A 115,343-nucleotide genomic window follows, 5' to 3' on the forward strand; every position below is an offset into this window, starting at 1 on the left:
AGATCTGGAAGCCCGGTAACGGGTGGAGGTGACTGGTACTAATAGGCCGAGGGCTTGTCCTCAGTTGCTCGCGTCCACTGTGTTGGTTCTGAAACCACGAACAACCCCATGCCCGGGGCCACCGGGTGTGGTGCGGTTGACAGTTTCATAGTGTTTCGGTGGTCATAGCGTGAGGGAAACGCCCGGTTACATTCCGAACCCGGAAGCTAAGCCTCACAGCGCCGATGGTACTGCAGGGGGGACCCTGTGGGAGAGTAGGACGCCGCCGAACTATTTTTAGAGATGGGAAACCCCCGCACCATTGGTGCGGGGGTTTTCTGCGTTTACGGGCTTGTGTTGTTCTCCTGCTCCGGCCTTATCGGGCTCTCAACTGAGGTGAATCTCAGAGGCGGCCGGCAGCCTTGAGGGACAGGTATGCGTCCGCCAGAGCAGGTGCGAGGTCATGCGGGGTGGCGTCCACGACGGTGACGCCTCGGCGCCTGAGTTGTTCCGCTGTGCGGTGGCGTTCCGATTGAGCTTGTGCGGCTGCCGCGGCGTCGTAAACCGCTTCTGTGGTTCCGCGGGAGGCCGCCATTTTCTCGATGTGGGGGTCGGCCACCGATGCGATCAAGACCTTGTGGCGCTGGGTGAGACGGGAAAGTACGGGGAGCAGGCCCTCCTCGATGGGGGCCGCGTCGAGGCTGGTGAGGAGGACGATCAGGGAACTGCGCGGGGCGGTCCGCAGGGCCGTGGAGGTAAGGCCCCTGGCGTCTGTTTCGACGAGTTCCGGCTCCACCGTGGCCAGCGCGTTGACCACGGAGGGGAGGACGTCGCCTGCTGATCGGCCCTGGACCAGGGCACGTACTCGACGGTCGTAGGCGAGCAGGTCCACGCGGTCGCCGGCGCGGGAAGCGAGGGCGGCGAGGAGCAGAGCCGCGTCCATGGAGGCGTCGAGGCGCGGGGCGTCGCCCACGCGGCCCGCCGAGGTGCGGCCGGTGTCGAGCACCAGAAGGATGTGTCGGTCGCGTTCCGGACGCCAGGTGCGGACCGCGACGCTGGACTGGCGGGCGGTGGCTCGCCAGTCGATGGAGCGGGTGTCGTCCCCGGGAACGTAGTCGCGGAGGCTGTCGAACTCGGTGCCCTGGCCTCGCGTGAGCACGCTGGTTCGGCCGTCGAGTTCACGGAGGCGGGCCAGCTTGGAGGGCAGGTGCTTCCGGCTGGCGAAGGGCGGCAGGACGCGCAGGGTCCAGGGGACTTTGTGGCTGCCCTGGCGGGTGAAGAGGCCCAGGGGGCCGTACGAGCGGATGGTCACGCGGTCGGCCTGGTGGTCGCCCCGGCGCGTGGGGTGCAGGCGGGTCGTGAGGCGGCGGCGCTCGCCGGCCGGGACGGTCGGGCGGTGGCGGGACGCGGCGACTTCGGTGCCGGGCTGCCAGCTGCTCGGGGGCCAGGCGTCGCGGAGCTCCGCGCGCAGGGGGCGGCCGGAGGAGTTGGTGACCGTGAGCTCGACGTCGGCGGTCTCGCCCAGGCGGACCGTGGTGTCACCGGTGCGGGTCAGGCCGAGGCGGCGTACGGGGGCGGCCAGGGCGAAGTCGCAGGCGCAGGCCAGGGCCAGTGGGGTGTTGACGGCGAGGATGCCGGTCCAGCTGGGGTCCCAGAGGCCCACGGGGAGTGTGCCGAGGGCTGCCAGGAGGGCGGTGCGGCCGGTGAGTGCCATCAGCGGGGGACCGGGACGTGGGCGAGGATCGCGTTGATGACGGAGTCGGCGGTGACGCCCTCCATCTCGGCCTCCGGGCGGAGTTGGATCCGGTGGCGGAGGGTGGGCAGGGCCAGGGCTTTGACGTCGTCGGGGATGACGTAGTCGCGGCCGGTGAGCCAGGCCCAGGCGCGGGCCGTGGAGAGCAGGGCCGTGGCGCCTCGGGGGGAGACCCCGAGGGTGAGGGACGGGGAGTCGCGGGTGGCGCGGCACAGGTCCACCACGTACGCGGTGATCTCGGGGGAGATGGAGGTCTTGGCGACGGCGGCCCTGGCGGCTTCGAGGTCTGCGGGGCCGGCCACGGGGCGCACGCCGGCGGCGCGCAGGTCGCGCGGGTTGAAGCCTTCCGCGTGCCGGGTGAGCACGTTGATCTCGTCCTCGCGGGAGGGGAGCGGGACCGTCAGTTTGAGCAGGAAGCGGTCGAGCTGGGCTTCGGGGAGGGGGTACGTCCCCTCGTACTCGACGGGGTTCTGCGTGGCGGCGACGAGGAAGGGCTCGGGGAGCGGGCGCGGGGTGCCGTCGACGGTGACCTGGCGTTCCTCCATCGCTTCGAGGAGCGAGGACTGGGTCTTGGGCGGGGTCCGGTTGATCTCGTCGGCCAGGAGGAGGTTCGTGAAGACCGGGCCGGGCTGGAAGGAGAACTCGGTGGTGCGGGCGTCGTAGACGAGGGAGCCCGTGATGTCGCTCGGCATCAGGTCAGGGGTGAACTGGACGCGCTTGGTGTCGAGTTCGAGAGATGCGGCGAGGGCGCGTACGAGCAGGGTCTTCGCGACGCCGGGGACGCCTTCGAGGAGGACGTGGCCGCGGCACAGGAGCGCGACGACGAGGCCGGTGACGGCGGGGTCCTGGCCGACCACGGCCTTGGAGATCTCGGCGCGCAGGGCTTCGAGGGAAGCGCGTGAGCTGCGGGGATCTCCGGTGGGCCCGGCGTTGTCAGTGGTCGGGTCCATCATGAGTGACGTACCTCTCTTTCGAGGGTGTCGAGTTGGTCGGCGAGGGCGATGAGTGCCGCGTCGTCGGTGGGAGGCGGCCCGAAGAGAAGGGGGTGTGGGTCCTGGCCGGGGGTGCGGAGCCGGGCGGTGAGGGCGGGGAGCAAGGTCTCGGGTGTGTGTGCCTGAGCGGGGGAGACGCCGAGGAGGGGGGCGAGGCGGGTGCGGCTTGCCGTGCGTAGAGCTGCGGCCGCGCGGTCGCGGGCGTTCGCCTTGCGGTAGAGGCGGGCACGGCCTTCGACGGTTTCGGAGGCGCGGATGGCCACGGGGAGGCGTTCGGCGACGAGGGGGCCGAGGCGGCGGGCGCGCCACAGGGCGGCGAGTGCGGCGGCGACGGTGAGTTGCAGGGTGCCCCAGAGCCAGCCGGAGGGGATCAGGTCGAGGAAGCCGCGGGGCTCGGAGTCGGTGGCGGCCCGGTCGTCGGAGAGCGAGGGGAGGTACCAGACCAAGTGGGGGCGGGAGCCGAGGAGTTGGAGGGCGAGAGAGGCGTTGCCCTGCTCGTCGAGACGGTCGTTGTAGAGGATGTCCGGGGCGCCGAGGACGACGGTGTCGCCCTTTGTGCGAGGGGCGGGGAGATGGAGAAGGCTGGGGAGTCCGTCGCTGAGGTAGCAGGCCTCGGCGTCCGGAGCGAGGGTTTCGTAGCGGATGCCGCCCATGTCGGCGCTGCCTGCGCGGCGTGCCGCGGGGAGGGCGCAGCTGGGGGAAAGCGTGGAGTCGGCGCTGGTCGTGGGGTCCGCGGTGACTCCGGGGGCGAGGTCCTCGATCGAGGGGGTGCCCGGAGCGACGAGGACGGTGCGGCCGCCGGATTCCGCGGTGGCGGAGTGGAGACGGGAGCGCTGGCCTTTGGTGAGCAGGTCCGGGCCGGCCACGAGGAGGGTCGTGTCGGGGCGGGCCGCGGACCGGGCCTCGGCGGTGCTGGTGACCACGCGGGTGGACACGCCTCGGTCGGCGAGGAGTTCGGCGAGGGCTCGGCTCCCCCGGCTGTCGGCGGATCGCGGGTCGAGGCGGCCGTGCTGGGCGCTGGAGCGGACGGCGGCGATGACGACGGCTGCTACGAGGAGGACGACCACGGCCAGGACGATGCCTCGGGAGCGGGTCCAGAGCTGACGGGGCGTGGGGGTGATCGACGTCGAGGGCGCCGGGGGCGGGGCGTCGGGCCGTCCCGTGGCGGTGGGGGGTGTGGCGGGCCCGGGCGGCTCCGTGGCAGGGCTGGGGCCGGTCATTCGGCGTCTCCCTGGGAGCTGTTGCTCGGCGTGGTGTGGGCGGTGCTGGTCAGGACCGGCTTGGTGCGCTGCAGGTCGTGGTCGAGCTCGGCCAGGCGGAGGTACGCGGCCTCGTCCGCGGTGCGACCGCCGTACGTCACGTCGTCGAACGCGTGGGCGGCGGCGCGGAGTCGGTCGGTGTGCGAGGGGAGGGTGCGGCCCGCCTCCGCCGCGGCTTCGTCGGCGGTGCGGCCGGGGCGGGGGTCGAGGAGCGCGCGTTCCTCCAGGGCGCGGACGACGGCGCGCATGCGTTCCTGGAGGGCTTGGTTCCAGTGGCCCTGGGCCGCGTGTGCCTCGGCGGCCGCGCGGTGTTCGGCGGCGCTGCGGGGGCGGTCGTCGAAGAGAGCGGGGGAGGAGGCGGCGGCGCGGTGCGGGGTGCCCAGGCGCCACCAGAGGGCGCCCAGCACGAGCACGACGGCAAGGACGATGACCACGAGCCCGAGCGCGCCGCCCGGGGTGGCCCCCGAGGCGGCGGAGAACAGGTCGTCGACCCAGCCCCAGAAGCGGTTCAGGGCCCGCTGGAAGAGGCTGGGGTCGTTCTCGTGGTACATCGGCCTGGACAGTTCGCGTTCGGCGGCCTCCCGCGCGGGGTCGCGCGGGATCGTCACCGGTGGGTCGTCGCCGGTGTGCGGCAGGAGCGGTGCGGCTCCGAGCCCCCTGAGTACTGCCACCGCCGCGGTCACCGCATCAACTCCCCGCGGAGCCGGGCGCGGTGGGGGTGTGGCCGGGGAGGCCGGCGGCGCGGGCGAGTTCGAGGTCGAGGGCCTCGCGGCGGATGCGCTGGTCGATGTAGAGGAGCACGGTGACTCCGGCCGTGATCGGGAACGTCAGCATGGAGCCGATGACCGAGCCGACGCCGCTGACGATCAGGAAGGTCCAGCCCAGTTCCCCGGTGCTGTCGAGGAAGCCGGTGACGCCGTCGCCGCTGACCGCCCCGGCGATGAAGGTGAACGGAATGACGATGATCGACGCCACGACGTTGGCGATGATCGCGGCGAGCAGCTGGATGCCGAAGACCCGCCACCAGGAGCCGCGGACCAGCTTGGCGGAGCGGGTCAGGGACTTCTTGATGCCCTGCTTCTCCAGCATGAGCGCCGGGGAGGCGAGCGAGAGGCGGACCACGATCCAGAGGGCGGCGACGGTCGCGGCGAGGCCGCCGAGTACGGCGAGGGTCGCGCCCGCGTCGGAGGGGCCTGCCAGCGCGATCAGCAGGCCGGGCAGGATGCCGACGAAGACGATCGCGGCGCCGATGAGCGGAATGAGCAGGGTCAGACCGAACAGCTTGGCGAGCTGGGGGCGGGAGTCCCGCCAGGCCTCCGTGGCGGTCACCGGCTTACCGAGCACGGCGCGGCTGGTGACCATGGTGAGGAGGGCGGTCGCGACGATCGTGCCGAGCAGGGTGATCACGAGGACCACTCCGGAGCTCAGCATCGTGTCGCCCATGGCGCGGGTCAGTTCCCCGACGGTCGCGCTCGGGTCGTCGAGGGCTTCGGTGTCGACGGACTCGTTGAGGACGAGTCCCTGGAGGAGGACGACGACGATCTCCGTGAGCACGGCGACGGTCAGCGAGATGCCGAGGACCGTGCGCCAGTGGGCGCGCATGGTCGACACCGCGCCGTCGAGGATCTCACCGACGCCGAGCGGGCGGAGCGGGATGACGCCGGGCTTGGCCGCGGGCGGCGGTCCCTGCCAGGCGCCCCAGCCGCGGTAGCCCCCGGGGCCTCCTGGAGCGCCGGGGCCGCCGCCACCGGGACCGCCCGGGCCGCCCGGCGGCCGGTCGCCCCAGCCCCAGCCGCCGCCTTGGCCGCCGCCCTGGCCGGGCGGCGGGGGCGGCGGAGGCGGTGTCGACCCCGGGCCGGGGGTGCTGGGCGGGGACCACTGGGCGGGCGGTGGCTGCTCCTTGGACCACTTGGGCGGGCCGTCCTGCCGGCCGGCGTCCGCGGGCCCGTCGGCGTCCGGCTTGCCGGAGTCCTGTCCGTCGGAGGGGGCGGATCCGGGCGAGGCCCAGCCCGGAGTGTCGTTCATCGTCGCTCCTTCAAGGTGCCCGTCCGCGGGCGCGGCGGCAGGTTGACAGCCATCGTGTCACGGTGTGCCCGCGAGGTGACCGGGCGCCGTAGCGGCTGTACACCTTCAATTGTCCGCCGGGTACGGGGCAGACTGGTCGGATGGCTGATCAGTACGCGCAATCCAGCGAGGACAACCGGCCGACCGGGATCCCGACGGTTCCCGCGATCCGATGGGACGACCCGCCCGAGGGCCCTGTGGTCGTCCTGCTCGACCAGACCAGGCTGCCGGGCGAGGAGATCGAGCTGGTGTGCACCGACGCACCGGCTCTCGTGGAGGCGATCAGGACGCTCGCGGTGCGAGGGGCACCGCTGCTGGGCATCGCGGGGGCGTACGGCGTCGCGCTCGCCGCCGCCCGCGGCTTCGACGTGGACGCGGCGGCGGACTCCCTGGCGGGGGCGCGGCCCACCGCGGTCAATCTCGCGTACGGCGCACGACGGGCCCAGGCCGCGTATCGCACGGCGGCCGTGGACGGTGCCGACGCCCGGACGGCGGCCGGTGCCGCGCTCGACGCGGCGCGGGCGCTGCATGCCGAGGACGCCGAGGCCAGCGGCCGGATGGCGGCCCACGGCCTGGCGCTGCTCGACGAGCTGTTGCCCGGCGGCGGGCACCGGATCCTGACGCACTGCAATACGGGGGCACTGGTCTCCGGAGGGGAGGGCACGGCGTTCGCGGTGGCGCTCAAGGCGCACCGGGAGGGGAGTCTGCGCAGGCTGTGGGTGGACGAGACGAGGCCGCTGTTGCAGGGGGCCAGGCTCACCGCGTATGAGGCGGCGCGGAGCGGGATGGCGTACACCTTGCTTACGGACAACGCGGCGGGTTCGCTGTTCGCGGCGGGGGAGGTGGATGCCGTGCTGATCGGGGCCGACCGCATCGCGGCCGACGGTTCGGTGGCGAACAAGGTGGGGAGCTATCCGCTCGCTGTGCTGGCGCGGTATCACCATGTGCCGTTCATCGTGGTGGCGCCGGTGACCACCGTGGACCCGAAGACGCCGGACGGAGCGGCCATCGAGGTCGAGCAGCGAGGCAGCCATGAAGTGACGGAGGTCACGGCACCGTATGTGCCGGTGGCCGGGATGGAAGCGGGAGGCGGTATACCGGTGGCACCCCTCGGGACCCAGGCGTACAACCCCGCATTCGACGTGACGCCGCCCGAGTTGGTGACGGCGATCGTCACGGAAGAGGGCGTTCTGTCACCTGTGACAGCAGAGGGCCTTGCCGAGCTGTGTGCCAGGTCACGCCAGGTAACGATTAGCTAATGGGATGATGTCAGGCATGAAGGGACGAGTCCTTGTCGTCGACGACGACACCGCACTGGCCGAGATGCTCGGGATTGTGCTGCGTGGTGAAGGTTTTGAGCCGTCGTTCGTAGCTGATGGCGACAAGGCGCTGGCCGCTTTCCGGGAGGCCAAGCCTGATCTTGTGCTGCTCGATTTGATGCTGCCGGGCCGTGACGGGATCGAGGTGTGCCGTCTGATCAGGGCGGAGTCCGGAGTGCCGATCGTCATGCTCACGGCGAAGAGCGACACCGTGGATGTGGTGGTCGGTCTGGAGTCGGGGGCGGACGACTACATCGTCAAACCGTTCAAGCCGAAGGAGCTCGTGGCCCGGATCCGGGCGCGGCTGCGGAGGTCGGAGGAGCCCGCGCCGGAGCAGCTGGCCATAGGTGACCTGGTCATCGACGTGGCCGGGCACTCCGTCAAGCGGGACGGGCAGTCGATCGCGCTGACGCCGCTGGAGTTCGACCTGCTGGTCGCGCTGGCGCGCAAGCCGTGGCAGGTGTTCACGCGTGAGGTGCTGCTCGAGCAGGTCTGGGGCTATCGGCACGCGGCGGACACCCGTCTGGTGAACGTGCACGTCCAGCGGCTGCGGTCCAAGGTCGAGCGTGACCCGGAGCGGCCGGAGATCGTGGTGACCGTCCGTGGTGTCGGTTACAAGGCCGGACCGAGCTGACATGTCCCGGGACAGTTCTTCCCCGGCGCCCGGGAGTCAGAGGGATCGCTCGGGGCGGACTGGACCGGCGCGGGGGGCGTCCCGGTTCGGGCGGCTCGCCGACGGCGGGCTGCTGCTGCAGGGCGGGGTTCAGGGGAGCCCCGTGCTGCGGCTCTTCGTGCGCTGGGTGCGCCGTCCGCTGCTGCCCGCGGTGCGGCTGTGGCGGCGCAACATCCAGCTGAAGGTCGTCGCCACGACCCTGCTGATGTCGCTCGGCGTGGTGCTCATGCTCGGCTTCGCCGTCATGAGTTCGGTGAACAACGGCCTGCTCAAGGCCAAGGTGAAGGCCTCGCAGAGCCAGGCCGACGGTGGCTTCAGGGCCGCGCAGGACAGTGTCAGCGCCGCGCGGCAGAGCGCCGGTCAGGGGCCGGGCCAGGACGGGAGCACGGCCGACGGGCGCAATGCCGCCGTGTGGATGTCCGACCTCGTCGAGCAGCTCTCCAGCGGTGGGCAGAACGCCTTCACCGTCGTGACGCTGAGTCCCACCTCCGCGGGCGACGCCGGAAGCGTGCGGGGTTCGCGGGCCTCGGGCGGCGTCGAGCCGATCGTCAGCGTGCCCGAGGAGCTGCGCCGCCAGGTCGACAACGGCACGGGTGTCTACCAGGCCAATACGCGCATCATCTACGACGACCGCCGTGCGCCGCAGTCCGGTCTGGTGATCGGCAAGCGGCTGAACGACCTCAACGGCGACCCGTACCAGCTGTACTACCTCTTCCCGCTGACGCAGGAGGAGGAGTCGCTGAACCTCGTCAGGACGACCCTCGCGACCGCCGGGCTCTTCGTCGTGGTGCTCCTCGGTGCCATCGCCTGGCTCGTGGTGCGCCAGGTCGTCACGCCCGTCCGGATGGCCGCGGGCATCGCCGAGCGGCTCTCCGCCGGGCGCCTTCAGGAACGTATGAAGGTCACCGGTGAGGACGACATCGCCCGGCTCGGTGAGGCCTTCAACAAGATGGCGCAGAACCTGCAGCTGAAGATCCAGCAGCTGGAGGAGCTGTCGCGGATGCAGCGGCGGTTCGTGTCGGACGTCTCGCACGAGCTGCGTACGCCGCTGACGACGGTGCGGATGGCCGCCGATGTCATTCATGAAGCGCGGGTGGACTTCGATCCGGTGACCGCGCGGTCGGCCGAATTGCTCGCCGACCAGCTGGACCGGTTCGAGTCGCTGCTCGCCGATCTCCTTGAGATCAGCCGGTTCGACGCGGGGGCGGCCGCTCTGGAGGCGGAGGCGATAGACCTCCGGGAGGTCGTACGCAGGGTCGTCGGCGGCGCCGAGATGCTCGCCGAGCGCAAGGGCACGCACATACGGGTCGTCGGGGACCAGCAGCCCGTGGTCGCCGAGGCCGACGCCCGCCGGGTGGAGCGGGTACTGCGCAACCTCGTCGTCAACGCCGTGGAGCACGGCGAGGGCAAGGACGTCGTGGTGCGGCTCGCCGCCGCGGGCGGTGCGGTCGCCGTGGCGGTACGGGACTACGGAGTGGGCCTCAAGCCCGGCGAGGCGACCCGGGTGTTCAGCCGCTTCTGGCGGGCGGACCCGGCACGCGCGCGTACCACCGGTGGTACGGGGCTCGGCCTCTCCATCGCCCTGGAGGACGCGCGGCTGCACGGCGGCTGGCTGCAGGCATGGGGCGAGCCGGGCGGAGGTTCGCAGTTCAGGCTGACGTTGCCGAGGACGGCGGACGAGCCGCTGCGGGGCTCACCGATACCGCTGGAGCCGGACGACTCGCGGCGGCACCGCGGGCTGAACGACGCGGGACTGCCTCTCGGGGGCGCGAACAAGCTGGCCACGGTTCCCGCGCAGGCGGCCGCGGCGGATTCCGAGAGCGCGTCGCCGCCCGTACCGGCGAGGGGGCCCCTGCCGTCGCGGCTCCCGCAGACCGGTCCGGTGGATCCGACGGCGCTGCCCGGCAGCGGGTCGCGGGTCGTGCCGCGCAGGCCGCTGGACGGCGAGGAGCCGACGGGCGGTGAGCCGGCGGGTGACGTGGAGCCGGACGGCGAGGCGCGTGGTGCCGGGCGGGGCGGGGCGAGCGCTGGCAGCGCCGGAGCGCCGGATCCTCGTACGCACACACGTACGCAGCCGCCGGAGTCCGGTGCGGGTTCGGACCGGGAAGCGGGTCTGGACAGGGATGCGGGTTCGGACAGGGATGCGGGTTCGGGCAGGGATGCGGGTTCGGACAGGGAAGAGGAGAGCACTCGTGGTCGCTGACCGTGCCGGGCGCGGCCGCCGTGCGGGCCGCAGGCATGCGAGCCGCGGGCGTGCGCTGCGCGGCGGACTGCTGCTGGGCAGCTGTGGAGTGCTCCTGGCCGGGTGCGCCTCGATGCCCGACAGCGGGAATCTGAAGTCCGTCGACGCCTCGCAGCGCCCGGACTCGCAGTCCCAGGTCCGGGTCTACGCGATGCCGCCGCGCGAGGGCGCCCGTCCCGTGGAGATCGTTCAGGGCTTCCTGGAGGCGCTGACCAGCGATGATCCGCAGTTCGCGATGGCGCGCAAGTATCTGACCAAGAAGGCCTCGCGCGCGTGGCACCCCGAGCGGTCCACGACGGTGCTCGCGGACGGCCCGAACACGGACGCGGGCAACGCGGGGAACGACGCCGAGGGCAGCCGGCGCTACTCACTGACCGGCCGGCAGGTCGCGAGGGTGGACGAGCAGCACGCGTACCGCCCCGAGGACGCGACGTACAGCCAGTCCGTGCACCTCAGCCAGGAGGGCGGCCCGGGCGGGAACGAGTGGCGCATCGACAAGCCGCCGACGGGTGTGGTGCTCGGCGAATCGGATTTCCAGCGGATCTACCGGCCCGTCAACAAGTACTACTTCGCCGGGCCCGCGGGGGCGGGCGTGAGCGGCCGGACGGGGCTCGTCGCCGACCCCGTCTACATCCGCCAGCGCATCGAACCGCTGACGGAGACGGTGAAGACCCTCCTTGAGGGGCCGACCAACTGGCTCGGCCTCGTGGTGAATTCGAGCTTCCCGAGCGGTACGGCGCTCAAGGACCCCGACAAGCCGCTGACTCTGGACGACCAGAACAGGCTGACCGTGCAGCTGAACAGCCGGTCCGACGACGCCGGGCAGACCAAGTGCAAGGAGATGGCGGCGCAACTGCTCTTCACCCTGCAGGACTTGTCGCCTTCGGGGGTCGAGCAGGTGACGTTGCAGCGTTCCAACGGTTCGATGCTCTGTGTCCTGAGCCAGGACCGGGCGGAGACCGTCGCGGCGCACCGCAGCGCGGACCGCCCCGACTACCAGTACTTCATCGACGAGAAGCGACGGCTGGTCCGGATGTCGGCCAACGCAGGGAGTGCGGTGGATCCGGAACCGGTGACGGGCGCCCTCGGCACCGGCGACCAGCCGCTGCGTTCGGCGGCGGTCTCGCGCGACGAACAGCGGGCGGCCGGGGTGTCGCTCGACGGCAAGTCGCTGTACACGGGGTCGCTGCTCTCGGACGACCCGCTCGGCAAGGCGCATCTGCACAGCAAGGCCAAGTCGGAGGAGAACCGCCTCTCCACGCCCAGTTGGGACGGCCGGGGCAATCTGTGGGTGGCCGACCGTGACCCGAAGCGGCCGCGCCTGCTCTGGCTCGAGGAGGGCAAGGGCAAACCGGTCGAGGTCGAGATCCCCGCTCTGGACGGCCGTGTCCAGGAGGTGCGGGTGTCGGGCGACGGCGTGCGCATCGCCCTGCTCGTGAAGAAGGGCGACAAGAAGTCCCTGTGGATCGGCCGGGCCGAGCGGAGCGCGGGCAAGGGGGAGCGGCCCGACATCTCGGTCCTCGACCCCACCCCCGTGGCGCCGCAGATGGAAGAGGTCACGGCGATGTCGTGGGCCGGTGGAAGCCGCCTCGTGGTGGTCGGACGGGAGACCGGCGGGGTGCAGCAGATCCGGTACGTCCAGAGCGACGGCTCGGTGCTGCCGGGCACGGCGCTGCCCGGCCTGACGGGCGTCGAGGAGATCGCGGCGTCCGATGACGAGCGGCAGCCGCTGGTGGCGCACTCGGACGACGGGATCGTTCGGCTGCCGACGGGGTCGCAGTGGCAGACGGTGGTGAAGGAAGGGATGGCTCCGGTCTATCCGGGGTGAGGGGGCTGTGCGGGGGGCCTGCGTGGGGGAGTACGGCCGGGAGTTGTCCACAGGTGGTTATCCACAGGGGTGGCCGCGCCGTCCGGGCCTTGGCACAGTGGTGGGCATGCGGGGGTGGTGGCAGGACCTCACCGACCTGGTGCTGCCGGCCGAGTGCGCGGGCTGCGGGGAGCCTCGGACGGCCCTCTGCGACGACTGCCTCGGCGCCCTGTGCGGGGCCGTGCCGCGCCGGGTGCGACCGGTGCCGGAGCCGGCCGGGCTGCCGGTCGTGCACGCCGTCGCTCCGTACGAGGACGCCGTACGGGCCGTGCTGCTCGCGCACAAGGAGCGGGGTGCCCTGGGGCTCGTGCGGCCGCTGGGGTCGGCGTTGGCCGAAGCCGTGTGTGCCGGTCTGCGGGCCGAAACCCAGGCCGTGGGTGATAGCTCACCTCGATCGTGGGTAAGCGGCACACAGGATGGACCACAGGGGCGCGTGATGCCGTTGTCACTCGTTCCTGTGCCCTCGGCGCGGGCCGCTGTACGGGCGCGCGGGCACGACCCGGTCCGGCGGATCGCGGTCGTCGCGGCGGCCGAGCTGCGGCGGGCGGGGATCCCGGCGCGGGTGCTCGCGGTGCTCCGTCAACGGCGCGCGGTGGCAGACCAGTCGGGGCTCGGCTCCCGGCAGCGGCAGGCCAATCTGACGGGCGCGCTGGTGGCGGCCGCCGGGAGCGGGCGGTTGCTCGGGGAAGGCCGGGTCGTGGTCGTGGATGACCTCATGACCACCGGTGCCTCTTTGGCCGAGGCCGTCCGGGCATTGCGTGCCTCGGGCACGGAAGAGAGAACGCGAGCGGAGACACGTGCTGAGAACGGACCAGAACGGGGAACGGGGATCGTGCGAAGCCCGGTATCGGGCGGTGGGTACGCGATCGGTGCAGCCGTTGTCGCTGCGTCACCGGATTCCTTCGTCATAAACCGGAACTGACTGAGAACTTGCATCGTTGCAGGTGATGAGAGGGGCAATACACCTGAATGGAGGTACGCGGCAGTAGAGGGTGACGACTTCCCTCCAGGCGAGATATGTTCGGTTGTGAGGAATGGCGGACGCCGTCCCTCGCATATCGGAATGCCGGCCTGCGGGTTTTTCGCAATCACCCCGGCCGGTGGGGTGGAGATCTTGCCCACGGGGGAGGAGGAGGTGGAAGTCACCGAGTCCGAGGCCCCGGGAGTCACCGGGGTCTGGTGCAAAAGGGAGATGCTCCGCCGCCGAAGCGGAGCGATCCGGGAACGGAGTTCTGCGTGGACATCGTCGTCAAGGGCCGCAAGACCGAGGTGCCCGAGCGGTTCCGCAAGCACGTGGCCGAGAAGCTGAAGCTGGACAAGATCCAGAAGCTCGACGGCAAGGTGATCAGCCTCGACGTCGAGGTGTCCAAGGAAACCAACCCGCGTCAGGCCGACCGTTCCGACCGCGTGGAGATCACCGTCCGCGGACGTGGGCCCGTGATTCGCGCGGAGGCCTCGGCAGCCGATCCCTACGCGGCGCTGGACCTGGCAACCGCCAAGCTCGACGCACGCCTGCGCAAGCAGCACGAGAAGCGTCACAACCGCCGGGGCAACGGCAGGCTCTCCGCCGCCGAAGTCGCCGAGCGCGTCCCGGATGCCGCGACCCTCAACGGAGACGGCTCCATCGCACACGACGAAGAGCCGGACGGCGTGCCGGTCAAGAAGATCGGCTCCCTGGAGATCCAGGGCGAAGGCCCGCTCGTGGTCCGGGAGAAGACGCACGTCGCGGCCCCCATGTCACTCGACCAGGCGCTCTACGAGATGGAGCTGGTCGGACACGACTTCTACCTGTTCGTCGACTCCGAGTCCAAGGAACCGAGCGTCGTCTACCGCCGGCACGCCTACGACTACGGCGTCATCCGGCTCAACACCGACCCCATGGTCGCCAAGGCCGAGACCGCCGGTGGCGGCGGAGCCCTCGGCGGCTGACCACCGCCCCGTGACAGCCGAGGTCGTGCCCCTGGAGCGCCTGTGCGCCCCCAGGGGCACCACCGTGCGCCCAGTGCGCGCACCGCACCGGCGCCGGGCATGAAAGCATGGGCGGGCCGGTCAACCGGTGTGCTGTCGCCTGGGGTTGGCGCAGCAGAGGCACAAACAGGCCGCGGCCTTCATGGGGGAGGAACGATGGCGGACAGCTTCGGACCGATGCGTCACGAGGGTGCCGAGGACGGCATCGGCATCGGCACGGACGCGGGCGCCCCACGCAAGGAGCCCATCAGGGTCCTTGTGGTGGATGACCACGCCCTCTTCCGTCGTGGCCTGGAGATCGTCCTCGCCGCCGAGGAGGACATCCAGGTCGTCGGAGAGGCGGGCGACGGCGCCGAGGCGGTGGACAAGGCCGCCGATCTGCTGCCCGACATCGTGCTCATGGACGTACGGATGCCCAAGCGCGGCGGCATCGAGGCGTGCACCTCCATCAAGGAGGTGGCGCCCAGCGCCAAGATCATCATGCTGACGATCAGCGACGAGGAGGCCGACCTCTACGACGCGATCAAGGCGGGCGCCACCGGCTATCTCCTCAAGGAGATCTCCACGGACGAGGTGGCCACGGCGATCCGCGCGGTGGCCGACGGGCAGTCGCAGATCAGCCCCTCGATGGCGTCCAAGCTGCTCACCGAGTTCAAGTCGATGATCCAGCGCACCGACGAGCGCAGACTGGTGCCCGCGCCGCGGCTCACGGAACGTGAGCTGGAAGTCCTCAAGCTGGTCGCCACCGGGATGAACAACCGCGACATCGCCAAGCAACTGTTCATCTCCGAGAACACCGTGAAGAACCACGTGCGCAACATCCTGGAGAAGCTGCAGCTGCACTCCAGGATGGAGGCCGTCGTCTATGCGATGCGAGAGAAGATCCTCGAGATCCGCTGAACCGGTTGAACCGGCTGACCGGTTGCACCGGCCGACGGGCTGAATCGGCGGCGGCCCGAACCGACTGCTAGCCGATCGCGGCGGTCAGTGCCGCCCTCAGCTCCGGGCGGTCCATCCGCTCCACCCGCACCGCGTCGCAGCCGACCCAGGACGCCGCCTCGCGCAGCGCCTGGGCCATCGGCGCGACCGCCTTCGGACCGTCCAGCGAGACCTGCCTGGCCACCAGCGTGCTGCCCTCGCGCGCGGGGTCGACCCGGCCCAGGATCCTGCCGCCCGCGAGCAGCGGCATCGCGAAATAGCCGTGGATCCGCTTCGGCTTGGGCACATACGCCTCAAGGCGGTGCGTGAACCCGAAGATCCGCTCCGTGCGCGCCCGCTCCCAGATCAGCGAGTCGAAGGGGGACAGGAGCGTCGTGCGGTGCCGGCCGCGGGGCGTCGTCTCCAGAGCCCTGGGGTCCGCCCAGGCCGGCTTGGACCAGCCCTGGACCGTCACCGGCACCAGGCCGGAATCGGCGACCACCGCGTCGAACTGCTCGCCCTTGAGGCGGTGGTAGTCGGCGATGTCCGCGCGCGTGCCGACGCCCAGTGCCTCACCGGCCAGGCGGACCAGGCGGCGCAGGCACTCCGCGTCGGTCAGGTCGTCGTGGAGCAGCGTCTCCGGGACGGCGCGCTCCGCCAGGTCGTACACCCGCTTCCAGGAGCGGCGCTCCGTGCACACCACCTCGCCGTACATCAGCGCCCGCTCGACCGCGATCTTCGATTCGGACCAGTCCCACCACTCGCCCTTGTTCTTCGCGCCGCCCAACTCCGTGGCGGTGAGCGGGCCTTCGGTGCGCAGCTGCTTGATGACCTGTTCGTACGCACCGGCGGGGAGGTCGTGGTGCCAGTGCGGGCGGGTGCGGTAGGCGCGGCGGCGGAAGGCGAAGTGCGGCCACTCCTCGATGGGGAGGATGCACGCGGCGTGCGACCAGTATTCGAAGGCGTGCGTCTGCGTCCAGTACGCCGCCTCGACGGTGTCGCGGCCCACGGCGCCCAGGCGCGCGTACGGAATGAGTTCGTGCGAGCGGGCCAGCACCGAGATGGTGTCGAGCTGGACCGCACCGAGGTGGCGCAGGACGCCCCGCACACCGGACCTGCGGTCCGGGGCCCCCAGGAAACCCTGGGCGCGCAGGGCGATGCGCCGGGCCTCGTCGGCGGAGAGTTCGGTGGCGGGACTCGGCAGGCTCGTCATGGTCGAAACGATAGGCGCAGGCACTGACAGCCCCCTCGGCAGAGTAGGCACTGACAGCCTCCTCGGCAGGGGTGTCAGGCCCTCGCGGGCAGGTACGGATGCGGCGAGGGCACTCCCATGTCCGAGGGCAGCAGCGAGCCGACCCAGCAGTCACGGAGCGTGCCCCTGTTGAGCAGGCCCGCGCGGTGCACGCCCTCCACGGTGAACCCGGCCCTCTCCACGACCGCCCGCGAGCCGGTGTTGCCGACCTCCGCGCGCCACTCCAGACGCGTGCAGCGCAGCTCGGTGAAGGCCCAGCGCGCGAGGCCGAGCACGGTCTCCGTCGTATAGCCGCGGCCCCGGTGCTCCTTGGCCGTCCAGTAGCCGACCTCCCAGGTGCCCGAGCGCGGGTGGTGCAGGCTGGCGGCGGCGAGCAGCGGGCCGCCCTCCCGGGGGCGTACGGCGAACGTGTACTCCCGGTCGTCGCGCCAGCCGTCCGGGACGACGCGGTGGATGAACGTCTCGGCGTCCACGCGCGCGTACGGCGACGGAACGGTCGTCCAGCGCTGGATGTCCTTGTCCTGGCAGGCCGCGTAGGTCTCGTCGACGTCCTCGGGCGTGAAGGCGCGCAGGAACAGACGTTCGGTGGTGAGGGTGACGGGCTCCATCGGACGATTCTGGTGGGGCGGAACCCTCCGGGGCCAGCGCTTTACGGGCTTTGGTGATCACCGTGCACAGGGCACTCATGGGCGTAACCCGGCACCTTCGGCGCTCCTCGCCCGTTGACCTCATGGCAGCCCTCCCGGCGCAGGCCGGTCCTCGCATACGATGGCCGTTGCCCGACGAGTAAAACCGACCATGCCAGGCCCGACCGGCAAGGAGACCAACCCCCGTGTCCGTCCTCTCGAAGATCATGCGTGCAGGCGAAGGCAAGATCCTGCGCAAGCTGCACCGCATCGCGGACCAGGTCAACTCCATCGAAGAGGACTTCGTCAGCCTCTCCGACGCCGAGCTGCGCGCGCTGACCGAGGAGTACAAGGAGCGTTACGCCGACGGCGAGACGCTCGACGACCTCATGCCCGAGGCCTTCGCGACCGTCCGCGAGGCCGCCAAGCGCGTCCTGGGCCAGCGTCACTACGACGTCCAGATGATGGGCGGCGCCGCGCTGCACATGGGTTATGTCGCCGAGATGAAGACCGGTGAGGGCAAGACCCTCGTCGGCACGCTTCCCGCGTATCTGAACGCCCTCTCCGGCAAGGGCGTCCACCTCATCACGGTCAACGACTACCTGGCCGAGCGCGACTCCGAAATGATGGGTCGCGTCCACAAGTTCCTTGGCCTGGAAGTCGGCTGCATCCTGGCCAACATGACGCCGGCCCAGCGCCGCGAGCAGTACAACTGCGACATCACGTACGGCACGAACAACGAATTCGGCTTCGACTACCTCCGCGACAACATGGCGTGGTCGCAGGACGAGCTCGTGCAGCGCGGCCACAACTTCGCGATCGTCGACGAGGTCGACTCGATCCTCGTCGACGAGGCCCGTACGCCGCTGATCATCTCCGGCCCCGCCGACCAGGCCACCAAGTGGTACGGCGACTTCGCCAAGCTGGTCACCCGCCTCACCAAGGGTGAGCCCGGCAATCAGCTGAAGGGCATCGAGGAGACCGGGGACTACGAGGTCGACGAGAAGAAGCGCACCGTCGCCATCCACGAGCCCGGCGTCGCCAAGGTCGAGGACTGGCTCGGCATCGACAATCTGTACGAGTCGGTGAACACGCCTCTGGTGGGTTACCTCAACAACGCCATCAAGGCCAAGGAACTCTTCAAGAAGGACAAGGACTACGTCGTCATCGACGGCGAAGTCATGATCGTCGACGAGCACACCGGCCGTATCCTCGCCGGCCGCCGTTACAACGAGGGCATGCACCAGGCGATCGAGGCGAAGGAAGGGGTGGACATCAAGGACGAGAACCAGACCCTTGCGACCATCACCCTCCAGAACTTCTTCCGCCTCTACAAGCGCGAGGGTTACGAGAGCGGCCTCTCCGGCATGACCGGTACGGCCATGACCGAGGCCGCCGAGTTCCACCAGATCTACAAGCTGGGCGTCGTGCCGATCCCGACGAACCGGCCGATGGTCCGCGCCGACCAGTCCGACCTGATCTACCGCACCGAGGTCGCGAAGTTCGCCGCCGTCGTCGACGACATCGCGGAGAAGCACGAGAAGGGGCAGCCGATCCTGGTCGGCACCACCTCCGTCGAGAAGTCGGAGTACCTCTCCCAGCAGCTCTCCAAGCGAGGCATCCAGCACGAGGTGCTGAACGCCAAGCAGCACGACCGTGAGGCGACCATCGTCGCCCAGGCCGGCCGCAAGGGCGCTGTCACCGTCGCCACGAACATGGCCGGACGAGGCACCGACATCAAGCTCGGCGGCAATCCGGACGACCTCGCCGAGGCCGAGCTGCGCCAGCGCGGTCTCGACCCCGTCGAGCACGCCGAGGAGTGGGCCGCGGCGCTGCCCGCCGCCATGGAGAAGGCCGAGCGGTCCGTCAAGGCCGAGTTCGAAGAGGTCAAGGAGCTCGGCGGGCTCTACGTCCTCGGCACGGAGCGGCACGAGTCGCGCCGTATCGACAACCAGCTGCGCGGCCGTTCCGGACGTCAGGGCGACCCCGGCGAGTCCCGGTTCTACCTGTCGCTCGGTGACGACCTGATGCGCCTCTTCAAGGCCCAGATGGTCGAGCGCGTGATGTCGATGGCCAACGTGCCGGACGACGTCCCGATCGAGAACAAGATGGTCACCCGCGCCATCGCCTCCGCGCAGTCGCAGGTCGAGCAGCAGAACTTCGAGACCCGGAAGAACGTCCTCAAGTACGACGAAGTCCTCAACCGCCAGCGCGAGGTCATCTACGGAGAGCGTCGCCGCGTCCTGGCGGGCGAGGATCTGCAGGAGCAGATCACGCACTTCATGGACGACACCATCGACGCGTACATCGCCGCCGAGACCGCCGAGGGCTTCGCCGAGGAGTGGGACCTGGACCGGCTGTGGGGCGCCTTCAAGCAGCTCTACCCCGTCAAGGTCACCGTCGAGGAGCTGGAGGAGGACGCGGGCGACCGCGCGGGCCTCACGGCCGAGTTCATCTCCGACTCCATCAAGGACGACATCCACGAGCAGTACGAGGCGCGTGAGGCGCAGCTCGGCTCCGACATCATGCGGGAGCTGGAGCGGCGCGTCGTCCTCTCGGTCCTCGACCGCAAGTGGCGCGAGCACCTCTACGAGATGGACTACCTCCAGGAGGGCATCGGCCTCCGTGCCATGGCGCAGAAGGACCCGCTGGTCGAGTACCAGCGCGAGGGCTTCGACATGTTCAACGCCATGATGGACGGCATCAAGGAAGAGTCCGTCGGCTATCTGTTCAACCTGGAGGTCCAGGTCGAGCAGCAGGTCGAGGAGGTTCCCGTCACGGACGCGGCGCCTTCGCCGGCCAAGGACGGCGCGCAGGAAGCGGTGCCCGCGGGCGCCTCCCGGCCGGAGATCCACGCCAAGGGCCTGGAGGCCCCGCAGCGCCCCGACCGCCTGCACTTCCAGGCGCCGAACGCCGAGGGCGGCGTCGACGAGGGCGACTTCACCACGGACGGCGCGGGGGTCCGGTCCGAGTCGGACGGCATGACCCGCGCGGAGCGGCGCAAGGCGCAGAAGGGCGGCCGGCGGCGCAAGAAGTAGCGCTGTCGCCGTCTCCGCGCCGAGTGCGGCGTGAGATGTGAGGTCTAGGGGCCGGGCTTTTGTCCGGCCCCTTTGGCTTGCCCGGTGCGGGTGCGGGTGCGGGTGCGGGTGTGCGTGCGGGTGTGCGTGTGCGTGTGGGTGTGGGGTGAGGTGATCTTTCAGGGGTGGCTCGGTTCCGTTTCCACCGCCGTGCAGCGCCACTTGCGGTCCGGGCCCAGGGTGAGGCGGAACGCCAGCGCGCGCAGCCGCGGGCCCGTCGCCACGCGGGCGAAGACCTCGTACGTCTCGGGGTGCGGCTGGTAGTGGCCGATCCGGTGGACCGTGGGGCGGTGGCCGTCCGCGGAGAGGGGCCTGAGCTCCGCCAGGCGGGCCAGGTCGTCGAAGGCCGTGTTGGCGACATACCGGGCGAACCAGTGCATCGGGCGCTGGCCGCTGAGGACCAGGACGAGGCGTTCCGCGAAGACCTCTGTGGGGTGCGGGGGCGGCTGGGCGGGGATCGTGCCGGGGCGGCGGTCCGAGGGGCCGGGCGCCGAGGGGCGGCGGGAGTCCCGCCGGGCCGGTGGGCGGCCGGCGGGCGGGCGGGACACGGTCGGGCGGGGGCGGGGCCTTGTCATCACCTTGCGCACGGGGGCCTCCGTCTGGAGTCGGGGGAGTCGGTCCGGCCGGGACCGGTACCGGGGAGTAACTTCCTGTCGAGGGATCTTGTACGGGGGCACGGGCCGCGGGTGCAAGGGTCCGGGGGGCCGGGCGCGGACGGCGGCGGGGTTCACCTATCCGGGCGACGCGGGCCTGCGGCGGCCGTGCGGTTCCGGGCCGGTGCCGGGTGAAGAGCGGGACGTGCGCTGACGCCACCCGGGCCGGTGGGGGGAGCTCGATGGGGGACTCCCGCACGTATCCTGAAGGTCTTCCACGACCACGAAGGTCCGCTGTCGCGGACACGAACGAAAGCGGTCAGCCATGCGCGTCTACGTTCCTCTGACCCTGCCCCGGCTCGCCGAGGCGTACAAGGCGGGGGAAGTGGGGCCCGGCCCGCTGGTCGCCTACGCCGTGACGCCCGCGCTGCGCGAGTGGTACGTCTCCGACGACATCGAGGAGCTCGAGTACGCGGCGCTGAACCGGGCCGCGCAGGCATCGCTCCGGCTGATCGCGGGGGACCCCGCGGCGGCGCGGCGGCGGGTCGTGCTCGCGGCCGATGTGCCCGACGGGGCAGCCGTGGCCGACCCCGGCCGCGGGCTCGACGAGGGGGCGCTCGGCGAGGTGCGGATCTCCGAGGGCCTGCCGCTGGGCAAGGCGGCGGCCGTGCACGTGGACGCGGAGGACGCGGAGCAGGACGTGGCGGCCGCGGCCGCGGCGCTGGGAGCGGCGGACCAGGGCGACGGCGACGCGCGGTTCGTGGTGGACGGGGCCGAGGACCACGAGCTGCTCTGGTTCGCGACCCAGGAGATTCCCGGGCTGCTCTGAGGAGGTTCCCGGGCTGCCCGGGAAGGCCCCGAGGCCATGCGGTGGGGCCGCGCGGCGGTGCCTGTCGGTGGGGGAGGGTAGCGTTTTCGTATGGGGAAGCTGCTGCGCGGGGCGCATATCGTGTGGGACTGGAACGGGACGCTGCTGCACGACATCGATGCGGTGATCGACGCGACGAACGCCTCGTTCGCGGAGCTCGGGTTCGAACCGATCACGCTGGAGCGGTATCGCGACCTGTACTGCGTGCCGGTGCCCCGGTTCTACGAGCGGCTGATGGGGCGCCTGCCCACCGACGCCGAGTGGCAGATCATGAACGCCGTCTTCCACAAGCACTACTGGACGCGGGCGGACGCCTGCGCGCTCGCCGAAGGCGCCTCTGAGCTCCTTGCCGCGCGCCGGGCGGACGGGCATACGCAGTCGCTGCTGTCGCTCGCCCCGCACGAACACCTCGTGCCGATCGTGCGCAGACACGGCATCCACGAACACTTCGTACGGATCGACGGGCGGACCGACGAGTCGCACGCGGGCAAGGCCGAGCGGATGGTGCGCCACCTGGCCGCCCTCGACGAGTTCGACGAGTCCGGTGAGCTGGATGTCGCGCGGGTCGTCGTGATCGGTGACGCCGTGGACGACGCCGTCGCCGCCGCGCACGTGGGGGCGCGGGCCGTGCTCTACACCGGGGGCTCGCACAGCCGGACGAGCCTGGAGGCCGCCGGAGTGCCCGTCGTCGACAGCCTGGCGGACGCCGTCGACGTGGCGGAGCGGCTCGTCTCCCGGGCCGCCTGAGGGGTCGCCTGAGGGGCCGGTCGGGTCCGGCGGGGGCCGAGGCGAGGGGGTTGTGGGATTCCGTTCACGCTCCGCTTCGTTCTGCGTACGCTGAGGTGGGATCCTCGGCGCGGCGAGCCTTGCGGGACGACGTGCCGGACGACGTGACGGGGGCGGTAGCGCGATGGGTTTCGGCTTCGGGCAGCGGCGGGGCGGGCAACTGCCCGCCGAACTGACCTCGTTCGTCGGGCGGGCGGACGAACTGGCGCGGGTCCGGGCGGCGTTCGAGTACGCCAGGCTCGTCACGCTGGTCGGCCCCGGCGGGGTGGGCAAGAGCCGTACCGCCTTGCGGGCGGCCGCCGGGCTCGGGGACCGGTTCCCGGACGGCGTGTGGCTCGCCGAACTGTCCGCACTGCGCGACCCGGAATTGATCCCCGCCACGCTCGCGGCCGTCCTCGAACTGCCGGAGCAGTCGGGGATGGCGCCGCTCGACGCGGTCGTGGCGCACCTGCAGGGGCGGCGGCTGCTCATCGTCCTCGACACCTGCGAGCATCTGGTCGACGCCTGCGCGATGCTCTCCGACATCCTGCTGCGCGAGGCCGCCGACGTCTGCGTGCTCGCGACCAGCCGGCAGCCGCTGGACGTGCCGGGCGAGCACTGCTGTTCCGTCGCGCCGCTCGCGCCGGACGACGCCGTGGAGCTGTTCGCGCAGCGGGCGGCCGCCGTCGTGCCCGGGTTCGCCGTGGCCGAGGGGAACCGGCGGCAGCTCGCGGCGCTCGTCCGCCGCCTCGACTGCATCCCGCTCGCGCTGGAGCTCGCCGCGGTGCGGCTGCGGGCGGTGTCCGTGCAGGAGTTGGTGGCGCGGCTCGACGACCGGTTCCAGGTGCTCACCGGGGGGCGGCGCACCGCGCTCTCACGGCACCAGACGTTGCGTACGGCCATCGACTGGTCGCACGAACTGTGCACCCCCGCCGAGCAGTTGCTCTGGGCGCGCCTGTCGGTCTTCGCCGGGTCCTTCGAGCTGGCGGCGGCCGAACAGGTCTGCGGGGACGAGGAGTTGCCCGTCGCGGACGTGCTCGGGCAGCTGATCGGGCTCGTCGACAAGTCCGTGGTCCAGCGGCTCGGCGAGTCGGGCAGCCGCTACCGGCTGCTCGACACCCTCCGCGAGTACGGCGCCGAGCGGCTCGGCGCCGTGGAGACCGACGGCGGCGCGGCGCTGCGGGCGCGGCACTTCGCGTACTACCGGGACCTGGGGCGCCGCTTCGAGGAGGGGTTCCTGGGCGCCGCGCAGCCGGAGCTGCACCGTGCCGTCCGCGCGGAGATGTCCGGACTCCGGGCCGCCCTGCGGTACGCCTACGAGACCGAAGGCCGGGCCCGGGAAGGGCTCCGCCTCGCGGCCAGGCTGTGGCCGCACTGGCGGGCCTCCGGGACCCTGTCTGAAGGCGGGTACTGGATCGAGAAGGGTCTGGAGCGCGTCCCCGAGGATTGCTCGGCGCGGGCGTGGGGGCTGCTCGCCACCGGTGCCATCGGGGTGTGGACCGCGGACCTCGCGACGGCCGTCGAGCGGATGGCGCTGGCGCGGGAATCCGCGGTGCGGGCGGGCGACGAGGAGGTCGCGCTGTTCGCCGAGGCGTACGGTCACGGGCTCGCCGCGCTGTGCGGTGACGCCGCGGGGCTTGCGCGGCTCGCCGATGTGGGGCGGCGGATGCTCGAGGGCGACAACCTGCTGGGCGTCGTGGTCATGAGTTCCGAGGGCGCGTTGCTCCGTGCGGTACTCGGGGACCTGGACGGGGCCCTGGAACTGTGCGCGCAGGGCCTCGGCCTCCTTGAGGGCACGGGTGAGCGACAGATCTACGGGGCCACGCTGACCACGCAGGGGCTGGTGCGCTGGCTCGCCGGGGACCGGAAGGCGGGTGTCACGTCGCTGTGCCGGGGCCTTGAGGCGGCTAGCGACGTCGACGAGATCCTGGTCGCCGCGATGTGCTGTCACGGGCTCGCGTGGGCCGCGGCGCGCGAGGGGCGGCAGGTGCGGGCCGCCTGGCTCTTCGGGTACGCGGAGAACGCGCGGCGGCTCGCCGGGGACCCGATCGGCATGCTTCCCTCGCTCTTCGAGCAGCAGGAGGCGGCGCGGGGGGCGGTGCGGGAGGGGCTGGGGAGCAGGCAGTTCGAGCGGTGGCATGCGGTGGGGGCGCGGTTGTCCGGGCGGCAGGTGCTCGACGCGGTGCGGGCCGACGCGGATACGCCGGGGCGGGGGGTGGGGGGCGGGGCCGCGGCCGCGCGGGGCGGGACCGTGCGGGGCGGGGGTGATGTGCTGACGCGGCGCGAGCGGGAGGTGGCGGTGCTGGTCGCCCAGGGGCTGTCCAACCGGGAGATCGCGGAGCGGCTTGTCATCTCGAAGCGGACCGCTGACGCGCACGTCGAGCACATTCTGGCGAAGCTGGGGGTGGGGTCGCGGACGGAGATCGCCGGGGCTGCGCGGGTCGGTGGGGCGCCTTGAGCGGGGGCGTGGGTTGGTTCGGTGGGGCGCGCTGCGGTCTCGTCCGGGGCGCGCCTCGTCTCGGGGCGGGGGTGTGGGGGGCGTTGCGGTCTCGTCCGGGGCGCGCCTCGTCTTGGGGCGGGGGTGTGGGGGTATGTGCGTACTCGCCATCCCTGCGTCACGTCGTGCGGACAAAGGCGGCACAGTGTGCTCGGTGCTCCGTGCGCACATACCCCCACACCCCCTCCGGTGGCGCTCGCGGCTGCCGGTCGGTGGGGGGTCCGCCAGTTCAATTCTTCGTGGGGCCTGCCCTCGCCGACGAGGGCAGGCCCGGCCCGTTCTGTCGCCTCGTGAGGGGCGGCACACTGTAGAGACTGCCCGGTGTGGGGGCTCCCTGCATCGGTACGGGGCAGGATCGGCATACCGATGTGGGGGGGGTGGGGCGGGGGCGTGTACCTAGGTCACCCGTGTACCTAGGTCACCGGGGCCTTCGCGCGCAGGACCGTCAGGAATTCGCGCATCCAGCCCGAGTGGTCCGGCCATGCCCGGGCCGAGACCAGCGTGCCGTCCACGACCACCTCCGCGTCCTGGAACGTCGCGCCGGCCGTCTGCATGTCCAGTTCGAGCGCCGGGTACGCCGTGACCCTGCGGCCGCTGAGGCCGCCGATGGCGGCGGTGAGCAGGGGGCCGTGGCAGATCTGGGCGACCGGCTTGTCCGCGTCGAAGAAGGACTTGAGGATCTTGCGGAGCTCGGGGTCGTTGCGCAGGTACTCCGGGGCCCGGCCGCCCGGGATCACCAGGGCGGCGTACTGGCCGGGATCCACCTCCGAGAAGGCGAGGTCCGCGGGCCAGGTGTAGCCCGGCTTCTCCGTGTACGTGTCGAAGCCCGGCTCGAAGTCGTGGATCACGAAGCGCAGTTTTTTGCGGGCGGGGGCGGCCATGTGGACGTCGTAGCCCTCCTCGCGCAGTCGCTGGTAGGGGTAGAGGACTTCGAGTGACTCCGCCGCGTCGCCGGTGACGATCAGGATCTTGGCTGCCATTTCGTTGCTCCCCTCGGGGCGGGGCGCCGCCTGCGCGGACCCTCACGGCCAACGTGCCCGTACGGTGGCTCTTTGCCAAGAGGGGATGGCGGCCGAGGGCACTGTGCAGACTGTCAAAGTTCGACCCCTGCTTTTGTACACATACGGCTCATGACGGCTGCCCGGTGCGGAGCGATAGCCTGGACCCGTGATCAGCGCGATATCCCGCGGGGGCATGGACGCCCCCGCCCTGCGCCCGGGGAACACGGTGGACAACCGTGCCCGGGACCTCGCTGACGCTTCTTCGCGGTGCGGCCGGTCGGGCCGAGCGAGCCATCAGTCAGTGGAACCGCTGAAAATGGCGGAAAGCTGTCCGCTCGCACACCACCGCGGCATAACGTCGAATCCGGCCGGAGACCCCGTGCCGCGGCGTTACGGCACATCACTTCCTTCTACGTCACGCAACGGCGCGCGACAGGAGTCAGAGGACAATGCAGACCAAGCTGGACGAAGCCAAGGCCGAGCTGCTCGCGCGGGCCGCCCGGGTAGCTGAGAACAGCCCGGCCGGGGGACGCCTACCGAGCGGTGCACCGACTGGGACGACGAGCGAGGCCACGCCAGACCAGGACATGGCTCTCGCGTTCCTCCAGCGCTACTACCTGCACACCGCCCCCGAGGACCTGGCCGACCGCGATCCGGTCGACGTCTTCGGCGCGGCCTTCTCCCACTACCGGCTGGCCGAGAACCGCCCGCAGGGGACGGCCAACGTACGGGTGCACACCCCGACCGTCGAGGAGAACGGCTGGACCTGCAGCCACTCCGTCGTCGAGGTGGTCACCGACGACATGCCCTTCCTCGTCGACTCCGTCACCAATGAGCTGTCCCGGCAGGGGCGCGGCATCCACGTCGTGATCCACCCGCAGGTCGTGGTGCGCCGTGACCTGACCGGAAAGCTCCTGGAGGTGCTGAGCCGGGAGGCCGGTGCCGAGCTGCCGCACGACGCGCTCGTCGAGTCGTGGATCCACGTCGAGATGGACCGCGAGACCGACCGCGCGGATCTGAAGCAGATCACCGCCGACCTGCTGCGGATCCTCAGTGACGTACGGGAGACCGTCGAGGACTGGGAGAAGATGCGCGACGCCGCGCTGCGCATCGCCGACGAGCTGCCCGCCGAACCCACCGCCGGTGACCTGCCCGACCAGGAGGTGGAGGAGGCCCGTGAGCTGCTGCGCTGGCTCGCCGACAACCACTTCACCTTCCTGGGCTTCCGTGAGTACACCCTCACGGACGACGACTCGCTGGCCGCCGTCCCCGGCACCGGTCTCGGCATCCTCCGCGCCGACCCGCAGCACGACGGCGACGACCACCACCCGGTCAGCCCGTCCTTCAACCGGCTGCCCGCCGACGCGCGCGCCAAGGCCCGTGAGCACCGGCTTCTGGTGCTGACCAAGGCGAACAGCCGGGCCACCGTGCACCGGCCGTCCTACCTCGACTACGTCGGCGTGAAGAAGTTCGACGCCCAGGGCAACGTCGTCGGGGAGCGGCGCTTCCTCGGGCTCTTCTCGTCCGCCGCGTACACCGAGTCGGTGCGCCGCGTGCCCGTCATCCGCCGCAAGGTCGCTGAGGTGCTGAAGGGCGCGGGCTTCTCCGCCAACAGCCACGACGGGCGCGACCTGCTGCAGATCCTGGAGACGTACCCGCGCGACGAGCTCTTCCAGACGCCCGCCGACGAGCTCCGGTCGATCGTTACGAGCGTGCTGTATCTGCAGGAGCGGCGCCGCCTCCGGCTCTACCTGCGCAAGGACGAGTACGGGCGCTACTACTCCGCCCTCGTCTACCTGCCGCGCGACCGCTACACCACCGGCGTCCGGCTGCGGATCATCGACATCCTCAAGGAGGAGCTGAACGGCGCCAGCGTCGACTTCACCGCCTGGAACACCGAGTCGATCCTGTCCCGCATCCACTTCGTGGTGCGCGTTCCCAAGGGTGCCGAGGTCCCCGACCTCTCCGACGCCGACATCGAGCGCATCGAGGGGCGGCTCGTCGACGCCGCCCGCTCCTGGGCCGACGGCTTCGCGGAGGCGCTGACCGCCGAGTGCGGCGAGGAGCGCGCCGCCGAGCTGATCCGCCGGTACGGGCACGCCTTCCCCGAGGGGTACAAGGCCGACCACACCCCGCGCGCCGCCGTCGCCGACCTCCAGCACCTGGAGCAGCTCGGCCACGGCGAGAAGGACTTCGCGCTCTCCCTGTACGAGCCCGTGGGCGCGGTGCCCGGGGAGCGGCGTTTCAAGATCTACCGGTCCGGTGGGCAGGTCTCCCTCTCCGCCGTGCTGCCCGTGCTGCAGCGGCTCGGTGTCGAGGTCACCGACGAGCGTCCGTACGAGCTGCGCTGCGCGGACCGTACGCACGCGTGGATCTACGACTTCGGGCTCCGCATGCCCAAGTCCCCCAACGGCAACGGCGACTACCTCGGCGACGACGGCCGCGAGCGCTTCCAGGAGGCCTTCGCCGCCGCCTGGACCGGTGCCGCCGAGGTCGACGGGTTCAACTCCCTTGTGCTGCGGGCCGGGCTCAACTGGCGCCAGGCGATGGTCCTGCGGGCCTACGCGAAGTACCTGCGGCAGGCCGGTTCGACGTTCAGCCAGGACTACATGGAGGACACCCTCCGTAACAACGTCCACACCACCCGGCTGCTCGTCTCGCTCTTCGAGGCGCGGATGTCGCCGGACCGCCAGCGCGCGGGCACCGAGCTGACCGACGGGCTCCTGGAGGAGCTGGACGGCGCCCTCGACCAGGTGGCCTCCCTGGACGAGGACAGGATCCTGCGGTCCTTCCTCACCGTCATCAAGGCGACGCTGCGGACCAACTTCTTCCAGGAGAGCGAGGGCGGGAAGCCGCACAACTACGTCTCCATGAAGTTCGACCCGCAGGCCATCCCCGACCTGCCCGCGCCGCGTCCGGCGTACGAGATCTGGGTGTACTCGCCCCGCGTCGAGGGCGTCCACCTGCGCTTCGGCAAGGTCGCGCGCGGCGGTCTGCGCTGGTCCGACCGGAAGGAAGACTTCCGGACGGAGATCCTGGGGCTCGTGAAGGCGCAGATGGTGAAGAACACCGTCATCGTGCCCGTCGGCGCCAAGGGCGGCTTCGTCGCCAAGCAGCTGCCCGACCCGTCCGTCGACCGCGACGCATGGCTGGCGGAGGGCGTCGCCTGCTACAAGACGTTCATCTCGGCGCTGCTCGACATCACCGACAACCTGGTCGCCGGCGAGGTCGTGCCCCCGGCCGACGTGGTGCGCCACGACGAGGACGACACCTATCTGGTGGTCGCGGCCGACAAGGGCACCGCGACGTTCTCCGACATCGCCAACCAGGTCGCCGAGTCCTACAACTTCTGGCTCGGCGACGCCTTCGCCTCCGGCGGCTCCGCCGGCTACGACCACAAGGGCATGGGCATCACCGCCCGCGGCGCCTGGGAGTCCGTCAAGCGGCACTTCCGGGAGCTGGGCTGCGACACCCAGTCCGAGGACTTCACGGTCGTCGGCGTGGGCGACATGTCCGGTGACGTGTTCGGCAACGGAATGCTGCTCTCCGAGCACATCCGCCTGGTGGCCGCCTTCGACCACCGGCACATCTTCATCGACCCGAAGCCGGACGCCGCGACCTCGTACGCCGAGCGCCGCCGCCTCTTCGAGCTGCCCCGCTCCTCCTGGGCCGACTACGACAAGGAGCTGCTCTCCGCGGGCGGCGGCATCTTCCCGCGCAGCGCCAAGGCGATCCAGCTCAACGCCCACATCCGCGAGGCCCTCGGCATCGAGGGCAAGGTCGCCAAGATGACCCCGGCCGACCTGATGAAGGCCATCCTGCAGTCGCCGGTCGACCTGCTGTGGAACGGCGGCATCGGTACGTACGTGAAGTCGTCGGCCGAGTCCAACGCGGACGTCGGCGACAAGGCCAACGACGCGATCCGCGTGGACGGCCAGGACCTGCGCGTCAAGGTCGTCGGCGAGGGCGGCAACCTCGGGCTCACGCAGCTGGGGCGCATCGAGTTCGCGCGCTCCGGCGGCCGGATCAACACCGACGCCATCGACAACAGCGCGGGCGTGGACACCTCCGACCACGAGGTGAACATCAAGATCCTGCTCAACGCGGTCGTCACGGACGGCGACATGACGGTCAAGCAGCGCAACAAGCTGCTCGCCCAGATGACCGACGAGGTCGGCCACCTGGTCCTGCGCAACAACTACGCGCAGAACACCGCCCTGGCCAACGCCGTCTTCCAGTCGCCGTCCCTGCTCCACGCCCACCAGCGCTTCATGCGCAGGCTCGGCAAGCAGGGCCACCTCGACCGGGGCCTGGAGTTCCTGCCGAACGACCGGCAGATCCGCGAGCTGCTCAACTCCGGCCGGGGCCTCTCCCAGCCCGAGCTCGCCGTGCTCCTCGCGTACACGAAGATCACGGCCGCGGACGAGCTGATCCAGACGACGCTGCCGGACGACGCGTACCTGCAGCGGCTGCTGCACGCGTACTTCCCGAAGGCGCTGCGCGAGAAGTTCCCCGAGCAGGTCGACGGGCACGCGCTGCGCCGCGAGATCATCACGACCGTCCTCGTCAACGACACGGTGAACACCGGTGGTTCGACGTTCCTGCACCGGCTGCGGGAGGAGACGGGTGCCTCGCTGGAGGAGATCGTGCGGGCGCAGCTCGCCGCCCGGGAGATCTTCGGCCTGAGCCAGGTGTGGGACGCGGTCGAGGCGCTCGACAACGTCGTCGCCGCCGACGTCCAGACCCGCATCCGGCTCCACTCGCGCCGCCTCGTCGAGCGCGGTGCGCGCTGGCTGCTCAACAACCGGCCGCAGCCGCTCCAGCTGGCCGAGACCATCGGCTTCTTCAGCAAGGGCGTCGCCGAGGTCTGGGCCGAGCTGCCGCAGCTCCTGCGCGGCTCCGACCTGGAGTGGTACCAGGGCATCCGGGACGAGCTGACCGGCGCGGGCGTCCCGGACGACCTCGCCCAGCGCGTGGCCGGCTTCTCGTCCGCCTTCCCGGCGCTCGACATCGTCGCCGTCGCCGACCGGACGGGCAAGGAGCCGATGGCCGTCGCCGAGGTCTACTACGACCTCGCCGACCGCCTGCGCATCACCCAGCTCATGGACCGCATCATCGAACTGCCGCGGGCCGACCGCTGGCAGTCCATGGCGCGCGCCTCCATCCGCGAGGACCTGTACGCGGCGCACGCCGCGCTGACGGCGGACATCCTCGCGGCAGGCAACGGCGAGTCCACGCCGGAGCAGCGCTTCAAGGCGTGGGAGGAGAAGAACGCGCCGATCCTGAGCCGGGCGCGGACGACGCTGGAGGAGATCCAGAGCTCGGACGCGTTCGACCTGGCGAATCTGTCGGTGGCGATGCGGACGATGCGGACGTTGCTGCGCACGCACTCGTAGTTCTGCGCACTCGTACTTCCGCGCGTTCGCAGTTCCGCGCGTTCGTCGTTCCCCGGCGGTACGTGTAGAGGGGGCGCTCCGGGCCTTTCGGGCCGGGGCGCCCCCTCTGCGTACCCCGGAGTGCCTGGCCGGGGGATTGGTTGCCTCTGTGGTGCGGAAGGGGTGATGACATTCGCCATGACTCGCCATATCTCATCAATTCAGACATTTGGTCTAAGGTGGGTGAGATTGTCTGATGGCGGTACGAGATCCGAAGCGCAAGGAAGGTCGCGACAAGGCGATGACGGAAGCCATTCTGCTGGTCGGCGGGCAGGGCACCCGGCTGCGGCCGGTCACGGTCCACACGCCGAAGCCGATGGTCCCCGCGGCCGGGGTCCCCTTCCTCGCGCACCAGCTCGCGCGCCTCGCGGCCGCCGGTGTCGACCACGTCGTGATGGCCACGTGCTACCTCGCCGAGGTCTTCGAACCGCACTTCGGCGACGGATCGGCGTACGGCCTGGAACTGGAGTACGCGGTCGAGGACGAGCCCCTGGGCACCGGCGGCGCCATCCGCAACGCGGCGGCGCGCCTGCGGAGCGGCGGCGACGAGCCCGTCCTCGTCCTCAACGGCGACATCCTCAGCGGCGTCGGCATCCGGGGCCTGGTCACCACGCACGTACGGCGCGGCGCCGACGTCACGCTCCACCTCACCCGCGTCGACGACCCCCGCGCCTTCGGTCTCGTACCGACCGACGACCACGGCCGAGTCCTCGCGTTCACCGAGAAGCCGACGACGCCCGAGGGGATCGTCACGGATCAGATCAACGCGGGGGCGTACGTCTTCCGCAGATCCGTGATCGACGCGATCCCGCCGGGGCGTGCCGTGTCGGTGGAGCGGGAGACCTTCCCCGCCCTGCTCGCCCGGGGTGCGTACCTGCACGGGCAGGTCGAGAGCGCCTACTGGCTGGACCTCGGCCGCCCCGAGGCGCTCGTCCAGGCCTCGGCCGACCTCGTACGCGGGGTCATCGCCTCGCCCGCGCTGCCGGGGGAGCGGGGCGAGTCGCTGGTCCTGCCGGGCGCCGAGGTCGCGGCGGACGCCCGGCTCGCCGCCGGGACCGTGGTGGGCGCGGGCGCCCGCATCGGGGCGGGCGCGGTCGTGCACGGTTCTGTCGTGCTCGACGGGGCGGACGTGGGGGCCGGCGCCGACGTCCGCCGGAGTCTGGTCGGCGCGGGGGCCCGCATCGGGCGCCGCACCGTCCTGGAAGGCGCGGTCGTGGGGGACGGCGCGCGCGTGGGGGCCGACAACGAACTGCGGACCGGGGCGAGGGTGTGGTGCGCGGCGGTCCTGCCCGACGCGGCGCTCCGCTTCTCACCGGACGTACCCAACGGATCCCCGACCATCGAAGGGCCTGAGCAATGCCTGTGAACCTCCCCCAGGACATGTCGGAGAACCAAGACAGGTCGGAGAACCAAGACATGTCGGAGAACCAGGACATGTCGGAGAACCTCTCCGAAAGCCTTGCCGCCCGGCTGCCCGAAGCCTGGGCCGCGACCCCGCTGACCGTCGTCATGCCCACGTACAACGAAGCGGGCAACCTGCCCGGCATGGCCGAGGCCCTGATGGCGCTCCCGCTGCCCGGCCTGCGTCTCCTGGTCGTCGACGACTCAAGCCCCGACGGCACCGGCGACATCGCCGAACGCTTCGCCGAGCGGTACGGCAGCGCCCGCATGAGCGTCCTGCACCGCACCGAGAAGGACGGCCTCGGGCGGGCCTACGCGGCCGGCATGGCGCGAGCCGTCGCCGAGGGCGCGCACTACGTCCTGCAGATGGACGCCGACGGCAGCCACCCCGTGGAGAAGGCCGCCGAACTGCTCGGCGTCGCCCTCGCCACCGACGCGGGCGTCGTCATCGGCAGCCGGTACGTCCAGGGCGGCACGCTCTCCGACGCGTGGGGCGCCCACCGCAAACTGCTCTCCCGCTGGGCCAACGCCTACGCGGGCACCATCCTCGGCACCCGCGTCACCGACATCACCGGCGGCTTCAACCTGTGGCGCGCCGACGCCCTGCGCGCCATCGACCTGGCATCCGTCGACAGTGCGGGCTACAGCTTCCAGGTCGAGATGAAGTACCGCGCGCTGCGCCGCGGCTTCGGCGTCATGGAGGTGCCGATCCACTTCGAGGACCGCACGGTCGGCGAGTCGAAGATGAGCCTGATGGTGCAGCTGGAGTCGGTCGTCATGCCGTGGAAGCTCCGGCTGGACGCGAGAACGCGCGGCCGCGGTGGTGCGGAGGTACGCGGATGAGCACTCCCACGTTGCACGAGGCGCCGCAGGTCGCGCCGCCCGTCCCCGCGCAGGCGCCGGCTCCGGAGACGCCCGGCCCCGCACGCGGGCTCCCCCTCGCCCGGCTGCGCAGGCTGGCCCTGGAGGTCGTGAAGTTCGGCGTCGTCGGCGGCAGCGGCGTCGCCGTGAACCTCGTCGTCTTCAACCTCCTCCTGCACGGCCTGTCCTCCGGCCCGATGACGGCGACGGTGCTGGCCAGCTGTGTCGCCATGGGCACCAACTACCTGGGCTTCCGCTTCTTCGCCTACCGGGACCGCGCCTCGCGCACGAAGCGCCAGATCGCCCTCTTCTTCGCGTTCAGCGGCATCGGCGTGGCGATGGAGAGCGTCCTGTTCTACGCGGCGTACCAGGGCGCGGACATGAGCGGGCCGCTCGGCTCCAACATCGCCAAGGCCCTGTCGATCGTCCTCGCCTCGGCGTTCCGTTTCCTGGTCTACCGGACGTGGGTCTTCCAGCACGATGCGCGTCGCCGGTAAAGGGGTCATACGGCGGGCCGTGTGGGCGGCGGCAGCGCTCGCCCTCGTCCTGCTCCTCCTCGTGATCGTCCGCCTGCCCTGGGCGGGCGACCTCGGCATTCACGCGGCGACGGTCGAGCGCCTGCGCCACGACCTGACCGACCCGGGCAACCCGCTGGTCGACGCCGACACCCCCAGCCCGTACTACTCCCCGTGGATGCTGCTGCTCGGCTGCCTGGCCAAGGTCACCGGGCTCGGCACGTTCGTGGTGCTGCGGGTGGCGGCGCTGGTCGGGCTCGGCCTGCTCGCGACGGGTGTCGTGCGTCTCGTGCGCACCTTCAGCGCCCGGCGGGCCGCACCGCCCCTCGCCCTGCTCTGCCTGCTCCTGCTCTGGGGCCCGCGGCTCTTCAACTGGAGCGGCTTCCTCGGCCTCAACTCCCTTGCCCTGACGGTCTCGTACCCGAGCACGTTCGCGCTCGGGCTCTCCTTCCACTTCTGGGCGCTGGTGCGCACGTCCCTGCGCGACGGCGGGACGGGATGGCTCTTCCCCCTCGGGCTGGGTGCGCTCTGGTCGGTGATCCTGCTCAGTCACCAATTCACGGGCGTGGTCGCGTCGTTCGGCGCGCTCGCGATGGTCCTCGGCGCGCGGCCGTGGCCCACCCGGGCGGTGCTGCTCCGGCTCGCGGGGGGCCTCGCGCTGGGGCTCCTCATCCTGGTGGCCTGGCCGTACTACTCCTTCTTCGGCCTGCTCGGCGTGGGTGACCTGGAGGAGATCCACCGCTCCCTCTACCGGCACCTGCTGTCGCACTTCGGTCTGGCCCTGCTGCTGGGCGTCGTGGCCCTGGCGCTGCGCTGGCGCCGGGACCACCGGGACCCGCTGGTGCTCTTCTTCGCCCTCGGCGCCGCGATGTTCGCGGCGGGCGGCCTGACCGGCCACTACTCGTGGGGCCGCGTGCTGCCCGCGGCGCTGATCCCGGCGCAGGTGGCAGTGGCCCTGGAGGTCGTCGAGGCCGGGTGCGCGGGGGTACGCCGGGCCTTCGCCGGAACCCTCGGCGCGGCGCTGCTCCTCGGCGCGTGGACGCAGGCGGGCACGCTGGGGTACGTGGTGCCGCGTGACGCGCTGCCGGCCAGGGTCGCGGCGAAGTACCGTGCCCCATGGCCGGGTTACCACTGGCTCACGCCGAAGGTCCGGTACGGCGACGTGGTCCTGGCCAAGACCTTCCCCGCCCGCCAGATCCCCGCGTACGGCCCCTACACGGTGGCCCCCGGCTACCCGGACTTCTTCCTGCCGGACCAGGAGGAGCGGGTGGCCGCGGTGCGGGACTATTTCGCCCCCGGCGGCTCCCGCGCCGATCGCCTCGCCGTCCTGCGCCGCTACGGGGTGCGCTGGATCGTCCAGTACCCGGGCGACGGCGGCCTGCGCCCGGACGACCCCGCCCTCCACCGGGCGTGGACCGGGCCCAAGGGGCAGGTGCTGTACGAGGTGCGGGGCTGACCTCGGCCGTGGCTCAGCCGCAGCCGGTCTGCAGGTTCCCTCCCCGCGTGGAACTGGCGAGGTCGTCGATCTCGCCGAAGTTCCCCCGCTGGCCGTTGAGCGCCCCGTGGGAAATGTGCGCTTGGCCGTACCGGTAGTCGTCGAAGACGCACCACAGCACGCCGCTGTTGTTGGCGTACGAAGACGCCGTGTTGTCCAGGTTCTGCTGGCGCAGATCCGGGCTTCCGGTGCGGAAGGCGACCATGCGGCCGTTTCCGTCCGGGGCTTCGAAGAGGCAGTAGCTGCCACCCGGACAGCGTCCGAAGCCGGCGGCAGCGGACTGGGCCGGCGAGGCCATGGGCAGAACGGCTGATACTGCGGCGAGGATCAGAGCGAGTGAGAGATTGCGGAGGCGCATGCCGCAGCCTTTCCCTACGGCTCGCTCCCCGAAGCGGCAAACCACCCGTGCGGGGGGACGGGGGAACGGGGGGAACACGGGGCTGACGCTGACGCTGACGTCGCCGCGCCGCCCCCGCCCGCCGTACGACCGTTTGAGTGTCTTCACGCCGGACCAACCGCCCGAAGGCGGAACACCGGAGGACGATCTGCCGCAGGAGCGATCTGCCGCAGGAGCGATCTGCCGCGGGCGCGGGCAGTCGCAGGCGCGGGCACACGGAAGGGGCGCGGATGGCCGACGACATGGTCCTGAAGGCGCAGATGTTCATCAACAGCTACGGCGTCGACGGCATCCCGGATGTCGAGGAGAACGGCAGGACCAGCTGGGCGGTCATGTACGCGCTCACTCGCGTCCTCCAGCACGAGCTGGGGCTCACTCCGCTCTCCGACAGCTTCGGCCGCGCCACGCTCGCCGCCCTGCGGTCACGGTTCCCGGTCATCGACGCGAACACCCGGCACGAGGCCATCTACCGGGTCGTGCAGTCCGCCCTGTACTGCAAGGGTTACGACGGCGGTGACATCGAGGGCACCTACAACCCACGGGTGGCGGCGTCCGTGACCCGGGTGAAGCAGAACATGGGGGTGAGCGCCGTGTACCCCGGCGACGGGGTCACGCCGAAGGTGCTCAAGGCGCTGCTCACGATGGACGCGTACACCGTGGTGCCCGGTGGCACCGAGCAGATCCGCACCATTCAGCAGTGGCTCAACAGCAGGTACGTGGGGCGCCAGAACTTCTTCATCATTCCCTGTGACGGCAATTTCTCCAGGGACGTACAGAAGGCGCTGATCTACGCCCTGCAATTCGAGATGGGGATGAGTGACGAGGTCGCGACCGGGGCGTTCGGCCCCGCCACTCGGGACGCACTGAGGAACAATTCGGTGGCGCAGGGCTCGGTGGGCACCTGGGTGAGCCTGTTCAGTGCGGCCATGATCTTCAACCGGCGTGCCGGAGTGTCCTTCACCGACCGGTTCGATGCCCTGTTCGGCGACCGGGTCAGAGAGTTCCAGAACTTCGTGAAGCTTCCCGTGAACGGGCGGGGAGACTTCCCGACCTGGGCCTCCCTGCTCGTCTCCACCGGGGACCACGAGCGCAAAGGAACCGCGTGCGACTGCGTCACCGAGGTCACGGCCGCACGGGCGCAGGCCCTCAGGAACGCCGGTTACCGGATCGTGGGGCGCTACCTGGCGAACTATGCGGGTTCGACGCTCGACAAGCAGATCCAGCCGGGCGAATTGGGAGTCATGGCCGCGAACGGGCTGCGGACGTTCCCGATCTACCAGACCAACGGCGGCGAGGCGAGCTATTTCAGCAGGGGAGCCGGAATCGCCGACGCCCTGCACGCCGTCGAACGGGCACGTCGTTACGGCTACATGGCGGGCACCCGCATCTACTTCGCCGTCGACTTCGACGCACTCGACCACCAGGTGACGGAACGGATTCTGCCGTATTTCCGCGCGGTCAGGGACACGATGAGTGAGCACGGCCCCGGATACCAGGTCGGTATCTACGGCCCCCGTAATGTGTGCGGCCGCGTCCACGCGGCCGGTTACACCTCGGCGAGTTTCGTCAGCGGCATGTCGACCGGATTCTCGGGGAATCTCGGCTATCCGCTGCCGGAGGACTGGGCCTTCGACCAGATCTCCACCATCGAGACCGGCTCCGGCAGCGGCCGCATCGAGATCGACAACAACATCGTCTCCGGACGCGACAACGGTCAGGACAGCTACGACATCGAGCAGTCATCGGACGGCCTGGACGTCAGCTTCGACAAGGCTCAGCGGAACGCGATGCTGGTGGACGTCCAGTCGTACTTCGTCAATGTGATGAAGGTTCCCGAAAAGGGCGGCGCCGGCGGCCTGGCGTTCAGCGTCCGGACGACGACGGAATGCTTCGACATCCTCATCGACTACGACTGGCTCATCACCAGGCTCGCCCGGAACCTGCGGATGCGCAAAGCGCTGATCCAGTGCCCGCTGATGTGGGAAATGCGGGCCTACAATTCCGGTGACGTAGTGGCGGAAGAGCTCGTCATCAACCATTACAAAGGCGGGCCGAGCAAGAAGAACGACTGCAGCACCGGGCTCGGCCAGATCTTCGCGGCCACGGCGATCCGCGCACGCAACCACGCCATCCGGCAGGAGCTGATCGGCGGGAGCCTCATGGACGCGACCAAAGAGAGCGACCTCTGGGCCGTCTGGCAGCCGCTCTTCAAGGACACGGCCTACAACATGACCACCGTTCCGCTGGTCCTCATCGAGGGCGCCCACGAGATCGGAGCCGAGCGCCCCGGCCTCGACACCGGCGAGGAGGACAGCAGGCGCGCGCTCGCCCGCTACAACGGAACCAACGAGAGCGCGCAGGGGTACGGCACCGCGCTGCTCGGGCTCTACCGGGTCTTCGAGAAGTACCACGCGCCGCTGCGAGGTCAGTGATGGTGACCATGCCTTCTGCTTCCGCGGACATGCCGCGACGTTCGATCCTGCGGGCCGGCGCCGCTTGCGCAGCGACGGCGGGCTTCCCTGCGACGGCGCTCCCCGCGACGGCGCTCCCGGCACGTGTGCCCCCGTCCGACACCGGGCCGGCCGACACTCCCACCCGCCCCGGCGGCCGACCCGGCAAGGGCCGGCTCAGCGAGAACGGCTGGCCCGTCGAGGAAGGCGCCGACCGCGGCGGCGCCATCTGGACGCGGCCGGTACCCGGCAGCCCGCTCTCGGTGCCCCTGCGCCTGGGCGACGTGTCGACCGTCCTGGTTCACGTCGTACGCCGCTACCACTACGAGATCGACTCGTTGCGGCCGGACGAGGTGATGGGCTTCATCCCGCCGTCCCGCGCGCCGCGGGGCTACGCGACCAACCATTCCTCGGGCACGGCGCTCGCGATCCGCCCCGGCTGGTACCCGCCGGGAGCCAGGGGCGGCCTCATCGAGCACCACGTCGCCGTCGTCCGCGACATCCTGGCGGAGTGCCGAGGAGTGGTGGCCTGGGGCGGAACGTTCCAGACCCCGGACGAATCCCACTTCCACATCGCGGTACCTCCCTCGGACCCCCGCTTGCGACACGTGGCCCGACGCATCCACGGGTGGGCCGATGTGCCGGGGGCGGGGGCGGGTACGCGGGTCGTGGGGTCTTGAGGGCGGCCCGGGTCAGGGGCAGGTCACCAGGATGATCGAGACTGCTGTGCAGGTCACCGATGCCGTGTCGTTCGTGGGGTTGGAGTCGGTGGGGGCGGAGGCGGTGCGTTCGCCCGTGACCTTGACCGGGCCGAGGGTCAGCAGGCTCAGCGGGACGCGGAAGGTCTTGTGCACGCTCGCGTTGTCGGCGATGGCTCCGTAGGTGCACGTCACCGTGGAGTTGGCGGTGGTGCATCCGGCGGCGAGGTTGGTGGCTCTGGCGCCCTGCGGGAGCTTCGCGGTGAGGGTAGCGGAACTGACGGCCGCGGGGCCGGTGTTGTGGGCGGTGAGGGTGTAGGACAGGTAGGGCACCAGGAGGCTCAGGCGCGGTGTGGCGGTGAGGTCGACGTCGATGTCCGCTTGCGCGGTCGTCGGCGCACCGGTGAACGCCAGGCCGTACGGGCCGGTGAACCCGCCGATCGTGGCGGTGACGGCGCTGGTCCCGGTGTCGATCACCGAGACGGTGCCGTCGTTCACATTGGCGGCGTAGACGGCGGTGCCGGACGGGTCGGCCTCGACCCTGGCCGGGCTGTCGCCGACGGGGACGGTCGCCGTCACGGTCCTGGTCGCCGTGTCGATCACCTTCACGTCGTCACTGCCTCGGTCGGCGACGTAGGCCCGGGTGCCCGAGGGACCGAAGGTGACGCTGTTCGGCGAGGTGCCGACCGGGATGGTGGCGCTGACCGTGTTGGTCGCGGTGCTGATGACCGAGACCGTGGTCCCGCCGTTGTTGGCGACGTAGGCGACGGCCCCGGACGGGCTGACCGCCACGCCGGCGGGGGAGGCCCCGACCGGGACGGTGCCGGTGACCGTGTTGCTCGCGGTGTCGATGACCGAGACGGAGTTCCCGTTGTTGTTGGTCACGTAGACGGTGGTGCCCGACGGGGATATCGCCACGCCGTTCGGGGAGTTCCCGACCTGGACGGTGGCGCTGACCGCCTTGGTCGCGGTGTCGATGACCGAGACGGTGTCCCCGCCGCTGTTCGCGACGTACGCGCGGTTGCCGGACGGGGTGACGGCCACGTTGAGGGGATTGCTGCCGACGGGGATGGTCGCGGTGACCGCGTGGGTGTCCGTGTCGATCGCCGAGACGGTGGCCTCGTCGAAATTGGTCACGTAGGCGTGCGCGCCGGTGGGGGCGACCGCCACGCCGACGGGACTGTTGCCGACGGTGATGCTGTCAGTGACGGTGTTCGTGCTCGGGTCGACCACGGAGACGGTGTCGCCGTGGAAGTTGGCCACGAAGGCGGCCGGTCCGGCGGCGGCCGGCGTGGGCGCGGCCTGTGCCGGTGCGGCCTGTGCGGGAAGGGCCACCATGCCCGTCAGCGCCAGAGTGCCACCGGCGGCCAGCGAGGTCAGCCGCCGCCCCCAGACGGCGGACGACCGGTCCGCCCTCAAGCGTCTCGCGGGTCTGGAGGGTGCAGGTGTCATGGGACTTCCCCCTTCGGCGGATGCGCGCGGGCGACGCCCGGCGGCAGCCCGGGAATCTTCTCGCTCCCTCAACTACTCGGGGGCCGAAAGTTCACTGTTGTCCGAATGAGGTCAGAAGATGGCCAGACGACCACTTGACACCGTGGAGGCCGTCGGGCCATCGGCCCGTCACGCCGACGTGCACTCACTCCGGCGTGAACTCGTACTGCAGCTCGTAGAGATGACCCGCTTTGACCATGACGGTGACTTCGATCGGCAGGTCGTCATCGCTGTGGACGATGCGCAGGGTGCGTAGTACGGGGAGGTCGCTGGGGAGTCTCAAGGCCTGGAACTGTTCCTGGGTCGGGACTCGCGCGGACACCCGGTCCACGCTCAGGCGTGGCGGGAAGCCCAGTTCGGCGAGGAGGGCCGGGGTACCACCCTTGATTTTGCGCTTCTCCATGATGGCGGTGGACCGGGCGATGGCCAACGGGTAGTAGGAATTGACCAGTTCGACGGGTTCGTCGTCGATGGTGAGGATCTGCTGCCGGAGCAGCGCGGTCTCGCCCGTGGAGAGGTTCAGGGCTGCCGAGACGTCTGCTGGAGGGCGGACTTCCGCGACCTCCAGCAGGGTGCTGTGCGCGACTGTTCCGTGCCTCGTGGCCTCGGTGAGCCAGCGATAGGGCTCACCTTGCGGGGCCGGTGTCATGTACGAAGCGGGGTGCATGGTCCGCTGGCGGTGCTCGCGCACGGTGACGGCGGCCCCGGCCCGTCCGACGACGAGCCGCTCTTCCTTGAGGCGTTGGACCGCCTTCTGGATGGTGGCGTTGGACGCGGCGAACCGCTCCTTCAGCTGGTTCGTGGAAGGGAGATTCGCCCCCGGTGCGAGGTCGCCGCTCATGATCTCGTCCCTGAGATCGGCGGCGATCCGTTCGTGCAGGGAGCGGCGGTCGGCCGTGCTGTTGTCGAATTCGGGCACTGTCATCCGATCCTGATCTCGTAGCGCAGCTGCTGCCGATGGGCGGGCATGACCATCATGTCGACCTGGATCGGCTGGTCGTCGCGATCCAGGGTGACCCTGTTCAGCCGGATCACCGGTTGGTTCGTGGCCAGGCACAGGGCCTCGCGCTCTTCGGTGTCGGGCATACGGGCGGTCACGTCCTCGCGGACGCGGACGCCGACGTGACCGAGCTCGGCCAGCAAGGTCACCGCTCCGCCGCGGATCTTCCCCGTCCCGGCGAGACGGGTCCCGCGGGCGATCCCCACGGGGTAGTAGGTGTCCGTCAACTCGCACGGCTCACCGTCGAGTTCGATGATGCGGCGGCGCACGACGACTGTCTCCCCGGCGGTGACGCCGAGCAGACCGGCTACGTCGACCGGTGCGCTCACCTCACCTGCGTGCGTGATGCGCTGGCCGCCCTTGCCGCCCCGGGCAGCGGCTTCTTCGCCCCAGGCGTCGGACTGCCCTTCCGCTCGGGGCTTCAAGTACGGCACAGAGGTGCTGACCCACGTGCTGTCGCTCACGGTGTCCTCCTGCGGGGTCGGCGGCGGCGACCTTGCCGCTTTACACATTAAGCGAACCATGCGCCGTAGGCGCCTTGGCCTGGCCTTGCCGCTTTTCGTGAATAGCGATACGGTCCTCGTGATCGTACAGCCCAGGAACAAGGCGGTGGTCCACCGTGCCCCTGACGCAACAACGACGATTTCCCCGCGATCCCAGATCCGTGGGTGCTGCGCGTAACTTCGCCGTCGAGACCCTGACCGGGTGGGGAGTGGCCGATCGGCTGAACGACATACGGGTCTGCGTTTCCGAACTCGCCACCAACGCGGTACTTCATGGCGTCCCGGCAGGGCGCGAATTCTGCCTGCGGCTCGTCAATGATGGGCTGCTCGTCCGCATCGAGGTGCGTGACAGCGGCGGTGGCTGTCCGGAGGTGCCCCACCAGGAGGCGGAGGGGGAGGGAGGCCGAGGGCTTCTTCTGGCGGGGGCCCTGGGGGACGAGTTCGGTGTCACCACGCACGTCCCGGGCAAGACCGTGTGGTTGGTCTTCAAGGTCGGCTCTGGCGGCGCGGGATGCGGGTGAGCGGCGCCGGGAGGGGGTGGTGGGTGGGGAAGGGCGGGACTCTGCGGGTGGCGGGCGTGTGGTGGTGGCGGATGTGTGGGCCGTGGCGGGCATGCGTTGCGGTCCGGCGGCTGAGGTGCGGGCTGGGGCGTGGTGGGCGGGTGGGTGGGGAGGGGGCGGCCGCCTTGAGTGTGGCGTGGAGGTGGCCGCCCCGGGTGGCCCCGTCCGTTCAGCGGGCCAGGCTTGCTGCCAGGCGGGCCGCCCGGCGTACGCGCGAGCCCGCCTTCGCGCCCGCCTTGCGGGCCAGGGGGCGGATGACCCGGGACGTCACGCCCACCGGGGTCCAGCGGAGTTGGAGGCGGCCCGAGGCGCGGCCCTCCGGTTCCACCGTGACCTCGTGGGGGAGCGCGCCGCCCCGGTAGTCGACGCGGGCCGTGAGCGTGGGGAAGGTGAGCGGGGCCAACAACAGTGCCGTGTTGCGGAGTTGGCCCGAGGTGAGTTGCAGGACCGGGTGGCGGGTGCCCGCGAAGCCGTTGAGGGGGAGGGGGGCCTGCGTCAGGTCCAGGCGGGCCGTGCCCTCGAAGACGCCGGGGCGGACCGGGTCCAGGCGGAAGGGGGTCTTCATGCGGCGGCGGCCGGGGGCGAGGAGGAGCGTGGCGATCTGGGGGCCCACCGGCAGGCGCAGGCCCGGATCGTACGAGCGGACGGTGAGGTCGACCGAGGCGCCGGGACCGGGGTCGATCCGGGTGATCTCGTGGCGGAACTGGGCGCTCGGGAAGGGGCGGGAGTCCAGGCCTTGGTCCGTGAGGTCCAGTTCGGTGCGGGCGGCGGGGCTCTCCGGGACGCGCGCGCCCCAGTAGACGCGGCCCTCCGCGTCCGCCGACGTCTCGCGCGGCGCCACCCCGTGGCCCAGGCCGCGCGCCGCGAGCTGCGCCTCCGCCAGGCGGTGGTCGCGGACCAGTTGGAGGACGACGCGTTCGGCGCGCGGGAGGCGGGCGTACGCGCCGGGGGCGAGTTCGGCGAGGTACGGGTTGACGATGTCCGCGAAGCCCGTCAGCCACTCCTCGTCGCGGAACGGCAGGTCACCCGCGTACATGCGGAAGTCGTGCTTGAGGAACTTGTAGTCCTTCGCCTCCCGCACGTCCGCGTGGCCGCTCGACGTCAGGAACGTGTCGATCAGGCGCTGGACGTGGATGCGGTCGCGGACGTTGGTCAGCTTGTGGCGCTGGTTGGAGATCGACGCCGACTCGGCCGCCTCGTAAGGGGCTATGTACCAGCGGTAGACGGGGTCGGGGATGACCGTGAAGGAGCGCGCGAGGCAGTACGCCTGCGCCGAGAAGAGCTGGTCCTCGTAGTGGATACCCTCGGGGAAGCGGAGGTCGTTGCGGTCAAGGAACTCGCGGCGGTACATCTTGCTCGTCGAGAGGTGCTCGAAGAACAGGGCGGGCTCGGCCTCGATGCCGTTCACGGTGCGGCGCTCCGCGACCAGATGCGGCATCCAGGTGGAGGTGCGGCCCGTGTCGACCCGTACCCGCTCCACCGCGCCCATCACGAAGTCCACGTTTCGCTCGCGGTGCGCGGCGAGCAGCAACTCGACCGCCCGCTCCGGGAGTTCGTCGTCGCTGTCCAGGAACATCAGGTACGGGGCGCGGGCGACCTCGATCGCGCGGTTGCGCGGCGCGCTGCAGCCGCCGCTGTTCCGCGGCAGGCGTAGGTAGGTGATCCGCTCGTCCTCGGCCGCCAACCGCCGCGCCACTTCGGGGGTGTTGTCCGTCGAGTGGTCGTCGCTGATGACGATCTCGATGTCGGCGTGCGTCTGGCGGCGCAGCGAGGCGACCGCGCGCGGCAGCCGCTCCGCGTCGTTGTAGACGATCACCGTGACCGTCACGTCGGGTGTCCGCGTCATCGCGTCGTCGCCTCCTCGGGCGTCGGTGCCGGGGTGCGCTCGTCGACCGGGGTCACGGGCGGCAGGGAGTCCTCGTTCTCGCCGAGGAAGACGCGGCGTACGACGCGTTCGGCCGCGCGCCCGTCGTCGTACTCGCAGAAGCGCCGGCGGAAGGCGCGGCGCGCCTCGGCGGCCGTCCCGTCGCGCCATGCGCCGGAGGTGAAGAGCTCGGTCAGCTCCTCCTGCGTGCGCGCCACCCGGCCCGGCGCCTCGTCCATCAGGTCGAAGTAGACGCCGCGCGTCTTCGCGTACGTCTCCCAGTCGTCGGCGTAGATGACGATCGGGCGGTCGAGGTTGGCGTAGTCGAACATGATCGACGAGTAGTCCGTGATCAGCGCGTCCGCGGCGAGGGCCAGCTCCTCCACCGGGTCGTACGAGGAGACGTCGATGACCCGGCCGCTCCTGCGCAGGCCCGCGAGCGGCGAGGTCGCGCCGCCGTAGAAGTAGTGGCCGCGGACCAGGAGCACCGTGTCCTCGCCGAGGCGGTCGGCGAGTGCGGCCAGGTCCAGGCGCGGGGTCCAGGCCGCCTCGTAGTCGCGGTGGGTGGGCGCGTAGAGGACGGCCCGCTTGCCCGGCGCGATGCCGAGCCGCTCCCGGATCGCGCGGACGTCGGCGGCGCTCGCGCTGTAGTAGACGTCGTTGCGCGGATAGCCGTAGTCGAGGGACGTGTAGTGCGAGGGGTAGGCGCGCTCCCACATCTCGGTGGAGTGCCCGTTCGCGGAGACGCTGTAGTCCCACTTGTCGATGCGGGCGAGCAGGCTGTGGAAGTTGAGTCCCTTGGAGGCGGCCGGGTAGTCGAGCTGGTCCAGGCCCATGCGCTTCAGGGGCGTGCCGTGGTGGGTCTGGAGGTGGATCGCGTCGGGCCGCTTCACGACCGCGTTGGGGAAGTTGACGTTGTTCACCAGGTACTTGGCACGCGCAAGCACCTCCCAGTAGCGGGGCGTGCCGGGCACGATGTGGTCGGTGCCGGGCGGCAGCAGCGGCACGTTGGCCGCCGAGACGACCCACACCGGGTGGATGTGCGGGGCGAGTTCGGCGAGCTTCGCTGCGATGGCCGCCGGGTTGCAGGCCACGCCCCGGTCCCAGTAGGCGGTGAAGACCGCGAGGCCGGGGTCGACGGGCCGCTCCAGAGCCCTGCGGTAGCGCAGGTCGCGCACCTTCAGGCCCACCTTGTGCTTGCGCGAGACGACCGCCGACCTGAGCTTGCGCCGCTGCTGGTTGGCCGTCTGGAACGTGCGGTACTTGGTGTACGCGTCCTCTTCGAGGATGCGGCGCCGCATGCCTTCGAGGCCGCCGGGGTGCTGGTGGCCCTCGGGGCGCCAGGCGACGGCGGCCCGCGCCGCGCGGTGGAAGAACTCCCTGCGCACCGCGTCGGGCAGCTTCTCGCGGGCGACGACGCGCAGGCAGTCGCCGACCATCACGTCGTAGAGCGCGGCGCGGGGCGCCGTCGGCAGGCCCCGGTCGGCGGCGAGCCGCAGCAGCGACTCGTAGCGGTCGATGACGCCGTACCGCTCCTCGGGAGCGCCCTGCGGGAGGCTCTCCGCGCGCAACTCCCTTACGTTGAGGACCACTTGGTCGAGCGCGGCGACGCGGTCGGCGGCGAGCAGCGCGGCGTACGCGGCGAACGTCTCGTCGTCGACGGCCAGTTCGGCGCGGTGCGCCCGCCAGAAGTCGGCCCGCAGCACCCGGGTGCCGAGCAGCGGCGTGGTCTTCAGGAGGTTCGGGCAGTCCGCGAGGGGCAGGTCGCGGCGGCCCTGCTTGGCGAGGTGCTTCCCGTCCGGGCTCGGCATCCCCTGGTGCCGCCACGTGGAGCGGACGTGGTCGGCGCAGAGGACGTCCACGCCGTCCGGCAGGTCGGCCACGCGGTCGGCGACGGCGCGCGGGGCGCCCGTCGGCACGCTGTCCTTGCTGTGCACGAAGTGCAGCCAGCGCCCGCCCGCCCGCTCGGCGCCCGCGGCGCGGGCCGCGCCGTCGCCGGTCGCCTCGGGCAGCGGGACGACGGTGACGCCGGGGCGGTCCGCGGCGGCGGCCTGCGCCGATGCGCCGACCGCGGCGACGATCACCTCGACGCCGGGCGAGGCCTGGGCGGCGAGGGCGTCCAGGCAGGAGCCGAGGTGGCCCTGGACGTTGCGGCCGTGGACGACGACGCTCAGCTCGGGTCGGGCGCTCACCTCGGGTCCGGCGCTCTCACTCTGCTCGGGCACGGTGGCGCCCCCCTCCTGTGTGGTCATGCGGTGGCCGTCCCTCGGTGGGCGAGCATCCGGTCGACGACGCGGCGCGCGGCCTCGCCGTCGTCCAGGTCGCAGAACTCGGCGCGGAACGCGTCGTACGCCTCCCGGTACGGCTCGCTCGTCGCGTCGAGGTCTCGCAGCGCGGCGATCAGCTCGTCGGACGTCGGCACCAGCGGTCCCGGCGCGCGCTCCTCGAAGTCGAAGTAGAAGCCGCGCAGCCGGTCACGGTAGTGCTCCAGGTCGTACGTGAAGAACAGCATCGGGCGGCCCGTCACGGCGAAGTCGAACATCACCGAGGAGTAGTCGGTGATCAGGACGTCGGCGATCAGGAGCAGGTCCATGATGTCCGGGTAGCCCGCCACGTCCCACACGAAGCCGTCGCCCGCGCCCGGCACCGGCTCCACGATGTGCGCATGCGGCCGGACGAGGAGCACGTGGTCCTCGCCGAGTTCGGCGCGCGCCTTCGCCAGGTCGATGCGCAGGTCGAGCAGGAAGCCGCCGCGGTGGCGCTGCTTGTCCTCGCGCCACGTCGGCGCGTACAGGACGACCTTCTTGCCCTCGGGCAGGCCGAGCGCGCGGCGCACCTTCTCGGCGCGCTCGGCGCGGTCGGGGGCGAGCAGTACGTCGTTGCGCGGGTAGCCGGCCTCCAGGAGTTCGCCGTCCACGTCGCCGCCGAACCGGAAGGCGCTGCGCATGATCGGCGTGCTGAACCGGTTGGGGGAGAGCAGCATCGTCCACTGGTGGCGCTCGCGGTCCAGGTCCTGGAGGTACTGGGTGCTCGCGAAGTGGTCGTTGTCGAAGTCGAAGCCGATGCGCTTGAGCGGGGTGCCGTGCCAGGTCTGGATGATCTGCTGGCCCTCGCGCCGCTCCAGCCAGCGCGGGAAGTGCGTGTTGCCGACGATGTAGCGGGAGCGGGCCATCGCCTCGTAGTACTCGGGGCTGTGCACGCGGACGGCCTTCGCGGTGGCGGGGACCTCGCACTGGCCGTCCTTGACGACCCACAGGTGGTCGACCGGCAGGGCGCGGCGGACCATCTCCTCGTGGATGGCGCGGGGCGAGTCGCCGTACATGCGGCCGCCGAAGACGTCGTACAGGACGCTCTCGCGCAGCGGCTCGTGGCGGGCGGCCGGGTAGGTCTCCGTGCGGAGCCGGGTCTGGCGGTAGCGGCTGCGCTCGTCGGGGCGCAGCTCGGAGTGGGCCATCAGCGCCAGCTGGTCGTACTGGCGGGCCTGCAGCTCCACGCGCTTGCCGTGCGCCTTCACCTCCAGGGGGAGGTCCGCGTGGACGGGCGGGGCGAGCTGGACGGCGGTGCGGGAGCCGTCCGGCTTCTGGACGGAGGGCCACCAGAAGCCTGCGCGCAGCGGGGTGGCGCCGGCGTAGCGGTAGGTGGGCGCGGGCACGAAGGCCGCCTCGAACCGGCCGTCCACCGCCTTCGCGGGGAACGTGTACTCGTGGCCCGACCAGGTCTGGCGCAGCACGAGGTCCAGGGCGTGGGCGCCGGGCGCCGGGTAGCTGCCGGTGAGGGTCACGGTGCCGTCGGGGGCCACGGAGACGCGGTCGACCAGAGGCTGGACCGGCTGGTCGCAGAGCTGGAGGTAGCCGCCCGGGCTGCGCCGGGCGTAGACGGTACGCGTGGTGTCCGCCTGCGCGAACTGGGCGCCGGAGAATCCTTCGCGGTCGTCCAGGATCAGGGCGAGGCGGGTCGACGTGGGCTCGGCGCCGGTGGAGTCGACGACCTCGACCGACATGTCCCAGCGGGCGATCGAGCGTTCCGCCTGGGTCGGGCGGAGCCGTTCGTGGTTCTCGCGGACGTCGCGCAGGGCCGCCGTGTCGACCGGCACCGTGAAGGGGACGCGGCCGTCCTGCGGGGCGCCCAGGTCCAGCGGGACGCTGAGGATCGTGCCGGACTCGCGGTGGCGCATGCGCAGGCGGGGCTCGCCCTCGGGGGCGGTGCGCAGGACGCCGCGTACGAGGAGGTGGGGGCCCTCGGTGCGGACCTCCAGGGCGCGGGCGTGCGCCGTCTCCACGCGGATGGCCAGCTCGCCGTCCTGGATCTGCGGGGCGACGCGGACGTCCTGGGTGACCCAGTGCGCGGGCGGCGTCTGGCCGGAGCCCGTGCCCGCGCCGTGCAGCGGCCCGCGCCGCGGCGTGGCGCCGGTGCCGGCCACGGCTATCCGTACCCGCCACAGACCGTCGACCCACTTGCCGCGGTGGCGCAGGCGCGAGGGGTTCACCACCGCGGCGAAGCCCGCCCAGTCGGCGTGCCGGAACTCGGCGCCGGAGGCCACCGTCGCCTCGGGGTCGAGGTGGCTGCGCGCGGGCACGAGGACCGTGCGGCGGCTGCCCTTCTCCTTCAGGATCAGCGACTTCAGCGCCTTGCTCCGCGACTCGGCGCCGAGCTGGCGGGCGAACGCCCAGCCGGACAGCCACAGTTTGTCGTCGTGCCAGGCGGCCGCGTCGAGGCGGCTGCGCAGCCGCAGCTCCTGGTCGAGGCGGAGGACCGCGTCGGGTACGGGGTCGGCGGGGTCGAGGAAGGGGTAGTCGGCCTTCGGGTGCAGCGTCCCGGTGACGGGGAGTGAGCCGGGGTGCTCCTTCTCGAACTCCAGCTGCCCGATCAGCTCGTCCATGCGGCGGTGCACGGTCAGGTACAGCTTCAGCTTGTGCGGGACGTGCAGGGCGCGCACCGCGTCCTGGCCGATCTCACGGACAAGACGGCCCACGTGCTCCAGGAAGGCCTCCTGGTAGGCGGCGTCCGAGCCGGGCAGCACCTTCCAGAAGAGGGGGATCTCCTCGGCGAGCGCGTTGTGGTCGTAGACCTTGAGGTGCTCGGCGTACACCGGGTCGTCGTCGATGTGGGCGAGCATGAACTCGCGCACCATGCGGATCGACTTCACGCGGTCGATCAGACCCTGCGGGTTGGTGCGGTTCTGCGTGATGGACCGCTCGCCGATCTCCCGCTCGCGCCAGTTGTAGATCGGCTCGCTCAGGACGTCCACGGAGTCGGCGAGGTAGTGCGCGGGGACGCTGACGGGCGCGTCCTCGTAGAGCATGGCTTCCGGGTACGCGAGCCCGTGCTTCTCCCAGAAGGAGCGGCGGTAGACCTTGTTCCACGCGGTGCGGTCGGTCAGCAGCGGGCGGAACTTCGACACGTGGGTGCGCAGCCGGGTCGCCGCGAAGGGCACGCGGTGCACGGGCGACTGCACGTGTCCGGCGGAGCGGAAGCGGGTCACGTTGCCCGCCGCGAAGTCCGAGCCGGTCTCGTCGAGCGTCTCGATCAGCAGGGCGTACGCGGTGCTGGGCAGGGTGTCGTCGCTGTCCACGAACGCGAGGTACTCGCTGTCCGGGGACATCTCCCGCACCCCCGCGTTGCGCGCCGCGCCCAGGCCTCTGTTCTCCTGGGATATGAGACGGAAGCGCGGGTCGGCCGCCGCGAAGGCCTCGGCGAGGGCAGCGCTGCCGTCCGTCGACCCGTCGTCGACCATGATCACTTCGAAGTCCTGGAACGTCTGGGAGGCCAGGGACTCCAGGCACTCGTCGAGGTAGAGCTCGACGTTGTAGACGGGGACGACAACACTCAGCCGTGGCTGCACGCGTACTCCTTCTGTTGCTAAACGCTCCCATAGTGTAAGGATCCGCGTATTGATGCGACAAAAGGGATAGGCCCGACGGCTCAGGGCACAGGGTGGGTTTACGCCGTGCCGCCGCCCGTGAACCGCTCGTACTCCTTCAGGACGTCCGCCGTGGGGCCGTCCATCCGCAGCTCGCCGCGTTCCAGCCAGAGCACCCGGTCGCAGGTGTCGCGGATCGACTTGTTGTTGTGGCTGACCAGGAAAACCGTGCCCGCGTGCTTGCGCAGCTCGCGGATGCGGGCCTCGGAGCGCTTCTGGAAGGAGCGGTCGCCGGTGGCCAGGGCCTCGTCGATGAGGAGCACGTCGTGGTCCTTGGCGGAGCCGATGGAGAAGCGGAGCCGCGCCGACATGCCCGAGGAGTAGGTGCGCATCGGCAGCGTGATGAAGTCGCCCTTGTCGTTGATCCCGGAGAAGTCGACGATCTCCTGGTAGCGGTCCCTGACCTGCTCGCGGGACATGCCCATCGCCAGGCCGCCGAGGAGGACGTTGCGCTCGCCGGTCAGGTCGTTCATCAGCGCCGCGTTCACGCCGAGCAGCGAGGGCTGGCCGTCGGTGAAGATCCGGCCGCCCTCGACGGGGAGCAGCCCGGCGACGGCCTTGAGCAGGGTCGACTTGCCCGAGCCGTTGGTGCCGATCAGCCCGATGGCCTCGCCCTTGTGCGCGGTGAACGACACGTTCCTGACGGCGTGCACCTTGCGCACGCCGCCGGATTCGCCCTTGCCGCGCTTGAGGATGCGGCCGAGCGCGGCGGTCGCGCTGCCTCGTCCTGCCGTGGCGCCCGCGCCGTGCACGCGGTAGACGATGTCGACCTGGTCGACGATGACGGTGGGGGCGATGTCCTTCTCATGGTCAGCCACGTCCGTACGTCTCCTCTGCCTTCCAGAAGTAGATGAACCCGCCGATCCCGGCGAGCAGCGCCCAGCCCAGGGCCCAGGCCCACACGTGGTGCGGGAGCTGGTCCCGCCGGAAGCTGTCGATCAGCGCGAACCGCATCAGGTCGATGTAGACGGCGGCCGGGTTGGACTCCAGGAGGACCTTGACGGCGTGCGGCAGGTTCTGGTCCTTGAGGACGGCCTCGATGCTCCACATCACGCCGGACACGTACATCCAGGTCCGCAGCACGAACGGCATCAGCTGCGCGATGTCCGGCGTCCTGCTGCCGAGCCGCGCCATGACCAGCGCGAGGCCGGTGTTGAACGTGAACTGCAGCGTGAGGACCGGCACCACCAGGAGCCAGGACGCCGTGGGCGGGACACCGAAGCAGAGCAGGATCACGAGCAGCGCGCACATGGAGAACAGCAGCTGCTGGAGCTGTTGCAGGCAGTACGAGATCGGCAGCGCGGCGCGTGGGAAGTGCAGGGCGCGGACCAGGCCGAGGCTGCCGGAGATCGCGCGCGTCCCCGCCATCACGGACTGCTGGGTGAAGGTGAAGACGAAGACGCCGGTGACGAGGAAGGGGACGTAGTCCTCGACGTCGCGCTTGGTGTTCATCAGGACGCCGAAGATGAAGTAGTAGACCGCCGCGTTCAGGAGCGGCGTCATCACCTGCCAGACCTGGCCGAGCTTGGCCTGGCTGTACTGGGCCGTCAGCTTGGCGGTCGCGAAGGCGGTGATGAAGTGGCGGCGCTGCCACAGCTGCCGGACGTAGGCGGGCAGGGTGGGGCGGGCGCCGCTGACGGTCAGGCCGTACCGGGCGGCGAGCTCGGCGGCGGAGGGGGCCGGCGCCGCGGGGCCGCCGGCAGGCGTGGGGGTCGCCGGGGCGGGCGACGTGGGAGGCGGTGTGTCGAGGGCCTGGCTCACATCCGCTGCTTTCGCTAGGGGAAGCGGGGACGCGTACGGCGGGAACGTCAGTTTACGTCGGGACGGACCCGTATCGTCGCAACGCCGAGAGTAGGGCGCGTCACGTCGGGACGCAACCGTATCGTCGTCACGCTTTATGCTGTGCGTATGACGACGAGCAGGCCAGCAGGTGAACAGCCGCGCCGCAGGGCCCCCGCCGGAGCCGCCGTGCTCCGCGAGGACGTGACCGAGGCCATCCGGTCCGCCGTCTTCGAAGAGCTCGCCTCCGTGGGATACGCGCGCATGTCGATCGAGGGCATCGCCCGCCGCGCGGGCGTCGGCAAGACCGCCGTCTACCGCCGCTGGCGGTCCAAGCTGCACCTGGTGCTCGACCTGGTCTCAGCGATAGCGGTGCAGGGTCTGCCGGCGCCGGACACCGGCTCCCTGGAGGGGGACCTGCGCCTCCTCTACGAGGTGACCTCGCGCGCCCTGCGCCACCCCGTCGCCTCCCAGGTCGTCCCCGATCTGCAGGCCGAGGCCGCGCGGAACCCCGAGATCGCCCAGGCGCTGCAGAAGGCGCTGCGCGAGGGGCAGTACGGCGTCGCGAGCGGCATCGTGCGGGCCGCTGTGGAGCGGGGCGAGATGCGGGAGGGAGCCGACGAGGACCTGGCCCTCGACCTCGTCTCCGGGCCGCTCTACTGGCGGTCCGTAGTGGTGCGGGCGGAGCTTCCCAAGGGGTACGTGGGGAGGCTCGCGGCGGCTACGGCGGCGGGTCTGCGGGCGCTGTGAGTGCGTTGAGTGCGGTGAGTGCGGCTTTCGGGTCGCCGGTCTCCGCTCCGCCGCCCGCCGGAACCGTGGCTAGACGACACCCGCGCGACGCTTCCGCTTCTTGACGGCCAGCGTGATGCCTGCCGCCAGGGCTATCAGTCCCGTCGGCACGCTGATGAGGGCCTGCTGGAGGCTGTCTGGGATGAAGATGCTGGCGATGTTCACGGTGAGCGCGACGAGGAGGACGAGCCAGAGGGTGGCGGTCTTCATACGAGGTCTTCCTTTGGGCGGGCGTCGAGTTGATCTACGGGTCGGTTGGTAAGTCTGCCTGGCTTGGGCGGATGGGGCTTGGGCGGGGAGACGTTGGTGGGCCGGGGGCGTTGATGGTTGCCGGGGCCGCCCGGTTTTTTGCGGAGTGTGGCGGTTCCGGGCCGGGAGTAAAGGGCGCTCCGCTGCGCTGCGCGTCGGCTGCGCCGATTCCGCTTCGCTCCACCCTTGACTCCCGTCCCTCCACCGCACGTTGACTTTGACCCGGACGGCCAGGGGTGGGGCGGCGGGCTGGCCTGGGAGGGTCATCACCTTTCGCTGCCGGGTGCGGTCCGGTCCATCGTGGGCGGGTGCCACGGTTTGCGCCTCGGCCAGCCGCGCGGCCTCGCCGCTCGGGCCACCCCCCTTCATCGCCGGGTGCGGACCGGCCCATCGTGGGTGGGTGCCCCGGTCGCGGCTCGGCCAGCCGTACGGCCTCGCTGCTCGGGTCATCACCTTTCGCTGCCGGGTGCGGATCGGTCCATCGTGGGCGGGTGCCACGGTCGGTGCGCGCCGGCAGGCACCCGGACCGGACCACGGACCCTTCACTCGGGGGGGCATGGGTCATCAACTTTTTGAAAGTTGCGAAGGGACCTGCCGCGCGCCCCCCGTTATGGCGGATGCGCCGTGCGCCGTGCGCGGCCGCAAGGCACTGGCACCCCGGGCTCCGGGTCATCAACTTTTCCAAAGTTGCGAAGGGGTGTGTCGCGCGCCCCCCGTCATGCTCCATGCGCCGCCAGTTGTGCGAGCCCGATCGCCCAACACCTCGTGGTGGGCGGGGGCGCGCGGGGCGTGACCTGGGGGGCGCACGGCGACCCCCTTCGCAACTTTCAAAAAGTTGATACCCGGTCCCCCCCCCGGAGATGTGACTCGATGAGCCGAGCGGCTGACCGAGCCGCAACGGTGACGGCCACCGACGATGGGCCGGACCGCACCCGGCAGCGAGAGCCGATGACCCGAGCAGCGAGGCCGTAGGGCTGGCCGAGCCGCGACCGTGGCACCCGCCCACGATGGGCCGGTCCGCACCCGGCGATGAAGGGGGATGGCCCGAGCGGCGTGGCCGGGCGGCTGGCCGAGGCGCGAACCGTGACGTCTGCCCACGATGGGCCGGTCCGCACCCGGCAGTGAAAGGGGATGACCCTCCTAGGCCAGCCCGCCGCCCCACCCCTGGCCGTCCGGGTCAAAGGTCAACGTGCGGTGGAGGGACGGGAGTCAAGGGTGGAGCGGAGCGGAATCGGCGCAGCCGACGCGACCGCAGGGAGCGCCCTTTACTGCCGGCCCGGAACCGCCACACTCCGCACAACACCGGGCGGCCCCGGTGACCGTCAACGTCCCCGGCCCACCGAAGTCCCCGCCGACGCCCCCGCCCCCGGATGCAACCGCACCCACCCCGCCCAAGCCGACGCAACCATGCCGCGCACATCATGCTTGGCGGACCAGCCGAGTTCCTCGGCGACACGCGTCGCGGATGCCACCACGCGGGCGGGGTCGCCGGGGCGGCGGGCCGTGACCTCGGCGGGGGTGGTGTAGCCCGTGACGTCGTTGATCAGGTCCGTCATCTCGCGGACCGAAACGCCCTCGCCGCGCCCGATGTTGAGGGTGAGGTCCGTGCCGGGAGCGGCGGACGCCAGTTTGCGGGCCGTGGCCACGTGGGCCTCGGCGATGTCGACCACGTGGATGTAGTCGCGTACGCACGTGCCGTCGGGGGTGGGGTAGTCCGCGCCGAAGATGAGCGGGGCCGCGCCGTCGGTGAGCTTCTCGAAGACCATCGGGACGAGGTTGAAGACGCCGGTGTCGGCGAGCTCGGGGGCGGCCGCTCCCGCCACGTTGAAGTAGCGCAGGGACGCCGTCGACAGGCCGTGGGCGCGCCCCGCCGCGCGGACCAGCCACTCGCCGGCCAGCTTCGTCTCGCCGTACGGGCTCATCGGCAGGCACGGCGTCTCCTCGGTGACGAGGTCGACGTCGGGCATGCCGTACACGGACGCGGAGGAGGAGAAGACGATGTGGGCGACGCCCGTCGCGACCGCCGCGTCCAGGAGGGTGCGCAGGCCTTCCACGTTCTCGCGGTAGTAGTGCAGCGGGCGCTCCACGGACTCGCCGACCTGCTTCTTGCCCGCCAGGTGCACGACGCCGGTGACCGCGTGCTCCTCGAAGGTGCGCGTGAGCAGGTCGCCGTCGAGGACCGAGCCGACCACCAGCGGCACCCCGGCGGGGACGCGCCCGGCGATGCCGGTGGACAGGTCGTCGTAGACCACGGCCCGCTCGCCCGCCTCCGTCATGGCGCGGACGACGTGCGCTCCGATGTATCCGGCGCCGCCGGTGATCAGCCAGGTCATGGTCGGCTTGTCCTGTCTTGTCGCGAGGGTGATGCGTGGAGGTGCAGTGTCGCAGAGGCGGTGTCGGGGGCGCGTCAGCGGCCTGCCGTGCCCCGGACGGAGCGCAGCAGGCGGGTCAGGCGCCGCTTCGCGACCCCGGCCACGCCCCGCACACCGGGGGCGAGCCGCACCGAGAGGTTCCCCGCCTGCGTGGCGTACGGCTGGACGAGCAGCACGCCGCGCCGCCTGCTGGGCACCACCGTGCGACGCAGCAGCCCCGGCCCGGCGACGGCGTTGGCGGTCGTGTCGCGGGTCGTGCCGTCCTCGAAGTGGAGCCGCAGTCGGACGTCCCACACGCCGTCGTCCAGCGACCCGAGGTCGAGCAGGACGGTGGCGAGCCACGTCTCCCCGGGCTTCTCGGTACGGAACGCGGCCGTCCGGCGCAGTCCGGGCAGGTGGCCCTGGCGGTGGACGAGTTCGACGTCGACGGTGGCCGGGCCCGCGTCCGCGACGCGCCCGTACAGTTCGCGCAGCCGCAGCGTGAGCCGCGTCCCGCCCGCGGCCGGGCGCAGCGCACCGTCGACCGCGATGGGCAGCAGCCGCACGGGCCGTACGAGCAGGTGCTCCAGGGTGACCTGGGGGAGGTCCTCGGCCCAGATGGGCGTGGCGTCGGCCGCGCGCGCGTAGGGCGGCGCGAGGCGCGCGGGGCGGGCGGCCACCTGCTTGAGGCGGGTCAGGTCGCGCGGCGCGTCGGCGGCGAGCAGGACGCGGGCGATGACGCGTCCTGGCGCGGGCGCCGCTTCGAGGTCGGCGTCGTCGAACGTCGCCAGGTACGCGCGCGTCAGGGCCCACCACTGGCGCTGGTACTCCGTGCCGCGCGCGGTGAGTTCCCGCGTGTACATGCGCAGGCCGTGGTCGAGAAACTTGGCGCGGGCCGCCCGTGCGAGCCGCTTGCCGCCGGTGCCGTGCGCGTCCCGCAGGATCTCCACGGACTGGCGGTGCGCCTCCATGCGGGCCTGCCAGTTGGCGATGCCCGCGCGGTCCAGGGAGATCGACAGTTTGGCGGCGGCGCGGCGCACGTGCCACACGTAGACGGTGTCGGGGACGAGCGCGATGCGCGGCGCGGCGGCCAGCATGCGGGCGGTGAAGACGAAGTCCTCGTAGATGAAGCGGCCTTCGGGAAAGCGGACGCCGTGCTCGCGCAGGAAGGCCGTGCGGTAGAGCTTGTTGACGCAGAGCGTGTCGTGGACGAGGCGGGTGCGCAGCTCCGGGCGGGCGACGAGACGTGCCTTCGCGTAGAGCTCGGGCTGCCAGGGCACCTCGCGCCCCGAGGGCAGCTCGCGGCGCACGCACAGGCCCGCGGCGACCTCCGCGCCGTGCCGGTGTGCGGCGCCGAGCAGGGCGGCGGTCGCGCCGGGCGGCAGCACGTCGTCGCTGTCGAGGAACATCACGTACGGCGCCGCGGCCGCGTCGATCCCGTCGTTGCGCGGGGTGCCGCAGCCGCCGCTGTTGGCCGTGCGGCGGATCACCCGCAGGCGGGGGTCGGCGTCGGCGAGCCGGGCCAGGATGTCGGCACTGCCGTCGGTCGAGCAGTCGTCGACGGCGATCACCTCGCGGACCGCGGGCCCCTGGGAGAGCGCGGAGCGCACGGCGTCGGCGACGTGGGCCGCGTCGTTGTAGCCGATCACGACGACGGAGACCTGGTCGGCGCGGGAGGCCTGATTCTGGGCGGGCGGTTGAGGCAGGGTGCGTTCCACAGAGGAAATTTTAGAGGCTTCTGGTAATTATCCGATTAAGGGGGCTATGCCGGGCGGGGCATACCGCGGCAGGAGGCATCACATCCGGCATCAGTCATCGGGTGCCCCGGCTGCCCCTCCCGTAACCCGGGCGAGCACTTCCCCGGTGTGCCGGCTCCAGTCCACGACCACCGCCTCTGGCGGGGCCTTCTGGCCGGGCGTGAGCAGCAGCCACCGCACGTCGTAGCGGCGGACGATCGCGGCGCGCTCGGCACGGGTGGAGCCGGGGTCGAGGTAGGCGCGCACGGCCGCCAGGCGGTGGGCCCGCACGTTCTCGTCGAGCGAGGCGTCCGGCCAGGCGGGCGCGACGAGGTTGGCGCCGTAGCCGGGCACGGAGCGGGTGGGGCGGTAGCCGTTCGTCAGGACGACGTCGCCCTTGCGCAGGTGGCCGACGGCCCACCCGTAGCCGGGCCAGCGCGGCGGCTGGTCGAAGCCGATGGGGTCAAGGGCGCGCGGCACGACGGCGCCCGCCTGGATCTGGAAGAACCCGACGCAGGCGCCGAGCGCGGCGGCCCCGGCGAGCGCGCCGCGGCGCCATCCCCAGGGGCGGGGCGCCGCGAGCTCGATGGCCAGGGCGAACTGCGGGGGCACGAGGGTCAGGCCGAGGATGCGGCCGTAGGTGTAGTGGCCGCTGACCCAGCCGTACGCGACGACCGCGCACTCCAGGGCGAACATCAGGACCAGCGGGTCCCTGCGGTCCCTGCGCAGGCGCAGCCACAGGGCGGGCAGGCCGAGCAGCGCGAGCCAGAAGCGCTGGGGCATCTCGGTGTAGAGCTGGCGGTGGATCCAGTCGACGGACTCGTCCCCGACGAGGGAGAACACGCTGTAGTACGGCCAGAGCGCCGCAACCACCGCCGCGCTGACGGCCGTTGCCACCCAGGGCCACACCGTGCGGCCCGACGCGGCGAACGCGACGACGCCGATGACCGCCGCCACCGAGGAGATGGGATGGATGAGCAGGATCAGCCCGCACAGGGCGCCGAGCCCCGCGTACGGCCACCAGCCGGGCCGCGCGTCACGGGCCAGCGCCCCCGCCCACGCCCAGGCCCAGAACGCCAGGCCGATCGCGAACGTCGACGGGTAGCCGAGGTTCCCCGTCATCGACATCAGGCCCAGATAGCCGCTCCACCACGCCATCCGGGTGCCCCACAGCAGCACCATCGCGGCCAGCGCGAGCACGGGGGCCCAGGGACGGGGTGTGAGGACGCGGACGAAGCGGCGGATGCCGGTGAGCAGGACCAGCAGGTTCAGCGGGCCCGAGAGCTTCACGACCTCCCAGCCCGCCGCGCCCGTCACCTTGGCGAACAGGCCCTGCGCCACGGCGTACGGCGAGTAGTACGGGCTGCCGTGGCCCGGAAGGCGTGCCATCGGGTGGGCGGGGTGGAGGAGGTTCTCCTTCAGGCGTTCGACGACGGCCGCGTGCTGGCCGAAGTCGCAGCACATCGGGACCCGCCAGAACGCCAGCGACATCACCAGCCAGAAGAGCCCGCCGAACACGAGGTAGGGGGTGGGACGGCGGCGGGCGCCACCGCCGAGCGCCGTCGCGCCGTGGCAGATCCGCCGGGTGAGCAGCGCGCCGCTCACCGCATGAGCCTCTCCGCGACCCGGGCCGCGGCCCGCCCGTCGTCCAGATCGCAGTAGGACTCGCGGAACGCCGCGTACGCCTCCGCGTGCCGTGCCGTGATCGCGTCCAGGTCGCGCAGCGCCTCGACGACCTCGCCCGTGGAGGCGAGCAGCGGGCCGGGCGCGTGTGTCTCGAAGTCGAGGTAGAAGCCGCGCACCGTGTCGCGGTAGTGCTCCAGGTCGTAGGCGTGGAAGAGCATCGGGCGCCCGGTGTGCGCGAAGTCGAACATCAGCGCGGAGTAGTCCGTCACCAGGACGTCGGCGAGGAGCAGGAGTTCGGCCGCCCGCGGGTGCGCGGACACGTCGCGCACGAAGGGGGCGCGGGCGCCCGGCAGCCGGCCCGCCGCCAGCGGGTGCTTGCGCACCAGCAGGACGTGGTCGTCGCCGAGCACGGACTCGGCCGCGCGGAAGTCGAGGGCGGGCTCGTAGCGGAACCGGCCGGGGGAGTACGCGAGATGGTCCCGGTACGTCGGCGCGTACAGCACGATCCGTTTGTCCGGCGCGATGCCGAGTTCGCGGCGGACCCGGTCGGCGACCTTCTGGCGGTCCTCGGCGAACAGCACGTCGTTGCGCGGCGAACCGGCCTCGAGGACCTCGCCGTCGTAGGCGAGGGCGCGCCCCAGGTGGGGGGTGGAGAAGCGGTTGGGCGAGACGAGCACGTCCCACTGGCGGGAGAGCCGGGGCAGGGCGTCGAGGTGGCCGTGGTCGGCGTAGAGGGTGTCGGTCAGGTCGGTGCCGATCCGTTTGAGCGGGGCGCCGTGCCATGTCTGGACGACGGTCTGGCCCGCGCGGCGCTCGAAGAAGTCCGGCAGGTGGCCCGCGGTGACGATGCGGCGGCAGCGGGCCAGCGCGTCGTACCAGGCGGCGCTGTGCTCCTCGACGCCCCGCGCGCCGGCCGGGACGCGGGTCTGCTGGTCGTGCGTGACCCACAGGTGCTCGCCGCCGGCGCCCCGCCGCAGCAGCTCCTCGTGGACGGCGCGCGGCGAGTCGCCGTCGAAGTAGAGGACGGCGTCGGTCAGGGGCAGCTCGCGGCGGGCCGGGTAGTGGACGGTGCGCAGCTTGTGCCGCCGGTACGCGCCCCGCTCGGAGCGGGGGAGCACCGACCCCGCCACGACGAGCAGCCGGTCGCCGAACCGCCGGTCCAGGGTGAACTCCCGCCCCTGGACGGTCCGGTGGAGGGGCAGCGTGGCGGACGCGGAGGCGAGCAGCCGTACGGGCATGCCGTCCTCGGTGCGCTCGCCCGCGCCGTCGGCGGACGAGGCGGCCTCCCGCAGGAACGCGTACCAGCGGCCCTCCCGCAGCGCCCCGCCGCCCGGCGCGAGCACCGCGCGGAACCGGCCGTCCTCCTGAGTGGCGGGCGCGGTCAGCTCCTCGTCGCGGCCGCTGTGCCGGAGGACCAGTTCGGGCTCGGTCCAGCTGGCCGCCGCCATCGGCCCCGCCACGGTCAGCGTGCCGTCCGCGCCCCACGCGACGTGGTCGGCCATCGGCTGCCGGGTCAGCTCGACGACGAGGCCGCCCCGGTCGTTGGCGGTGGCGCACAGCTCCCGGCCGGCGCGTGAGGCGTACCGGCCGGGCGGCAGGTCGAGGGTGGCGGCCAGGGACTTCAGCGTGCCGTCGGGCAGGACGAGGTTGGCCTGCCAGCGGTCGCCGTGCGGCGGCTCGACCTCCTTGGGCGCGAGGTGCGGCGTGGGCGCCACGCCCTCCAGGTCGCCCAGGCGCACGCGGACCTCGAAGCGGTCCCCGGCGACCCGCACCGGATAGTCGAAGTCCGTCCCGGTGTGCGCGTGGGTGAGGCGGAGCAGCGTGGGGCGTGCGCGCCCCGGCAGGGAGCCGGCGAGGACCACGTCGTCCCCGTCGAGCCGGTGGGCGTCCACGCGCGCGGCGTACTCCTGGACGCGCAGCACGAGCCGGCCCTTGCTGAACCCGAGGACGAGCCGAAGCCCGTCGCCGAGTTCCCGGACCACGGACTGCGAGGACGCGCCCTCCGCGGCGCGCACGGCGGCCCGCCGTACCGTGCCGTGACCCGCGACGACCACGCCGAGCAGCCAGTTCCCGGGGCGCCAGCGGCCGCCGGTCTTCAGCTGTTCGGGGTCGACGGTCATCTCGAAGCCGGACAGGTCGTAGCAGTGCAGCCGCTGCCGCGACTGCTCGGTGGCCTCGGGCGCGGCGACCGTCCGCGTCGGCACGCGGCGGATCCGGCGTCTGCTGTGGGCCGACTTGAGCAGGCCCGCCTTGACGGAGTGGCCGGGCCGGGTCGCCGCCAGGTTGCGCACGTACGCGTATCCGCTGATGCGCAGCTTTCCTTCGGCGTCCCACCGGGTCTCGCCCACCCGCGCCACGACGGGCAGGTCGTCCCGCCCGACGCGCGCCAGCTTCTCGGGGACGGGTCCGACGCCGGGGTACGCGGCGCGGCGCCGCACCTTGCCGCGCACGTGGAAGGCGGTGCCGTTGGTCCGCTCGAAGGTGAGCAGTTCGATGAGTTCGGCGGTGCGCGCGGCGCGGACGAGCTCCCATTTGACGCGCAGGTCGACGGGGAGTCCCGCGAGCACGTCCGGGTCGGCGCGGCGCAGGAACGCGGCGGTGTCCGCCGTGAACGCGGCGCGGTACTCGGGGCCGCCCATCGGCAGCCCTTCGAGGAAGTACACGAAGTCGTCGCGCAGGCAGGAGGCGTCGTACGTCTTCTTCATCTCCGGCGCGTGCTCGGCGAGGAAGGCGCTGACGTGCGCGCAGGCCGCGATGCGGTCGCGCACTCCCTTGACGTCGGTGCGCCGCCGGGTGATGGAGCCCTCGCGGACCCGCCAGTAGTAGACGTGGTCGCTGAGCACGTCCACGGACCCGGCGAGGAAGTGCGCCGGGATCATGACGGGGGTGTCCTCGTAGAGCTTCCCCTCGGGGAAGGTGAAGCGGTGCCGGTCCCAGAAGGAGCGCCGGAACACCTTGTTCCAGGCCACGCGGTCGGAGAGCAGGTCGAGGTCGCGGGCGATATGGGTGCGGGCGCGCGGCTCGGTCAGCCACTTGTACTGCCAGGCCTGGGAGCGGCCGCGCTCGGTGAGCCGCCAGACGTTGCCGCTCGCGAAGTCCGAGCCGGTCTCGTCCAGGCTCGCGATCATCCGCTCGTAGGCGTCGTGCGGGACGACGTCGTCACTGTCGACGAAGGTCAGGAACTCGGCGGTGGGGGAGGCCTTGCGCACCCCGGTGTTGCGGGCGGCGCTCAGTCCGGCGTTGCGCTGGCGGACGTAGACGAAGCGGGGGTCCTTGGCGGCGAACTCGCGGGCGATGAGGGGGCTGCCGTCCGTCGAGCCGTCGTCGACGAGGATGCACTCCAGACCGCCGCGCCCCTGCGGCCCGCCCAGCAGGCCGGGCCCGTCCACGGTCTGCCCGGCGATCGACTCCAGGCACTCCTCCAGGAACTCCTCGACGTTGTAGATGGGTACGACGACGCTGAGACGGGGCTGCACAGGGACCGGCCTTTCGTGGGGATAAGGGCATATTCATCCCCCTTGCCCGCTCGCGGCTCCCCCCGGTCATACTCCGCGCCGCCGACCACCCCAACGAGTGACGATCGGTCTTCGACAGGCGGTGTCCCGCTGGCTACGGTCGGTGTCCATGTCGCGCTTCTCGGTCGTCGTCCCCGTCCACCGCGTCCAGGGATACCTGCGCGCCTGCCTGGACTCGGTGCTCACCCAGTCCTTCGGCGACCTCGAACTGATCGTCGTCGACGACGCGTCGCCCGACGCCGGTGCCGCGATCGCCGCGGAGTACGCGGAGCGCGACCCGCGCACGCACGTCCTCCGCCTCGCCGAAGGGGCCGGTCCCGGCCCGGCCCGCACGCTCGGGGCCGAGCACGCCACCGGTGACCACCTGCTCTTCCTCGACGGCGACGACCTGCTCCTGCCGGGCGCGCTGGAGGCCGCCGACGCCGCCCTCTCGGCGGCGGGCGAGCCGGACGTCCTGCTCTGCGCGCACGACCGCGTCGACTGGTGGGAGAACGTCCGCCCCGGCGGCGACGACCTTTCGGGCGACCCTCTGGCCGTCACCCCGGCCGCCTGGAACCGCTTCTTCCGGCGCGGCTTCTGGCAGGAACAGCGGCTCGCCTTCCCCGCCGGGGCCTACGAGGACGTCGTGCCGGTGCACACCGCGACGCTGCGCGCGGGCGAGCGCCTCGCCGTCCTCGACCGGCCGTGCGTGCGCTGGCGCGAGCGGCGCGCCGGGAGTTTCTCCAAGACCCCGGGGCGGGCCCACTTCGCCCTCGTCGAGCGGTACGGGCAGCTGCTCGCCGCCGCCGGGCCCGAGGAGCGCGCCCGCCTCCTGCCGCACGCCGCCGCTCACCTGCTCGCCGTCCTGGAGGACCCGGGCCGGATCGAGGAGGCCGACCGGCGCGACTTCTTCCACGCGGCCTCCCACACCTACCGCACCCACGACCAGGGCGGGACGGAGCCGCGCACGGCCGCGGGCAAGGCGCTCGCCGCCGCCTCGTACGCCGCGTACGACCGGCTGCGGAAGGCCGAGTCGCGGCGCCTGCGCGTCACCCGGCAGCTGAAGCGGCAGAAGAAGAAGCTGCGGGCCCGCGCCATGCGCGCCGCCTACCGCGGCGACCTGCGCCGCTCCCTCGACCCGCACCTCGCCGTCTACGGCGCCTACTGGAACCGCGGCGTCTCCTGCAACCCGGCGGCCATCCACGCCAAGGCCCGCGAACTCGCCCCGCACATCCGTGGCGTGTGGGTGGTCTCAAGCCGCAACAAGCACCAGGTGCCGCCGGGCGTCGAGTACGTCATCGAGGGCTCCCGGCGCTACTGGCAGACGATGGCCACGGCCACCTACCTCGTCAACAACTCCAGCTTCCCCGGCGGCTTCACCAAGCGCCCCGGCCAGGTCTACCTCCAGACCCACCACGGCACCCCGCTGAAGACGATGGGCCTCGACCAGCGCCGTTACCCGGCGGGCACGCACGGCATCAGCTTCCAGAAGGTCCTCGACCACACCGACCAGTGGGACTTCAGCCTCTCCTCGAACCCGCACTCCACCGAGGTCTGGGAGCGCGTCTACCCGTCCGGGGCCTACCGGGCCCTGGAGGCGGGATATCCGCGCAACGACGTGTACTTCACGGCCGGCGGCGATGAAGTGGCGCGGGTCCGCGCCCAGTTGGGGATCGGCGAAGAGCGGACCGTCCTCCTGTACGCGCCCACCCACCGCGACTACCAGAAGGGCTTCCTGCCCCGCCTCGACCTGCGGCGCTTCGCGCAGCGGCTCGGCCCCTCGTACGTCGTGCTCGTGCGCGCCCACTACTTCTACGGCGCCGACGCGGGCCTGGAGAGCCACCCGCAGCTCGTCGACGTCACCGGGCACGGGAGCGTGGAGGAGCTGTGCCTGGCCGCCGACGCGCTCGTCACGGACTACTCGTCGCTGATGTTCGACTACGCCTGCCTGGACCGTCCGATCGTCACCTACGCCCCCGACTGGCAGGCCTACCGGCTCGCCCGCGGCACCTACTTCGACCTGCTCTCCGGCCACCCCGGCGAGACCCCCGGAGCCGTGGCCACCACCGAGGACGAGCTCGCCGGACTGTTCCGGCTCGGCGGCTGGGATACCCCGGAGACGACGGAGCTGCGGGCGGCGTTCCGGGCGCGCTTCTGCCCCTACGACGACGGGAAGGCCGCCGAACGCGTGGTCCGGCGGCTCTTCCTGAGCGGCTCTTCCTGAGCGAAACTCAGGCCTCGGAACGCAGCTCGTAGGGCGAGCGCACCGGGAAGTACGCCGTCAGGAACGACCGGATGGCGAGCGCCATCTCCTCGTCCGTCACGCCCCCGTCGGGGGACTCCCCGATGCAGAACGCGGTCCTGTCGCGGTTCTGCAGCAGCCGCCCGAGCCGCGCGTGGTCGGCGCGGTCGCCGATGTCCACGAAGTCGTACGCGATGGAGCCGGGCACGGCCCGTCCCGTGAGGTACGCGTAGTGCTGGTGCAGCGACGAGACGAGCGCGATGTCGCTCCGGGAGCGGAAGCGGCTGCGGGCCGTGGCCGCCAGCTGCTCGGGGAAGCGTTCGGTGATCTCCCGCAGGACGCTGCGGCGCAGCGCGTACGGGACGTGGAAGAAGCTGTGCGTCGTCGTCCTGCCGAACTCCCGGCGCAGCAGCTCGCGGTTGTTCTTCGCCGCCGCCAGGTACCCCTCGTCGTCCGGCGCGACCGGCAGCGCGGGCACGGACGCCGACGACCAGAAGAAGCGGGCGAGGCCGTTGCTGAGGAAGAAGGTCTCCGGGGTGGTGGGGCGGCCGAGGAACATGTCGTCGTTGAAGTAGAGGAAATGCTCCGACAGGCCCTCGACGCGGTGCAGCTGGGACTCGATGGAGTGTGAGTTGAAGGTCGGCAGGCACGCGTCGGGTTCGGCGAAGAGGTCGCGGTGGTCGACGACCGTGATGCCCGGGTGCTCCCGGTCGAGCCAGGGCGGGGTCTGGCCCGCCGTGACCAGGTACACGTGCCGGATCCACGGCGCGTACATCGCCAGGGAGCGCAGGGAGAAGCGGAGCTCGTCGCGGTTGCGGAAGCGCACCGCCCCGTTGTCGGCCGACGTGTCGCCGCCGCCGCGCGTCTCGTCGCGGGCGGCGCGCCACTCGGGGTCGGAGTCGTCGACCCACGTGTAGACCGCGTCGATGGGGAAGTCGACGTCCTTGACCAGGAGTTCGGTGAAGACGTCGAGGGTCGGGTACGTGCGGCCGGCCACCCGCAGGGACGCCGTCGGGGTGAGCGAGGGCAGCTCCGCGCCCGCCAGCGTCGAGCCGAACGGGGCGCGGCGGGTGCCCTCGGGCGTGCGCGGCCAGAACGCCACCGTGCAGGCGAGGCCCGCGCCGTGCCGCAGCGACAGCGTGGTCGTGGTGACCGGCTTGAAGAGCTTGACGCCCGCCAGCTCCCCGATGCCGTCGAGGCGCTCGGCGAGCACGGTGCCGGGCGGCGCGTCGCGCGGGTTGACCAGTTCGGCGTAGACGGGCTGTCCGCGCAGCGAGGCGGCGAGCGCTTTCAGGGCGCGGTCGCGGTCGTCGGCGGCCACGGCCAGGGTGTGGGCGGTGGCCCCGGAGGTGCGGACGACGACATAGGGGACGTCCTGCGCCTGAAGGGCGGACGCGGTGAGCTCCAGGTTCCAGTCGGCCATGCGCGGGGCGAGGACGTCGTCGCGCCGCTCGGCGAGCCGGCCCACCGAGCGGATCACGCGGCCGGTGGTGTCGGCGGCGAGGATCTCGTCCTCGCGGGCGTGCTCGTCCGCGCCCGCCGCGGCGTCGAAGGTGTGCGGGGCGGTGGGCCGGAAGCCGCTGCCGCCGGACGCGACGCCGAGCGCCACCCGGTCCGCGCGCCCGCGCAGCCGCTCCGGCCGCTCGCGCCCCGCGACGAGCCGGGTGTACAGCTCCTCCCAGCGCGCGGTGACGTCCCCCGAGGAGAACCGGGCGTACACGCCCTCGCGAGCGGCCCGCGCACAGCCGCGCCGCATCGCCGCGTCGCCCATCAACTCGTCCATGGCGCGCGCGAGTTCGTCCACCTCACCGGGCGGTACGAGCAGCCCGTCGACCCGGTGGCGCACGATCTCGGCGGGGCCCGTGAGGACGTCGTACGCGACGACGGGCACCCCGGCGGCGAGCGCTTCGAGAAGGACCAGCGGGAACGCCTCGTTGTGGCCCGCCGTCATCAGGCTCAGCCCGGCCTTGGCCCACTCGGCGGCCATGTCCTGGCAGGGCCCGAGCAGCTCGACCCGGTCGTGCAGGCCGAACCCGTCGACGAGGCGGCGCAGGTGCCGCTCGCGGTGGCCGCTGCCGAAGATCCGCAGCGTCCACTCCGGGTGCGCGCCGGCCACCTGCGCGAAGGCCCGGACGGCGTGGTCGACGCGCTTCTCGCCGGTCAGCCGCGCCGCCATGACGATGACCTTGCTCTCGCCGTCCGCGCGCGGCCGGAAGCCGTCGGGCACGGCGTTCGGGACGACGGCGAGCTCGGGGGCGGTGGCGCCGAGGGACTCCGCGATCCAGTCGCGGGTCCGCCCGGTCAGCGTGACGAGCGCGTCCAGGCGCGGCGCGTGCAGGAGCAGCGGTTCGCCGGACGGGCCGCGCCGCTGGGTGGGGCGGTGCTCCTGGTGGACGGTGACGACCCGCGCGGGCACCAGCGCCACGGCGGCGGCGAGGAGCGCGGGCGTCGTGGTGACAAGGACGTCGGTGTCGAGGGTGCCGAGCGCGGCCGTCATCTCGATGTCCGAGAGCCGGTCGAACGCGTCCTCCCAGGCCGGTTTGATCAGCTCGCTGGGCAGCGCGGCGAGGGTGCGGCACGCGGCGTCGTCCAACTCGCTGTCCCGCACCGGACGTTCGGGCGTCACGGTGCGGTCCACGAGATGCCGTACGGGCAGCTCGCGCGCCTCGGCGAAGAACGGTTCGGCGCGGGTCCTGAAGACGGAGACGACCTCGACCTCGATGCCCGGACGCGCGGCGAGGTGCCGCGCCTGGGTGTACGTGGCGAGCTCCGTGCCGCCCATCTCGTCGCCCCACCCGAGCAGGTACGTGATCTTCATGAGCTCTCCTCCGTGACGGCGGTGATGTCCCAGCACGTGACCGCGAAGGCGCCGGACGCGGTGAAGTGGGCGTGCGCCCGGACCAGTGCGCCGCCGGGCAGCGCGAAGACGCGGAAGGGGGTCGGGTAGGCCGCCGAGGGGTCCCGCACGTCGGACAGCCACCGCCCGAGGGGGTGCGGGCCGAGCCGGAAGTCCCACACCCACTGCCCGGTCCCCGCCCCGGCCATCTCGCCGAGCGGCACCCGAAGCGTGAACGCCTCGCGCTGCCACGCCACTTCGGCCGGTACGACGACGCCGTCCCGCCGCCGCACGGCTTCGGCCCGGCCTGCCGGGGACCCCGCGACGAGCCGCCCGTGCACGGTGATGCCGTCCCCGGACGGCACGAACCGCACCACTTCCGCCCGCGGCCGCGACCGCGTCGCCTGCAGCACGGCCCGCCCGGACCGGCTCCGCACCACCCGGACCAGAGTCCCCGTCAGCGGGTCGGGGGCGTGCGGCGCGGTGGGCGTCGCGGGCGGCGGGCCGGACTCGGCGGTCGCCAGACCGTGGCGCCGTACGCGCCCGTCGGCGCCCCGCGTCTCGACGGTGAGCCGCCACACGCCGTCCCGCATGTCGCGCAGGGTGGCCGTCGCGGTGAGGAGCGGGGTGCCGCCGGTGTGCCGCTCGTGGGCGAGGGGGACGGTGAGCCTGCGGTGCCCGCGGGTGATCAGGAGCCGGGCGCGGTGCGCCCCTTCGGGGACGGCTCGCGCGGCGATGGCGAGGTTGAGCGTGCGGCTGTCGCGGAGGGAGAGGTGTACGGGGACCAGGAGCGGCCGGGGCCGTCCGGCCCCGCCGGTGGGCCCGCCGCGCCCCGTCCGCCCCGCCGTGGCCCGCTCCAGCCGGAACCGCGTGCTCCGCGCGGCGGCGAGCACCCGCCGGACGAGGGGAGGCGGCCCGGGGAGGCGGGAGGACGTGAACCCGATGCGCTGCATCTGTCCACTTTGACCGCTTCTGCCCCGGACCTCTCGCGCAGCTACGCCATTCTCGCGGCGGGCCGGGGGCGCGTCGGCGGAGTGAGCGGTACGGATCACAGGTGCGAGACGTGCTGGAGGCCCGAGTACGGCACCTGGTCGGGCCGTGGGCCGCCCCCGGGCACCGGGTGCCGCTCCTGAAGGGGCACCGCGGACGGCAGCCCGCCCGGCTCGCCCAGCACCACATGGCGTACGACGCGCTCCGCCGCGCGCCCGTCGTCGTACGCGCAGAACCGCTCCCGGAACGCCCGTCGCAGCTGCGCCGAGCGCGGTCCCGCCCAGTGTCCGGTGGTGAAGATGTAGGTGAGCTCGTCCTGACTGTAGGCGAGGACGCCCGGCGGGAAGTCCCGCACGTCGAAGTAGGTGCCGCGGGCCGCCTCGTAGGCCTCCCAGTCGTCGATGTGCAGCACGACGGGCCGGTCGAGGTTGGCGTAGTCGAACATCAGCGACGAGTAGTCCGTGACCAGCGTGTCGGAGGCCAGGCAGAGGGACTCCACGCTCGGGTGGTCCGAGACGTCGATGATCCGGCCCGACGGCTCCCCGGTGGTCATCGGCGCGTCGTAGGAGCGGTGCGCGCGGGTCAGGATCACGAAGCGCGGGCCCAGCGCGCGCAGCAGCCGGGGCAGGTCGAGGCTGTGGCGCTGGCCGCGGGCGTAGTCGCGGTGGGTCGGCGCGTACAGCACGGCGATCGCGCCGTGCGGGATGCCGAGGCTCGCCCGCAGCCGGGCGACGTCGGCCGAAGTCGCCTGCTGGAAGCGGTCGTTGCGCGGACAGCCGTATTCGAGGGTCGTATACGAGGCGGGGAACGCCCGCTCCCACACCAGCGTCGAGTGGCGGTTGGCCGACAGGACGTAGTCCCATTTGTCGGCGTTGCGCAGCAGGGTGTCGAAGTCCGTGCCGCGCGCCGCCGCCGGATGCTCCTGGAGGTCCAGGCCCATGCGCTTGAGGGGTGTGCCGTGCTGGGTCTGGACGAAGACCTGGCCGGGGCGCTTGACCAGCCTGCGGTCGAAATTGACGTTGTTCACCAGGTACTTGGAGCGGGCGAGGGCCGTCCAGTACGCGGCCGTGCCGGGCCGCAGCCTGCGCGTCGCCGTCGGGATCGTGTGGTGGTGGCGCGGCTCGGCGATCCACGCCGTGCGCACCCCCGGCACGAGCTCGCGCATCGCGGCTTCGATGGCGCCGGGGCTGCAGGCGTGGCCGCGCCCCCAGTACGAGGAGAAGACGGCGTGGTCCTCGCGCACCGGAAGCCGCAGCTGAACGCGGTAGTGCAGCTGGAGCAGGGCGCCCTTGACGCGGCGGCGGGCGAGGGCCGCGTACCGCCCGGTGCGCTCCCGCAGGCGCGCCGCCGCCCACCGGACCCGGTAGATCCGGTGCGCGCCGAGGCGTGCGAGGGCGTACCGCCGCCGGGTGCGGGCCGGAAGGCGGGTGCCCGGCACGCGATGGCGCCGGTAGTGGGAGCGGGCCCTGCGCAGGAACTCGGGGCGCGAGCCGCGCGGCAGCCGGTCCCGCTCGGTGAAGATCTCCGTGAGCCGGTCGGCCGTGAGCCGGAACACCGGCGGTCGCCAGGCCGTGGCGAGCTCCGGACGCGCGTCGAGGAACGCGAAGACCCGGTCGTACTGGTCGAAGACGTCGAAGTGGCCGCGGCGCATGGTGGGCGAGGCGGTGCCCCGGCGGCGTCGGCGGTGGTGCACGCAGACCCGGTCGAGGGTGGCGAGACCGCCCGCCGCCATCAGGACCGGGTACGTCCAGGGGATGTCCTCGTAGGACCCGGGCGGGAAGGCGAAGCCCTCGCGCTCGACGAAGTCGCGGCGGTGCGCCTTGTTCCAGGCGGCCGGCGGGACCTCCGCGAGGAGGCCCGGCCGGTCGGCGAGGCGGAAGGGGGCGGCGCCGTCCTCGGTGAGGTGGTCCGCGCCCCGGCCGCGGACGGTCTCGCCCGACCAGGAGGTCCTGGCGTGGCCGTAGACCAGGACGTCCGGCTCGCCGGTCTCCTTGAGGCGGTCGGAGATCGCGTGCAGGGAGCCGGGGGTCAGGGTGTCGTCGCCGTCCAGGAAGAGCAGGTAGTCGCCGGTGGCGCGCTCCATGCCGGCGTTGCGGGCCCGGCCGGGGCCGACGTTCTCCCGGAGGCGGACGCCCGTCACGCGTGCGTCACGGGCGGCGAACTCGTCGGTGATCGCGCCGCAGGCGTCCGGCGAGCAGTCGTCGACCACGATCAGCTCGAAGTCGGTGAAGGACTGCTCCAGCACGGACTCCAGGCAGGCGTGCAGATACGCCTGCACCTCGTACACGGGAACGATCACACTGAACCGGGGCACGGCACATCCATGGGTCGGCGCGGGCATACTGCCCGAAACGCCCGAAGGGGCCCGCGAGTTACGCCGGATGCCCCATACGGGGGAGGGGGCCGCCCCGGCCGGGCCGCCCCCTCTTCCGGCTCACGTGCCTACTTCACCGCGCCCGCCATCACGCCGGACACGAACTGCCGCTGGAACGCGAAGAAGACGGCCAGCGGGATCACCATCGAGATGAAGGCGCCGGGCGCCAGGATCTGCACGTTGTCGCCGAAGAACCGCACCTGCTGCTGGAGCGCCACCGTGATCGGCGGGTTCTGCGAGTCGGCGAAGATCAGGGCGATCAGCATGTCGTTCCAGACCCACAGGAACTGGAAGATGCCGAGCGAGGCGATCGCGGGCGCCCCCAGCGGCAGCACGACACGCGCGAACAGCCGCAGTTCGCCCGCCCCGTCGAGCCGGGCGGCCTCCAGGAGCTCGCGCGGGATCTCCGCGAAGAAGTTCCGCAGGAGGAAGATCGCGAACGGCAGGCCGAAGGCCACATGGAAGAGGATCACGCCGATCGTGGTCTCGAAGATCCCGATCTCTCCGAAGAGCTTGGAGATCGGCACCAGCGCCACCTGCACCGGGACGACGAGCAGCCCGACGACGCCGATGAACCACCAGTCGCGGCCCGGGAACTCCATCCACGCGAAGGCGTACCCGGCGAGCGCCCCGATGATCACGACGAGCAGCGTCGCCGGGACGGTGATCATGACGCTGGACAGGAGCGAGTCGGTGATCGTCTCGTCCTTCAGCAGGCTGGAGTAGTTGTCCAGCGTCATCTGCGAGGGCGCGCTGAACACCTTCCACCAGCCGCTCTCGCTCATGTCGGCGGGCGTCCGCAGCGAGCCGACGAGCAGCCCGATCGTCGGCACCAGCCAGAACAGGCCGACCAGCACCAGGAACACGCGCAGTGCGGTGCCGCCCAGGGCCGAGGCGATCCGCCCGCCCACGGACTGCCGGGCCTTGACGATCTCCGTCTGGGTCGTCATCGCTGCGCCTCCCGCCTCATCCGCCGAATATTGAGGAGCATCACCGGAATCACGAGGAGGAAGAGAAGCACGGCGATCGCGCTCGCCACGCCGGAGTCCCGGTCACCGAACGCCGAGTTGTACAGCTGCACCGCCAGGACGTTCGCCTCGTCCTTGGAGGAGCCCGGCGGGATCACGAAGACCAGGTCGAAGATCTTCAGTACGTTGATCATGAGCGTGACGAGGACCACCGCGAGGACCGGGGCGAGCAGCGGCACCGTCACACGACGGAACACCTGCCACTCGTTGGCGCCGTCCACGCGGGCCGCCTCCAGGAGCTCCCGCGGCACGCTCGCGAGCCCCGCCGCGATCAGGACCATCGCGAACCCCGCCCACATCCACAGGTAGGAACCGATGATCGCGGGCGTGATCAGGGTCGGGCCGAGCCAGTCGACACCGTTGTACGCCTCGCGGAAGTTCGACTCGGGCAAGCGCAGCAGGGCCCCGTCGGCCTCCTCGGGCAGCGCGAAGGTGCCGTCCGCGGCCGCCTCGGTGGACGCCACCACCTCGCCGTTGCGCACGGCCTCGATCTTGATGCCCGAGTAGCCGAACTCGGAGGTGTCGGGGGCGTTGGCCCTGCCCCGGCCCTTGCCCCGGGTGAAGTCCTGCCAGGCCGTGCCGGTGACCCGGCCCGGTTCGGCCCGCGCGGGCTCGGCGGACTTCGCGCCGTCCGGCATCTGCTCCGGCGCCACCCCCGTCAGCGGCAGCGCCACCGGGCTGCCCGCCCGCACCGGCTCCTTGGTGACGAAGGCACCGCCGCCCGCCGACTTCAGCGGCGAGTTCAGGCCGGGATGCGCCTGCGGGAACGCCGACGACTCGGCGAACGTGTCGTGCACGCTCACCGCGACCGCGTTGGCCACGCCCCGGTCGGGATCGGACTCGTACACGAGCCGGAAGATGATGCCCGCGGCGAGCATCGAGATCGCCATCGGCATGAAGATGACGAGCTTGAACGCCGTGCCCCAGCGCACCCGTTCGGTCAGCACGGCGAAGATCAGGCCGAGCGCGGTCGCGACGGTGGGCGCCACGACCAGCCAGATCGCGTTGTTCTTGATCGCGGTCCGGATGCCGTCGTCCTTGAAGAGCGTCTCGTAGTTGTCGAACGCCGTGAAGTCGCCCGACTTGTCGAAGAAGCTGCGGAACAACGAGTACCCGATGGGGTAGAGGACGAGTGCGCCGAGCAGCACCAGGGCGGGCAGCAGGAACAGCACCGCCACGGTCTTGCGGGTGCCGGTCACACTCTTGCGCGAGGCCGGGGCCGGGGGCGTCACCGGCTTCGGCGCGCCCCCGGCGTTCGCGGACGACATCGCGTCAGTCCTTGTAGGCCTTGGCGGCGGCTGTCTCCAGGGCCTTCTGCGTGCCCGCGACGTCCTTCGGGTTCTTCAGGAAGTCCTGCAGCGCCTTCCACTCGCCCTTGCCCGGCGTGCCGCCGAAGGACTGCGGGGCCTGGTCGGACATGTCGAAGCGGATGTCGTCACCGGCCGCCACCAGCGCCTTGGCGATGTTGCGCTGCACCTCGTTCGGGTACGCCGACATGGCCAGGTTCTTGTTCGGCGAGATGAAACCGCCCGCCTCGGCCCAGATCTTCGCCGAGTCCGGCGAGCCAAGGAACGTCAGGAGCGCCTGCGCGCCCTTGCTGTCCTTCAGCGCGACCGCGGCGTCACCGCCGACCACGGCGGGCGACTCGGCGCCGACCGCGGGGAAGGGGAACACCTTGGCGTCCGTGCCCACCTTGGCCTTGGTCTCCGAGATCGCGAGGGAGACCATGTCACCCTCGAAGACCATGCCCGCCTTGGGCTGGTCGCCGCCCCGGAACGTCTGCTTCACGGACGCGGGGAACTCGGTCTGCAGCGCGCTGCTCGCGCCGCCCGCCACGAACCCCTTCTTGCCGAACAGCCCACCGAGCGTGGTCAGCGCCTTCTTGACGGACGGATCCGTCCACTTGATCTTGTGCGCGGCCAGCTGGTCGTACTTCTCCGGGCCCGCCTGCGAGAGGTAGACGTTCTCGAACCAGTCGGTGAGCGTCCACGCCTCGGCGCCCGCCACGGACACCGGCGGCACCCCGGAGTCGTAGACGGTCTGCGCGGTCTTCATGAAGTCGTCCCAGGTCTTGGGCGCGCTCACGCCCGCGTTCTCGAAGACCCGCGTGTTGTACCAGACGAGGGACTTGTTGGCGGCCTTGAAGTACACGCCGTACTGCTTGCCGTCGACGGCCCCGAGCTCCTGCCAGCCCTTGGCGTAGTTCTTGTCGAGCTGCTTCTGCGCCTCGGGGCCGACCGGCTTGGCCCACTTGTTCGCCACCGCCTGCTCGATCGCGCCGACCTGCGGCAGCATCGCGACGTCCGGCGGCTGCCCGCCCGCGACCTTCGACTCCAGGAAACTGATGATCGGGTCCTGGGCGGGCACGAAGGAGACCTTGGCGCCCGTCCTCTTCTCGAACTCGTCGAGAACCTTCAGGAACACCTTGCGCTCCGAGCCGCCCCAGACGGCGGACACGGAGATGTTCTCCCCGTCCAGCTGGGGCAGTTGGAGCGCGCTCCCCTTGTCCTTCCCGCCGCCGCCCTTGTCCGCGTCGTCGTTGTCGTCGTCCCCGCCGCACGCGGTGACGGTGAACGCGAGCGCGCCCGCGACGACGGCGGAGGCGATCCTGGCGGTGGTACGCCGATGTAGCGGTGCCCTGCGTGTACGAAGAGTGCTGCGCATCACTGCCCCGTTCTCTTCCCTGGTCCCTGGCGAGTCCCGTGCGGTCTGGTCTACGCCTGCTCGGGGAGGGGCGGCAAGATGGCCTGCGGTGTCAACTCGCTTATCGTGATGGCGTTGTGACAGACCGTCCACGTCGTGAGGCGGCCCGGATCGCAGTCCTGGGTCACAGCAGGGACGGCACCTCGTCCGCCGAGACGGAGCGCGCGGCCCGCTCCAACGCGCTGGCGAGCAGGGCCAGATCGGTGGGGCCGTTCCCCAGCTCCCGCACCGGGCGCCGGGCCGGCGGGTCCCCCATCCGCTCCCACTCCAGGGGGACGACGGTGGGACGCAACGTAGCCGTACGGGGGATCCGGCCCGTCACCCGGCCCGCCTGGAACGCGGTCGCCCGGCCGTCGGGCGAGCGCAGCTCGCCCCGCCCCGGCGCGGGCTCCTCCGGCCCGGACGCCACCGCGTCGAGCACCACCCGCAGCGACGCCCGCTGGCCGAGCTCCGTCTCCCACACCCGCTCGCCGCGCGCCGTCGCCGCCACGAGATGCACCCCGAGCCGCTCGCCGTCCCGCGCGACGGCCTCCAGGGCGCGCACGACCGACCCGGCGGCGGGCCGCCCCGGGGAGCCGAGCGCGGGCGAGAGCAGCGCGTCGAAGTCGTCGACGAGGACCACGAGCCGGGGCAGCGGCGGGCCGGGCTCCACCCGCTGCCGCGCCCCGACGGGCCGCAGCCGCATCGTGGTGCTGGGCGGCGCGTCCAGGTCGCCGTCGGACAGCTGCGCGGGGACGGAGGCGATGCCCGCGGCGTCGTCCCCGGTCGCGGCGGCGCCGGACCCGGCGGCGGTCGCGGACGACTGGGTGCGCTGCGCCACCAGCCGCCCCGAGACCTCCCGCCGCGTGTGCCACTCGGTGAACCCGAGCCTGCCGAGCAGTTCCGCCCGCCGCTTCAGTTCCGCGGCCAGGGACTGGGCGAACTCCCGCATCCGCACGGGGTCGTTGGTGACGAGGTGCGTGGTGACGTGCGGCAGGTCCGTGCAGACACCGAGGCCCGATCCCTGCCGCGCCGCGGTCCCGCCCGCGCCGGCGCCGTCCCGCCCGTCGACGAGGACGATGCCGAGGCGGTCGGGGCGCTCGGCGGCGGCCAGGGACGCCGCGACGGACCGCAGCAGTTCCGTACGCCCGCTGCCCGCGGGGCCCTCGGCGAGCAGATGCGGCCCGTCGGCGGCGAGGTCGGCGACGACCGGCCCGCGCGGTCCCGCGCCGAGCACCGCGAGGGCGCGCCCGCCGAGCGCGTCGGGGTCGTCGGCCGCCGCGGCCCACCGTGCCATCAGGGAGGCGGGCGTGGCCCTGGCGAGCCCCAACTCGTCGAGCAGCCGGGCGGCTTGTGGTAGCGGAGCGGACACGCGCGCGTGTCCCTCGCCCGCCGTGCCGTCCGTGCGCAGCGGCGCCAGGGCCCGCGCGAACCGCTCGGCCCAGGCGGCGGAGACCGCGTCCACGGCCGCCACGGTGCCGTGCCCCGCCGGGCGTCCGCCCGCCGTCCGCATCAGCCGCAGCGCGGTCGCCACGTCACCGCTGAGCAGCGCGGCGGCGCCGCACGCGCGAAAGGGGGGCGACACCGAACAGGCCGCCTCGTACGTATCGAGGACCGGCGACGCGGGCGACGCCGCCACCGTCTCGGCGAGGCACACGACGTGGATCCCGGCGCGCGCGCCCTCGCCCGCGAGCCGGACGGCCGCCTCGCGCAGCCCGGCGGCGCCGGGGTCGCCGTCGACGACGACGACCGTACGGGCAGCGGCGTCGCCGCCGTCGGCGATGCGGTCGTCGAGGCGCCTGATCAGCTCGTCCGTACGGGCCGCCGCCTGGTCGCGGTCGAAGGCGAGGAGGAGCCTGCAGTCCTGGCCGTGCGTGGGCCGCAGGTGGGGGAGCCAGCCGAGCCAGGCCCACTCGGCGGTGCGCTCGGCCACGGGGCGCGCCCGGTCCGTGCTGATCAGCACGATCTCCAGGGAGTCGGGGGAGTGCAGCGCGGCGAGCTGGGCGAGCACCGCGCGGGCCAGGCCGGCCAGCCGGTCCCGGGGCCCGGCGAGGCCAAGGGAGCCCGCCTCCCGCAGGCCGACCGTGACGGGCACGGCGGGCAGCAGCTCCTCGCGGCCGTCGGCGGCGGGCAGCGTGCGGTCGACCGTGCCGAGCCGGACCGCGAGCGCCTCGGGGTGGCCGGGCCCGCGCTCCCAGAGCCGGGGGCCCGGACCGAGCGCGGTGAGCAGCAGGGCGGCGGGGTCCGGCCACGAGTCGGGCGTGCGGGCGGCCGCCGCCACGGCGAGGTCCTCGGGGGAGGGGGCCTGCGGCCACTCGCCCGGCCCGCCGTCCGCGGCCGGTCCGTGGCGGTCCTCGGGCCCCTCGTACTCGTCGTGGCGGTCGTACACGTCGTACGCGTCGTCCTGGCCGCCGTCGCGGCCTCCCGTCAGCCGGCGGGCCCAGGCGGAGAGGCCGCCGCGCTTGCGCAGGCGCGGCGGAACGGTCGTCCCGCGCGGCGGTGTGCCGAGCCGGGCCCGCTCGGCGTCGGGCGCGCCGGCCTGCTGCGGCACGACGGGGGTGTCGGCGCCGGGCGCGGCGAAGGCGGCGGGAGTGGCCGGGCCCGCGTACGCCCCCGGCGGGCCGTACGCGCCGTCCCCGCCGGTGCCGCCCGCGGCTCCCCAGCCCGCCGAGCCGTACGCGTGGTGGGTGGGGCCGGTCTCCGGGGCGCCCGCCGCCTCCCCCGTGGCGGTCCCCGCGGGGCGCCGCACGCGGACGTGGCCCTCGCCGTCCGGAGCGGTCGGGAGCGTGCCGCCCGCGCCGGGCGCCGGGCCGCCCCTGCCGTCCGTCAGGCGCAGCGCGGACTCGCCGATCCGCAGCAGGGAGCCGGGGGAGACGCCCGTGGGACGGCCGTCGATCTCCCGGCCGTCCACCGCGGTGCCGTTCGTCGAGCCCAGGTCAGTGACCGTGACCCGGCCGTCCTGGGCGAGCGTGACCGAGCAGTGCAGCCGGGAGACGTCCGGGTCGTCCAGGGCGACGTCCGCCTCGGCGGAGCGGCCGACCTGGATCCGGCCGCCGTGCAGCAGGTGGACACCGCCCGCGTCCGGGCCCGCGACCACGTGCAACTGGGCCGCCGCACCGGTCAGTTCGGGCCCCGGCTCGGCGGGGGCGCCCAGCGAGAGCACCGCTCCGTCGATCAAGGGGGGCTCGCCGAGCGTGCAGCGCTGGGCGTCCAGGCGCTCCGGGCCCGCGTACAGCACGAGGGGGGCCTCGCTGCCCGCCACAGCCGTGGCGAGGCCGGAGGCCACCGCGGCGAGCGCGGTTCCCGCGGGGGCGGTGACCAGGACGTCGCAGGCGCCAAGGGCCCCGGGCGGCGTCACGGGGCGGCCTTGCTGCTCGGTCTGGCCGCTGCGCGGCCCGAGGACGGTCAGCCGGATCTGCATCGCCGTCAGCGGTCCCTTCTGCGCTGGGCGCCCGGCACGGGGACACGCGCTGTGATTCCCCCCACCGCACACGGGCACGTCGGCCAGTACTGGAGGCATCCTCGCACTTGCCACCGACAACACGCCCGGCGGCCACCCGTAAGTGATCTTGATTGGTCGGCTCTGCTCGGAAAAGTGCCTGCTTGGACCGTTGGGGACAGGTGTGGGGGATATCCGGCGGAGGTCAATTCCGGACCACTCGGCAACCAATGCCCACGGGCGGGCGTCTTTCCACCGGACGACGATCCGACAACGCCCGGAAAGAAAAGGCCGGGCGGAATCCGACCCGCCGGTGCCCTGTTCTGCGGCACTACAGTGGGTCGGAACACCTTCGGACAGACCCCCGGACAGAACCAGCGTCCGGACGGGACCAGCCAGATCAGCAGGGAGCGCATGACGTGCGGCCGGTAGGCAGCAAGTACCTGCTCGAGGAGCCGCTCGGGCGCGGCGCCACGGGCACCGTCTGGCGAGCCCGCCAGCGGGAGACCGCGGGTGCCGAGGCGGCCGTCCCCGGCCAGCCCGGCGAGACCGTCGCGATCAAGGTCCTCAAGGAAGAGCTCGCCAACGACGCGGACGTCGTGATGCGCTTCCTGAGGGAGCGGTCCGTCCTGCTCAGGCTGACCCACGAGAACATCGTCAGGACCCGTGACCTGGTCGTCGAGGGCGATCTGCTCGCCCTGGTCATGGACCTGGTCGAGGGCCCCGACCTGCACCGCTACCTCCGCGAGAACGGCCCGTTCACCCCGGTCGCGGCGGCCCTGCTGACCGCCCAGATCGCCGACGCGCTCGCCGCGAGCCACGCCGACGGCGTCGTGCACCGCGACCTGAAGCCCGCCAACGTCCTGCTCAAGCAGGACGGCGGGGGCATGCACCCGATGCTCACCGACTTCGGCATCGCGCGCCTCGCGGACTCCCCGGGCCTGACCCGTACCCACGAATTCGTCGGTACGCCCGCGTACGTCGCGCCGGAGTCCGCCGAGGGCCGCCCGCAGACCAGCGCCGTCGACATCTACGGCGCGGGCATCCTGCTCTACGAGCTGGTCACGGGCCGCCCGCCGTTCTCCGGCGGCTCCGCCCTCGAAGTCCTGCACCAGCACCTCAGCGCCGAGCCGCGCCGCCCCTCGACCGTTCCCGGCCCGCTGTGGACGGTCATCGAGCGCTGCCTCGACAAGAACCCGGACCGCCGCCCCAGCGCCGAGAACCTCGCCCGCGGCCTGCGCGCCGTCGCCGAGGGCGTCGGCGTGCACTCCAGCCCGGCGCAGATCGCCGCGGCGGAGGGCGTCGGGGCCCTGCTCATGCCGGATCCGGCGCCGGCCCACGTACCGGACACCCCGGGCGCGGCCGACCCCACGCAGGTGCTGCCGAGCAACGCGGGCTCGTACGACCCGGCCGCGCCGACCAGCGTCATGCACAGCACCGGCGGGCACGGCCCTGGCTCCCCGGACGCCGACCCGACGTCCGTCCTGCCCACCGGCCCCGGCGCCGCCGACCCGACCGCGGTCATGCCGCCCGTCCCGCCGCACGGACCCGGCGGGGACCCGAACGACCCGCACCCCTGGCAGAACCAGATGCGGGCGGCCCGCGACCGCAACGAACAGACCCAGTACCAGGCGCACCTGGACCCGAACGACGACCCGCTGCGCCGCCGCCCCCAGCGCCAGGTGGCCCGCCCCCAGCAGCCGCCGCAGCAGCAGCGCCCCCAGCAGTACGCGCCGCAGCAGCCGCGCGGGCAGCGGCCGCAGCAGTACGCCCCCGCGCCGCAGCATCAGCCGCAGCAGTACTCCGCCCCCCCGCAGGCGCCGCAGCCCGCGCCGCCGCCCACGCGCGAGCCGCGGCAGCCGCGCCGGCGCAGTGCCAACCCGATGAAGATCCCGGGTCTCGGCTGCCTCAAGGGCTGCCTGTTCACGATCCTCATCCTCTTCGTCGCGAGCTGGCTGGTCTGGGAGTTCAGCCCGCTCCAGGACTGGATCGGTACGACGAAGAGCTTCTGGGGCCAGCTCGGTGACGCGTACGACAAGGTCAGCGAGTGGGCCGGGAAGATCAACGGCACCTAGGCCCTGTCGTCAAACTCCCGTCTGCCTCGCGACGCCTGGCACGCACGCTCGCCGCGTTGTCGGGCTCATCCCGGTACGCCCAGTACCGGGATGACCCTCCGCCTTGCGATCGCACGCACCAGACGCCGCGAGGCCGCCCTTTGGGCGAACGACGCGAGTTTGACGACAGGGCCTAGCGGGCGGCGATCCCGGCGATCCCCGGACGGCTTCGGGGATTTGTCGACATCTGCAGAGTGATTTCTGCTCCCGGAGTGAAGGTTGGCGGCAAGGCCGCGTAGTTTTGTCGCCAACACGCATCCGTAGGAGCAGTCTTGACGCGCAAGATCGGCAGCCGGTACACCGCCCACCAGATCCTGGGCCGTGGCAGCGCCGGCACGGTGTGGCTCGGTGACGGCCCCGAGGGCCCCGTCGCCATCAAGCTGCTGCGCGAGGACCTGGCCTCCGACCAGGAACTCGTCGGCCGCTTCGTCCAGGAGCGCACGGCTCTGCTCAGCCTCGACCACGCGCGCGTGGTGGGCGTCCACGACCTCGTGGTCGACGGCAACGACCTGGCGCTTGTCATGGACCTCGTCCGCGGCACGGATCTGCGCACCCGTCTTGAGCGCGAGCGGCGCCTCGCCCCCGAGGCCGCCGTCGCCATCGCCGCGGACGTCGCCGACGGCCTCGCCGCCGCGCACGCCGCCGGCATCGTGCACCGCGACGTCAAGCCCGAGAACGTCCTCCTGGACATGCAGGGCCCTCTCGGACCCGGCGGCGCCCACCCGGCCCTCCTCACGGACTTCGGCGTCGCCAAGCTGATCGACTCCCCGCGCCGCACCCGCGCGACGAAGATCATCGGCACGCCGGACTACCTCGCCCCCGAGATCATCGAGGGCCTGCCGCCGCGCGCCGCCGTCGACATCTACGCGCTGGCGACCGTCCTGTACGAACTCCTCGCGGGCTTCACACCGTTCGGCGGCGGGCACCCCGGGGCGGTCCTGCGCCGCCACGTCACCGAGACGGTGGTCCCCCTCCCCGGCATCCCCGAGGAGCTCTGGCAGCTCCTCGTCCAGTGCCTGGCGAAGGCGCCCGCGTCCCGGCTGCGCGCCTCCGAGCTGGCCGCGCGCCTGCGGGAGCTGCTGCCGCTGGTCGCGGGGATGCCGCCGCTGGACGTCGACGAACCGGACACGGAGGCCTCGCAGGCCGAGGAGGCGTACGAGGACGCCGCCCCCGAGCCGCGCCCGAGCGCTCCCCGGCGGGGCGCGGTCCCTCTCGTCCCTGGCTCCGCCTCCGCCGACTCCAACCGCGACACGCACACCTCGATGCGGGTGCCTGGCCCCGACGAGCTGGCCGGCGGCGCCCGCGGCACGGCCCGCGCGCCGCGCGCGTCCGGCGCGGCGCGGCCCGGCTCCGCCAAGCACCGGGCCTCGGCGCGGCGGCGCCGGATCACGCTGGGGGTGGCGGGTGTGGTGCTGGTCGCCGCGGCGGGCATCGGCACGTGGGCCGCTACGAGCGGCGACGACACGGACACGCCCCCCTCGGAGCCGAGCGACTCAGCTCCCCGGACCCCCTGACTCCGCCCCGCTGTCCCCGCCTGCGGGCGTGTGGGGCGGGGGCCTCTGTCGCATCTCCGCCTGCGGGAGGTGGGGGTCGCTCGCGCAGTTCCCCGCGCCCCTGAGTAGTCCACCTCGTCCCGCACCAAAGGCGCCCCGCAAGGGGCGCGGGGAACTGCGCGCTCAGCTGACGGCGGCCCGCAGGCGAAAGCGGACGTACATGCCGCCCGAGCCGCAGGTGCCCTCTCGGGGGCGCGGGGAACTGCGCGCCCAGCTGACGGCGGCCCGCAGGCGAAAGCGGGCGTGCATACGGCCCGAGCCGCAGGTGCCCTCTCAGGGGCGCGGGGAACTGCGCGCTCAGCCGACGGCGGCCCGCAGGCGAAAGCGGACGTACGTACCGCCCGAGCCGCAGGCGCCCCCTCAGGGGCGCGGGGAACTGCGCGGCCAGCCCCCACCACCCGCAGCCGAGCGCAACCGGAAAGCCCCCCACCCCCACCGCCCCGCCCCCCGCAGGGCCCCGCAGGGCCCGCCCCGGTTGCCGTAGCCGTTACGCTGGAGTCGTGGCAGTCGTCGATGTATCCGAAGAGCTCAAGTCCCTCTCCTCGACCATGGAGTCGATCGAGGCCGTCCTGGACCTCGACAAGATGAGGGCCGATATCGCCGTGCTCGAGGAGCAGGCGGCCGCACCGTCCCTCTGGGACGACCCCGACGCGGCGCAGAAGATCACCAGCAAGCTGAGCCACCTCCAGGCGGAGGTCAGGAAGGCCGAGGCGCTCCGTGGGCGCATCGACGACCTCAGCGTGCTGTTCGAGATGGCCGAGGAGGAGGACGACCCGGACACCCGCGCCGAGGCCGAGTCCGAGCTCACCGCCGTCAAGAAGGCGCTGGACGAGATGGAGGTCAGGACCCTCCTCTCCGGGGAGTACGACTCCCGCGAGGCCGTCGTCACCATCCGCGCGGAGGCCGGCGGCGTCGACGCCTCCGACTTCGCCGAGAAGCTGCAGCGCATGTACCTGCGCTGGGCGGAGCGCCACGGCTACAAGACGGAGCTCTACGAGACGTCGTACGCGGAAGAGGCCGGCATCAAGTCGACCACCTTCGCCGTCAACGTCCCGTACGCCTACGGAACGCTCTCCGTGGAGCAGGGCACCCACCGCCTCGTGCGCATCTCGCCCTTCGACAACCAGGGCCGCCGCCAGACCTCCTTCGCCGGCGTCGAGATCCTCCCCGTGGTCGAGCAGACCGACCACATCGAGATCGACGAGAGCGAGCTGCGCGTCGACGTGTACCGCTCCTCGGGCCCCGGCGGCCAGGGCGTCAACACCACCGACTCCGCGGTGCGCCTGACCCACCTGCCGACCGGCATCGTCGTCTCCTGTCAGAACGAGCGCTCGCAGATCCAGAACAAGGCGACCGCGATGAACGTCCTCCAGGCGAAGCTCCTCGAGCGTCGCCGCCAGGAGGAGCAGGCGAAGATGAACGCCCTCAAGGGCGACGGCGGCAACTCCTGGGGCAACCAGATGCGTTCGTACGTCCTGCACCCGTACCAGATGGTGAAGGACCTGCGGACGGAGTTCGAGGTCGGCAATCCCGAGTCCGTCTTCAACGGCGAGATCGACGGTTTCCTGGAAGCCGGAATTCGCTGGCGCAAGCAGCAGGAGAAGTAAAAGCCGCCGAGAACGGCTTTATCGACAAGGCAACTGCCGCCCAAGAGGCGGCAGTTGCCTTTTACGTCACAGTCACATCTCCGTAGGACGGTCAACTACCCCGATATCGGACATCGCGCCCGCAACGACCTTGACGCTGCTGTGAAAAGTGGAAAGGCTAGCGCGCGGCATGCGTATTCCTGGGGCGCGTGGGATCCGTGGGGGCTGATCGAATCGCCCCCGGCGAATACGGCCCCGGACGCTGCCTCACTGACAATTGAGCTACTGGGGGTAGCAGCCAGATGACCAAGAAGACGCGGATCCGTGTCGCGCGGATAGCCGCCGGCGCCGTGATCGCCGCCGGTGCCTCGCTGACCGCCGCGGGTGCCGCCTCGGCCCTCGACGTCGGTGTCGACCTCGGCGGTGTGGGCGTCGGCGCGCACGCCGACGAGAGCGGCGTCGGCGTGGACGTGGACGTGCCGGGCGCCGAGGACCCGGAGATCCCGGGACCGGACGAGCCCACGGACGAGCCGCCGGAGCCCACCGAGGAGCCCACCGACCCGGAGGAGCCGACGGAGGAGCCGACCGAGCCCACCGAGGACCCGGACCCGACGCAGCCCACCACCGAACCGACCGAGGACCCCACCACGGACCCGACCGACCCGGGCAACGGTGACGGCGGCAACACCGGCAACGGTGGCGGCCACGGCGGCAACGACACCGACCCCGACGGCGGCGCCGCCCCCGTCGAGCAGGGCAAGGGCAAGGACAGCCTGACCGACACCGGCTCCAAGCCGGTCGAGCAGGGCGGCCACACCGCCGACCAGGGCGGCAAGGGCGGCAAGGGCGGCGAGCTCGCCGAGACCGGCGCCGCCGAGACCACGTTCCTGCTGATCGGTGCCGCGACGATGATCGCCGGCGGCATCGGCTTCCGCGTCCTGCCGCGCCTCGTCGGCAACCGCGGCGCCGCTGCCTGACCCAGGCGGTGACGTACGCCACGTACGTGTGAAAGAAGGGCCCGGAGCTTCGCGAAGCTCCGGGCCCTTCTTCGATGTCTCCGCCGATGCGTGCCGTGACTCTTCGTGTCCGCTCCGGGCGGTGAAAAGTGCTGCTACGCGCTCTGGTGCGCCAGCAGCGCGAGCGCCGCGATCAGCACGACGAGCAGCGCTATCAGTGCCGCGGGGTTGAGCCCTGCGAAGGGGCCTTCCTGCTGCATGCGCGCGCGACTGGCCCGGCACACGGGGCAGCGGCCTTCACTCACGGGCGCTGCGCAGTTCGCGCATACCAACCGATCCAGGGTCATGCGCTTCTCCTCCCGCACAGTCTCAGCCTGCCCAACGCTGGGGGGAACTCAATCGTTCCCCCTACCACTGTGCCAGCTTCCGCGGATTTCGGCGCGGCCCGCCGCCTCTCGACGGTTTACGGCGGATCCGTACCCCCGTACTTCCGAGACAATCCGCGCAACTCAGGACGCCGACTGCGCTCGTGCACCGGCTTCGCGTAGGGTCACGCTCACCTACCCCCGGCAACCCGTGGTGCATCCGTGATCCGATTCGACAACGTCTCCAAGGCCTATCCGAAGCAGACCCGCCCCGCGCTCAGGGATGTCTCCCTAGAGATCGAGAAGGGTGAGTTCGTCTTCCTGGTGGGGTCCTCCGGCTCCGGAAAGTCCACCTTCCTGCGGCTCGTCCTGCGTGAGGAGCGCACCAGCCACGGCCAGGTGCACGTCCTCGGCAAGGACCTCGCGCGCCTGTCCAACTGGAAGGTGCCGCACATGCGCCGCCAGCTGGGCACCGTCTTCCAGGACTTCCGCCTCCTGCCCAACAAGACCGTCGGCGAGAACGTGGCCTTCGCGCAGGAGGTCATCGGCAAGTCCCGCGGCGAGATCCGCAAGTCCGTGCCCCAGGTCCTCGATCTCGTGGGCCTCGGCGGCAAGGAGGACCGGATGCCCGGCGAGCTCTCCGGCGGTGAGCAGCAACGCGTCGCGATCGCGCGCGCGTTCGTCAACCGCCCCAAGCTCCTCATCGCCGACGAGCCGACCGGCAACCTCGACCCGCAGACGTCCGTCGGCATCATGAAGCTGCTCGACCGGATCAACCGCACCGGCACCACCGTCGTGATGGCCACCCACGACCAGCAGATCGTGGACCAGATGCGCAAGCGGGTCATCGAGCTGGAGAAGGGCCGTCTCGTCCGCGACCAGTCGCGCGGCGTCTACGGCTACCAGCACTGACGACCCCGTCTCGCTCGTACCGTCTGATCCACCTGATCCACTGAAAGGCCGCCATGCGCGCCCAGTTCGTCCTGTCGGAGATCGGCGTCGGTCTCCGCCGGAACCTCACGATGACCTTCGCGGTCATCGTCTCCGTAGCGCTTTCGCTCGCCCTGTTCGGCGGTTCGCTGCTCATGCGTGACCAGGTGAGCACGATGAAGGGCTACTGGTACGACAAGGTCAACGTCTCGATCTTCCTGTGCAACAAGGCCGACGCCGAGCAGGACCCCAAGTGCGCCAAGGGCGCCGTCACGAACGAGCAGAAGGACCAGATCCTCGGCGATCTGAAGAAGATGCCCGTCGTGGACAAGGTCCAGCACGAGTCGGCGGACGAGGCGTACAAGCACTACAAGGAGCAGTTCGGCGACTCCCCGCTGTCCAGCTCGCTGACGCCGGACCAGATGCAGGAGTCGTTCCGCGTCAAGCTCAAGGACCCGGAGAAGTACCAGGTGGTCGCGACCGCCTTCTCGGGGCGGGCCGGCGTGCAGTCCGTGGAGGACCAGAAGGACTATCTGGACAACCTCTTCGAACTGCTCAACGGCATGAACTGGGCGGCCGTGGCGGTGATGGCGCTGATGCTCGTCGTCGCGCTGATGCTGATCGTCAACACCGTGCGCGTATCGGCGTTCAGCCGCAGACGCGAGACCGGCATCATGCGGCTGGTCGGCGCGTCCAGCTTCTACATCCAGATGCCGTTCATCATGGAGGCCGCGGTCGCCGGCCTCATCGGCGGCGGTCTCGCCTGCGGAATGCTGCTGGTCGGCCGGTACTTCATGATCGACCACGGTCTCGAACTCTCCGAGAAGATCAACCTGATCAACTTCATCGGCTGGGACGCGGTCCTGGCCAAGCTGCCGCTGGTGCTCGCGATCGGCCTTCTGATGCCCGCGCTTGCCGCGTTCTTCGCGTTGCGCAAGTACCTGAAGGTGTGACAAGAGCCCTCAGCGTGTCAGGGCGTCGTGCGGTTCAACCCACCGTACGGCGCCCTTCGTTGTCCTAGACTCACCGTCATGTCAGGCCTCGACCGGTTCACCGACCGGTTCTCCGCGCCCCGCCGCATCCGCCGCGGGGCGACCCTGACATTGGTCTTCGCGAGCGTCCTCGCCACCGGAGCCGCCACCGGCTCCTGGAGCGACGCGGCGGACGACGGCAGGAACGCGCCACCTCCCTCGGTGCGCTCCGGCACCGCCGAGGAGGCCGCGGACGCGGCCGCCGAGGCCATGGCCGACGGCAAGTCCGGCAAGAAGGCCGCCGAGGAGGCGGTCAGCCGCAGCGGGGACCGCTGGGGTTCGGTCTACTCGTCGGGGGAGTACCAGGAGTTCGAGAAGGCCCTCGGCGGCGGGTACACGGGCGTCGGCCTGTGGGCCCGGCGCACGGCCGACGGGCTCATCGAGGTGTCCCGGGTCCAGCGGGGCGGGCCCGCGGACCGGGCCGGGCTCCGCGAGGGCGACCGGCTGCGCTCCGTGGACGGCGAGCGCGTCACCGGCCGGCCCGTCACGGAGGTCCTTGCCCTGCTGCGCGGCGCCCGGGCGGGCACCCCGGTGACCCTCGGCATGGAGCGCCACGCGCGCGCGTGGCGGGTGACGCTGCGCAGGGCCCACCTCTCCACGGACCCCGTCACGGTCAGCCGGCTGCCCAGCGGGGCCGTCCTGATCAAGGTCGAGGCGTTCACCAAGGGCTCCGGAGAGGCCGTGCGGGCCGCGGTGCGCACGGCCCCCGAGGGCGCGGGGATACTGCTCGACCTGCGCGGCAACTCCGGAGGGCTGGTGTCGGAGGCGGTCACCGCCGCGTCCGCGCTGGTCGACGGCGGCCTGGTCGCCACGTACGACGTACGGGGGGAGCAGAAGGCGCTGCACGCCGCGCGGGGCGGCGACACGGTCAGACCCGTGGTCGCCCTCGTCGACGGCGGCACGATGAGCGCGGCCGAGCTCCTCACGGGCGCCCTGCAGGACCGCGGCCGCGCGGTCGTGGTGGGGTCGAGGACCTTCGGCAAGGGGTCGGTCCAGATGCCGAGCCGCCTGCCGGACGGATCCGTCGCCGAGCTGACCGTCGGCCACTACCGCACCCCGTCGGGGCGCGCGGTGGACGGCCGGGGCATCAAGCCGGACCTGGAGGCCGAGGCCGGGGCCGAGAAGCGGGCCGAGACGGTATTGACTGGCCTCGGACCCCCCTCGTAGTGCGAAAATGGCCGCACTATGGCGAAGGAAAAGGTAAAGCGCAAGGCCGCGAAGGCCGCTGAGAAGGCCCCTGCCCGGAAGATGGTCGCGCAGAACAAGAAGGCGCGGCACGACTACCACATCCTGGATACCTACGAGTGCGGCCTGGTCCTGATGGGCACCGAGGTCAAGTCGCTGCGGATGGGCCGGGCCTCCCTGGTGGACGGCTTCGTGCACATCGACGGCGGCGAGGCGTGGCTGCACAACATCCACGTCCCGGAGTATGTCCAGGGGACCTGGACCAACCACTCCGCCACGCGGAAGCGCAAGCTGCTGCTGCACCGCGCCGAGATCGACAAGCTGGAGTCCAAGTCGCAGGAGACGGGTCACACGATCGTGCCCCTCGCCCTGTACTTCAAGGACAGCCGGGTCAAGGTCGAGATCGCGCTGGCCAAGGGCAAGAAGGAGTACGACAAGCGGCAGACGCTCCGCGAGAAGCAGGACACGAGGGAGACGAGCCGCGCGATCTCGGAGGTGCGCCGCCGGCAGGGCATCGCCTAGGGCCGGCCCTGAGCCCGCCCGACAGGAATAGGCTGGCACCGTCGCACGTTGTTCACGTACGATGGGCCGTGCTCCGCTGGTGACGGGGCGCCCGGATCGAAAGATCCACCTTGAAAAATCAACATGGGGATGATCGGTTTCGACAGCGGATGTCGAAGCAGGGGAAGCGTGTCGAGGAAGCGGCAATGATCTCGTAAACCATATGTCGCAAAAAATAATCGCCAACACCAAGCGCGATTCCTTCGCCCTCGCTGCCTAAGTAGCGACTTGCGAAGTGTCAGCCCGGGGCTGTTCCCGACCCGGATCCTGGCATCAGCTAGGGAACTAAACTTCTAGACCCGGTCACGGGGCCTAGAAGGAAATCAAACAGTGACTGGGCCCGTCGGCGACTTGTTCGCGTGATCACCGGGGCCGAGAAAATCGCAGCGAACTGCACACGGAGAAGCCCTGATTCTGCACCGTTGGACGCGGGTTCGATTCCCGCCATCTCCACAATTCCCATGTGAGGCGAAAGCCCTCTGGCCCTCGGGCCAGGGGGCTTTTTCCTGGTGATCCGCGGATCGCCGCCCGGAGCGGGGTCTGTCGCGGGGCGCCCGATTCGGGGATGCTCCAGGGTCATGAAGAGACCCGTGAGACGCGTCCACACCCGCATGCGCCACTGGATCTGGCCCGCCGTGCTCGCCGTCGCGGCGGCCGGCCTCTCCGCAGGCTCCCCGGCCGGGGCCGACTCCGACCGGTCGGGACTGCCCGAAGCCATCGACACCATCCTCGGCGACCCGCGCATGGAGGGCGGCGTGGCCAGTGTCGTCGTCGCCGACTCCGCGTCCGGCGACGTCCTGTACCAGCACCGCTCCAGCGGGCGCCTGATGCCCGCCTCCAACACCAAGCTGCTCACCTCGGCGGCGGCCATGGAACTCCTCGGCCCCGACCACCGTTTCACCACCGACGTCCTCGCCGCCGGGCCCCGGCGTGGCGGGACGCTCCGGGGCGATCTGTACCTGCGCGGCACCGGCGATCCCACGACGCTCGCCAAGGACTACGACCAACTCGCCGCGAAGATCGCCGACTCGGGGATCCGGCGCGTCTCGGGGCGGCTCGTCGCCGACGACACCCGCTTCGACGACCGGCGCATCGGCGACACGTGGAGCGGCGACGACGAGTCCTCGTACTACGCGGCGCAGATCAGCGCCCTGAGTGTCGCGCCCGACACGGACTACGACACCGGGACGGTCATCGTCGAGGTGGCGCCCGGGGCACGGGCGGGTGACAAGCCGCGCGTGAGCGTGACGCCGAAGACCCGCTACGTGGACATCGATCTGCGGGCGACCACCGTCGCCGGGGGCGGCGCCGACACCGTCGCCGTGGAGCGGCAGCACGGCAGGAACACCATCACCGTCAGCGGCACCGTCCCCGTCGGCGGGGACACCACCAAGGAGTGGGTGACCGTCTGGGAGCCCACCGGATACGCGGCCGCCGTCTTCCGCGACGCCCTCGCCGCGCACGGCGTGCGGGTGAGCGGCCCGACCAGGACAGGGACCGCCACGCCGAAGGGCGCCCGGCAGCTGGCCTCGCACGACTCCATGAAGCTCAAGGACCTCCTGGTCCCGTTCATGAAGCTCTCCAACAACATGCACGCGGAGAGCCTCACCAAGGCCATGGGACACAAGGCGACCGGCAGGCCGGGGAGTTGGGGCGACGGCCTCACCGCGATCGGCGGGTACCTGAAGACGGCGGGCGTCGACCCGGGCAAGATCCGTCAGGTCGACGGCTCCGGGCTCTCGCGCAAGGACAACGTGGCGGCCGAGCAGTACATCACGCTGCTGCGGTCGGTGCGGGGCGAGCCGTGGTTCGCCGACTGGTACGCGTCCCTGCCGGTGGCGTGCGCACCGGGCAAGTTCACCGGCGGCACGCTGCGGTCGCGGATGTGCGGGACTCCGGCGGCCCTCAACGTCCACGCCAAGACAGGTACGTTGACGGGGGCGTCCGCACTGTCCGGTTACGTCAAGGACAAGAACGGCCGCGAACTGGTCTTCAGCATCATCCTGAACAACTACCTGCCGTCGTCCGTGAAGGCGCTCGAGGACGCGATCGTGGTGACCCTCGCCTCCTCGACCGAGGACAGGGCCGTCCCTCTCACGCCGCGTTCGACGCGCGCGGCCGAGCGGGACGGCGGCGACCTCGAGTGCTCGTGGCGCAAGCCTGTGCGCTGCTGAGCAGCAGCGCGCAGCAGGCGGCGGCGACCGGCACCCCGTAGCCCGCGGCGGCGCCCAGGTGCTCCACCACCCAGCCGCCGCCCGCCGCGCCGCACGCGATGCCCCCGAGGAGGCCGGTCACGGCGAGGGTCATGCCCTCGTTCAACCGCCCCTCGGGGGTGCGGCGCTGGACGAGCGTCATGCCGGTGACCATCGTGGGCGCCGTCGCCATCCCGGCGACAAGCAGCGCTCCGGAGAGGACGATCAGCGAGTCCGTCGCCACTACGGAGAGCAGGGGCAGCGTCATCAGGGCCGCCATCGCGGCGGCGCACAGGAGGTGGCGGCGGCCGAGCGGCCCGCGCGGTGTCACCGCTCCGTAGACGAGGCCCGCGGCGCAGGAACCCGCGGCCTGGAGGGCGAGGACCGCTCCCGCGGCCGCCTTGTGCCCCTGAGCGTCCGCGTAGGCGATCGTGACGACTTCGAGGGAGCCGAAGACCGCTCCGGTGGCGAGGAAGGCGGCGAGGAGGGCGGGCATCCCGCGCGCGCGAAGGGGCGTTTTCGCCTCGGCGGACGTGCTCGTGGATGTGCCCGTGGATGTGCTCGTACGGGGCCGGGGCGGGGGTTCCGTCGTGCGCTGGGCGGCGAAGACGAGCACGCCGGTGACCAGCAGGATCACGCCGGTCAGGGTGCCCGCCTGGGGGAAGAGCGTGCCGCAGAGGAAGGCGGCGAGGACCGGGCCGAGCATGAAGCAGAGCTCGTCGGCGGCCTGCTCGAAGGAGTTGGCGGTGTGCACGGCCCGCGCGTCGTTCTTGAGGAGGTGGGCCCAGCGGGCCCGGGACATGCCTCCGGTGTTGGGGGTCGTGGCCGTGGCGGCGTACGACGCGAAGAGCGTCCAGTCGGGCGCTCCGTAGCGCACGCACAGCAGCAGGGAGAGCGAGCCGAGGGCGGCGACGAGGGTGGCGGGGACGGCGACGCGCGCCTGGCCGTGGCGGTCGACGAGCCGGGCCGTCCAGGGCGCGACGACGGCGGTCGCCGCGAGTCCGGTGGCGGTGACGGCGCCGGCCAGGGCGTACGAACCGCGGGCCCCGGAGATCATGATGACGGCGCTCACGCTGAACATGCCCATGGGCAGGCGCGCGACGAGGTTGCCGATGGTGAAGGCGGTGGCGCCGGGTATCGCGAAGAGGCGGGCGTAAGGGGTGCGGGGGAGGAGGACGCGGGGACGGCGTGGACGGGGCGGGTGTGGACGGGGCGGGTGTGAACGGGGACGGCGTGGGCGGGCCGGGGTGTCGCTGGGCATGGAGCCAGCCTCGCCGGGGGTGATCGGCGGGGTCCAACACCTTCTGGGTGCCGATTCACGCACGTGCGTTGTAGGTTCCTGCGATGACCGCAGAACCAGTCGTACGCGGTGGCGTGCGCCGAGACGTGGACCCCCGGCTGCTGCGCGCCTTCGTGGCGGTCGCGGAAGAGCTGCACTTCACCCGCGCGGCCGCCCGGCTGTACGTCGCCCAGCAGGCGCTGAGCCGCGATGTGCGGCGCCTGGAGCGGGAGTTGGGTACCCAGCTGTTCGCGCGTACGACCCGGCAGGTGACGCTGACCGCCGACGGCGAGCGGCTGCTGCCGCACGTGCGGCGGGTCCTGGCGGCCCAGGACGACCTGGCCGACGCCGTCGCCGGCCCGGCGCGGCCGCTGCTCGTCGACGTGAACAGTCCGGGTCTGGTCTTCGGGAGCGTCCTGGCGCGGGCCCGCGAACTCGCCCCGGAGTGCGAGCTGATGGCCCGCTTCGAGAGCGGACTCACCGGCGCGGCCGCCGAGATGGCCGCCGGGCGGCTCGACGTCTCCTTCGGACGGTTCGCGGGACTCGGCCCCGAGCTGCGGGCCGGACTGTGCCAACAGCCCGTGCGGTACGAGCCGATGGCCGTGCTGCTGCCGACCGGACATCCGCTGGCGGAGCTCGCCGAGGTGCCGCTCGACGCGCTGGCGGGCGAGACCGTGTACGCGGGTGCGGGCAACCCCAGGACCCCCGAATGGACCGACCTCGCACGCCGGCTCTTCGAGGGGCGTGGCATCGGCATCGCGCCACCCGCACCGCTCGCCGTCGGCGTCGAGGAATTCGAACGAGTCATGGCGAAGAGCCGTAATCCGGTCCTGGCGGTGGTGGACTTTCCGGCCATGCCGGGAGCGGAACTGCGGCCGCTGACCGACCCCGTGCCGCTCTCCCCGGTGTCGCTGGTGTGGCGAAAAGGACTTATTCATCCGGGTATCACCGCCTTGCGGACGGCTGCCGTCGCGCTCGCCGCCGAGGAAGGATGGTTGGAGATGCCCGCGAACGCATGGGTTCCTGCCGCAGATTCACTCATCATGATGAGCCGGGCCTGACTGATAAGCACACTCCGGCTCCGGCGCGTACACATGGCTCAAGTGCAGTGGCACAGGGGGAGCGCTCGGCTCGGGTGGGGGCCCGGTCCGGACAGCGGGCATTCGTGGCCGCACGCGCACCCCGAGTCGGTTATGTGGGGGTTTGTACGTGCGCATGGAAACGTGGCGAGAAGCTGCCCGACCAGGAGATACGCACGATCCGAACGAGGTGACCGTTCAGATCGACGGCCTGGGTCGACAGCTGGCGGACCTGTCCGCCGAACCCGGCCGGGAGGGCGAGGCGGACGGCCCGGTCTTCGTCGACGCGACGGGTCGGCGCGGCCGCAGGTACCGCCGGTTCGGAGTGATCGTCGGCCTCGTCTGCGCGGTGTACGCGGCGGTCATCGTCGGCACGCTGTTCTCCGGCAACTCCAGCGCGCCCTGGCTGCCCGTGCCGGGCCCCAGGGACGACAGGCCGGCGGGCACGGTGGACACGCCGCCCGGCCGCTCGGCGGCTCCGGCCGGCCCGCCCGCCCCGGGCCGGGTGTCCCCGCAGACCGACGCGACGGACGACTCCGGCACGGCACCCGAACTCGGCGTCGGCGCCGGGCCCGCCCCCTCCCTGGCCGAGGACGGCGGCGCGACCGGCGCGCGGCCCGGCCCCGACGCCGGAGACCGCGACACCAAGCCCGCCCCCGGCCCGGGCCCGACGGGCGGCGCCCCCGCCCCGGCCCCGACCGGCGGCGCCGCGGGCCCGCCCCCCGCCCCGACCGAACCGGCCTCTCCGCCCGTCGACCCGCCCCCGGCCCCGGGCTCCCCGGCGCCCGGGACCAACGGCGGTGGCACTGCTGGCGGCAGCGGCGGCAGCGGCGGCAGCGGCGGTGAGGTTCCCGTCGCCTACACGCCTCCCGGTGCCGCCCCGGGCGCCGGGTCCTCCTCGGGGGGCGTACAGCGATGAACTCCCGTACCACCGGGGGCTGGTCGGACCGCTTCCGGAACGGCACCGCGGGCGGCCGTCGCGCGCAGAGCCGTCGTACTCGGCCCGCACGTGCCGACCGGGGCTATCGCTCGGGGCGGCACGGCGAGGCACCCGTCGGCACGCCGGGCACGCCCGGCACGCCGGGCACGCCCGGCACGCCCGGCACGCCCGGTACGCCCGGCAGGCCTGGGCCGCCGCCCGCCGCGCCCGCCCCACCCGGTACGCCCGCTGCCCCCGCCCCGCCCGGCGCAACGACCCGCCGCAATCGCCGCTGCCGTCGCCTGCCCCTGCGCTACCTACTGCCCTCCCTGCTTCTCGTCGCGCTGCTCGCGATGCTGATGCTGCGCGGATACGTGCACAGCGAGATCCTGGCCGACCACCGCGTCAGACCGCCCGCGCCCACCGACCACGTGCCGCGCAAGATCCTGGAGGGCGGCCCGGTCATCGACACCCGGGGCGGGCACGAGGCCACCCTGAGCGTGCCCGACCACCGGCTCGTGCTGACCTTCGACGACGGCCCCGACCCGGAGTGGACGCCCAAGATCCTCGACGTCCTCAAGGAGCACCACGCCCACGCCGTCTTCTTCGTCACCGGCACCATGGCCTCGCGCTACCCGGACCTCGTCCGGCGCATGGTGGACGAGGGGCACGAGGTCGGCCTTCACACGTTCAACCACCCCGACCTCTCCTACCAGTCCACCGGCCGCATCGACCGGGAACTGTCGCAGAGCCAGCTGGCCCTCGCGGGCGCGGCAGGCATCCGGACCTCGCTCTTCCGCCCGCCGTACTCGTCCTTCGCAAACGCCATGGACGACACGTCGTACCCGGTCACCAAGTACGTGGGCAGCCGCGGCTACCTCACCGTCGTCAACGACACCGACAGCGAGGACTGGAAGCGCCCCGGTGTCAGGGCGATCGTCCGCGGGGCCACGCCCCGGGGCGGCGCGGGCGCCGTCGTCCTGATGCACGACTCCGGCGGCGACCGCTCCCAGACCGTCGCCGCGCTGGACCGCTTCCTGCCCGAACTGCAGCAGCGGGGCTACGAGTTCACGCATCTCACCGGAGCCCTGGACGCGCCGAGCGCGCATACCCGGGTGACCGGCGTCGAGCTGTGGAAGGGGAAGGCCTGGGTCGTCCTGGTCGGCGCGTCCGAGCACCTCACCGACGCGCTCGTCGTGGCACTCGTCGTCATCGGCGTCCTGGTCTTCACCCGCTTCGGGCTGATGCTGCTGCTCTCGGCGGTGCACGCGCGCCGGGTGCGCGGGCGCGGCTTCCGCTGGGGCCCGCCGGTCACCGAGCCGGTCTCGGTCCTGGTCCCGGCCTTCAACGAGGCCAAGTGCGTCGAGGCGACGGTCCGTTCCCTGACGGCGGGCGACCACCCCGTCGAGGTCATCGTCATCGACGACGGCTCGTCGGACGGCACGGCGCTCCTCGTGGAGGGGCTGTGCCTGCCGGACGTACGCGTCGTACGCCAGCAGAACGCGGGCAAGCCCGCCGCCCTCAACCGCGGCCTGGCCAACGCCCGGCACGACATCATCGTGATGATGGACGGCGACACCGTCTTCGAGCGGTCCACCGTCCGCGAGCTCGTGCAGCCCTTCGGCGACCCGCGCGTGGGCGCCGTCGCGGGCAACGCGAAGGTCGGCAACCGCGACACCCTCATCGGCGCCTGGCAGCACATCGAGTACGTGATGGGCTTCAACCTCGACCGCCGGATGTACGACGTGCTGCGCTGCATGCCGACCATCCCGGGCGCGGTCGGCGCGTTCCGGCGCTCCGCCCTGGAGCGGGTCGGCGGCATGAGCGACGACACGCTCGCCGAGGACACCGACATCACCATGGCGCTGCACCGCGACGGCTGGCGGGTCGTGTACGCCGAGCGGGCGCGCGCCTGGACGGAGGCTCCGGAGTCGGTCCAGCAGCTCTGGTCCCAGCGCTACCGCTGGTCGTACGGCACGATGCAGGCGATCTGGAAGCACCGCGGGGCGGTCGTCGAGTCCGGTCCCTCCGGCCGTTTCGGGCGGGTGGGGCTTCCGCTGGTGTCCCTGTTCATGGTCCTGGCCCCGCTCCTGGCCCCGCTGATCGATGTCTTCCTCCTCTACGGCCTGGTCTTCGGCCCCACCCAGAAGACCGTCGCCGCGTGGCTCGGCGTGCTCGGGGCGCAGGCGGCCTGCGCGGCGTGGGCCTTCCACCTGGACCGCGAACGACCGACCCACCTGATCGCGCTGCCCCTCCAGCAGATCCTCTACCGGCAGTTGATGTACGTCGTGCTGCTGCAGTCCTGGATCACCGCGCTCACCGGCGGCCGCCTCCGCTGGCAGAAGCTGCGGCGTACGGGAGCGGTGGCGGCGCCCGTCTTCATTCCGCGTCAGCGGTCGGGCGGACATGAGCGGAGGCCGGTCGGATGAGTCGTGGCCACGTACCGGCGCGGGGGCCCGTGCCGGTCGCTCCGGCGGCTTCGGCCGTGCCCGGACAGCCGGGTGGTCGCGCGCCGGGTGATCGTGCGCCGGGCGATCGCGTACCGAGTAGTCACGTACCGAGTGATCACGTGCCGGGTGATCGCGTACCGAGTGGTCGCGACCGTTACCTGGACCTCCTCCGCTCCCTCGCGCTCGTCCGCGTCGTCGTCTACCACCTCTTCGGCTGGGCCTGGCTGACGATCCTCTTCCCCTCCATGGGCGTGATGTTCGCGCTGGCGGGCTCGCTGATGGCGCGTTCGCTGAAGCGTCCGGCGCGGGACGTGGTCAAGGGCCGCGTCCGCCGTCTCCTGCCCCCCATGTGGGTGTTCGGCGCGGCGGCGCTCCTCCTGCTCTTCGCGGGCGGCTGGAACGTCTCCGATGACCCCGACCACGGGGGCACCTGGGGCCTGCTGTCGCTGGTCAACTACGTGTTCCCGGTGGGTGCTCCGCCCTTCCCGTGGCACCTGGGCGACGCGAAAGGCCTCCTGGAGGACACCTGGGCGGTCCAGGCGGTGGGCCCGCTCTGGTACATCCGCGCGTATCTGTGGTTCGTCATCGCGTCCCCCCTGCTGCTGCGCGCGTTCCGGAAGCTCCCGTGGGCGACGCTGCTCGCACCGCTGGCGCTGACGGCGGTGGTCGGCACCGGCGTCGTCACGATCCCCGGCGAGACGGGCAACGCTGCCTCGGACTTCGCGGTGTACGGCAGTTGCTGGGTCCTGGGCTTCGCGCACCAGGAGGGCGTGCTGGCGCAGGTGCCCCGCTACCTGGCGGTGTCGGCCTCGGTGCTCGTCATGGCGTTCGGCCTGTGGTGGGCGTCGGGCCATCTGGGCCCGGACGGCTGGGACCTGAACGACATCCCGCTGGCGCAGGCGACGTGGTCGTTCGGCTTCGTGGTCATCCTGCTCCAGTACGCGCCGTCGTGGCGGGAGTTGCCGGGGCGGCTCGCGAAGTGGGACTGGCTGGTCACGCTCTCCAACAACCGCGCGGTCACGATCTACCTCTGGCACAACCTCCTCATCATGGCGACGGTGCCGATCATCGACATGGCGTACGACCTGCCGCTCCTGGAGGACGAACGCTGGAGCGCGGCGCTCGACTCGACGTACATGCTGTGGATGACCGTGCTGGTCTGGCCGTTGATCGGCCTGATGGTGGTGGCCGTGGGCTGGGTCGAGGACCTGGCGGCGCGGCGGAAGCCGAGGCTGTGGCCGACCGGACCGAAGCGGAGGCCGCGCGGGCGGCGCCGGTGACCGGATCAATGCGTTGCGCGACTGTTACGTACGGGCGGGTGATCGCAATGGACTGAAATGCTGCGTTAAAGCCAGGCGTTGACCGCTCCGCACGTGTAGGTCGCAGCGACACCACAGGCACCGATCTTCGCTGGAGCGAACATCACCCCCCGTGAAAACCGCTGCCCTCGACGGGGTTGTCGCCCACTCCGCGCAAATCGTTGCGTTCGCCAACGCGCTAGCGGTGATGGTCCGTAATGATCTCGACGCTCCCTGTATTCAACTCCTAAGCTGACGGCTCTCCCTGCCGCTCGCGACCCCACCATGAGTCGAGCGGCGGACCCACATCTGCCAGGAGATCTCTTTGCTTTACAGGAAGACCGCGCTGCGCGTCGCCGCCCCCGTCGCCGTACTGGCCCTCGCGCTCACCGCCTGCGGTGGCGGCGACGACAAGAAGTCGGACGACAAGAAGGCGGACGCTCCCAAGTCCCAGAACAAGCCGGCGGAGCCCACCACGCTGAAGGCCGGCGAGACCACCACGGGCAAGGTGAAGGAGGGCGACGCGACCGTCACGTACGACGTCGCCGCCCAGAAGGTCGACGTGGGCACGGAGGCCGAGACCAAGAAGCTGGTCTCGGACCCGAAGAAGGCGAAGGGCCTGGTCGTGGCGACCGCCCACATGAAGATCACGCACAAGGGCGGCGCCCCGCTCAAGGACACCCCGGACGTGGCGGAGACGACGGAGATCTACGCGGACGGCACCCGCGGCGGCCTCCTCATCGGCGCCGCCGAGGACGCGCCGGGCTGCGAGGACGAGCTGGAGCTCGAGGGCTGGAAGACGGGCGAGAGCCACGTCCTCTGCGAGACGTACCTGGTGCCTGCGGGTTCGAAGTCCCTTGAGGTCCACTGGGCCGAGAAGGAGGACGGGAAGCCCGTGATCTGGAAGCTTGCGGGGGCGTAACGGAACGGTCGAGCGGGGAGCGGTGGGGCACTGCCCGGCCGCTCCCCGTTTCTGTCCCCATCCCCGTCCCCGTCCCCATCCCCATCCCCATTCCCGTTCCCGTTCCCGTTTCCGTTTCCGTTTCCGCGTCCGGCGACCCCGCCGCTGGCATGGCCCGGCCCTCATGGATAGCTTTGTTCACCCCATTCACTCCAGAGAACCTTTCCCCCACAGGAGCTGACCGTGAATCGCCGCCCCACCTTGCTCGCTGCGGCCGCCATGGCTGCCGCAGCAGTCGTCTCGCTCTCGGCCTGCGGAGGGAGTGACGGAGCCTCCAAGGACAGCGACAAGATCGCGGGCGCGGACTCGGGCGACAAGGCGAGCGGGTCGCCGTCCGCCGAGGCGTCCGACGACGGGGTGGACCGTCCGGAGATCAGGCTGCCCAAGGGCGTGAAGAACGTCTTTGAGGGTGGCACGACCGGGGACCCGAAGAAGGACGCTGTGCTGGCGGACAACGAGCGGTGGGTCGACTCTCTGATCGAGGCGGTCACTGTCCAGGCCAAGGACCATCCGGCGCTGAAGTTCTATGCGGCGGGCGACGGTCTGATCTCGTCGGCGGAGTACATCCAGGGGTTCCAGGAGAAGAAGAAGACCTTCGTCGGGACCATTCGGTACTACGACCGTCAGGTCACCTTCCTCAAGGACGGTGTCGCGGCGGTGTCGTACTGCAAGGACGGCACCAAGACGTACCCCAAGGATCTGAAGACCGGCGTGGTGGACAGGTCGATCGAGCCCTCCGCGAGCGACTACGCCTTCGTCAACACCCGTGTGAAGAAGAACGGCAAGGGTGTGTGGCAGACCGATTCCGTCACGTCCACGACGGCGTCCAAGAAGTGCACGCCGTGAGGGCCCGGAAGCCGTCGTCCAGCTGGATCGCTCCTTGCCTCGCGGTGGCTGTGGCCCTGGTCCCCGCAACGGCCTACGCCGGAGGCGGCGACACCGTCGGCGGTGGCGACGTCGGGCGCGAACAGCAGTCGCAGGGCACCCGCCAAGGCAAGACCCTCGGCGTCCAGACCAGGATCCAGACGACGGTCGAAGGCAGCCCGCACTCCGCGAAGACCGGCACACTCACGCCCGCGAACAGCAACTGGGACCCGCCGGCCTGCTGGTACGAGCCCGCCTACACCCCGAAGCAGATCGAGGCCACGGTCAAGGCGATCCGTCAGGTGAAGGTCTTCGGGGTCGGCGACTTCGTGGGTGGGGTCTTCGACTCGTACTTCAAGGAAGGCCACCCGTACAAGGACTACAACCTCGACAAGCAGGGCGACGGGCAGTTCTGGGCGGCGGCCGTAGACGACAAGCGCAAGGACGAACCCGGCGCCAAGGCCTGCGACAAGCTCCCGTTCTGGGTGCCGAACGGCAAGCCGCCGAAGGAGCCGCTGGCGGTCACGCCCAAAATCCTCGCCGAGTACGCGTACGGCCAACTCCCGGTCCCCGACACCGAGATCGAGATGGCGCCCGAGGGTGAGACGAAGGTCAACCTGCCCACGTGGGTGTGGCTGGACAAGGCCAGGTTCAAGAAGATCTCGGTGACCGCGAGTCTGCCGGGGACGGACCTGTCCGCGACGACCACCGCCGAGCCGGTCTCTCTGAAGATCGAGCCGGGCACGGGGGATGCCGAGACGTACCCTGCCTCCGGCGAGTGCCCCATCGAGAACGGCCGCATCGGTAAGCCCCGGGCCAAGGGCACACCGGCGGACACGGATCCGCCGTGTGGAGTGCGGTACCTGCGGTCGTCGGGCGACGGCCCGTACGAGCTCCAGGCCACCCTCACCTGGAAGGTGAGCTGGACGAGCACGGCGGGAGAGGGCGGAGACCTGCCTGCCGGGGAGTTCGGTGCGGGTCAGGACGTGCTGGTGCGAGAGGTGCAGTCGGTCAACCGGTAGTGAGGTGGCGGGGGCGGACATGGTGCCCTGCCGCCCAGACCATTCAATCGGCGCGAGGGACCGCGCCACATTGAGGTGTGGCTCCACCGTTACGTGAGAGAGCATGAAGACTGATTTTCGGGAGTCGACCATGAACCGCCGCCCCACCTTGCTCGCTGCGGCAGCCATCACCGTTGCAGCGGTCCTGTCGCTCTCTGCGGGAGTAGTGACGGGGAGTCCAAGGGCAAGGTCGCTGCTGCGGAGAGGGGTAACCAGAAAGTGGATGCTCCGTCGAAGGCGTCCGAGGATGGGGGCGACCGGCCGGAGATCAAGCTCCCGAACGACGTGAAGAACGTCTTCGAGGGTGGCAGGACCGGGGATCCGAAGAAGGACGCGGTGCTGGCGGAACGAGCGCTGGGTGAATTCCCTGATCGAGGCGGTGACCGTCGACGCCGAGGACCACCCGGCGTTGAAGTTCTATGCGACGGGCGATGCGCTGATCTCGTCGGCGGAGTACATCCAGGGGTTCCAGGAGAAGAACAAGAGCTTCGTCGGGACCGTTCGGTACTACGACCGCCAAGTCACCTTCCTCAAGGACGGCGTGGCAGCAGTGACGTACTGCAAGGACGGCACCAAGACGTATCCCAAGGACGTCAAGACCGGCAAGGTGGACAGGTCGATCGAGGCTTCCGCGAGCGATTACGCCTTCGTCAACACCCGGGTGACGAGGAACGACAGGGGTGTCTGGCAGACGGATTCCGTCACGTCGACGTCGGGAGCCAAGAAGTGCATGTGAGCGCACGGAAGCCTTCGATGTGCCCGCGCCTGCGTGCCCGAATCCGTACTTGAGTCCCTCTCCGTACGCGCAACGGCCGTACGCGCCTCAAGCACATCACCAGTACCAGCAGCCGCCGTCGGCCTAGGGCATGGGACGTCGGGCTGCCTTCAGCGTTCGTATCAGGGCGTGCAGTGGTGTGGGGGCCGTGATGAGGATCGTCTCGGGGGCGTCGCTTTCGCGGAGGTGGATCGTGGCGGGGGCGGGTGCGGATATGTAGACGCAGTTCGAGGAGTCGGGACTGAACGTGGACTTCTGCCAGTGGGGGGTGGGCAACTCCGGCATGACTGGTGCCTCTCAGGTGTCCTGGGCGATGCGGTGGATGAGGTCGCGGGACTCGGCGGGCCCCAGCGCGTTCTCCTCCATGCGGGCAATCACGAAGCGGTACTTCTCCAACTGTGCTTCGGCGTCGAGGAATTCACAGCCGTGATGTGCGTCCAGCTGGACTGTATCGAGCTGTGGCACGGGCCCACTGAGGTAGTCGATGGGCTGCCCCGTGCCGGGGAAGGACCCCCTGCCGAACGGGAGTACGCGCACGGTGACGTGTTCGAGCTCGCTCATCTCCAGGATGTGGTGGAGCTGGCCCCGTACGGTGGCGGCTCCGCCGTATCCCATGTGCAGGGCGGATTCGTGGATGACCGCCTGGTACGGGGGCGGGGCCTCTCGGTGGAGGATGGCCTGCCGTTTGATGCGGTGGGTGACACGGTGTTCGATCTCGTGCTGCCGCAACGGCGGAACCGCCTCGTTGAAGAGCGCCCGAGCGTGGGCGGTCGTCTGGAGCAGGGCGGGGATGTGGACGACCAGGGCGACTCGCAGCGCCGACGCGTGATGCTCCAGCTCGGCGAGGTCGATCAGGCCCACGGGGAGATGCTCTCGGTAGTCGTCCCACCAGCCGCGGGTCCGGCGGCCCGTCATGGCGGCCAGGGCATCGACGAGGGGCAGGTCGGAGCAGTCGTAGGCACGTGCCGTGGCGCGGACGCGGTCGGCGCTGATGGGTGTTCGGCCGGTCTCGATCATGCTGACACGGGCTTGGTTGACGCCGAGACGGGCGGCTGCCTGCGTTGCGGTCAGGCCGGCCCGCTCGCGGAGCTTGCGCAGCTCGGCTCCGAGGCGGCGCTGACGCAGTGTGGGGCTGCTGGTGGGTGGCAAGTGGCGTCCTCTCGCGGCGCGTTGCGACTTCTCGGTCCCTCACATGAGTGAAGTACGGATACATCTGGGGAGTTTAGTTAGAAGTATCTAACTCTTCGCCCTACGGTGAATCTCGTACCACTCAACTCGCAGAACCGCCTGGCGGAAGCGCACCACATCCGTGGCATTGCCACCGCATGGCGACAACTGCGTCGAGCGGACCGAATCCCCCTCCTCCCAGGAGCCATCCATGGTCACCGTAACCCCACCCGAAGGCTGGTCCTACGCGCTTCACCTGCCTCATGACCCCCGCGCCCCGCGCGTGGCCCGTATGACCCTGCGGGCCGCCCTCGCCGGGCACGGCATGGCCGAACTCGGTGACATTGCCGAGCTGTTGACGTCCGAGCTGGTCACCAATGCCTACCGGCACACCGAAGGGCCCGCCTCGCTGCGGCTGCGGTCCGTGCGGGCCGGCCGGCTTCGAGTGGGGGTGTGGGACACCAGTTCCCACATTCCCGCCCCCTTCGACAAGCCGCCCGGAGCCTTCGGGGGACCGACGGCGCCGCCCGCTCCGGAGGATGCCGGTGGCGGGCGGGGGCTGCATCTCGTGTGCGAGTGCGCCGACTCGTGGGGCGGGTGGCTGCTCGGGCACGAACTCACGGGCCGAGGCGGCAAGTTGTTGTGGTTCGAGCTGGATCGCAGAGGGGTCAGTAGCCGACCGTGAATCGTGCGCGGTGGTGGGCGGGGCGTTCGGCCTCGTCCAGGAGGGCTATCGCGAAGTCCTCCATGGAGATCGCCGAGTTGCCGTCCGCGTCCACCAGCAGCTCGTCCTTGGCGAGGCGGAACTTGCCCGTACGTATGCCGGGTTCGAAGAGGGCCGCAGGGCTCACGTACGTCCAGTCCACGTCCGACTCCGCCGTGCGGACCACGTCGTACTGGGCGTTGGACGCCTCGGCTATGTGGCGCCAGGCCGCGGGGACGTAACGCGGGTCGTCGATCGCGAGGACCCCCTCCGTGCCCGGGACCGTGAGGCTGCCCGCGCCGCCGACCACGAGCAGGCGGATCCCGGTGCCGGCCAGGCCCGCGAGCAGCGACGCGGAGACGGTGGCGTGGTCGCCCTCGCGGCCCGGAGCCGGTCTCGTGGCGTTGACCACCAGGTCCTGTCCCGCGCTCAACTCCCTTACCTCGTACGGGTTCGCCGCGTCGCCCGTGCGGTGTTCGGCGTCCGGGTGCAGCTCAGTGAAGCGGGCGGCGTCGCGGACGACGGCGGTGACCTCGTGGCCCCGGGAGAGGGCTTCGGTGACGATGCGGCTGCCGGTGTTTCCTGCTGCTCCGAAGACGGTGATGCGCATGGGAGTGCTCCTTGGGTTTGCGGTTCTCGGGGTCTTGTATGCGTGAGGGGGGGGCGTCAAGGCGTCAGCTCGACTTGGGCTTCCGGGGGCCGTAGTTCCTGGCCTGGCCGAGGAGCACGCTCGCCAGGACCAGAGCCAGGCCGACGAGCTGCCACACGGTCAGGGTCTGGCCCAGGAGCAGCAGGCCCGCGAGCGTGGCGACCACCGGGTTGGTCAGGCCGAGGAAGGAGAGCGAGGACGCGGGGAGGCGTTCGATGCCGCGGAACCACAGGGCGTACGCGAGGGCCGTGCCGACGATGCCGAGGTAGGCGTATCCGACGATGTTGGAGCCGGTGAAGTGGTCGGGCAGGCCCTCGGCGGTGAGGGCGACGGGGGCCAGGATCAGGCCGCCCGCGGTCAACTGCCAGCCGGTCAGGGCCAGTAGCGAGACGCCCTCGGGGCGGCCCCACCGCTTGCTGAGCACCACGGCGAAGGCCATCAGCGTGGTGGCCGTCAGCATCGCCACGATTCCCGCGAGGTCGACCACCGCGCTGCCGCGCAGGACGAGGAGGGCGACGCCCGCGACTCCGACGAACCCCGCGATCAACGTACGGCGGGTGGGGCGCACCTTCAGGACGCCGACCCCGAAGCCCGCCACGAGCAGGGGCATGACCGCGCTGATCGTCGAGGCGACGCCGCCGGGCAGGTGGTAGGCGCCGAAGAAGACGAGCGGGAAGAAGGCGCCGAAGTTGAGTACGCCGAGCACGGCGGCCTTCCACCACCAGTCGCCGCGTGGCAGTCGCCGGGTGAGGGCGAGGAGGATGAGGCCGGCGGGCAGGGCGCGCAGGGCGGCGGCGAGCAACGGGCGGTCGGGGGGCAGGAGTTCGGTGGTGGTGACGTAGGTGGTGCCCCAGGTGGCGGGGCCGATGGCGGCGAGGGCGGCGATGCCGGCGGCGGCCTTGGCGGAGGGGCGTGGCGCCGGTGTCGATGCCTGCGCCGGGGCCGAGTGGCTCCCGGCGCCGCCGGTCGGGCGGTGAGTGCTGGTGATGGACATGATGCTCCCCCTCGGCGTTCCCCTGAACGCTGTTATTCTCAACGTTGAGATAAATATGAGCCGTGGGTCTGTGAACGTCAAGTATCTGAACGTTGAGAGATTGCGGAAGAGATCCGGCTCCGGTGCAGGAGGAGGAAGCCCATGGCTGGTCAGGAAGCCGCCGATCAGCAAACCGCCGACCAGGAGGCCGTGAAGGCGCGGGGAACCGGCGGGGAGGCCACGGCCCCGGCAGAGACCGATGCCACCGACCCGTCCGCCCCCGCGGACGCCATCGACGAACTGCGCGCGCAATGGCGCCGCGAACGCCCCGACCTGGATCTCTCGCACCTGGACGCGATGGCCCTGGTGGGCCGCATCAAGCGCGCCGACCACCTGCTGAGCAAGGGCATGAAGCGGGTCTTCGCCGAGTACAACCTGGAGTTCCCGGAGTTCGACGTCCTCGCCACGCTCCGCCGGGTCGGCGCCCCGCACGAACTGACCGCGGGCGGCCTGCTCAAGACGGCGATGGTGACCTCCGGAGCCATCACCAACCGCCTCGACAAGTTGGAACGCAAGGGCCTGATCCAACGCCGCCCCGACCCCAACGACCGCCGCGCCATCCGCGTCCGCCTCACCGAGGCGGGCAAGGACCTGGTCGACCGCGCGGTGGTCGACCACGTGGCGAACGAGGAGAACATGCTGGCGGCGCTGACCCCGGAAGAACGTACGGCTCTCGACGGGGCGTTGCGTCGGTTGCTGGTGTCGCTGGGGGACACGCATCTGGGTTGAGGCGGGCGTGCGTTGCTTTCGCGGGGCGTGAACGGCTGGCCGAGCGTTCCTCCTCGTGTGGCACTCAGTGATCAAGGCGGTGCGGGTGGCGATCGATTCGCGCCAACGGTAGGCGTGTGCGGCTGCGATGTCCGTGTATGCCCGATGTGCGGCAGGGCTCGACGTGGCCTCGTTTTTCTCTCATGGATAACTTGGTTCACTCCAGAGAACCTTCGCCCCACAGGAGCTGACCGTGAACCGCCGACCCGCCCTGCTCGCAGCGGCCACCATGACTGCTGCGGCAGTCTTCTCCCTCACTGCCTGCGGAGGAGGAGACGGTGGTTCCGGAGGCAACGACAAGATCGCGGGCGCAGATTCCGGAGACGAGGCGCAGAAGTCCCCGTCGGCCACGGCTTCGCCTGACGGGATCACTCGGCCCAAGATCTCCGTGCCGAAGGACGTCGACCTGGTATTCGCTCCCGAGACGACGGGTGACGCCAAGGCCGACGCGGTGTTGCGCGACAACGCGGAGTACTGGCGAGCCATCGTCGAGTCGATCGAGAAGCAAGACCCTAAGTCGGAGGCTGTGCGGTTCTACAGCAAGGGGTCGGGGCTGCTCGGGACGATCGAGTGGTCCGGCAACTTCATCAAGTCCGATCTGACGCTGGCGGGAACGGTGCGCTTCACCGACCGGAAGGTCAAGTTCAGCAAGGACGGCTCGGCCGGTCTCACCTATTGCTCGGACGAGTCCAAGGGGTTCACGAAGGACCGCAAGACCGGGAAGAAGCACGTCACGCCGGCCGGCAAGGACTCGTACATCCTTTACAACGATCGTCTGCGCAAGAATGCCGACGGCGTGTGGCAGCTCACCAACAGCACCTCGGAGATGGGGAGCGCGCTGTGCCAGCCGTGAGCCGGAAGGGCGTAGTGGTGACGGCGCTCGCGGCCGTTGCCATCACCGCGCAGACAGTATCGCCAGCCTGGGCCGGATGGACGGACCAGACGGACGGCAAGCAGGCGAAGGGCGGCAAGAGCGGCCGCACCATCACCGTCGAGACCAAGATTCAGACGTCGGTCAACGGCAACTCGAACTCGCCCAAGACCGGGAACCTCTCGTCCGCGGACAGCAATTGGGAACCCCCCGCCTGTTGGTACGAGCCCGCGTTCTCCCCTAAGGAGATCGAGGAAACGGTCAAGGCGTGGCGGGGCTTCGGAGGCGGTGTACCGCTCTTCCACGGAGTGGGGGAGTTCGTGGGCGACTTCCTCGACGGCCGTTACAAGAAGGGCCATCCGTACAAGAACTACAACCTCGACAAGCAGGGAAAGGGGATGTTCTGGGCCGCCGCTCCCAACCCGAACCGCAAGGGCGACCCCGAGGCGAGCGCGTGCGACAGGCAGCCCTTCTGGGTCGACGAGGGTGAGACACCCAAGGAACCCCTGGCCGTGACACCGGAGATCCTCGCCGAGTATGCCTACGACGAACTGCCCGTGCCCGGCACCGAGATCGCCATGGCACCCGAGGGGACGACGAAGGTCAATCTCCCGACGTGGGCCTGGCTGGACAAAGCGAGGTTCAAGAAGGTCTCTGTCACGGCGGGCATCCCGAACTCGGGACTCTCCGCGACCACGACCGCCGAACCCGTCTCGCTCTCGATCGACCCGGGAACGGACGACGCCGAGACCTACCCCGCCTCGGGGGAGTGCCCCATCGAGGGCGGCAGGATCGGCGTCCCCCGAACCAAGGGCACCCCGGCGGACACGGAGCCCGCATGCGGGGTGAAGTACCTGAGGTCTTCCGGCGACACCCCGTACAACCTTCGGGCGACCGTCACCTGGAAGATCAGATGGACCAGCACCACGGGCGAACACGGGAAGCTGCCCGACGGCCAGTTCGGCGCGGACCAGCAGGTAGCGGTCGAGGAGGTCCAGTCCGTCAACCGGTGAGCGGGAGCGGGTGTCGGCGGCCTGCGCCGAGGACGTCCGGGCAGCGGCTTGAATTCGCCGGAATCGGCTGGCCCATGGAACACCCGGCTGAAATGTATGACCAGGGGGAGGAACGCGCGTGAGTGACCTGTACATCGATGGTGAAATGCTGAGCCGAGTTCGACGCAACTTGGGGAACATCGAGGACCTTCTCGGCAAACCGATCCGGGCCATGGCTGACATAGACGCCAAAGCGATGGGCACCAAGGACCTGGAACGTCGTATGGAAGACTTTGGCGAAGAATGGGAGTACGGGATCGGGCAGTTGCGAAAGTTCTCGAAGGGGGCGGCGAAGACTCTGGCCCATATTGAGAATACCTTTGAAAAACTGGATCTGGATCTCGCGGCCGCACTCTCGAAGGCGGCGAAGGAGAAGTGAGCTCCCCTACGATCGATGACTTCCCCGCGTTGGAGTTCGTCCCTTGCCCGGGAAACCATGACGAAGTGGAAAAGGTTGCCGGCTCGATTCGTGGAGCGGCAACCGCACTCGGGGAGATCAGAAGGGTCCTGCGCGGCGCTGACGACGGGGAGTGGCGGGGAAAGGCAGCCATCGCCTTCCGAGAGCTGCTGGATGAGGAGTTCCGGCCCAAGGTGGAGGAAGCCTTCGACTCCTTCGACGGGGCAAAAGGTGTCATCCAGGGCTGGGCCGACTATATGAAGGACAAGCAGAAGGTGGCCCGCGGTCTCGAGCGGGAAGCCGCGGAGGCCAAGAGGGCTGCAGATAAGAAAAAGGAGAAGGACGGGAATGGAGGGAAGGGCGGCTCTGATGCCGAGACCAAGGAGACGGAGAGCGGTACCGATGACGACACCGATCCAGTCGAGGAGGTGCGCAAGCGGGCGCGGACTCTCCATGCGAATTATCAGGAGGAAGGGAAAAATGCTGCTGATCGTCTGAAAGATGCCATTGATGTGGCACCGAATGAGCCCGGCTTCTGGGAAAGACTGGGTGACTTCATCGGGGATGTGCTCGACAAGATCGGTGATGCGCTGTCATGGGTGCACGATCAGCTCATCGAGCTACTGGGCACGTTTGCCCCTCTGTTGGATCTCATCGGGGACATCGCGGGGCTGTTGAGTGCCGTCACGGGGCTTCTGGCGCTGATCCCGGGGTTGCAGTTCATGGCTGCTGCCTCGCTCCCCCTGGCCGGAGTTGCGCTGGGGGCTCACTATCTATCCGCAGTCGGCACAACGGGGAGTTTCGGTAAGGCATTGCTGACCAAGGACGTCATCATGGATGCCGTGGGATTCGGGGTCGGCAAGTTGGGCGCAAAGATGGGGGACAGTGTTCTCGCGGCGGCTCAACTCTCGGGAGCGCCCATGCGGACGGTCCCCCAACTCATCGGTCCTGCTCAGGAACTTCCCTACGGAATATTTCAACTTGCCAAGAGTACGCCCAGCGCTTCCTATGTCATGGGCCAGGATGAGTTCATCTCGCGTGCTGCCAGTTTCCATATGACCTGGGCTGGGCACGCATTGACGGCCGAAGGCGGCGGTGACACCGTCGAAACCGTCAGTAAAATCTTCAAGTGGGACTTCGGCGCGCTGACGCAGAAGCCAATGGTGTCCAATTGACTGTTGTGAGCGATGAAGTGGCGGGAATTGAGCCCGGCCGGATCGAACTGTTTGTTCCCCCCGACTGGTTCGACCTGTTGGCCGACGGGGCCGACAAGGAAGCCACTCGGGCCCGTTGCGCCGAGATGATCCGCCTGACCTACCCGAACACCCCGGCGCGTCGCAGGGAGGAGTTCGTCGACGGCTTGATGAAGTGCCATGAGTGCTACCTCGCCGACGGTGCTCTCATGTATGGCGTGATCACGGCACCGCTCCCCAGCACGGGCGCCCAGGCCGTATGGCAAGTGCAAGCAGGGGTTGTCGCTGTGCCGCAGGCCCCTGACGAGGTGGACCTCGGTGAGCTGATGTCGAGGGTGTTCGACGCGCAGTTGAAGGGCCAAGTCGCCTATGTGGAACGGTTCACCACAGAGATGGGGATCGGCATCGGGTTTCTGTCACAGCCGCCCGTTCCCGTTCCGGAGGACTGGGAGGAGGAGGTCCCCGCAGATCTCAGGACCGGTCTGGCGGGTGCGCTGGCCTGCCCACCCGAGGGAGGCAAGGGCCTGCTGGTCATAGGGACCTGCTTGGATCCACACCAAGTTCGTGAGCTCGCCGGCCTGGTGGCGATCATTGCAGGCAATTCGGACTTCTTGCCCGCCGCACCACCGACCCCGAGTGACCAGTAGGACGACAGAGGGACCGACATGACGAATACCACCCACGCGGACCCCTCCCCACGAGGTTCGTTGTTCCGTGCGGCGCCGCTTCCGGAGGGACCCGGCCCGGCCGGGGCGTGGCCGGAGCGGGCGGGCCTTCTGGGGGCGCAGTCGGAGGCGCTCAGGAAGCTGATGCGTGAGGATCTCTCGCGCGGCCGTGGACTGGCCTTTCTGCTGTGTGCGGGGCTGGTGACCCTCGTAGCCGTCCTCGTGCCGGTGCTGTTGGCCGACGCGGCCTCGAGTGACAGTGACGACTTCGCCGTTTCAGTCGCGGGCTGCGTGCTGTTGGTGATCGTTGCGCTTCCGGCCCTGCTGGTCCTGCGTGCGTTGCGGGCCCGAGGGCGGCGGCGTCGGCGCCTGCTGGGTGAATGGGCCGCTGCGGATCGGGGGCACGACTCCGAGATTCCGTCGGGCTACGGATCGCAGGGCTCCCCGCACTCCCGCTTCTTCAATGCGGCGGCCGTCCTAGTGGTGGCTTTCGTCCTGGCTGTCGTGGTGCTGGCGAACGTGTCCGATGCTGACGCACTGGTGATGCTGCCGGGGCTGGCGGTGGGAGCCTCCTTCGCTTGGGCGACGGTGCGAAAGTACGCCGACCGGTACAGCTGGGCAGCACGGGAGAACGGGATGCGAGGGCGCGCGCGCCGACGGCATCAGCACCGGAACCAGATGTCCGGAGGGGTGGAGGTCCAACGGGCCGGGGTTCGCCCCCTGTTGCTCTACCTCGCGCTGTGTGCGCCCGTCACCATCGTTGCGGTGGTCTTCATCATTGCCCGGCCGAAGAACGTACTCGGTCTTGTCCTCGTAGGCCTCATCGCCCTGGCCGTATTGGTCGTCGGCCTCCCGATGACCGCACTCAGGCGGAGCCGGGACCGCAAGCAGCTCGTTCGGGCCGTCAGCGATCTGACGGCTTCGTTCCCACCTGGAGCAGTCGTGCACCCCGTCCGGTACGGCCTGGGTGAACCCTCTGGACAGCAGGTGGCCGGCGGCCCCGCGGCCTGGGACTGCGGTCCCTCGCGGGCCGGTGTTCTGGCGATCGGCGCGGGGCCGCTACAGCTTCGCGGGGTGGACGGGAGCTCCCTCGACCTCCCGCTCACTGAGCTTGTGGGTGTGGCATGGATCGCCAACACGGTGAGCTGGCTCGATCCGACTGTCGACCTCCTTCTCCACTCAGGCGAGGCGGTCGAGCTGCGCACGGCCCAAGCGCGGCAGATCGCCGAGGCGCTCTCCGGCGCGGGGGTGCGAGCCGTCTCCGCCTAGGCCGTGTCTTCAATGTGGGTTCGCGGGATGATGGGTCCGTGAGTCGTCGTTATGAACTGACTGATGAAGAGTGGGAGTTGCTGTGCCCGCTTCTTCCAAACGGATCGTTCGGCCGTCCGCGCGCGGATGACCGAACGGTGCTGAACGGCATCGTGTGGAAGATCCGGGCCGGTGCCGCCTGGCGGGACGTGCCCGCCCGGTACGGGTCATGGCAGTCGCTCTACACACGTTTCCGCAGGTGGGCACTGGATGGCACCTTCACGCGGATGCTCACCGCGGTTCAGGGCGACCGGCAGGCAGGAGCAGACGTGGACTGGCTGGTCGCCGTCGACTCGACGCTCGTGCGGGCCCACCAGCATGCGGCCGGCGCGAAAAAGGGGACCGGCCGGGGGACGAACCGGCAGATCACGCCCTCGGCCGATCCCGAGGAGGACTGACCACCAAGATCCACCTCGCCTGCGACGGCCGGGGGCGGCCCTTGGCGTTCACCCTGACCGGCGGCAACCGCAACGACTGCACCCAATTCGAGCACGTGATGGCCCGCATCCGCGTTCGGGGCCCCGGCCCGGGCCGGCCCCGCACCCGCCCCGACCGCGTCGTCGCCGACAAGGGCTACTCCTCCCGCTCGATCCGCGCCTATCTGCGCAGACGCGGCATCAAACACACCATCCCCGAGCGCATCGACCAGCTCAACGGACGCATCAGACGCGGTGAACGCCCCTGCGGCTTCGACAAGAACCACTACCGGCGCCGCAACGTCGTCGAGCGCTGCTTCAACCACCTCAAGCACTACCGCGCCATCGCCACCCGCTACGACAAGACCGCCACCTCATACGAAGCCGTCATCACCCTCGCCGCCACACTGCTCTGGCTTCGACCACTTTGAAGACACGACCTAGGTCGTCATCTGCGCCGGGCCCTGGGGCCCCGTTTGCAGCGGGACCGGTGACGGAGCCGTCTCCGCCCCCTCACCACCCCACCCCACCCCAAGTGAGAGCAACGTTCCCCCATGGTCACCGGAGGCCACGAGGTGGAAATGCGGGGTGCCTAGCTTCGGGAGGCGTGGGGTCGTCGTTGTGGGGCGGCCGGGGCGAGCTCTGGAGGCGTGTGATGTGGATCGAGCGGTGGGAACCGGAGGATGAGAGGTTCTGGAAGGAGGAGGGCGGGGAGCGGGTCGCGCGGCGGAATCTGGTGTTCTCCGTGCTGTCCGAGCACATCGGGTTCTCCGTGTGGAGCCTGTGGTCGGTGATGGTCCTGTTCATGGGGCCGGAGTACGGGATCGACGCCGCGGGGAAGTTCTTCCTCGTGTCGATGGCGACCCTCGTCGGGGCCGTCGTCCGCGTCCCCTACACCTTCGCCGTGGCGCGGTTCGGCGGGCGCAACTGGACCGTCATCGCCGCCTCCCTGCTGCTCCTGCCGACCGTCGCCGCCTTCGTCGTCATGGAGCCGGGGACGTCGTACGGCACCTTCATGGTGTGTGCGCTGCTCACCGGCATCGGCGGCGGCAACTTCGCCTCCAGCATGACCAACATCAACTCCTTCTTCCCGCTGCGGCAGAAGGGGTGGGCCCTCGGGCTCAACGCCGGGGGCGGCAACATCGGCGTGCCCGTGGTGCAGCTCGTGGGGCTCGCCGTCATCGGGGCGGGCGGCGGGCCGCGCCTGGTGCTCGGCATCTACATCCCGCTCGTCCTCGTCTCCGCCGTCTGCGCCTTCCTCTTCATGGACAGCATCTCGTCCGTCCGCAACGACACGGGGGCGGTCAGCGCGGCGGTCCGGGACCCGCACACGTGGATCATGTCGTTCCTGTACGTGGGGACGTTCGGGTCGTTCATCGGGTACGGCTTCGCCTTCGGGCTTGTGCTGCAGACCCAGTTCGGGCGTACGCCGCTGGAGGCCGCCCAGCTCACCTTCGTCGGGCCACTGCTCGGCTCGCTGATCCGGCCCGTCGGCGGGCGGCTGGCCGACCGGTTCGGCGGGGCGCGCATCACGCTGGGCAATTTCGTCGGGATGGGCGCCGCGACCGGCGTGGTCGTCGTCGCGTCCGTGCGGGAGTCCCTGCCGCTGTTCGTCGGCGCGTTCGTCGCGCTGTTCGTGCTCACCGGGCTCGGCAACGGATCGACGTACAAGATGATCCCCGGGATCTTCCAGGCGAAGGCCGAGGCCAAGGGGCTCGTGGGGGAGGCGGCCGCGGCGTACGGGCGGCGGCTCTCCGGGGCGGCGATGGGGCTGATCGGGGCCGTCGGCGGGCTCGGCGGGCTCGGCATCAACCTCGCCCTGCGGCAGTCCTTCCGTACGGTCGGCTCCGGCACGGGGGCCTACGTCGCCTTCCTCCTCTTCTACGGGGTGTGCTCCCTCGTCACCTGGGCCGTATACCTTCGGGGAGCGGCCGCCCGTACGGCCGGTGCGACCGACACGGAGGAGAAGCCGCAGCTCAGCTACGCCGAGGTGTGACATGACACGGCCGAGATGTGACGTAACACGGCGGACATCGGAGCGAACCGGGGCTGTCACGCGCCGTTGACAGGCTCGGTCGTCCGCCGCCCACGAGTGCCCGCGAGCCACGAGCGCCCACGAGCCACGAGCGGAACGGAAGCCACGAGCAGGACGAGAGTCACGAGCGGGACGAGACGAGACAGATCTATGCACGACACCTCAGCGAACGACTCAGCGAGCGACCTCACAGCGAGCGACTCAGCGAATGACTCAGCGAGCGGCCTCACAGTGAACGCTCCGGCGAGCGACGCCCCACCCCTGGCCGGTTTCACCGTCGGCGTGACCGCGGCCCGGCGCGCCGACGAGCTCGGCACGCTGCTCAAGCGGCGCGGCGCCACCGTCCTGCACGCCCCCGCCCTGCGCATCGTGCAGCTCGCCGACGACAGCGAACTCCTCAATGCCACCATAGAGTTGATCGACCACGCGCCGGACGTCGTGGTCGCCACCACCGCCATCGGGTTCCGCGGCTGGGTCGAGGCCGCCGACGGCTGGGGGTACGGGGAGGCCCTGATCCAGTGTCTGCGCGGGGTCGAACTGCTCGCCCGCGGGCCGAAGGTGAAGGGCGCCGTGCGGGCCGCGGGGCTCACCGAGGACTGGTCGCCGTTGTCCGAGTCCATGGCGGAGGTCCTCGACCGGCTGCTCGGCGAGGGCGTCGCGGGGCGGCGCGTCGCCCTGCAACTGCACGGGGAACCGCTGCCCGGCTTCGTCGAGGCGCTGCGGGCCGGGGGAGCGGAGGTCGTCCTGGTGCCCGTCTACCGGTGGCTGCCGCCGGAGGACCTCACCCCCGTGGACCGGCTCCTCGACGCGACCGTCGGGCGCGGCGTCGACGCGCTCACGTTCACCAGCGCGCCCGCCGCCGCGTCGCTGCTCGCCCGCGCCGAGGAGCGGGGCATGACGGCCGAGCTGCTCGCCGCCCTGCGCCACGACGTGCTCGTCGCCTGCGTGGGACCGGTCACCGCGCTGCCGCTGCAGTCCCTCGGCGTGGACACCGTGCAGCCCGAACGTTTCCGGCTCGGCCCGCTCGTCCAGGTGCTGTGCAAGGAACTCCCGTCCCGGGCGCGGGTGTTGCCCATCGGCGGGCACCGCGTGGAGATCCGCGGGCACGCGGTCCTGGTCGACGACGAGCTGTGCGCCGTGCCGCCCGCGGGCATGGCGCTGCTTGGCGCCCTCGCCCGGCGGCCCGGCTGGGTGGTGGCCCGCGCGGAGCTGCTGCGCGCGCTGCCGGGCGCGGGGCGCGACGAGCACGCGGTGGAGTCCGCGATGGCCCGCCTGCGCACGGCGCTCGGGGAGCCGAAGCTGATCCAGACGGTCGTCAAGCGGGGCTACCGGCTCGCGATCGACCCGGCGACCGGGTCGAAGTACGCGCAGTGAGCGCGAAGGCCGAAGTACGCGAAGTGCGTGCAGTGAGCGCGAAGTGCGTGCGATGAGCGCCGAGTACGCGGGTTCGTGCCGCGGAGGGGAACGCTTCTGCGGGCAACCTGGTACGCCGGGTTCCGGACCTGCCCGGGGAAGGGCACTGTAGGGGTACGCAACGGCATTCCCTCACCGGTGACCCCCAAGGCGGTGACAGACGCATGGCGTTGGGCCCGGCCCCGGCCCCGTACGAGCTGCGATTCGACTCCGGGCGGAGCTGCCTGGACCTCGTGGCGACGAACCATCCCGTGGAACGGCTCTACTCCGTGGAGAGACTGCGCGGCTGGCTCGCGGGCGCCGGCCTCGTCCCGCCGGGCGCCCCGCTGCCCGGCGCGGGGCCGCACTGGCTCGCGGCCTTCCGTGAACTGCGCGGCCATGTGGCCCAGTTGGTGTACGGCGAGATCGAGAACGGGCCCGCTGTCACCGCCGCCGCGCTCGACCGCGTCAACGCGCTGGCGGCCGCCGCGCCCCCGGCCCCCTGCGCGGTGCGCGCCCCCGACGGCACCCTGGTCCGCGTGCTGCGCGGCGACCCCGGCTGTCCGGGGCTCCTGGCCGCGGTCGCCCGGGACGCCGTCGACCTGCTCACCGACCCG

85 protein-coding genes, 1 rRNA gene, 1 other RNA gene and 1 pseudogene (1 of these 88 running past the window's edge) are annotated in these 115,343 nt (G+C 71.3%); 52 read left to right on the top strand and 36 right to left on the bottom strand.

Features of this window, described 5'->3' with window-relative positions; translation table 11 throughout:
- Positions 1–154 precede the first annotated feature (154 nt).
- Positions 155–271, top strand: a 5S ribosomal RNA gene (gene rrf / locus ACFVYL_RS05445).
- 111 nt (positions 272–382) lie between these two features.
- Here rrf and ACFVYL_RS05450 read toward each other — a convergent pair.
- The 5 genes from ACFVYL_RS05450 to ACFVYL_RS05470 are packed head-to-tail and all read right to left on the bottom strand — an operon-like array spanning position 383 to position 6,008.
- On the bottom strand, positions 383–1,693 hold the full coding sequence (locus ACFVYL_RS05450) for a DUF58 domain-containing protein (RefSeq protein ID WP_389713026.1): 1,311 nt from the start codon (positions 1,691–1,693) through the stop codon (positions 383–385).
- The gene (locus ACFVYL_RS05455) at positions 1,693–2,682 is read right to left on the bottom strand and encodes an AAA family ATPase (RefSeq protein ID WP_389713491.1); all 990 of its coding nucleotides are present in this window, start codon (positions 2,680–2,682) and stop codon (positions 1,693–1,695) included. The genes ACFVYL_RS05450 and ACFVYL_RS05455 overlap by 1 nt, the downstream gene beginning before the upstream one ends.
- The gene (locus ACFVYL_RS05460; RefSeq protein ID WP_389713027.1) at positions 2,682–3,944 is read right to left on the bottom strand and encodes a DUF4350 domain-containing protein; all 1,263 of its coding nucleotides are present in this window, start codon (positions 3,942–3,944) and stop codon (positions 2,682–2,684) included. The genes ACFVYL_RS05455 and ACFVYL_RS05460 overlap by 1 nt, the downstream gene beginning before the upstream one ends.
- Positions 3,941–4,654 carry a DUF4129 domain-containing protein gene (locus ACFVYL_RS05465; protein ID WP_389713029.1) on the bottom strand — a complete coding sequence of 238 codons (714 nt, stop codon included), beginning with the start codon at positions 4,652–4,654 and terminating at the stop codon, positions 3,941–3,943. Before ACFVYL_RS05465 ends, ACFVYL_RS05460 begins: the two co-directional genes overlap by 4 nt.
- Before the next feature lie 16 nt (positions 4,655–4,670).
- Positions 4,671–6,008, bottom strand: coding sequence for a glycerophosphoryl diester phosphodiesterase membrane domain-containing protein (locus ACFVYL_RS05470; protein ID WP_389713030.1), 1,338 nt, complete (start codon positions 6,006–6,008; stop codon positions 4,671–4,673).
- A gap of 140 nt (positions 6,009–6,148) precedes the next feature.
- Here ACFVYL_RS05470 and mtnA point away from each other — a divergent pair, with 140 nt between their 5' ends.
- The 7 genes from mtnA to ACFVYL_RS05505 all read left to right on the top strand — a co-directional run bounded on the left by mtnA (position 6,149) and on the right by ACFVYL_RS05505 (position 15,016).
- Positions 6,149–7,306, top strand: a complete 1,158-nt coding sequence (gene mtnA / locus ACFVYL_RS05475) for an S-methyl-5-thioribose-1-phosphate isomerase (protein WP_389713032.1) — start codon at positions 6,149–6,151, stop codon at positions 7,304–7,306.
- Between the two features lie 4 nt (positions 7,307–7,310).
- Positions 7,311–8,000: a two-component system response regulator MtrA gene (gene mtrA, locus ACFVYL_RS05480; protein ID WP_189176211.1), complete on the top strand. Its 690-nt coding sequence runs from the start codon at positions 7,311–7,313 to the stop codon at positions 7,998–8,000.
- Between the two features lies 1 nt (position 8,001).
- Positions 8,002–10,242: an MtrAB system histidine kinase MtrB gene (gene mtrB, locus ACFVYL_RS05485; protein WP_389713034.1), complete on the top strand. Its 2,241-nt coding sequence runs from the start codon at positions 8,002–8,004 to the stop codon at positions 10,240–10,242.
- Complete coding sequence (locus ACFVYL_RS05490) at positions 10,232–12,109, top strand: LpqB family beta-propeller domain-containing protein (RefSeq protein WP_389713035.1); 1,878 nt, start codon at positions 10,232–10,234, stop codon at positions 12,107–12,109. Before mtrB ends, ACFVYL_RS05490 begins: the two co-directional genes overlap by 11 nt.
- Before the next feature lie 106 nt (positions 12,110–12,215).
- Positions 12,216–13,070 (top strand): ComF family protein, encoded by an 855-nt coding sequence (locus ACFVYL_RS05495; protein WP_389713492.1) that lies wholly within the window; start codon positions 12,216–12,218, stop codon positions 13,068–13,070.
- A 314-nt stretch (positions 13,071–13,384) separates the two neighbouring features.
- Complete coding sequence (gene hpf, locus ACFVYL_RS05500) at positions 13,385–14,077, top strand: ribosome hibernation-promoting factor, HPF/YfiA family (RefSeq protein ID WP_389713037.1); 693 nt, start codon at positions 13,385–13,387, stop codon at positions 14,075–14,077.
- Between the two features lie 195 nt (positions 14,078–14,272).
- A complete protein-coding gene (locus ACFVYL_RS05505) occupies positions 14,273–15,016 on the top strand; it encodes a response regulator (protein ID WP_389713039.1) in 744 nt (247 codons plus the stop codon).
- A gap of 67 nt (positions 15,017–15,083) precedes the next feature.
- Here ACFVYL_RS05505 and ACFVYL_RS05510 read toward each other — a convergent pair whose 3' ends face one another.
- Both ACFVYL_RS05510 and ACFVYL_RS05515 read right to left on the bottom strand, forming a co-directional pair.
- Complete coding sequence (locus tag ACFVYL_RS05510) at positions 15,084–16,247, bottom strand: winged helix-turn-helix domain-containing protein (protein ID WP_389713041.1); 1,164 nt, start codon at positions 16,245–16,247, stop codon at positions 15,084–15,086.
- A gap of 74 nt (positions 16,248–16,321) precedes the next feature.
- On the bottom strand, positions 16,322–16,894 hold the full coding sequence (locus ACFVYL_RS05515) for a GNAT family N-acetyltransferase (protein ID WP_389713043.1): 573 nt from the start codon (positions 16,892–16,894) through the stop codon (positions 16,322–16,324).
- A 224-nt stretch (positions 16,895–17,118) separates the two neighbouring features.
- On the opposite strand from ACFVYL_RS05515, the gene secA reads away from it, so the two are divergent.
- The gene (gene secA, locus ACFVYL_RS05520) at positions 17,119–19,950 is read left to right on the top strand and encodes a preprotein translocase subunit SecA (protein ID WP_389713045.1); all 2,832 of its coding nucleotides are present in this window, start codon (positions 17,119–17,121) and stop codon (positions 19,948–19,950) included.
- A gap of 158 nt (positions 19,951–20,108) precedes the next feature.
- On the opposite strand, the gene ACFVYL_RS05525 is transcribed toward secA, so the two are convergent.
- Complete coding sequence (locus tag ACFVYL_RS05525; RefSeq protein ID WP_389713047.1) at positions 20,109–20,564, bottom strand: Rv3235 family protein; 456 nt, start codon at positions 20,562–20,564, stop codon at positions 20,109–20,111.
- Between the two features lie 343 nt (positions 20,565–20,907).
- On the opposite strand from ACFVYL_RS05525, the gene ACFVYL_RS05530 reads away from it, so the two are divergent.
- The 3 genes from ACFVYL_RS05530 (at position 20,908) to ACFVYL_RS05540 (ending at position 24,673) form a co-directional block, all read left to right on the top strand.
- On the top strand, positions 20,908–21,411 hold the full coding sequence (locus ACFVYL_RS05530) for a DUF6912 family protein (RefSeq protein ID WP_389713049.1): 504 nt from the start codon (positions 20,908–20,910) through the stop codon (positions 21,409–21,411).
- 90 nt (positions 21,412–21,501) lie between these two features.
- Positions 21,502–22,197, top strand: a complete 696-nt coding sequence (locus ACFVYL_RS05535; RefSeq protein ID WP_389713051.1) for an HAD family hydrolase — start codon at positions 21,502–21,504, stop codon at positions 22,195–22,197.
- Between the two features lie 163 nt (positions 22,198–22,360).
- Positions 22,361–24,673, top strand: a complete 2,313-nt coding sequence (locus ACFVYL_RS05540) for an ATP-binding protein (protein WP_389713053.1) — start codon at positions 22,361–22,363, stop codon at positions 24,671–24,673.
- A 452-nt stretch (positions 24,674–25,125) separates the two neighbouring features.
- Here ACFVYL_RS05540 and ACFVYL_RS05545 read toward each other — a convergent pair whose 3' ends face one another.
- Positions 25,126–25,692 carry a DJ-1/PfpI family protein gene (locus ACFVYL_RS05545; protein ID WP_389713055.1) on the bottom strand — a complete coding sequence of 189 codons (567 nt, stop codon included), beginning with the start codon at positions 25,690–25,692 and terminating at the stop codon, positions 25,126–25,128.
- A 470-nt stretch (positions 25,693–26,162) separates the two neighbouring features.
- On the opposite strand from ACFVYL_RS05545, the gene ACFVYL_RS05550 reads away from it, so the two are divergent.
- The 5 genes from ACFVYL_RS05550 to ACFVYL_RS05570 all read left to right on the top strand — a co-directional run bounded on the left by ACFVYL_RS05550 (position 26,163) and on the right by ACFVYL_RS05570 (position 35,381).
- Complete coding sequence (locus ACFVYL_RS05550; protein ID WP_389713057.1) at positions 26,163–31,109, top strand: NAD-glutamate dehydrogenase; 4,947 nt, start codon at positions 26,163–26,165, stop codon at positions 31,107–31,109.
- A 280-nt stretch (positions 31,110–31,389) separates the two neighbouring features.
- Positions 31,390–32,514, top strand: coding sequence for a sugar phosphate nucleotidyltransferase (locus ACFVYL_RS05555; RefSeq protein WP_389713059.1), 1,125 nt, complete (start codon positions 31,390–31,392; stop codon positions 32,512–32,514).
- A 50-nt stretch (positions 32,515–32,564) separates the two neighbouring features.
- A complete protein-coding gene (locus ACFVYL_RS05560; protein WP_389713061.1) occupies positions 32,565–33,392 on the top strand; it encodes a polyprenol monophosphomannose synthase in 828 nt (275 codons plus the stop codon).
- On the top strand, positions 33,389–33,907 hold the full coding sequence (locus tag ACFVYL_RS05565) for a GtrA family protein (RefSeq protein ID WP_389713063.1): 519 nt from the start codon (positions 33,389–33,391) through the stop codon (positions 33,905–33,907). Before ACFVYL_RS05560 ends, ACFVYL_RS05565 begins: the two co-directional genes overlap by 4 nt.
- Complete coding sequence (locus tag ACFVYL_RS05570) at positions 33,891–35,381, top strand: hypothetical protein (RefSeq protein WP_389713065.1); 1,491 nt, start codon at positions 33,891–33,893, stop codon at positions 35,379–35,381. Before ACFVYL_RS05565 ends, ACFVYL_RS05570 begins: the two co-directional genes overlap by 17 nt.
- A 13-nt stretch (positions 35,382–35,394) precedes the next feature.
- Here the strand turns inward: ACFVYL_RS05570 and ACFVYL_RS05575 are convergent, their stop codons facing one another.
- On the bottom strand, positions 35,395–35,778 hold the full coding sequence (locus tag ACFVYL_RS05575) for a peptidase inhibitor family I36 protein (RefSeq protein ID WP_389713066.1): 384 nt from the start codon (positions 35,776–35,778) through the stop codon (positions 35,395–35,397).
- 269 nt (positions 35,779–36,047) lie between these two features.
- On the opposite strand from ACFVYL_RS05575, the gene ACFVYL_RS05580 reads away from it, so the two are divergent.
- Together ACFVYL_RS05580 and ACFVYL_RS05585 are read left to right on the top strand one after the other, a co-directional pair.
- The gene (locus ACFVYL_RS05580) at positions 36,048–38,249 is read left to right on the top strand and encodes a glycoside hydrolase domain-containing protein (RefSeq protein WP_389713068.1); all 2,202 of its coding nucleotides are present in this window, start codon (positions 36,048–36,050) and stop codon (positions 38,247–38,249) included.
- Positions 38,250–38,257: 8 nt separating this feature from the next.
- Positions 38,258–38,947 (top strand): hypothetical protein, encoded by a 690-nt coding sequence (locus tag ACFVYL_RS05585; protein ID WP_389713070.1) that lies wholly within the window; start codon positions 38,258–38,260, stop codon positions 38,945–38,947.
- A 12-nt stretch (positions 38,948–38,959) separates the two neighbouring features.
- Here ACFVYL_RS05585 and ACFVYL_RS05590 read toward each other — a convergent pair whose 3' ends face one another.
- The 3 genes from ACFVYL_RS05590 to ACFVYL_RS05600 form a co-directional block, all read right to left on the bottom strand.
- Positions 38,960–40,417: a beta-propeller fold lactonase family protein gene (locus ACFVYL_RS05590; RefSeq protein WP_389713072.1), complete on the bottom strand. Its 1,458-nt coding sequence runs from the start codon at positions 40,415–40,417 to the stop codon at positions 38,960–38,962.
- Between the two features lie 184 nt (positions 40,418–40,601).
- A complete protein-coding gene (locus ACFVYL_RS05595) occupies positions 40,602–41,381 on the bottom strand; it encodes a GntR family transcriptional regulator (protein WP_389713074.1) in 780 nt (259 codons plus the stop codon).
- Complete coding sequence (locus ACFVYL_RS05600; RefSeq protein WP_389713076.1) at positions 41,378–41,920, bottom strand: GntR family transcriptional regulator; 543 nt, start codon at positions 41,918–41,920, stop codon at positions 41,378–41,380. The genes ACFVYL_RS05595 and ACFVYL_RS05600 overlap by 4 nt, the downstream gene beginning before the upstream one ends.
- 155 nt (positions 41,921–42,075) lie before the next feature.
- Here ACFVYL_RS05600 and ACFVYL_RS05605 point away from each other — a divergent pair, with 155 nt between their 5' ends.
- Positions 42,076–42,480 (top strand): ATP-binding protein, encoded by a 405-nt coding sequence (locus ACFVYL_RS05605; protein WP_389713078.1) that lies wholly within the window; start codon positions 42,076–42,078, stop codon positions 42,478–42,480.
- A 208-nt stretch (positions 42,481–42,688) separates the two neighbouring features.
- Here the strand turns inward: ACFVYL_RS05605 and ACFVYL_RS05610 are convergent, their stop codons facing one another.
- The 5 genes from ACFVYL_RS05610 to ACFVYL_RS05630 form a co-directional block, all read right to left on the bottom strand.
- On the bottom strand, positions 42,689–44,365 hold the full coding sequence (locus ACFVYL_RS05610) for a glycosyltransferase family 2 protein (protein WP_389713080.1): 1,677 nt from the start codon (positions 44,363–44,365) through the stop codon (positions 42,689–42,691).
- On the bottom strand, positions 44,362–46,635 hold the full coding sequence (locus ACFVYL_RS05615) for a CDP-glycerol glycerophosphotransferase family protein (RefSeq protein ID WP_389713081.1): 2,274 nt from the start codon (positions 46,633–46,635) through the stop codon (positions 44,362–44,364). The genes ACFVYL_RS05610 and ACFVYL_RS05615 overlap by 4 nt, the downstream gene beginning before the upstream one ends.
- Positions 46,632–50,225 carry a CDP-glycerol glycerophosphotransferase family protein gene (locus ACFVYL_RS05620; protein WP_389713083.1) on the bottom strand — a complete coding sequence of 1,198 codons (3,594 nt, stop codon included), beginning with the start codon at positions 50,223–50,225 and terminating at the stop codon, positions 46,632–46,634. The genes ACFVYL_RS05615 and ACFVYL_RS05620 overlap by 4 nt, the downstream gene beginning before the upstream one ends.
- Positions 50,226–50,323: 98 nt before the next feature.
- Positions 50,324–51,121 carry an ABC transporter ATP-binding protein gene (locus ACFVYL_RS05625; RefSeq protein WP_389713085.1) on the bottom strand — a complete coding sequence of 266 codons (798 nt, stop codon included), beginning with the start codon at positions 51,119–51,121 and terminating at the stop codon, positions 50,324–50,326.
- Positions 51,114–52,064 (bottom strand): ABC transporter permease, encoded by a 951-nt coding sequence (locus ACFVYL_RS05630; protein ID WP_389713087.1) that lies wholly within the window; start codon positions 52,062–52,064, stop codon positions 51,114–51,116. Before ACFVYL_RS05630 ends, ACFVYL_RS05625 begins: the two co-directional genes overlap by 8 nt.
- A 147-nt stretch (positions 52,065–52,211) precedes the next feature.
- Here ACFVYL_RS05630 and ACFVYL_RS05635 point away from each other — a divergent pair, with 147 nt between their 5' ends.
- Positions 52,212–52,832, top strand: a complete 621-nt coding sequence (locus tag ACFVYL_RS05635) for a TetR/AcrR family transcriptional regulator (RefSeq protein ID WP_389713088.1) — start codon at positions 52,212–52,214, stop codon at positions 52,830–52,832.
- 69 nt (positions 52,833–52,901) lie between these two features.
- On the opposite strand, the gene ACFVYL_RS05640 is transcribed toward ACFVYL_RS05635, so the two are convergent.
- The 5 genes from ACFVYL_RS05640 to ACFVYL_RS05660 all read right to left on the bottom strand — a co-directional run bounded on the left by ACFVYL_RS05640 (position 52,902) and on the right by ACFVYL_RS05660 (position 62,309).
- The gene (locus ACFVYL_RS05640) at positions 52,902–53,081 is read right to left on the bottom strand and encodes a hypothetical protein (protein WP_389713090.1); all 180 of its coding nucleotides are present in this window, start codon (positions 53,079–53,081) and stop codon (positions 52,902–52,904) included.
- A gap of 1,361 nt (positions 53,082–54,442) precedes the next feature.
- The gene (galE, locus tag ACFVYL_RS05645) at positions 54,443–55,453 is read right to left on the bottom strand and encodes a UDP-glucose 4-epimerase GalE (RefSeq protein ID WP_389713091.1); all 1,011 of its coding nucleotides are present in this window, start codon (positions 55,451–55,453) and stop codon (positions 54,443–54,445) included.
- Positions 55,454–55,527: 74 nt separating this feature from the next.
- Positions 55,528–57,189 (bottom strand): glycosyltransferase, encoded by a 1,662-nt coding sequence (locus ACFVYL_RS05650; RefSeq protein ID WP_389713093.1) that lies wholly within the window; start codon positions 57,187–57,189, stop codon positions 55,528–55,530.
- Between the two features lie 90 nt (positions 57,190–57,279).
- A complete protein-coding gene (locus ACFVYL_RS05655) occupies positions 57,280–58,812 on the bottom strand; it encodes a hypothetical protein (protein WP_389713094.1) in 1,533 nt (510 codons plus the stop codon).
- Complete coding sequence (locus ACFVYL_RS05660) at positions 58,809–62,309, bottom strand: CDP-glycerol glycerophosphotransferase family protein (protein ID WP_389713095.1); 3,501 nt, start codon at positions 62,307–62,309, stop codon at positions 58,809–58,811. The genes ACFVYL_RS05655 and ACFVYL_RS05660 overlap by 4 nt, the downstream gene beginning before the upstream one ends.
- A 148-nt stretch (positions 62,310–62,457) precedes the next feature.
- On the opposite strand from ACFVYL_RS05660, the gene ACFVYL_RS05665 reads away from it, so the two are divergent.
- The gene (locus ACFVYL_RS05665; protein ID WP_389713096.1) at positions 62,458–64,551 is read left to right on the top strand and encodes a CDP-glycerol glycerophosphotransferase family protein; all 2,094 of its coding nucleotides are present in this window, start codon (positions 62,458–62,460) and stop codon (positions 64,549–64,551) included.
- 7 nt (positions 64,552–64,558) lie between these two features.
- Here the strand turns inward: ACFVYL_RS05665 and ACFVYL_RS05670 are convergent, their stop codons facing one another.
- From ACFVYL_RS05670 to ACFVYL_RS05700, 7 genes are all read right to left on the bottom strand, one after another.
- Complete coding sequence (locus ACFVYL_RS05670; protein ID WP_389713097.1) at positions 64,559–67,387, bottom strand: stealth conserved region 3 domain-containing protein; 2,829 nt, start codon at positions 67,385–67,387, stop codon at positions 64,559–64,561.
- A complete protein-coding gene (locus ACFVYL_RS05675) occupies positions 67,384–68,358 on the bottom strand; it encodes a hypothetical protein (RefSeq protein WP_389713098.1) in 975 nt (324 codons plus the stop codon). Before ACFVYL_RS05675 ends, ACFVYL_RS05670 begins: the two co-directional genes overlap by 4 nt.
- A gap of 95 nt (positions 68,359–68,453) precedes the next feature.
- Entirely contained in the window at positions 68,454–70,709 is a 2,256-nt protein-coding gene (locus tag ACFVYL_RS05680; protein WP_389713099.1) for a CDP-glycerol glycerophosphotransferase family protein, read from the bottom strand.
- A gap of 128 nt (positions 70,710–70,837) precedes the next feature.
- Complete coding sequence (locus ACFVYL_RS05685) at positions 70,838–71,719, bottom strand: carbohydrate ABC transporter permease (RefSeq protein WP_389713100.1); 882 nt, start codon at positions 71,717–71,719, stop codon at positions 70,838–70,840.
- Complete coding sequence (locus ACFVYL_RS05690; protein WP_389713102.1) at positions 71,716–73,065, bottom strand: carbohydrate ABC transporter permease; 1,350 nt, start codon at positions 73,063–73,065, stop codon at positions 71,716–71,718. Before ACFVYL_RS05690 ends, ACFVYL_RS05685 begins: the two co-directional genes overlap by 4 nt.
- A gap of 4 nt (positions 73,066–73,069) precedes the next feature.
- A complete protein-coding gene (locus ACFVYL_RS05695) occupies positions 73,070–74,461 on the bottom strand; it encodes an ABC transporter substrate-binding protein (RefSeq protein ID WP_389713104.1) in 1,392 nt (463 codons plus the stop codon).
- A gap of 163 nt (positions 74,462–74,624) precedes the next feature.
- On the bottom strand, positions 74,625–77,900 hold the full coding sequence (locus ACFVYL_RS05700) for an FHA domain-containing protein (protein WP_389713106.1): 3,276 nt from the start codon (positions 77,898–77,900) through the stop codon (positions 74,625–74,627).
- Between the two features lie 437 nt (positions 77,901–78,337).
- On the opposite strand from ACFVYL_RS05700, the gene ACFVYL_RS05705 reads away from it, so the two are divergent.
- From ACFVYL_RS05705 to ACFVYL_RS05720, 4 genes are all read left to right on the top strand, one after another.
- Positions 78,338–79,993, top strand: coding sequence for a serine/threonine-protein kinase (locus ACFVYL_RS05705; RefSeq protein ID WP_389713107.1), 1,656 nt, complete (start codon positions 78,338–78,340; stop codon positions 79,991–79,993).
- 311 nt (positions 79,994–80,304) lie between these two features.
- Complete coding sequence (locus ACFVYL_RS05710; RefSeq protein WP_389713108.1) at positions 80,305–81,546, top strand: serine/threonine-protein kinase; 1,242 nt, start codon at positions 80,305–80,307, stop codon at positions 81,544–81,546.
- Between the two features lie 539 nt (positions 81,547–82,085).
- Positions 82,086–83,192 carry a peptide chain release factor 2 gene (gene prfB / locus ACFVYL_RS05715; protein WP_389713110.1) on the top strand — a complete coding sequence of 369 codons (1,107 nt, stop codon included), beginning with the start codon at positions 82,086–82,088 and terminating at the stop codon, positions 83,190–83,192.
- 281 nt (positions 83,193–83,473) lie between these two features.
- Positions 83,474–84,148 (top strand): hypothetical protein, encoded by a 675-nt coding sequence (locus ACFVYL_RS05720; protein WP_389713112.1) that lies wholly within the window; start codon positions 83,474–83,476, stop codon positions 84,146–84,148.
- Positions 84,149–84,282: 134 nt separating this feature from the next.
- Here the strand turns inward: ACFVYL_RS05720 and ACFVYL_RS05725 are convergent, their stop codons facing one another.
- Positions 84,283–84,474, bottom strand: coding sequence for a hypothetical protein (locus ACFVYL_RS05725; RefSeq protein WP_389713113.1), 192 nt, complete (start codon positions 84,472–84,474; stop codon positions 84,283–84,285).
- A gap of 240 nt (positions 84,475–84,714) precedes the next feature.
- Between ACFVYL_RS05725 and ftsE the strand changes: the two genes are divergently transcribed.
- The 6 genes from ftsE to dacB all read left to right on the top strand — a co-directional run bounded on the left by ftsE (position 84,715) and on the right by dacB (position 90,373).
- Complete coding sequence (gene ftsE / locus ACFVYL_RS05730) at positions 84,715–85,404, top strand: cell division ATP-binding protein FtsE (protein ID WP_055569411.1); 690 nt, start codon at positions 84,715–84,717, stop codon at positions 85,402–85,404.
- Positions 85,405–85,457: 53 nt separating this feature from the next.
- Positions 85,458–86,375 (top strand): permease-like cell division protein FtsX, encoded by a 918-nt coding sequence (gene ftsX / locus ACFVYL_RS05735; protein ID WP_389713114.1) that lies wholly within the window; start codon positions 85,458–85,460, stop codon positions 86,373–86,375.
- Positions 86,376–86,453: 78 nt separating this feature from the next.
- Positions 86,454–87,620 carry a S41 family peptidase gene (locus tag ACFVYL_RS05740; RefSeq protein ID WP_389713115.1) on the top strand — a complete coding sequence of 389 codons (1,167 nt, stop codon included), beginning with the start codon at positions 86,454–86,456 and terminating at the stop codon, positions 87,618–87,620.
- Between the two features lie 18 nt (positions 87,621–87,638).
- The gene (gene smpB / locus ACFVYL_RS05745; protein ID WP_389713117.1) at positions 87,639–88,160 is read left to right on the top strand and encodes an SsrA-binding protein SmpB; all 522 of its coding nucleotides are present in this window, start codon (positions 87,639–87,641) and stop codon (positions 88,158–88,160) included.
- 125 nt (positions 88,161–88,285) lie between these two features.
- Positions 88,286–88,655, top strand: a transfer-messenger RNA (tmRNA) gene (ssrA, locus tag ACFVYL_RS05750).
- Positions 88,656–88,777: 122 nt separating this feature from the next.
- A complete protein-coding gene (gene dacB, locus ACFVYL_RS05755) occupies positions 88,778–90,373 on the top strand; it encodes a D-alanyl-D-alanine carboxypeptidase/D-alanyl-D-alanine-endopeptidase (RefSeq protein WP_389713118.1) in 1,596 nt (531 codons plus the stop codon).
- Here the strand turns inward: dacB and ACFVYL_RS05760 are convergent.
- Positions 90,294–91,652, bottom strand: a complete 1,359-nt coding sequence (locus ACFVYL_RS05760) for an MFS transporter (protein WP_389713119.1) — start codon at positions 91,650–91,652, stop codon at positions 90,294–90,296. The two genes, dacB and ACFVYL_RS05760, sit on opposite strands and share 80 nt — an antisense overlap.
- Positions 91,653–91,735: 83 nt before the next feature.
- Here ACFVYL_RS05760 and ACFVYL_RS05765 point away from each other — a divergent pair, with 83 nt between their 5' ends.
- The 8 genes from ACFVYL_RS05765 to ACFVYL_RS05800 all read left to right on the top strand — a co-directional run bounded on the left by ACFVYL_RS05765 (position 91,736) and on the right by ACFVYL_RS05800 (position 101,038).
- Positions 91,736–92,731 (top strand): LysR family transcriptional regulator, encoded by a 996-nt coding sequence (locus tag ACFVYL_RS05765; protein WP_389713120.1) that lies wholly within the window; start codon positions 91,736–91,738, stop codon positions 92,729–92,731.
- Between the two features lie 208 nt (positions 92,732–92,939).
- Positions 92,940–93,668, top strand: a complete 729-nt coding sequence (locus ACFVYL_RS05770) for a hypothetical protein (RefSeq protein ID WP_389713122.1) — start codon at positions 92,940–92,942, stop codon at positions 93,666–93,668.
- On the top strand, positions 93,665–96,097 hold the full coding sequence (locus ACFVYL_RS05775) for a polysaccharide deacetylase family protein (RefSeq protein WP_389713123.1): 2,433 nt from the start codon (positions 93,665–93,667) through the stop codon (positions 96,095–96,097). Before ACFVYL_RS05770 ends, ACFVYL_RS05775 begins: the two co-directional genes overlap by 4 nt.
- Complete coding sequence (locus ACFVYL_RS05780) at positions 96,094–97,398, top strand: acyltransferase (protein ID WP_389713124.1); 1,305 nt, start codon at positions 96,094–96,096, stop codon at positions 97,396–97,398. The genes ACFVYL_RS05775 and ACFVYL_RS05780 overlap by 4 nt, the downstream gene beginning before the upstream one ends.
- Before the next feature lie 343 nt (positions 97,399–97,741).
- The gene (locus tag ACFVYL_RS05785; protein ID WP_389713126.1) at positions 97,742–98,338 is read left to right on the top strand and encodes a hypothetical protein; all 597 of its coding nucleotides are present in this window, start codon (positions 97,742–97,744) and stop codon (positions 98,336–98,338) included.
- Between the two features lie 222 nt (positions 98,339–98,560).
- The gene (locus tag ACFVYL_RS05790; RefSeq protein WP_389713127.1) at positions 98,561–99,223 is read left to right on the top strand and encodes a hypothetical protein; all 663 of its coding nucleotides are present in this window, start codon (positions 98,561–98,563) and stop codon (positions 99,221–99,223) included.
- Entirely contained in the window at positions 99,220–100,263 is a 1,044-nt protein-coding gene (locus ACFVYL_RS05795) for a hypothetical protein (protein ID WP_389713128.1), read from the top strand. Before ACFVYL_RS05790 ends, ACFVYL_RS05795 begins: the two co-directional genes overlap by 4 nt.
- A 397-nt stretch (positions 100,264–100,660) precedes the next feature.
- Positions 100,661–101,038 carry a hypothetical protein gene (locus ACFVYL_RS05800; RefSeq protein WP_389713130.1) on the top strand — a complete coding sequence of 126 codons (378 nt, stop codon included), beginning with the start codon at positions 100,661–100,663 and terminating at the stop codon, positions 101,036–101,038.
- Between the two features lie 123 nt (positions 101,039–101,161).
- Here ACFVYL_RS05800 and ACFVYL_RS05805 read toward each other — a convergent pair whose 3' ends face one another.
- Positions 101,162–101,362, bottom strand: coding sequence for a DUF397 domain-containing protein (locus ACFVYL_RS05805; RefSeq protein WP_389713132.1), 201 nt, complete (start codon positions 101,360–101,362; stop codon positions 101,162–101,164).
- A gap of 12 nt (positions 101,363–101,374) precedes the next feature.
- A complete protein-coding gene (locus ACFVYL_RS05810; protein ID WP_389713133.1) occupies positions 101,375–102,226 on the bottom strand; it encodes a helix-turn-helix domain-containing protein in 852 nt (283 codons plus the stop codon).
- Between the two features lie 229 nt (positions 102,227–102,455).
- Here ACFVYL_RS05810 and ACFVYL_RS05815 point away from each other — a divergent pair, with 229 nt between their 5' ends.
- The gene (locus ACFVYL_RS05815) at positions 102,456–102,929 is read left to right on the top strand and encodes an ATP-binding protein (protein WP_389713135.1); all 474 of its coding nucleotides are present in this window, start codon (positions 102,456–102,458) and stop codon (positions 102,927–102,929) included.
- On the opposite strand, the gene ACFVYL_RS05820 is transcribed toward ACFVYL_RS05815, so the two are convergent.
- Positions 102,913–103,557 carry an NAD(P)-dependent oxidoreductase gene (locus ACFVYL_RS05820; RefSeq protein ID WP_389713136.1) on the bottom strand — a complete coding sequence of 215 codons (645 nt, stop codon included), beginning with the start codon at positions 103,555–103,557 and terminating at the stop codon, positions 102,913–102,915. The two genes, ACFVYL_RS05815 and ACFVYL_RS05820, sit on opposite strands and share 17 nt — an antisense overlap.
- Before the next feature lie 64 nt (positions 103,558–103,621).
- Complete coding sequence (locus ACFVYL_RS05825; RefSeq protein ID WP_389713137.1) at positions 103,622–104,590, bottom strand: EamA family transporter; 969 nt, start codon at positions 104,588–104,590, stop codon at positions 103,622–103,624.
- A 141-nt stretch (positions 104,591–104,731) separates the two neighbouring features.
- Here ACFVYL_RS05825 and ACFVYL_RS05830 point away from each other — a divergent pair, with 141 nt between their 5' ends.
- The 11 genes and pseudogenes from ACFVYL_RS05830 to ACFVYL_RS05880 form a co-directional block, all read left to right on the top strand.
- Complete coding sequence (locus ACFVYL_RS05830) at positions 104,732–105,358, top strand: MarR family winged helix-turn-helix transcriptional regulator (RefSeq protein WP_389713138.1); 627 nt, start codon at positions 104,732–104,734, stop codon at positions 105,356–105,358.
- A 232-nt stretch (positions 105,359–105,590) separates the two neighbouring features.
- A complete protein-coding gene (locus ACFVYL_RS05835) occupies positions 105,591–106,250 on the top strand; it encodes a hypothetical protein (RefSeq protein ID WP_389713139.1) in 660 nt (219 codons plus the stop codon).
- Positions 106,238–107,281: a hypothetical protein gene (locus ACFVYL_RS05840; RefSeq protein ID WP_389713140.1), complete on the top strand. Its 1,044-nt coding sequence runs from the start codon at positions 106,238–106,240 to the stop codon at positions 107,279–107,281. The genes ACFVYL_RS05835 and ACFVYL_RS05840 overlap by 13 nt, the downstream gene beginning before the upstream one ends.
- Positions 107,282–107,399: 118 nt before the next feature.
- Positions 107,400–107,699 carry a hypothetical protein gene (locus ACFVYL_RS05845; protein WP_389713141.1) on the top strand — a complete coding sequence of 100 codons (300 nt, stop codon included), beginning with the start codon at positions 107,400–107,402 and terminating at the stop codon, positions 107,697–107,699.
- A complete protein-coding gene (locus tag ACFVYL_RS05850) occupies positions 107,696–108,892 on the top strand; it encodes a putative T7SS-secreted protein (protein ID WP_389713142.1) in 1,197 nt (398 codons plus the stop codon). The genes ACFVYL_RS05845 and ACFVYL_RS05850 overlap by 4 nt, the downstream gene beginning before the upstream one ends.
- A gap of 5 nt (positions 108,893–108,897) precedes the next feature.
- The gene (locus ACFVYL_RS05855; RefSeq protein ID WP_389713143.1) at positions 108,898–109,557 is read left to right on the top strand and encodes a hypothetical protein; all 660 of its coding nucleotides are present in this window, start codon (positions 108,898–108,900) and stop codon (positions 109,555–109,557) included.
- 18 nt (positions 109,558–109,575) lie between these two features.
- The gene (locus tag ACFVYL_RS05860; protein WP_389713144.1) at positions 109,576–110,844 is read left to right on the top strand and encodes a hypothetical protein; all 1,269 of its coding nucleotides are present in this window, start codon (positions 109,576–109,578) and stop codon (positions 110,842–110,844) included.
- A 38-nt stretch (positions 110,845–110,882) separates the two neighbouring features.
- Positions 110,883–111,730: pseudogene (locus ACFVYL_RS05865) on the top strand (IS5 family transposase).
- Positions 111,731–111,954: 224 nt separating this feature from the next.
- The gene (locus tag ACFVYL_RS05870; RefSeq protein WP_389713146.1) at positions 111,955–113,295 is read left to right on the top strand and encodes an MFS transporter; all 1,341 of its coding nucleotides are present in this window, start codon (positions 111,955–111,957) and stop codon (positions 113,293–113,295) included.
- A gap of 189 nt (positions 113,296–113,484) precedes the next feature.
- Positions 113,485–114,708 (top strand): uroporphyrinogen-III synthase, encoded by a 1,224-nt coding sequence (locus tag ACFVYL_RS05875; protein ID WP_389713148.1) that lies wholly within the window; start codon positions 113,485–113,487, stop codon positions 114,706–114,708.
- A 203-nt stretch (positions 114,709–114,911) separates the two neighbouring features.
- Positions 114,912–115,343, top strand: partial view of a CGNR zinc finger domain-containing protein gene (locus ACFVYL_RS05880; RefSeq protein WP_389713149.1) — the 5' portion only. Its footprint extends 162 nt past the window's final position; the window shows 432 of its 594 coding nt (coding positions 1–432); its start codon is at positions 114,912–114,914; the stop codon falls past the right edge of the window.

Source organism: Streptomyces sp. NPDC058308, assembly GCF_042880275.1.
GTDB lineage: Bacteria > Actinomycetota > Actinomycetes > Streptomycetales > Streptomycetaceae > Streptomyces.

Coding starts and splice junctions, on each gene's coding strand:
- ACFVYL_RS05450 (WP_389713026.1), bottom strand. CDS start 1,693: ATGGCACTCACCGGCCGCACCGCCCTCCTGGCAGCCCTCGGCACACTC.
- ACFVYL_RS05455 (WP_389713491.1), bottom strand. CDS start 2,682: ATGGACCCGACCACTGACAACGCCGGGCCCACCGGAGATCCCCGCAGC.
- ACFVYL_RS05460 (WP_389713027.1), bottom strand. CDS start 3,944: ATGACCGGCCCCAGCCCTGCCACGGAGCCGCCCGGGCCCGCCACACCC.
- ACFVYL_RS05470 (WP_389713030.1), bottom strand. CDS start 6,008: ATGAACGACACTCCGGGCTGGGCCTCGCCCGGATCCGCCCCCTCCGAC.
- mtnA (WP_389713032.1), top strand. CDS start 6,149: ATGGCTGATCAGTACGCGCAATCCAGCGAGGACAACCGGCCGACCGGG.
- mtrA (WP_189176211.1), top strand. CDS start 7,311: ATGATGTCAGGCATGAAGGGACGAGTCCTTGTCGTCGACGACGACACC.
- mtrB (WP_389713034.1), top strand. CDS start 8,002: ATGTCCCGGGACAGTTCTTCCCCGGCGCCCGGGAGTCAGAGGGATCGC.
- ACFVYL_RS05495 (WP_389713492.1), top strand. CDS start 12,216: ATGCGGGGGTGGTGGCAGGACCTCACCGACCTGGTGCTGCCGGCCGAG.
- ACFVYL_RS05505 (WP_389713039.1), top strand. CDS start 14,273: ATGGCGGACAGCTTCGGACCGATGCGTCACGAGGGTGCCGAGGACGGC.
- ACFVYL_RS05510 (WP_389713041.1), bottom strand. CDS start 16,247: ATGACGAGCCTGCCGAGTCCCGCCACCGAACTCTCCGCCGACGAGGCC.
- ACFVYL_RS05515 (WP_389713043.1), bottom strand. CDS start 16,894: ATGGAGCCCGTCACCCTCACCACCGAACGTCTGTTCCTGCGCGCCTTC.
- ACFVYL_RS05525 (WP_389713047.1), bottom strand. CDS start 20,564: ATGACAAGGCCCCGCCCCCGCCCGACCGTGTCCCGCCCGCCCGCCGGC.
- ACFVYL_RS05530 (WP_389713049.1), top strand. CDS start 20,908: ATGCGCGTCTACGTTCCTCTGACCCTGCCCCGGCTCGCCGAGGCGTAC.
- ACFVYL_RS05535 (WP_389713051.1), top strand. CDS start 21,502: ATGGGGAAGCTGCTGCGCGGGGCGCATATCGTGTGGGACTGGAACGGG.
- ACFVYL_RS05540 (WP_389713053.1), top strand. CDS start 22,361: ATGGGTTTCGGCTTCGGGCAGCGGCGGGGCGGGCAACTGCCCGCCGAA.
- ACFVYL_RS05545 (WP_389713055.1), bottom strand. CDS start 25,692: ATGGCAGCCAAGATCCTGATCGTCACCGGCGACGCGGCGGAGTCACTC.
- ACFVYL_RS05550 (WP_389713057.1), top strand. CDS start 26,163: ATGCAGACCAAGCTGGACGAAGCCAAGGCCGAGCTGCTCGCGCGGGCC.
- ACFVYL_RS05555 (WP_389713059.1), top strand. CDS start 31,390: ATGACGGAAGCCATTCTGCTGGTCGGCGGGCAGGGCACCCGGCTGCGG.
- ACFVYL_RS05560 (WP_389713061.1), top strand. CDS start 32,565: ATGTCGGAGAACCAGGACATGTCGGAGAACCTCTCCGAAAGCCTTGCC.
- ACFVYL_RS05565 (WP_389713063.1), top strand. CDS start 33,389: ATGAGCACTCCCACGTTGCACGAGGCGCCGCAGGTCGCGCCGCCCGTC.
- ACFVYL_RS05570 (WP_389713065.1), top strand. CDS start 33,891: ATGCGCGTCGCCGGTAAAGGGGTCATACGGCGGGCCGTGTGGGCGGCG.
- ACFVYL_RS05575 (WP_389713066.1), bottom strand. CDS start 35,778: ATGCGCCTCCGCAATCTCTCACTCGCTCTGATCCTCGCCGCAGTATCA.
- ACFVYL_RS05580 (WP_389713068.1), top strand. CDS start 36,048: ATGGCCGACGACATGGTCCTGAAGGCGCAGATGTTCATCAACAGCTAC.
- ACFVYL_RS05585 (WP_389713070.1), top strand. CDS start 38,258: ATGCCTTCTGCTTCCGCGGACATGCCGCGACGTTCGATCCTGCGGGCC.
- ACFVYL_RS05590 (WP_389713072.1), bottom strand. CDS start 40,417: ATGACACCTGCACCCTCCAGACCCGCGAGACGCTTGAGGGCGGACCGG.
- ACFVYL_RS05595 (WP_389713074.1), bottom strand. CDS start 41,381: ATGACAGTGCCCGAATTCGACAACAGCACGGCCGACCGCCGCTCCCTG.
- ACFVYL_RS05610 (WP_389713080.1), bottom strand. CDS start 44,365: ATGACGCGGACACCCGACGTGACGGTCACGGTGATCGTCTACAACGAC.
- ACFVYL_RS05615 (WP_389713081.1), bottom strand. CDS start 46,635: ATGACCACACAGGAGGGGGGCGCCACCGTGCCCGAGCAGAGTGAGAGC.
- ACFVYL_RS05635 (WP_389713088.1), top strand. CDS start 52,212: ATGACGACGAGCAGGCCAGCAGGTGAACAGCCGCGCCGCAGGGCCCCC.
- ACFVYL_RS05640 (WP_389713090.1), bottom strand. CDS start 53,081: ATGAAGACCGCCACCCTCTGGCTCGTCCTCCTCGTCGCGCTCACCGTG.
- galE (WP_389713091.1), bottom strand. CDS start 55,453: ATGACCTGGCTGATCACCGGCGGCGCCGGATACATCGGAGCGCACGTC.
- ACFVYL_RS05665 (WP_389713096.1), top strand. CDS start 62,458: ATGTCGCGCTTCTCGGTCGTCGTCCCCGTCCACCGCGTCCAGGGATAC.
- ACFVYL_RS05670 (WP_389713097.1), bottom strand. CDS start 67,387: ATGAAGATCACGTACCTGCTCGGGTGGGGCGACGAGATGGGCGGCACG.
- ACFVYL_RS05675 (WP_389713098.1), bottom strand. CDS start 68,358: ATGCAGCGCATCGGGTTCACGTCCTCCCGCCTCCCCGGGCCGCCTCCC.
- ACFVYL_RS05685 (WP_389713100.1), bottom strand. CDS start 71,719: ATGACGACCCAGACGGAGATCGTCAAGGCCCGGCAGTCCGTGGGCGGG.
- ACFVYL_RS05690 (WP_389713102.1), bottom strand. CDS start 73,065: ATGTCGTCCGCGAACGCCGGGGGCGCGCCGAAGCCGGTGACGCCCCCG.
- ACFVYL_RS05695 (WP_389713104.1), bottom strand. CDS start 74,461: ATGCGCAGCACTCTTCGTACACGCAGGGCACCGCTACATCGGCGTACC.
- ACFVYL_RS05700 (WP_389713106.1), bottom strand. CDS start 77,900: ATGCAGATCCGGCTGACCGTCCTCGGGCCGCGCAGCGGCCAGACCGAG.
- ACFVYL_RS05720 (WP_389713112.1), top strand. CDS start 83,474: ATGACCAAGAAGACGCGGATCCGTGTCGCGCGGATAGCCGCCGGCGCC.
- ACFVYL_RS05725 (WP_389713113.1), bottom strand. CDS start 84,474: ATGACCCTGGATCGGTTGGTATGCGCGAACTGCGCAGCGCCCGTGAGT.
- ftsX (WP_389713114.1), top strand. CDS start 85,458: ATGCGCGCCCAGTTCGTCCTGTCGGAGATCGGCGTCGGTCTCCGCCGG.
- ACFVYL_RS05740 (WP_389713115.1), top strand. CDS start 86,454: ATGTCAGGCCTCGACCGGTTCACCGACCGGTTCTCCGCGCCCCGCCGC.
- smpB (WP_389713117.1), top strand. CDS start 87,639: ATGGCGAAGGAAAAGGTAAAGCGCAAGGCCGCGAAGGCCGCTGAGAAG.
- dacB (WP_389713118.1), top strand. CDS start 88,778: ATGAAGAGACCCGTGAGACGCGTCCACACCCGCATGCGCCACTGGATC.
- ACFVYL_RS05760 (WP_389713119.1), bottom strand. CDS start 91,652: ATGCCCAGCGACACCCCGGCCCGCCCACGCCGTCCCCGTTCACACCCG.
- ACFVYL_RS05765 (WP_389713120.1), top strand. CDS start 91,736: ATGACCGCAGAACCAGTCGTACGCGGTGGCGTGCGCCGAGACGTGGAC.
- ACFVYL_RS05775 (WP_389713123.1), top strand. CDS start 93,665: ATGAACTCCCGTACCACCGGGGGCTGGTCGGACCGCTTCCGGAACGGC.
- ACFVYL_RS05780 (WP_389713124.1), top strand. CDS start 96,094: ATGAGTCGTGGCCACGTACCGGCGCGGGGGCCCGTGCCGGTCGCTCCG.
- ACFVYL_RS05805 (WP_389713132.1), bottom strand. CDS start 101,362: ATGCCGGAGTTGCCCACCCCCCACTGGCAGAAGTCCACGTTCAGTCCC.
- ACFVYL_RS05815 (WP_389713135.1), top strand. CDS start 102,456: ATGGTCACCGTAACCCCACCCGAAGGCTGGTCCTACGCGCTTCACCTG.
- ACFVYL_RS05820 (WP_389713136.1), bottom strand. CDS start 103,557: ATGCGCATCACCGTCTTCGGAGCAGCAGGAAACACCGGCAGCCGCATC.
- ACFVYL_RS05825 (WP_389713137.1), bottom strand. CDS start 104,590: ATGTCCATCACCAGCACTCACCGCCCGACCGGCGGCGCCGGGAGCCAC.
- ACFVYL_RS05830 (WP_389713138.1), top strand. CDS start 104,732: ATGGCTGGTCAGGAAGCCGCCGATCAGCAAACCGCCGACCAGGAGGCC.
- ACFVYL_RS05860 (WP_389713144.1), top strand. CDS start 109,576: ATGACGAATACCACCCACGCGGACCCCTCCCCACGAGGTTCGTTGTTC.
- ACFVYL_RS05870 (WP_389713146.1), top strand. CDS start 111,955: ATGTGGATCGAGCGGTGGGAACCGGAGGATGAGAGGTTCTGGAAGGAG.
- ACFVYL_RS05875 (WP_389713148.1), top strand. CDS start 113,485: ATGCACGACACCTCAGCGAACGACTCAGCGAGCGACCTCACAGCGAGC.